At 64.8% G+C, this 112795-nt stretch carries 106 protein-coding genes, 1 other RNA gene and 2 pseudogenes (1 of these 109 cut by a window edge); 50 read left to right on the top strand and 59 right to left on the bottom strand.

Features of this window, described 5'->3' with window-relative positions:
• Both ASD72_RS21610 and ASD72_RS20020 read right to left on the bottom strand, forming a co-directional pair.
• Positions 1-183, bottom strand: the 5' portion of a protein-coding gene (locus ASD72_RS21610; RefSeq protein ID WP_235578080.1) for an OmpA family protein. 153 nt of this gene lie to the left of the window's left edge; the window shows 183 of its 336 coding nt (coding positions 1-183); it begins with the start codon at positions 181-183; its stop codon lies beyond the left edge, outside the window.
• A gap of 60 nt (positions 184-243) precedes the next feature.
• A pseudogene (locus tag ASD72_RS20020) lies at positions 244-2271 on the bottom strand (sodium-translocating pyrophosphatase); the annotation flags it as partial.
• Positions 2272-2524: 253 nt separating this feature from the next.
• Here ASD72_RS20020 and ASD72_RS20015 point away from each other — a divergent pair.
• Entirely contained in the window at positions 2525-3043 is a 519-nt protein-coding gene (locus tag ASD72_RS20015) for a hypothetical protein (RefSeq protein ID WP_056881742.1), read from the top strand.
• Here the strand turns inward: ASD72_RS20015 and ASD72_RS20010 are convergent.
• From ASD72_RS20010 to ASD72_RS19990, 7 genes are all read right to left on the bottom strand, one after another.
• Positions 3040-3630, bottom strand: a complete 591-nt coding sequence (locus ASD72_RS20010) for a hypothetical protein (RefSeq protein WP_056881741.1) — start codon at positions 3628-3630, stop codon at positions 3040-3042. The two genes, ASD72_RS20015 and ASD72_RS20010, sit on opposite strands and share 4 nt — an antisense overlap.
• An 18-nt stretch (positions 3631-3648) precedes the next feature.
• Complete coding sequence (locus ASD72_RS20005; protein ID WP_056881740.1) at positions 3649-5088, bottom strand: DUF2235 domain-containing protein; 1440 nt, start codon at positions 5086-5088, stop codon at positions 3649-3651.
• Between the two features lie 16 nt (positions 5089-5104).
• Positions 5105-5728: a hypothetical protein gene (locus ASD72_RS20000; protein WP_155944772.1), complete on the bottom strand. Its 624-nt coding sequence runs from the start codon at positions 5726-5728 to the stop codon at positions 5105-5107.
• Between the two features lie 316 nt (positions 5729-6044).
• The gene (locus tag ASD72_RS20750) at positions 6045-6470 is read right to left on the bottom strand and encodes a nuclear transport factor 2 family protein (protein ID WP_081420494.1); all 426 of its coding nucleotides are present in this window, start codon (positions 6468-6470) and stop codon (positions 6045-6047) included.
• 31 nt (positions 6471-6501) lie between these two features.
• Positions 6502-6633 (bottom strand): hypothetical protein, encoded by a 132-nt coding sequence (locus ASD72_RS21685; RefSeq protein ID WP_255357669.1) that lies wholly within the window; start codon positions 6631-6633, stop codon positions 6502-6504.
• 70 nt (positions 6634-6703) lie between these two features.
• Complete coding sequence (locus tag ASD72_RS19995; RefSeq protein WP_056881739.1) at positions 6704-7096, bottom strand: DUF488 family protein; 393 nt, start codon at positions 7094-7096, stop codon at positions 6704-6706.
• A 7-nt stretch (positions 7097-7103) separates the two neighbouring features.
• Positions 7104-8360, bottom strand: a complete 1257-nt coding sequence (locus ASD72_RS19990; RefSeq protein WP_056881738.1) for a 6-phosphofructokinase — start codon at positions 8358-8360, stop codon at positions 7104-7106.
• 121 nt (positions 8361-8481) lie between these two features.
• Here ASD72_RS19990 and ASD72_RS19985 point away from each other — a divergent pair, with 121 nt between their 5' ends.
• From ASD72_RS19985 to ASD72_RS19975, 3 genes are all read left to right on the top strand, one after another.
• Positions 8482-9060, top strand: coding sequence for an adenylate kinase (locus ASD72_RS19985; RefSeq protein ID WP_056881737.1), 579 nt, complete (start codon positions 8482-8484; stop codon positions 9058-9060).
• 143 nt (positions 9061-9203) lie between these two features.
• Positions 9204-10562, top strand: coding sequence for a UDP-N-acetylmuramate:L-alanyl-gamma-D-glutamyl-meso-diaminopimelate ligase (gene mpl, locus ASD72_RS19980; protein WP_255357668.1), 1359 nt, complete (start codon positions 9204-9206; stop codon positions 10560-10562).
• 10 nt (positions 10563-10572) lie between these two features.
• Entirely contained in the window at positions 10573-11148 is a 576-nt protein-coding gene (locus tag ASD72_RS19975; RefSeq protein WP_056881736.1) for an LON peptidase substrate-binding domain-containing protein, read from the top strand.
• A gap of 8 nt (positions 11149-11156) precedes the next feature.
• Here the strand turns inward: ASD72_RS19975 and ASD72_RS19970 are convergent, their stop codons facing one another.
• Complete coding sequence (locus tag ASD72_RS19970) at positions 11157-13163, bottom strand: bifunctional DedA family/phosphatase PAP2 family protein (RefSeq protein WP_056881735.1); 2007 nt, start codon at positions 13161-13163, stop codon at positions 11157-11159.
• Positions 13164-13292: 129 nt separating this feature from the next.
• Between ASD72_RS19970 and ASD72_RS19965 the strand changes: the two genes are divergently transcribed.
• The 6 genes from ASD72_RS19965 to ASD72_RS19940 all read left to right on the top strand — a co-directional run bounded on the left by ASD72_RS19965 (position 13293) and on the right by ASD72_RS19940 (position 17508).
• Positions 13293-13889: a phosphotransferase gene (locus ASD72_RS19965; RefSeq protein WP_235578079.1), complete on the top strand. Its 597-nt coding sequence runs from the start codon at positions 13293-13295 to the stop codon at positions 13887-13889.
• Positions 13890-13929: 40 nt separating this feature from the next.
• A complete protein-coding gene (locus ASD72_RS19960) occupies positions 13930-14751 on the top strand; it encodes an NAD(P)-dependent oxidoreductase (protein WP_056881734.1) in 822 nt (273 codons plus the stop codon).
• Between the two features lie 38 nt (positions 14752-14789).
• The gene (locus ASD72_RS19955) at positions 14790-15194 is read left to right on the top strand and encodes a DoxX family protein (RefSeq protein WP_056881733.1); all 405 of its coding nucleotides are present in this window, start codon (positions 14790-14792) and stop codon (positions 15192-15194) included.
• Positions 15195-15201: 7 nt separating this feature from the next.
• Positions 15202-15639 (top strand): VOC family protein, encoded by a 438-nt coding sequence (locus ASD72_RS19950; RefSeq protein ID WP_056881732.1) that lies wholly within the window; start codon positions 15202-15204, stop codon positions 15637-15639.
• Between the two features lie 25 nt (positions 15640-15664).
• Positions 15665-16195, top strand: a complete 531-nt coding sequence (locus ASD72_RS19945) for a cysteine hydrolase family protein (protein WP_056881731.1) — start codon at positions 15665-15667, stop codon at positions 16193-16195.
• 80 nt (positions 16196-16275) lie between these two features.
• A complete protein-coding gene (locus tag ASD72_RS19940; protein WP_056881730.1) occupies positions 16276-17508 on the top strand; it encodes an acetylornithine transaminase in 1233 nt (410 codons plus the stop codon).
• On the opposite strand, the gene ASD72_RS19935 is transcribed toward ASD72_RS19940, so the two are convergent.
• From ASD72_RS19935 to thiE, 6 genes are all read right to left on the bottom strand, one after another.
• Entirely contained in the window at positions 17483-18802 is a 1320-nt protein-coding gene (locus tag ASD72_RS19935; RefSeq protein WP_056881729.1) for a HAMP domain-containing sensor histidine kinase, read from the bottom strand. The two genes, ASD72_RS19940 and ASD72_RS19935, sit on opposite strands and share 26 nt — an antisense overlap.
• Positions 18799-19488 (bottom strand): response regulator transcription factor, encoded by a 690-nt coding sequence (locus ASD72_RS19930; protein WP_056881728.1) that lies wholly within the window; start codon positions 19486-19488, stop codon positions 18799-18801. Before ASD72_RS19930 ends, ASD72_RS19935 begins: the two co-directional genes overlap by 4 nt.
• A 3-nt stretch (positions 19489-19491) precedes the next feature.
• Positions 19492-20616, bottom strand: coding sequence for a type 1 glutamine amidotransferase domain-containing protein (locus ASD72_RS19925; protein ID WP_155944771.1), 1125 nt, complete (start codon positions 20614-20616; stop codon positions 19492-19494).
• A 66-nt stretch (positions 20617-20682) separates the two neighbouring features.
• Complete coding sequence (locus ASD72_RS19920) at positions 20683-21312, bottom strand: HAD-IA family hydrolase (RefSeq protein ID WP_056881727.1); 630 nt, start codon at positions 21310-21312, stop codon at positions 20683-20685.
• The gene (gene hemL / locus ASD72_RS19915; RefSeq protein WP_056881726.1) at positions 21309-22601 is read right to left on the bottom strand and encodes a glutamate-1-semialdehyde 2,1-aminomutase; all 1293 of its coding nucleotides are present in this window, start codon (positions 22599-22601) and stop codon (positions 21309-21311) included. Before hemL ends, ASD72_RS19920 begins: the two co-directional genes overlap by 4 nt.
• A 33-nt stretch (positions 22602-22634) precedes the next feature.
• Complete coding sequence (thiE, locus tag ASD72_RS19910) at positions 22635-23270, bottom strand: thiamine phosphate synthase (RefSeq protein WP_056881725.1); 636 nt, start codon at positions 23268-23270, stop codon at positions 22635-22637.
• 35 nt (positions 23271-23305) lie between these two features.
• Between thiE and ASD72_RS19905 the strand changes: the two genes are divergently transcribed.
• Positions 23306-23530 carry a rubredoxin gene (locus ASD72_RS19905; RefSeq protein WP_081420492.1) on the top strand — a complete coding sequence of 75 codons (225 nt, stop codon included), beginning with the start codon at positions 23306-23308 and terminating at the stop codon, positions 23528-23530.
• Positions 23531-23545: 15 nt separating this feature from the next.
• Here ASD72_RS19905 and ASD72_RS19900 read toward each other — a convergent pair whose 3' ends face one another.
• From ASD72_RS19900 to ASD72_RS19885, 4 genes are read right to left on the bottom strand one after another with little or no spacing between them, the layout of a single operon-like run.
• Positions 23546-24172: a hypothetical protein gene (locus ASD72_RS19900; protein WP_056881723.1), complete on the bottom strand. Its 627-nt coding sequence runs from the start codon at positions 24170-24172 to the stop codon at positions 23546-23548.
• Positions 24172-25020: a SirB1 family protein gene (locus ASD72_RS19895; RefSeq protein ID WP_056881722.1), complete on the bottom strand. Its 849-nt coding sequence runs from the start codon at positions 25018-25020 to the stop codon at positions 24172-24174. The genes ASD72_RS19900 and ASD72_RS19895 overlap by 1 nt, the downstream gene beginning before the upstream one ends.
• Positions 25021-25058: 38 nt before the next feature.
• Entirely contained in the window at positions 25059-25505 is a 447-nt protein-coding gene (locus tag ASD72_RS19890) for a DUF192 domain-containing protein (protein WP_056881721.1), read from the bottom strand.
• A gap of 59 nt (positions 25506-25564) precedes the next feature.
• Positions 25565-26029, bottom strand: coding sequence for a hypothetical protein (locus tag ASD72_RS19885; protein WP_056881720.1), 465 nt, complete (start codon positions 26027-26029; stop codon positions 25565-25567).
• Between the two features lie 153 nt (positions 26030-26182).
• Here ASD72_RS19885 and ASD72_RS19880 point away from each other — a divergent pair, with 153 nt between their 5' ends.
• Positions 26183-26572, top strand: a complete 390-nt coding sequence (locus ASD72_RS19880; protein WP_056881719.1) for a helix-turn-helix domain-containing protein — start codon at positions 26183-26185, stop codon at positions 26570-26572.
• A 10-nt stretch (positions 26573-26582) separates the two neighbouring features.
• Here the strand turns inward: ASD72_RS19880 and rpiA are convergent, their stop codons facing one another.
• The 7 genes from rpiA to ASD72_RS19850 form a co-directional block, all read right to left on the bottom strand.
• Complete coding sequence (rpiA, locus tag ASD72_RS19875) at positions 26583-27233, bottom strand: ribose-5-phosphate isomerase RpiA (protein WP_056881718.1); 651 nt, start codon at positions 27231-27233, stop codon at positions 26583-26585.
• 172 nt (positions 27234-27405) lie between these two features.
• Positions 27406-27873, bottom strand: coding sequence for an EVE domain-containing protein (locus ASD72_RS19870; RefSeq protein WP_056881717.1), 468 nt, complete (start codon positions 27871-27873; stop codon positions 27406-27408).
• Positions 27870-28472: a 5-formyltetrahydrofolate cyclo-ligase gene (locus tag ASD72_RS19865; RefSeq protein ID WP_056881716.1), complete on the bottom strand. Its 603-nt coding sequence runs from the start codon at positions 28470-28472 to the stop codon at positions 27870-27872. The genes ASD72_RS19870 and ASD72_RS19865 overlap by 4 nt, the downstream gene beginning before the upstream one ends.
• Before the next feature lie 206 nt (positions 28473-28678).
• A non-coding RNA gene (gene ssrS / locus ASD72_RS20745) (6S RNA) lies at positions 28679-28864 on the bottom strand.
• An 84-nt stretch (positions 28865-28948) separates the two neighbouring features.
• Positions 28949-29245: a cell division protein ZapA gene (locus ASD72_RS19860; RefSeq protein ID WP_056881715.1), complete on the bottom strand. Its 297-nt coding sequence runs from the start codon at positions 29243-29245 to the stop codon at positions 28949-28951.
• A complete protein-coding gene (locus ASD72_RS19855) occupies positions 29242-29463 on the bottom strand; it encodes a TIGR02449 family protein (RefSeq protein ID WP_056881811.1) in 222 nt (73 codons plus the stop codon). The genes ASD72_RS19860 and ASD72_RS19855 overlap by 4 nt, the downstream gene beginning before the upstream one ends.
• Positions 29464-29564: 101 nt before the next feature.
• Positions 29565-31826 (bottom strand): EAL domain-containing protein, encoded by a 2262-nt coding sequence (locus tag ASD72_RS19850; protein WP_056881714.1) that lies wholly within the window; start codon positions 31824-31826, stop codon positions 29565-29567.
• 135 nt (positions 31827-31961) lie between these two features.
• Between ASD72_RS19850 and ASD72_RS19845 the strand changes: the two genes are divergently transcribed.
• Together ASD72_RS19845 and ASD72_RS19840 are read left to right on the top strand one after the other, a co-directional pair.
• Positions 31962-32504 (top strand): UPF0149 family protein, encoded by a 543-nt coding sequence (locus ASD72_RS19845; RefSeq protein ID WP_056881713.1) that lies wholly within the window; start codon positions 31962-31964, stop codon positions 32502-32504.
• Positions 32504-33829 carry an aminopeptidase P N-terminal domain-containing protein gene (locus ASD72_RS19840; RefSeq protein WP_056881712.1) on the top strand — a complete coding sequence of 442 codons (1326 nt, stop codon included), beginning with the start codon at positions 32504-32506 and terminating at the stop codon, positions 33827-33829. Before ASD72_RS19845 ends, ASD72_RS19840 begins: the two co-directional genes overlap by 1 nt.
• 7 nt (positions 33830-33836) lie before the next feature.
• Here ASD72_RS19840 and ASD72_RS19835 read toward each other — a convergent pair whose 3' ends face one another.
• The 11 genes from ASD72_RS19835 to rph all read right to left on the bottom strand — a co-directional run bounded on the left by ASD72_RS19835 (position 33837) and on the right by rph (position 42738).
• The gene (locus tag ASD72_RS19835) at positions 33837-34274 is read right to left on the bottom strand and encodes a hypothetical protein (protein WP_056881711.1); all 438 of its coding nucleotides are present in this window, start codon (positions 34272-34274) and stop codon (positions 33837-33839) included.
• 9 nt (positions 34275-34283) lie between these two features.
• Complete coding sequence (locus ASD72_RS19830; protein ID WP_056881710.1) at positions 34284-34679, bottom strand: YciI family protein; 396 nt, start codon at positions 34677-34679, stop codon at positions 34284-34286.
• A 15-nt stretch (positions 34680-34694) separates the two neighbouring features.
• Complete coding sequence (locus ASD72_RS19825) at positions 34695-35075, bottom strand: VOC family protein (protein ID WP_056881709.1); 381 nt, start codon at positions 35073-35075, stop codon at positions 34695-34697.
• A gap of 55 nt (positions 35076-35130) precedes the next feature.
• Complete coding sequence (locus ASD72_RS19820; RefSeq protein ID WP_343123687.1) at positions 35131-35463, bottom strand: hypothetical protein; 333 nt, start codon at positions 35461-35463, stop codon at positions 35131-35133.
• Positions 35464-35485: 22 nt separating this feature from the next.
• The gene (gene pepQ, locus ASD72_RS19815; RefSeq protein ID WP_056881708.1) at positions 35486-36826 is read right to left on the bottom strand and encodes a Xaa-Pro dipeptidase; all 1341 of its coding nucleotides are present in this window, start codon (positions 36824-36826) and stop codon (positions 35486-35488) included.
• 67 nt (positions 36827-36893) lie between these two features.
• Positions 36894-37241: a PilZ domain-containing protein gene (locus tag ASD72_RS19810; RefSeq protein ID WP_056881707.1), complete on the bottom strand. Its 348-nt coding sequence runs from the start codon at positions 37239-37241 to the stop codon at positions 36894-36896.
• Positions 37238-39775 carry a DUF1631 domain-containing protein gene (locus tag ASD72_RS19805; RefSeq protein WP_056881706.1) on the bottom strand — a complete coding sequence of 846 codons (2538 nt, stop codon included), beginning with the start codon at positions 39773-39775 and terminating at the stop codon, positions 37238-37240. Before ASD72_RS19805 ends, ASD72_RS19810 begins: the two co-directional genes overlap by 4 nt.
• An 88-nt stretch (positions 39776-39863) precedes the next feature.
• A complete protein-coding gene (gene hemW, locus ASD72_RS19800; RefSeq protein WP_155944783.1) occupies positions 39864-41024 on the bottom strand; it encodes a radical SAM family heme chaperone HemW in 1161 nt (386 codons plus the stop codon).
• Positions 41021-41614: an RdgB/HAM1 family non-canonical purine NTP pyrophosphatase gene (rdgB, locus tag ASD72_RS19795; RefSeq protein ID WP_056881704.1), complete on the bottom strand. Its 594-nt coding sequence runs from the start codon at positions 41612-41614 to the stop codon at positions 41021-41023. The genes hemW and rdgB overlap by 4 nt, the downstream gene beginning before the upstream one ends.
• Positions 41615-41618: 4 nt before the next feature.
• The gene (locus tag ASD72_RS19790; protein WP_056881703.1) at positions 41619-42008 is read right to left on the bottom strand and encodes a VOC family protein; all 390 of its coding nucleotides are present in this window, start codon (positions 42006-42008) and stop codon (positions 41619-41621) included.
• Between the two features lie 4 nt (positions 42009-42012).
• Positions 42013-42738 (bottom strand): ribonuclease PH, encoded by a 726-nt coding sequence (gene rph / locus ASD72_RS19785; RefSeq protein ID WP_056881702.1) that lies wholly within the window; start codon positions 42736-42738, stop codon positions 42013-42015.
• A 111-nt stretch (positions 42739-42849) separates the two neighbouring features.
• On the opposite strand from rph, the gene ASD72_RS19780 reads away from it, so the two are divergent.
• The 5 genes from ASD72_RS19780 (at position 42850) to ASD72_RS19760 (ending at position 47621) form a co-directional block, all read left to right on the top strand.
• Positions 42850-43710 carry a YicC/YloC family endoribonuclease gene (locus ASD72_RS19780; RefSeq protein WP_056881809.1) on the top strand — a complete coding sequence of 287 codons (861 nt, stop codon included), beginning with the start codon at positions 42850-42852 and terminating at the stop codon, positions 43708-43710.
• Positions 43707-44324 (top strand): guanylate kinase, encoded by a 618-nt coding sequence (gene gmk / locus ASD72_RS19775; protein WP_056881701.1) that lies wholly within the window; start codon positions 43707-43709, stop codon positions 44322-44324. Before ASD72_RS19780 ends, gmk begins: the two co-directional genes overlap by 4 nt.
• Positions 44325-44595: 271 nt before the next feature.
• The gene (rpoZ, locus tag ASD72_RS19770) at positions 44596-44895 is read left to right on the top strand and encodes a DNA-directed RNA polymerase subunit omega (RefSeq protein ID WP_056881700.1); all 300 of its coding nucleotides are present in this window, start codon (positions 44596-44598) and stop codon (positions 44893-44895) included.
• A 127-nt stretch (positions 44896-45022) separates the two neighbouring features.
• Positions 45023-47194: a bifunctional (p)ppGpp synthetase/guanosine-3',5'-bis(diphosphate) 3'-pyrophosphohydrolase gene (locus ASD72_RS19765; protein WP_056881699.1), complete on the top strand. Its 2172-nt coding sequence runs from the start codon at positions 45023-45025 to the stop codon at positions 47192-47194.
• A gap of 43 nt (positions 47195-47237) precedes the next feature.
• Positions 47238-47621 carry a RidA family protein gene (locus ASD72_RS19760; protein WP_056881698.1) on the top strand — a complete coding sequence of 128 codons (384 nt, stop codon included), beginning with the start codon at positions 47238-47240 and terminating at the stop codon, positions 47619-47621.
• Positions 47622-47627: 6 nt separating this feature from the next.
• Here the strand turns inward: ASD72_RS19760 and ASD72_RS19755 are convergent, their stop codons facing one another.
• Positions 47628-48671 (bottom strand): AraC family transcriptional regulator, encoded by a 1044-nt coding sequence (locus tag ASD72_RS19755; protein WP_200948942.1) that lies wholly within the window; start codon positions 48669-48671, stop codon positions 47628-47630.
• Between the two features lie 119 nt (positions 48672-48790).
• Between ASD72_RS19755 and ASD72_RS19750 the strand changes: the two genes are divergently transcribed.
• The 9 genes and pseudogenes from ASD72_RS19750 (at position 48791) to ASD72_RS21165 (ending at position 63530) form a co-directional block, all read left to right on the top strand.
• Complete coding sequence (locus ASD72_RS19750; RefSeq protein ID WP_056881697.1) at positions 48791-50026, top strand: parallel beta-helix domain-containing protein; 1236 nt, start codon at positions 48791-48793, stop codon at positions 50024-50026.
• A 3-nt stretch (positions 50027-50029) separates the two neighbouring features.
• Positions 50030-51211: an SO2930 family diheme c-type cytochrome gene (locus ASD72_RS19745; protein ID WP_056881696.1), complete on the top strand. Its 1182-nt coding sequence runs from the start codon at positions 50030-50032 to the stop codon at positions 51209-51211.
• A gap of 37 nt (positions 51212-51248) precedes the next feature.
• On the top strand, positions 51249-53699 hold the full coding sequence (locus ASD72_RS19740) for a TonB-dependent receptor (RefSeq protein WP_056881695.1): 2451 nt from the start codon (positions 51249-51251) through the stop codon (positions 53697-53699).
• Between the two features lie 86 nt (positions 53700-53785).
• Positions 53786-54715, top strand: a pseudogene (locus tag ASD72_RS19735) (OB-fold nucleic acid binding domain-containing protein); the annotation flags it as partial.
• A 140-nt stretch (positions 54716-54855) separates the two neighbouring features.
• Positions 54856-57315: a hypothetical protein gene (locus ASD72_RS21170; protein ID WP_155944770.1), complete on the top strand. Its 2460-nt coding sequence runs from the start codon at positions 54856-54858 to the stop codon at positions 57313-57315.
• 614 nt (positions 57316-57929) lie between these two features.
• A complete protein-coding gene (locus tag ASD72_RS19725; RefSeq protein WP_155944769.1) occupies positions 57930-59591 on the top strand; it encodes a hypothetical protein in 1662 nt (553 codons plus the stop codon).
• Positions 59588-60184 carry a hypothetical protein gene (locus tag ASD72_RS19720; RefSeq protein ID WP_162108743.1) on the top strand — a complete coding sequence of 199 codons (597 nt, stop codon included), beginning with the start codon at positions 59588-59590 and terminating at the stop codon, positions 60182-60184. The genes ASD72_RS19725 and ASD72_RS19720 overlap by 4 nt, the downstream gene beginning before the upstream one ends.
• Entirely contained in the window at positions 60185-62221 is a 2037-nt protein-coding gene (locus tag ASD72_RS19715; RefSeq protein ID WP_056881691.1) for a DEAD/DEAH box helicase, read from the top strand.
• Positions 62208-63530: a hypothetical protein gene (locus ASD72_RS21165; protein ID WP_235578071.1), complete on the top strand. Its 1323-nt coding sequence runs from the start codon at positions 62208-62210 to the stop codon at positions 63528-63530. The genes ASD72_RS19715 and ASD72_RS21165 overlap by 14 nt, the downstream gene beginning before the upstream one ends.
• A gap of 29 nt (positions 63531-63559) precedes the next feature.
• Here the strand turns inward: ASD72_RS21165 and ASD72_RS19710 are convergent, their stop codons facing one another.
• The gene (locus tag ASD72_RS19710) at positions 63560-65734 is read right to left on the bottom strand and encodes an SEC-C metal-binding domain-containing protein (protein WP_056881690.1); all 2175 of its coding nucleotides are present in this window, start codon (positions 65732-65734) and stop codon (positions 63560-63562) included.
• 8 nt (positions 65735-65742) lie between these two features.
• Positions 65743-66591: a CoiA-like domain protein gene (locus ASD72_RS19705; protein WP_056881689.1), complete on the bottom strand. Its 849-nt coding sequence runs from the start codon at positions 66589-66591 to the stop codon at positions 65743-65745.
• 135 nt (positions 66592-66726) lie between these two features.
• Here ASD72_RS19705 and ASD72_RS19700 point away from each other — a divergent pair, with 135 nt between their 5' ends.
• The 4 genes from ASD72_RS19700 to ASD72_RS19685 are packed head-to-tail and all read left to right on the top strand — an operon-like array spanning position 66727 to position 72783.
• Entirely contained in the window at positions 66727-67635 is a 909-nt protein-coding gene (locus tag ASD72_RS19700; RefSeq protein WP_056881688.1) for a hypothetical protein, read from the top strand.
• A 28-nt stretch (positions 67636-67663) separates the two neighbouring features.
• Positions 67664-68221, top strand: a complete 558-nt coding sequence (locus ASD72_RS19695; protein WP_056881687.1) for a hypothetical protein — start codon at positions 67664-67666, stop codon at positions 68219-68221.
• A gap of 55 nt (positions 68222-68276) precedes the next feature.
• The gene (locus ASD72_RS19690; protein ID WP_056881686.1) at positions 68277-68462 is read left to right on the top strand and encodes a YegP family protein; all 186 of its coding nucleotides are present in this window, start codon (positions 68277-68279) and stop codon (positions 68460-68462) included.
• 28 nt (positions 68463-68490) lie between these two features.
• On the top strand, positions 68491-72783 hold the full coding sequence (locus tag ASD72_RS19685; protein ID WP_056881685.1) for a DEAD/DEAH box helicase: 4293 nt from the start codon (positions 68491-68493) through the stop codon (positions 72781-72783).
• 165 nt (positions 72784-72948) lie between these two features.
• Here the strand turns inward: ASD72_RS19685 and ASD72_RS21160 are convergent, their stop codons facing one another.
• The 3 genes from ASD72_RS21160 to ASD72_RS19665 all read right to left on the bottom strand — a co-directional run bounded on the left by ASD72_RS21160 (position 72949) and on the right by ASD72_RS19665 (position 75960).
• Positions 72949-74076 carry a site-specific DNA-methyltransferase gene (locus ASD72_RS21160; protein ID WP_155944767.1) on the bottom strand — a complete coding sequence of 376 codons (1128 nt, stop codon included), beginning with the start codon at positions 74074-74076 and terminating at the stop codon, positions 72949-72951.
• Positions 74077-74513: 437 nt separating this feature from the next.
• On the bottom strand, positions 74514-75419 hold the full coding sequence (locus tag ASD72_RS19670; RefSeq protein WP_056881682.1) for a hypothetical protein: 906 nt from the start codon (positions 75417-75419) through the stop codon (positions 74514-74516).
• A gap of 31 nt (positions 75420-75450) precedes the next feature.
• Positions 75451-75960, bottom strand: a complete 510-nt coding sequence (locus ASD72_RS19665; protein ID WP_235578070.1) for a hypothetical protein — start codon at positions 75958-75960, stop codon at positions 75451-75453.
• 566 nt (positions 75961-76526) lie between these two features.
• On the opposite strand from ASD72_RS19665, the gene ASD72_RS19660 reads away from it, so the two are divergent.
• Positions 76527-76949 (top strand): YqaA family protein, encoded by a 423-nt coding sequence (locus ASD72_RS19660; protein ID WP_056881680.1) that lies wholly within the window; start codon positions 76527-76529, stop codon positions 76947-76949.
• Positions 76950-76973: 24 nt separating this feature from the next.
• Here the strand turns inward: ASD72_RS19660 and ASD72_RS19655 are convergent, their stop codons facing one another.
• Positions 76974-77165, bottom strand: coding sequence for a DUF1289 domain-containing protein (locus ASD72_RS19655; RefSeq protein ID WP_056881679.1), 192 nt, complete (start codon positions 77163-77165; stop codon positions 76974-76976).
• Positions 77162-78142, bottom strand: a complete 981-nt coding sequence (dmeF, locus tag ASD72_RS19650; protein ID WP_056881678.1) for a CDF family Co(II)/Ni(II) efflux transporter DmeF — start codon at positions 78140-78142, stop codon at positions 77162-77164. Before dmeF ends, ASD72_RS19655 begins: the two co-directional genes overlap by 4 nt.
• Before the next feature lie 53 nt (positions 78143-78195).
• Between dmeF and ASD72_RS19645 the strand changes: the two genes are divergently transcribed.
• From ASD72_RS19645 to ASD72_RS19580, 14 genes are all read left to right on the top strand, one after another.
• Positions 78196-78468 (top strand): metal/formaldehyde-sensitive transcriptional repressor, encoded by a 273-nt coding sequence (locus ASD72_RS19645; protein ID WP_056881807.1) that lies wholly within the window; start codon positions 78196-78198, stop codon positions 78466-78468.
• Between the two features lie 123 nt (positions 78469-78591).
• Entirely contained in the window at positions 78592-78918 is a 327-nt protein-coding gene (locus tag ASD72_RS21155) for a hypothetical protein (RefSeq protein WP_155944765.1), read from the top strand.
• A 66-nt stretch (positions 78919-78984) separates the two neighbouring features.
• Positions 78985-80235: a TolC family protein gene (locus ASD72_RS19635; RefSeq protein WP_081420489.1), complete on the top strand. Its 1251-nt coding sequence runs from the start codon at positions 78985-78987 to the stop codon at positions 80233-80235.
• Entirely contained in the window at positions 80232-81467 is a 1236-nt protein-coding gene (locus ASD72_RS19630) for an efflux RND transporter periplasmic adaptor subunit (RefSeq protein ID WP_056881675.1), read from the top strand. The genes ASD72_RS19635 and ASD72_RS19630 overlap by 4 nt, the downstream gene beginning before the upstream one ends.
• A 10-nt stretch (positions 81468-81477) precedes the next feature.
• On the top strand, positions 81478-84666 hold the full coding sequence (locus ASD72_RS19625; protein ID WP_056881674.1) for a CusA/CzcA family heavy metal efflux RND transporter: 3189 nt from the start codon (positions 81478-81480) through the stop codon (positions 84664-84666).
• 106 nt (positions 84667-84772) lie between these two features.
• Positions 84773-85474, top strand: coding sequence for a HupE/UreJ family protein (locus tag ASD72_RS19620; protein WP_056881673.1), 702 nt, complete (start codon positions 84773-84775; stop codon positions 85472-85474).
• A gap of 24 nt (positions 85475-85498) precedes the next feature.
• Entirely contained in the window at positions 85499-86143 is a 645-nt protein-coding gene (locus ASD72_RS19615; protein WP_056881672.1) for a hypothetical protein, read from the top strand.
• A gap of 120 nt (positions 86144-86263) precedes the next feature.
• Complete coding sequence (locus ASD72_RS19610; protein ID WP_056881671.1) at positions 86264-86524, top strand: hypothetical protein; 261 nt, start codon at positions 86264-86266, stop codon at positions 86522-86524.
• A gap of 111 nt (positions 86525-86635) precedes the next feature.
• The gene (locus tag ASD72_RS19605) at positions 86636-87454 is read left to right on the top strand and encodes a methyltransferase, TIGR04325 family (RefSeq protein ID WP_235578069.1); all 819 of its coding nucleotides are present in this window, start codon (positions 86636-86638) and stop codon (positions 87452-87454) included.
• A gap of 39 nt (positions 87455-87493) precedes the next feature.
• Complete coding sequence (locus ASD72_RS19600; protein WP_056881669.1) at positions 87494-88819, top strand: MFS transporter; 1326 nt, start codon at positions 87494-87496, stop codon at positions 88817-88819.
• A gap of 34 nt (positions 88820-88853) precedes the next feature.
• The gene (locus ASD72_RS19595) at positions 88854-89606 is read left to right on the top strand and encodes a hypothetical protein (RefSeq protein WP_155944764.1); all 753 of its coding nucleotides are present in this window, start codon (positions 88854-88856) and stop codon (positions 89604-89606) included.
• A 164-nt stretch (positions 89607-89770) separates the two neighbouring features.
• The gene (locus tag ASD72_RS19590) at positions 89771-90136 is read left to right on the top strand and encodes a metalloregulator ArsR/SmtB family transcription factor (RefSeq protein ID WP_056881667.1); all 366 of its coding nucleotides are present in this window, start codon (positions 89771-89773) and stop codon (positions 90134-90136) included.
• Positions 90137-90196: 60 nt separating this feature from the next.
• Positions 90197-92131: a cytochrome c/FTR1 family iron permease gene (locus ASD72_RS19585; RefSeq protein ID WP_056881666.1), complete on the top strand. Its 1935-nt coding sequence runs from the start codon at positions 90197-90199 to the stop codon at positions 92129-92131.
• Complete coding sequence (locus ASD72_RS19580) at positions 92128-93090, top strand: arsenic resistance protein (RefSeq protein ID WP_056881665.1); 963 nt, start codon at positions 92128-92130, stop codon at positions 93088-93090. Before ASD72_RS19585 ends, ASD72_RS19580 begins: the two co-directional genes overlap by 4 nt.
• A 108-nt stretch (positions 93091-93198) precedes the next feature.
• Here ASD72_RS19580 and ASD72_RS19575 read toward each other — a convergent pair whose 3' ends face one another.
• From ASD72_RS19575 to ASD72_RS19520, 12 genes are all read right to left on the bottom strand, one after another.
• Complete coding sequence (locus ASD72_RS19575; protein WP_162108746.1) at positions 93199-93834, bottom strand: phosphatase PAP2 family protein; 636 nt, start codon at positions 93832-93834, stop codon at positions 93199-93201.
• A 127-nt stretch (positions 93835-93961) separates the two neighbouring features.
• On the bottom strand, positions 93962-94345 hold the full coding sequence (locus tag ASD72_RS19570) for a lipid-A-disaccharide synthase N-terminal domain-containing protein (RefSeq protein WP_056881664.1): 384 nt from the start codon (positions 94343-94345) through the stop codon (positions 93962-93964).
• On the bottom strand, positions 94342-95076 hold the full coding sequence (locus ASD72_RS19565) for a glycosyltransferase family 2 protein (protein WP_056881663.1): 735 nt from the start codon (positions 95074-95076) through the stop codon (positions 94342-94344). Before ASD72_RS19565 ends, ASD72_RS19570 begins: the two co-directional genes overlap by 4 nt.
• A 70-nt stretch (positions 95077-95146) precedes the next feature.
• Positions 95147-96850, bottom strand: coding sequence for a glycosyltransferase family 39 protein (locus tag ASD72_RS19560; RefSeq protein ID WP_081420486.1), 1704 nt, complete (start codon positions 96848-96850; stop codon positions 95147-95149).
• Positions 96851-96913: 63 nt separating this feature from the next.
• Complete coding sequence (locus tag ASD72_RS19555) at positions 96914-97654, bottom strand: hypothetical protein (RefSeq protein ID WP_155944762.1); 741 nt, start codon at positions 97652-97654, stop codon at positions 96914-96916.
• Between the two features lie 22 nt (positions 97655-97676).
• Positions 97677-98048 (bottom strand): diacylglycerol kinase, encoded by a 372-nt coding sequence (locus ASD72_RS19550; RefSeq protein ID WP_056881660.1) that lies wholly within the window; start codon positions 98046-98048, stop codon positions 97677-97679.
• A 108-nt stretch (positions 98049-98156) separates the two neighbouring features.
• Complete coding sequence (locus ASD72_RS19545) at positions 98157-99776, bottom strand: phosphoethanolamine--lipid A transferase (protein WP_255357667.1); 1620 nt, start codon at positions 99774-99776, stop codon at positions 98157-98159.
• 91 nt (positions 99777-99867) lie between these two features.
• On the bottom strand, positions 99868-100764 hold the full coding sequence (locus tag ASD72_RS19540) for a cation diffusion facilitator family transporter (RefSeq protein ID WP_056881658.1): 897 nt from the start codon (positions 100762-100764) through the stop codon (positions 99868-99870).
• Between the two features lie 81 nt (positions 100765-100845).
• Entirely contained in the window at positions 100846-104034 is a 3189-nt protein-coding gene (locus ASD72_RS19535) for a CusA/CzcA family heavy metal efflux RND transporter (protein WP_056881657.1), read from the bottom strand.
• Between the two features lie 11 nt (positions 104035-104045).
• Positions 104046-105083 (bottom strand): efflux RND transporter periplasmic adaptor subunit, encoded by a 1038-nt coding sequence (locus ASD72_RS19530; RefSeq protein ID WP_056881656.1) that lies wholly within the window; start codon positions 105081-105083, stop codon positions 104046-104048.
• Between the two features lie 10 nt (positions 105084-105093).
• Positions 105094-106362, bottom strand: a complete 1269-nt coding sequence (locus tag ASD72_RS19525) for a TolC family protein (protein ID WP_056881655.1) — start codon at positions 106360-106362, stop codon at positions 105094-105096.
• A gap of 54 nt (positions 106363-106416) precedes the next feature.
• Positions 106417-106821: a hypothetical protein gene (locus ASD72_RS19520; RefSeq protein WP_056881654.1), complete on the bottom strand. Its 405-nt coding sequence runs from the start codon at positions 106819-106821 to the stop codon at positions 106417-106419.
• Positions 106822-106973: 152 nt separating this feature from the next.
• On the opposite strand from ASD72_RS19520, the gene ASD72_RS19515 reads away from it, so the two are divergent.
• Both ASD72_RS19515 and ASD72_RS19510 read left to right on the top strand, forming a co-directional pair.
• Positions 106974-107336 carry a hypothetical protein gene (locus ASD72_RS19515; protein WP_056881653.1) on the top strand — a complete coding sequence of 121 codons (363 nt, stop codon included), beginning with the start codon at positions 106974-106976 and terminating at the stop codon, positions 107334-107336.
• A gap of 137 nt (positions 107337-107473) precedes the next feature.
• Positions 107474-109966, top strand: a complete 2493-nt coding sequence (locus tag ASD72_RS19510) for a heavy metal translocating P-type ATPase (RefSeq protein WP_056881652.1) — start codon at positions 107474-107476, stop codon at positions 109964-109966.
• 105 nt (positions 109967-110071) lie between these two features.
• Here ASD72_RS19510 and ASD72_RS19505 read toward each other — a convergent pair whose 3' ends face one another.
• Positions 110072-110698 (bottom strand): thioredoxin domain-containing protein, encoded by a 627-nt coding sequence (locus tag ASD72_RS19505; protein ID WP_056881651.1) that lies wholly within the window; start codon positions 110696-110698, stop codon positions 110072-110074.
• Positions 110699-110936: 238 nt separating this feature from the next.
• Between ASD72_RS19505 and ASD72_RS19500 the strand changes: the two genes are divergently transcribed.
• A complete protein-coding gene (locus ASD72_RS19500; RefSeq protein ID WP_056881650.1) occupies positions 110937-112718 on the top strand; it encodes a reverse transcriptase family protein in 1782 nt (593 codons plus the stop codon).
• Positions 112719-112795: the final 77 nt, after the last annotated feature.

Genomic DNA, 112795 nt, shown 5'->3' with positions numbered 1-112795 from the left:
GTTCGCGGCCAGGTCGCCGCTCGCATCGTGGAAGCCGGACACCCGCGCGCGGGCATTCGGATCGGCATGCAGCGTGCCCAGCACACCGGCCAGGCGCGCGCTGGTATCGGCCGGCACGACGGCCGAGCTGGTGTCGAAGTACAGCTTGGCCGAATGGCCATCCACGACTTCGCCCGCGGCCATCGGCGCGGCATGCGCGGCGACCTCCGCCGACGTGGCGCTGCCCAGCCACCCGTTGACCGGCAGCACCGGCACCAGCAGCAGCGCGACGATGTTGATGATCTTGATGAGCGGATTGATCGCCGGGCCGGCGGTGTCCTTGTAGGGATCGCCGACGGTGTCGCCGGTGACCGCGGCCTTGTGCGCTTCGCTGCCCTTGCCGCCGTGGTGACCGTCCTCGATGTACTTCTTGGCGTTGTCCCACGCGCCGCCGCCGGTGGTCATCGAGATCGCGACGAACAGACCGGTGACGATGGTGCCGATCAGCAGGCCGCCCAGCGCCTGCGGGCCGAGCAGCAGGCCGACGACGATCGGCACGATCACCGGCAGCAGCGAAGGCACGATCATTTCCTTGATCGCCGACTTCGTCAGCATGTCGACGGCCTTGCTGTAGTCCGGCTTGGCGGTACCCGCCATGATCCCGGGGATCTCGCGGAACTGCCGACGCACTTCCTCCACCACGCTGCCCGCCGCGCGGCCGACGGCTTCCATCGCCATCGCGCCGAACAGGTAGGGGATCAGGCCGCCGATCAGCAGGCCGACGATCACCAGGTGGTTGGACAGGTCGAAGGTGAACACCGCACCGGGATTTTCCGTCTGCAGGTTGTGCGTGTAGTCGGCGAACAGCACCAGCGCCGCCAGCGCGGCCGACCCGATCGCATAGCCCTTGGTCACCGCCTTCGTGGTGTTGCCCACCGCATCCAGCGGATCGGTGATGTTGCGGATCTCCGGCGGCAGCTCGGCCATCTCGGCGATGCCGCCGGCGTTGTCGGTGATCGGGCCGTAGGCGTCCAGCGCCACGATCATGCCGGCCATCGACAGCATCGCGGTCGCGGCGATGGCGATGCCGTACAGGCCACCCAGTGCGTAGGCGCCGAGGATGGCGAGGCACACCGCTACCACCGGCCACGCGGTCGAGCGCATCGACACACCGAGACCCGCGATGATGTTGGTGCCGTGGCCCGTCGTCGATGCTGCAGCGACGTGCTTGACCGGCGCGTACTGCGTGCCGGTGTAGTACTCGGTGATCCAGACGATGATGCCGGTGAGCGCCAGGCCGACCAGGGCGCAGAAATACAGGTTCATCGCGCCGTAGGACGAGTCGGCCATCAGTTGCGTGGTGATCGGGTAGAACGCGATCGCGGCCAGCACCGCCGACACGATCACGCCTTTGTACAGCGCGCCCATGATCGAGCCGCCCGCCTTCACCTTGACGAAGAAGGCGCCGATGATCGAAGCGATGATCGACACGCCACCCAGCACCAGCGGGTAGAGCACCGCGTGTTCGCCGGCCTGCGCGGCCATCAGGCTGCCCAGCAGCATCGTCGCGATGATGGTGACCGCATAGGTCTCGAACAGGTCCGCTGCCATGCCGGCGCAGTCGCCGACGTTGTCGCCGACGTTGTCGGCGATCACCGCCGGGTTGCGCGGGTCATCCTCGGGAATGCCGGCTTCCACCTTGCCCACCAGGTCCGCGCCGACGTCCGCACCCTTGGTGAAGATGCCGCCGCCGAGGCGCGCGAAGATCGAGATCAGCGACGAGCCGAACGCGAGACCGACCAGCGCGTGCAGCGCCTCGGCTTCGGTGTAGCCCATGTGCAGGTGGAGCACCGCGTAGTAACCGACCACGCCGAGCAGGCCCAGGCCCACCACCAGCATGCCGGTGATGGCGCCGCCCTTGAAGGCCACGTCCATCGCGGCACTCATGCCTTTGCTGGCGGCTTCCGCGGTGCGCACGTTGGCGCGCACCGAGACGTTCATGCCGATGTAGCCGGCGGCGCCCGACAGCACCGCGCCGACCAGGAAGCCGATGGCGCTGGGCCACGACAGGAAGAAACCGATCAATGCGAACAACACGATGCCGGCGATGCCGATGGTCGTGTACTGCCGGTTGAGGTAAGCGCTGGCGCCTTCCTGCACGGCGGCCGCGATTTCCTGCATGCGGCTGTTGCCGGCGGGTTGTTTCAGGATCCAGCGCGCGGCTACCACGCCATAGATGATCGCCACGCCGGCGCAGATCAGCGCCAGCGTCAAACCGTGTTGTTCCAGCATGACCCCTCCCAAGGTTGATGGATGTCGTCCAGCGAAGCGCATGAACTTGCAACCCAATCCTGGTGGAGCCTGTTGAACGATTGAGCGCACTCGACCGCTGCGATGCCCTGCAGCACGAAACCCGTGTTCAGACAATTCCCTGGAGCTGGTCCGAGTATGACCGGATGGCGCGCGCACCGCCATATGTGACGGATGGGTTCAGCCGCCCCGTGCCAGCCTTGTGGCCCACGTCCCGTTCTGTTCCGGAGTCGCCATGCGTCCCAGTGTCGCAGCCCCGCTGCTTGCCGCCTGCCTGCTCGCGTCCGCGGCCCATGCCGCCGATCCGGCGCCGGAGATCCAGCGCCCCGCCGCGAAGGCGCAGGCGACTGGCGTCGTGCACAGCCTGCGCCAGATTCCGGAAGCCTGCGCGCGCCTGGAGGGCGCCTTCACCGGTGATGCGTCGCAGCCGTATCGCTACTCGCCTGTCAGCACCAGTCCGCAATGCCAGCCTCGCGCGCGCTTCGTCGATTTCGACAAGGCCAAGCCTTCGGTCGCCGCCGGCTGGAAGCTCAATGACGTGATCCGCGTGCCCAATGCCGCATGCCCGTCGCAGCAGGCCGTGGTCCGCGTGTGGCGCAAGCCGGGCAGTGCGACCCCGCCTGCGGCCGATGGCCAGGGCCAGTCGCGCATCTACCTGCAGGACGCGAAGCAGCAGGCGGCGGGCGCGGCGCAGGCGGCTTCGCTGACGTTGTTCGCGGCCCGCCTCGACGTGGAGGGCAAGGGCTGTCGCTAGTTCGGCGTATCGCCCGCCTGTCTCGGACGGACGGTACGGTACTGCTTGCGGTCGCCGTGGCGTCTGGCCTGATCATCGACATTGGCGCACAGGCGCCCCTCGCACAGCGTGACATCGGCCTGGTTGTAGGCGCGCAGCAGGGCCGCCTCGATCCGGTTCCGCTCCACTTCCTTGCGGCTGCTGGCCAGCGCATGGAAGGCCGCGCCAACGGCGAGCAGCGAGCCTAGCAGCACCGCGCCGCCTCCCAGCCACAACCAAGTTCGACGTTCGCGGCCCAGGGCGGCGCGTTCGTGCTCGAGTGCCTGCGCGGCGAGCGACGCGGTGCGGGCGCCTGTCAGCAGTTGCGCATTGAACCGTTCCACCGAGTCCCCGAGCCCCTGGCCGACCACCTCGCCGGCGTGCTGCTGCAGGACATGCAGCACCTCGCGGGTGAAAGACTGGGTGCTGGCGCCCAGCCGCTGAGCGTGCGCGCCCATGTCGGCGCCTGTCTGCTCGGTGCGGCGCACGGCCGCTTCGCTGCGTTGATCCAGGCGTTCGGTGATCGCCGCAAGCTGCACGACCAAAGCCTTGAGTTCTGCTACTTCCATGTCCGCCGCCTGTTTCTGCTAAAGCCGCATCATCTGCGGGCTGCGCGCGTTCTCAACCTGTTGCCGCGCGAGCATCGACGCCTCCAGCTCCGCCTGCTGTTCTCGCGCATCCATCGCCTGCCGCGTCTGCGCCACCTGGCTCTGGAACTGATGACCCTGCGGGCTGCGCATGTAATCGGCGACAGCGGCGTTCATCGCAGCATCGTCCCTGGCCATCGCGCCGTGCGCCAGGCGATCGAATATGGCATCCACTCCGTAGCTCGCCGGCATCGCCTGGCTATGAGTGGATGGCGCGGGAACGACCCGTCGTTCGGCATCCTGAGGTGTCCAGCCGTGTTCCGGGGCCGGGGCGGCACGACGCTCCACTTGCGCGTCCAGCGCCGGATCAATGGGATCCTTGCCTTGGACGCCCGGTCTGGGCGACTGGTCCTGCACCCTGTCGCGCACGCCGTCCTTGTCGTGGCCGTCGGTGCCGTACAGTCCGTGCATGTGCTGATCGGAGCGATGGATGACGAATTGCGATGGATCGGTGGGTACCGGCAGTTCCTTCAGGAAAGGCTGGTCGCTCAGCCGGTTGAGGAAGCTCACGCCAAGGTTGAAGTTGAGGATCCCCAGGCCGTTCCGTTCGTAGGTGCCGCCGATGTCGCTGTGCGAACCTGGCATGCCCGCATTGAAGTTCCGCCGATCTTCGCTGAAGCCGGAGGGGACGTGGTCGTTGTCCGGGAACAGGTCGCGCCGTTCGTGCATCGCGCTGATCTCGAAGACGGCCAGGGTGGACTTGGGCAGCGCGCGCTCCTGGTCTTCCACGCCAGTGGACACCGGATCGAAGAGCAGCGCCACCTGGAGGGTCTTGCCGGGCGGCACGAGGGGCGGGCGGGCCGGGTACTCAATTTTCTGGATGATGCCGTCGCGGTCGCGTTCAGGCTTGATCCCGTCAGGATCACGAATGCCGCGCTCCTCGATCAGGCGCTCCAACGCAGCAGTCTGCTCGGCTCCACGGCTGAAGCCGACGCCGGCAACGTGAATTTTTGCCTGCGGGTCTTGAAGCAGCCATTCTTTCGCCTGCACGCATAAGTCGAAGTAAGCAGTCTCGACGCGCTCATCGAAGGAATGGCCGAAGCGACCGTCCGCCAACCGCTGCGGCGTGCGCAGGGCGCCCTCCTGGGTAAAGGTGCCTTCGACGTAGCCGCCGGCGATGTTCTGAATCCCTCGATCGTTCAAGCTTTGAACTTGCTTGTAGATTCTCGCGACATTGCTCCAGTTCTCCGGCTTGTCATTGAACATGCTGTTGCCCGTGCCATCCTGGGCGGCAATGTAAAGCCGGGCATGAGGATCATCGCTGGGCAGCAGCACGGGTACGCCCACCTGCGCCAGCTGTACTTCAGCATCGCGGTAAATCGCAAGCTGTTGCTGGCTGACAGCTTCTTCATCCACAGGTCGGTTGCCGAGTTGGCCCATGTCATGCGCTCCGTGCTTAGTAGGTTCGGCTGTAGACCTTGATCAGATCGTTCCGGAAATCGCTGTACTTGTTGCCAGGTACTTGCAGTTCCTTCGCCGAAAGATGCATTCGCATATACACGTTGATGGTGCGATCGTTTACTTCCAGGATGATTCCGGGCGTGTGATCGCCAGCCAGGGTGGGCAGGGGAATATCTTCCTTGGTCAGGTTGTGCCGGATCAGCTCGTCCTTGAATATCTCGCCTATATCCACCTCGGCCTCCAACGGCGTGCCGTCCTTGGAGCGCCAGGTCACCTTTGCGGGCGGCGGGAAGTTACGGATCGGCCCCCACCCCGCTTTCATGTTGTCCGGATACTTGTCCCCAAGGGACTCGGAAGAACTCTGGAGTTCGTCCTGCGGGTCCTCAGCGCGACCTCTGCCTCCATAGGTCACTTCGCAGCCATAGGTGCTGTAGGTAGCGACGCCGAAGTAATGCGCCTTGAACCTCAGCGGCCAGCGCGCAGGATAGTTTGAGTTGTCAGGGATCGGGGTCTTGTCGGCGGATGCTGGCGGAGTCGTCATGGTGGAACATCCTGTCGAAAGGAGCAGAAGCAGAGAGGGTATGGCGATGCTGATCAAGGCGCGGCGGAGATCGGTCATGCGGGCGACCCCTTAGGGCGAGGTGGCGACATCCGTGCAGTTTGCTCCGTTTGGCGGAAGGCTAGCGGCGACCGGAGCCCTGGAAGAAGCACGCCGCGGGCAGTGGATGCAGAGGAGCGACCATACTTGTTCCGAGGCCCTCGATATACGAAATGCGGCGGCGGATTACACGATCGTCGTGCTTCCTCTGGACGCAGTCCGGCATCCTCTTCGAGCGGGCTGGACTGAGGCATTCGGATGGCGTCCTTGCATCGGCGATAGCGCGTTATAGAGCGCCAGAAAAAATGCCGTCAAGGATTTCTCTTCAAGTGTGATTTCACATCTTTCGCATGGAGTGGCGAACCGCTTCACTGACGCGGCGTTGGTCTACTCCTTGGGGGGGGCTTCGGCGTGCCCTGGTGATAATGCAATTGCTAGCCCAAGGCCGTGCGCCGCCATATCGACACGCGAAAGGCGACTTGGCGGGCGCGCCATCGGTCGCGACTTCATGCGATGCGAAATGCAGCAGCGCCACGTCGTCCGACAACCGTTCGATACGATGGTCGCAAGCGACGACATCCGGTAATGACACGCGATCCGCAAGGAAATCGATGACGACCTGCCGCGTGTAGCGCGTACCGCTACGGCCGACTTCGTGGAAGTCCGGGTGCAGCAGGCGCTCCAACCGTGCACGCGTGCAGGTCACGCCCGGATGGTGGAGTTCGGTTTCGAGGGCCGTCAGTTCGGCGAGCAGGTCATCCATCGCGCCATGCTAGCGCGCTGGATGCGGGTCATCAGGTGATGGCGCGTACGGCGGGGCTCGCCGCGTCCTTCTGCGCGAGGTATTGCCCGAAACGGTAGCCGGCGCCCGCGATGGCGAGGCCGATGGCGACGGCAAGCAGTCCGACGAGCACTTTGCGGAACATGACGGAATCCCGGTGGTGTGGCGACGATCCCACGCTAGCACCGGCCAAGGTGCCGGGCCGGTGCCTGAAGTCACCCTGCCAGAAGCACTGCGCCGCGTTCGGCCAGCAGTGCGCGGAGAACCGAGCGGTGGCAGTGCGCTTCGTCCTCGCAGTAGCAGCCCACGGAGAAGTGGCTGCCATGCGAGAGCGCCGCCAATAGATCCAGCGTTCGCGCGTTCCCGGGCGTGGCCATTTCGGCGCGGTACTTCTTCACGAAGGCCGCCCAGGCCTTGGGCGTGTCGGCGTGCTGGGCTTCCTTCACGAGGTCGGCGCTCGGCGCGAGATCGGGATACCAGACGTCGTACCAGTCCTGCGAGGCGAACTCGGTCTTCGGCACGCCGCGTGGCGGCCTGCGTACCGTACCGATGCGCAGGCCTTCGTCCGTCGCGCGCGGACTGCCGAGGCGGACGATGCGGACGGTCACGCGAAGATCAACCTTCCCACGCCGGCAGCTTCTTCTTCACCGCCACGTTCTTCAGCGCGACGTACTTCGGCAGGCCGTCGGTACCGTAGGGCGGATAGGCCTCGCCACGGATCAACGGCTGCAGGTAGGCGCGCGCCTTGTCGGTGATGCCGAAGCCATCCTTGCGGATGAAGGTCGGCGGGAATTTCTTCTCGTGGTTGGCCACCTTCGACAGCGGCGCGGCCTCGATCTTCCAGCGGAACGGCGCGTCCGACGTACGCACGATCACCGGCATCACCGCGTTCTGGCCCTTCAGGGCGAACTGGACCGCGGCCTTGCCGACGGCCTGCGCCTGCTCCCAGTCGGTCTTCGAGGCGATGTGTCGCGCCGAACGCTGCAGGTAGTCGGGCAGGGTCCAGTGCACCTTCAGGCCCAGCTGGTCCTTCACGCGCCCGGCGAGGTAAGACGCAACGCCGCCCAGTTGGGTGTGGCCGAACGAATCCTTGCCGCCACCGGCATCGGCGACGAAGCGCCCGTCTGCATGCTGGATGCCCTCGCTCGCGACCACGACGCACCAGCCCACGCGATCGACGACCTTCTTCACCTGCGCGAGGAACTGCGTTTCGTCATACGCGCGCTCGGGGAACAGGATGATGTGCGGCGCCTCGTCCGCGGACTGCCCGGCCAGGCCGGCAGCCGCGGCCAGCCAGCCGGCGTGGCGACCCATGGCCTCGTAGACGAACACCTTGGTGGAGGTTTCCGCCATGGCCGCCACGTCCAGCGCGGCCTCGCGCACGGAGACGGCCGTGTACTTGGCCGCCGAGCCGAAGCCGGGGCAGGTGTCGGTGACGGCCAGGTCGTTGTCGACCGTCTTCGGCACGCCGATGCAGGTCAGCGGATAGTCGAAGGCCTGGGCCAGCTGCGAGACCTTCCAGGCGGTGTCGGCCGAATCGTTGCCGCCGTTGTAGAGGAAGTAGCGCACGTCGTGCGCTTTCAGCACGGCGAGCAGGCGCTCGTACTTGGCCCGGTCGGCCTCCAGCGACTTCAGCTTGACGCGGCAGCTGCCGAAGGCGCCGCCGGGGGTATGGGCCAGGGCGCGGATGGCGGCGGCCGACTCCTTGCTGGTGTCGATCAGCTCCTCGCGCAGCGCGCCGAGGATGCCGTTGCGCGCAGCCAAGACCTTGATTTTGCGGGCGCGCGCTTCGGTGATGACGGCCGAGGCGGAGGCATTGATGACGGCGGTGACGCCGCCGGACTGCGCATAAAGTAGGGTGCCAGACGCCATGTGGGGTTCGTTCCGGGGTGCGGGGATGCGGTAAGCTTCACACAGATGACGCGGTGCAGCGCGGCGCCCGGCGCCCGGCGCGATCCACCGCCCGCAGGATTCCAGTTTCGGGAGTTACAGCATGCGATTGGTTCTACTGGGCCCACCCGGGTCGGGCAAGGGCACTCAGGCAGCGCGCCTGAAGGACTACCTGCAGGTACCGCACATTTCCACCGGCGACCTGCTGCGCGCCGAAGTGGCCGCCGGCAGCCCGCTGGGCCTGCAGGCCAAGGAAGTGATGGCGCGCGGCGAACTGGTCAGCGACGACATCCTGCTGGGCATGCTGGAGGACCGGTTCTCCCGCGACGACACCCAGGCCGGCTTCATCCTCGACGGCTACCCGCGCAACCTGGTGCAGGCCGCCGCGCTGGGCCAGTTGCTGGCCAAGCTGGGGCAGAAGTTCGACTTCGCCGTGCAGCTGGAAGTGCCCACCGAACTGCTGGTGGAGCGCATCGCCGGCCGCGCCAAGGCCGAGGGCCGCGCCGACGACAATCCGGAGTCGGTCCGCAAGCGCCTGCAGGTCTATACCGACCAGACCGCGCCGGTCATCGACTTCTACCGCCAGCAGGGCGAACTGACCGTCGTCGACGGCGTGGGCTCGCTGGACGAGGTGTTCACCCGCATCACCGAGGCGCTGGCGCCGGCGAAGGAAGTGGGCTGACGCCGGCTTCCGCTGCGGTTGAGCCCGTAGAAAGGCCCCGCATCGTCGGGGCCTTTTTGTTGTGGAGGGGCCGACGTGACGTCCGTCGTGCCGAAGCCGACGCGCTCGGCTAAAGTTCGCGGACTCATTCCGGAAGCGCAGTCTTGAAGATCCACATCCTCGGCATCGCCGGCACCTTCATGGGCGGCGTGGCCGCCCTGGCCCGCGAGCTCGGCCACACCGTCGAAGGCAGCGACCAGGCCATCTATCCGCCCATGTCGACCCAGCTCGAGAAGCTCGGGATCGCGCTGGCGCAGGGCTACCAGCCCCAGAACATCGCGCCGGACTGCGACGAGATCGTGATCGGCAACGCCCTGTCGCGCGGAAACCAGGCGGTGGAGGCGGTGCTGGACCAGGGCCGGCGGTACATCTCCGGCGCGCAATGGCTGTCCGAACGCGTGCTGCCCGGGCGCGACACGCTCGCCGTGGCCGGTACGCACGGCAAGACCACCACCACGACCATCCTGACCTACCTGCTGGAAGCGGCGGGACGCTCGCCGGGTTTCCTGATCGGCGGCGTGGCCGAGGACTTCGGTGTGTCCGCGCGCATCGGCGGGGGGCGCGAATTCGTCGTCGAGGCCGACGAGTACGACACGGCCTTCTTCGACAAGCGCAGCAAGTTCGTCCACTATCGCCCGCTGGTCGCCATCCTCAACAACCTGGAATACGACCACGCCGACATCTTCCCGGACGTGGCCGCGATCCAGCGCCAGTTCCACCACCTGGTGCGCACCGTGCCGCGACGCGGTCGCCTGATCGTCAACGGCGAGGACGCGCGCCTGGCGGAGGTGCTGGCGATGGGGTGTTGGACGCCGGTGGAACGTTTCGGCTTCGATACGGCGCTGGAATGGAGCGCGCGCCTGATCCGCGAGGATGGCAGCGTGTTCGCCGTGCGCCACCACGGCGTCGAGATCGGCGAAGTGCATTGGCCCATGCTGGGCCGGCACAACGTGCTCAATGGCCTGGCCGCGCTGGCCGCCTGCAACGCGGTCGGCGTGGACGTCGCCACGGTGCTGCCTTCGCTGGCGGCGTTCCGCAGCGTGAAGCGCCGGCTGGAAGTGATCGGCCAGCATGACGGCATCACCCTCTACGACGACTTCGCCCACCATCCGACCGCCATCCACACGACGCTGGAAGGCTTGCGGGCCCGCGTTGGCGCGGCGCGCATCGTGGTGGCGATGGAGCCGCGCAGCAATTCGATGCGCTCGGGCGCGCATGCCGACGCGCTGGCGCCGTCGCTCGACATCGCCGATGCGGTGGTCTTCCTGCATCGTCCCGAACTCGCGTGGGATGCCGCGAAGGTCGTCTCCGCCATCCGTGGCGCTGCGCGCACCGTGCCGGATGCCGATGCATTGATCGCCACGCTCCGCGAGATCGTCCACCCCGGCGACCATGTCGTCTTCATGTCGAATGGCGGGTTCGACGGAGCACCGCGACGGTTCCTGGCGGCGCTGCAGGGCTGAGAGCCGGGACGTGACGACCGAATCCCTCCCGCTGTTCCCGTTGCAGAGCGTGCTGCTGCCCGGCGCCGCGATGGACCTGCGCGTGTTCGAGCGGCGCTATCTCGACCTGGTGCGGGACTGCGGCCGGTCGGGTGGCGGCTTCGGCGTCTGCCTGATCCTGGACGGCAGCGAGGTCGGTGCGCCGGCCACGCCGGCAGCCTACGGCACCGAGGCGACGATCGAGGACTTCGACATGGGGGCCGATGGCCTGCTGTCCTTGCGCGTGCGCGGGCATCGCCGCTTCCACGTGCATCGCACGCGCGTGCGCGACAATGGCCTGGTGATGGCCGACGTGGAGTGGCTCGTCGCCGACCACGACGAAGCGTTGCGCCCCGAGCATGCGCTGCTGGGCACGCTGCTGCAGACCATGATGGAAAAGACCGGCACCGACATGAGCAAGTTGCCGTCGCGCATCTTCGAGCACGCCGCCTGGGTCGGCTGGCGGCTCGCCCAGGTCCTGCCGATCACGCCCGAGCAACGCGTCACGGTGCTGCAGGAAGACGATCCGCACGCGCGCCTGCAACACTTGCTCAACTGGATCGATTGACGCGGCGCTCAGCGCGCGGCGTCGACATCGGTGGTGCAGATCCGCAGGACGGGCAGGCCGGAATCGGGATGCGGCGCGATGGCGTGGTCCAGGCCGGTCGTGGCCTGGCTGACCGCATCCAGTGCCGTGCGGGCTTCGCGCAGCGGCCGCCACAGGCGCACCAGGTTGAACGCGCGCTGCTGCTGCAGCACCTGGGCGCTACCGATCCACAGCGGCACGTTGCCGGGCTGCAGGCGCGTATCCGCCGGCCACAGGCGCAGCACGAAGACTTCGCCGGGATGGTCGCCCGCACGCACCATCAGCAGGCTTTCCGCGCGCGTATCGAGCGTCGCGGGCAGCACGGGCTGTTCGTCGTCGGGCGAGTCGCTGTCGAGCAGATTGAGCGCCTCTTCCCAGCCCGCCTGCGGCTGCTCGCGCCAGCCCTGTGCAGCCAGTACGGCCTTCAGCGGCGCCAGCGGTCCAGCCACCTGCACGTCCAGCGGCCAGCGCTGTTCGTCGTCGAACTCGTTGCGTCGCGCGGGCAGTGTCTGCCAGTCGCGTTGCCACCAATCCTGCAGCGCCACCGTCCGCTCGATCACCGGCATCTGGAACTGCGCCAGCATGCGCTCCACGTTGCGCGGCGCATGCCACAGGCCGGCGACCACGAACGCGCCGTAGAACAGCCAGGCGATCGGCTTGATCCAGAACGAACGCACCATGCGGCGGCGGTAGGCGATGCCCAGCACCAGCAGCCACACCAGGCCGAACAGCATGCCGCCGATCACATCGCTGAGCCAGTGCGCGCCCAGGTAGATGCGTGCGAAGCCGATCAACGCCACCACGATGCCCGACACCAGGTAGGGCCACACCCGCGTGCGTCCCGGCAGTTCGCGCGCGATCAGCACTGCGAAGAAGCCGAACGTGATGGTGGACATCGTGACCGCGATCGACGGGAACCCGAATCCGCTGCTGACCGATGGCGGCTTGGGAATGTCCACCGATGCCCCGAGCCACGCCGTCAACGCCAGGCCGAACGCGAGCGCCGCCACCCAGTGGCCCGCCGCCATCCAGCGCTTGCGCCAGGCCAGGTAGGCCAGCACCAGCAGCGACGCTGGCGCCAGCACCTGTTCGTCGCCGAACGAGGCGATCGCCGCCAGCGGGTAGTCCGCGAGCGGATTGCGCAGCGCGCGCATCAGTTCGTAGACCATCACGTCGATGGCCAGCGGTTCGCCGTGGCCGATGACGATCACCAGGAACGCGAACCACACCCACACGATGCCCAGCAGCAGGATGGCCAGCAATGCCAGCGGCACGGACTCGCGCCGGCCGGGGTCGAACACCGCCGCGGTATAGCGCCCCAGCACCGGATGCGCATGCGACCACGCAAGCGCGCGCGACAGCAGCGCATCGGCGTGCGCCGCGAACCAGCGGTACGTGTACAGCACGAGCGCCCAGGCGACCGCCAGCACGACGACCAGCAGGCCCAGCACCAGCGCGAGCCTGCCCGCGACGGCGGCGACGGCATCGTAAGCGTGGCCCAGTACCCAGCCCGGCAGCAGGAAGGACACCGCCCACGCCAGGCAGGCCGCGGCGCTCGCGGCACCGTACCGTCGCAGCGGCATCCGCGAGATGCCCGCCACGGCGGGCACGAAGGGACGGATCGGGCCGACGAAGCGCGCCACGAAGATGCTCTTCCATGCATTGCGCCGGAACAGCAGTTCGCCCCGGTCCAGCAATTGCGGATAGCGACGGAACGGCCACACCGTGCGCAACTGCTGGCCCCAGCGATGGCCCACCCAGTAACTGGTCGCGTCGCCGATCAGCGCGCCCAGCATGGCGCACGCGACGGCATAAGGTCCCGAGATCTCGCCCAGCCCGATCAGCACGCCGACCGCGAACAGCAACGGCAGCGCCGGCACGATGGCGCCGAGGATGATCACCGCGTCGCAGAAGGCGATGGCGAAGATCACCAGCCCCGCGGCCACGGGATGCGCGCTGATCCAGGCCAGCAGGGAATCGAACCAAGTGGAGTCCATCGCCGGATTATAGGCGGCGGTCGCTGACCGGCACCCCCTCCCTTCGGACGGTAGAATGACGAGGTGGACTTGCGCTCGCCTTCCGAAATCGCTGCACTCAAGGCCGACAGCTTCGGGCGCATCTCGCTGATGCAGGGCCCGGACGGCCCGTTCGTGCGCCGTGATCTCGCGCACGTGCCGCTGTGGCTCAGGCTGCCCGCCTGGTGGCTGGCGCGCCGCGAAGCCCTGGCGCTGCGCAAGGTCGCCGGCATGGCCGACGTGCCGCAGCTGCGGGACTGGACCGGCCGCCGGCTCGACCGCAGCTACATGGAGGGCGCGGCGATGTACCAGCGGCCGCCCCGCGGCGACCTCGCCTATTTCCGCGCCGCGCGAAGGCTGTTGCAGCAGTTGCACCGGCGGGGCGTCGCCCACAACGACCTGGCGAAGGAAGCGAACTGGCTGGTGCTGGCCGACGGCCGCCCGGCGATCATCGATTTCCAGCTCGCTACCCGCGGCCACCCGCGCTCGCGCTGGATGCGCCTGCTGGCGCGCCAGGACCTGCGCCATCTGCTCAAGCACAAGCGCATGTATTGCGGCGCCTCGCTCACGCCCGTCGAGAAGCGCGTGCTCAAGCGCACCTCCTGGTTGCGCGACCTGTGGTTCCGCACCGGCAAGCCCGTCTATCGCTTCATCACCCGTCGACTGCTGAAGTGGGAAGACAACGAAGGGCAGGGACCGAAGCCGTGAGCGCATCCGCATCCACCCGATCTTTTCCCTGGAGCACGCCATGACCTCGCTGGCCGGCAAGACCCTCTTCATCACCGGCGCCTCGCGCGGCATCGGCCTGGCTATCGCGCTGCGCGCCGCGCGCGACGGCGCCAACGTGGCCATCGCCGCGAAGTCGTCGGTGCCGAATCCCAAGCTGCCCGGCACCATCCACACGGCTGCGCAGGCGGTGAGCGAGGCGGGTGGACAAGGGCTGGCGCTGAAGTGCGACATCCGTGAAGAGGACGAGGTGAAGGCCGCGATGGCCGCCACCGCCGATGCTTTCGGCGGCATCGACATCCTGGTCAACAACGCCAGCGCCATCTGGCTGGCCGGCGCGCTGGACACGCCGATGAAGCGCTTCGACCTGATGCAGCAGGTCAATGCGCGCGGCAGCTTCCTGTGTGCGCAAGCCTGCCTGCCGTACCTCAAGCAGGCGGCCAATCCGCATATCCTGACCCTGGCGCCGCCGCCATCGCTGGACCCGAAATGGTGGGCTCCGCACACCGGCTACACGCTGGCCAAGATGGGCATGAGCTTCGTGACGCTGGGGCTGGCCGGCGAGTTCGGTCCACAGGGCATCGCGGTCAATGCGTTGTGGCCGCGCACCATCATCGCCACCGACGCGCTGAACATGATTCCCGGCGTGGAGATCCCGCGCTGCCGCACGCCGCAGATCGTCGCCGACGCCGCGCATGCGGTGCTGGTGCGCGATGCGCGCGGTTTCCACGGGAACTTCCTGATCGACGAAGAGGTGCTGCGCGAGACCGGCACCACCGATTTCACGGGCTATGCCGTCGATGCCTCGCAGCCGCTGCTGCCCGATCTGTTCGTCGACCCCTGACGCACCCACCTCTGTCCTCCTCGCCCGGAGCCACGACGATGCCGTCCACGGACCTCCCCGCACGCCAGGCACTGGCCTTCATCCGCATGGCGCTGGCTACGCTGCTCTTCGTCCATGGCGTGGCGCGCGTACTGGCCGACGGGGTGACGCCCTTCGGTGCCTTCCTGGAAGCACAAGGGTTTCCGTTCGGGCTCGCGATCGCCTGGTTCGTCACGGTGTTCGAACTGGCCGCCGCGCCGGTGTTCGCGGCGGGTCGGTGGGTCACCCCGATCGCGCTGGTGTTCGCCGCCATCTATGCGTGCGGCATCTGGCTGGTGCATGCGCCGGCCGGTTGGTTCGTTGTCGGGCTGGGGCGCAACGGCGCCGAGTACAGCGTGCTGATCCTGGTCTGCCTGCTGGCCAATGCGTGGGCGCATCGCCCGCGTGCTTCCCTTCCGAAATGAGATCGCCATGAAATACCTGCACGCCATGATCCGCGTCCATGACCTGGATGCCACGGGTCGTTTCCTTACCGAAGGCCTGGGCCTGACCGAAACCCGTCGCATGGAAAGCCCGCAGGGCCGCTTCACGCTGGTGTACTTCGGCGCGCCGGCCAATCCGGAGGCGGAGGTCGAACTGACCTACAACTGGCCGCCGGAAGACGGCACGCCGGCCGAGGACTACGGCAGTGCGCGCAACTTCGGCCACCTGGCCTTCGAAGTGGACGACATCTACGCGCTCTGCGCGCACCTGCAGTCGCTGGGCATCACCATCAACCGCCCGCCGCGCGACGGCCGCATGGCCTTCGTGCGCACGCCGGACCTGATCTCGATCGAGTTGCTGCAGAAGGGCGCCGCATTGCCGCCGCAGGAGCCTTGGCTTTCGATGGCGAATACGGGAAGCTGGTAGGGCATTCGAACAAGGAGCACTGCTGATGAACCTCGCCCTGATCGTGATCGACGTGCAACGAGGCCTGTTCGAGCCGGCGCCGGCCGATGCCGATGCGGTCATCGAGCGCATCAACGCGCTGTCGGCGAAGGCGCGGCAGGCAGGTGCGCCGGTGATCTTCGTGCAGCACGAGCGCGCCGACGACCTGGCCCCCGAGTCCGACGCCTGGGCGCTGCATCCTGCGCTGGTGGTGGAGCAGGGCGACCACCGCATCCGCAAGGCCACGCCGGATTCGTTCCTGCGCACGGGCCTGGACGAAGTGCTGTCGTTCTGCGGCGTGGAGGCCGTGGTGCTCTGCGGCTACGCCACCGAGTTCTGCGTGGACACCACCACGCGCAGCGCCGCCGCGCACGGCTACCACGTGCTGTTGGCGGCGGATGCCCATACGACCCACGACAAGCCGCACGCCGATGCCGGCCGGATCCGCGAGCACCACAATGCCACGCTGCCGGCGATCCGCAGCTTCGGTGTCAGCATCCGCGCGCTGCCGGCCGACGGGATCGCCTTCGCCGCCTGAGGCCCGTGCTGCGGCGCCCGCTGGCGCCGCCTCGCTGATCGGCGACAATACGCCGCCATCTCCGCTGCCGAACCGCTGCCATGAGCGCCACGACTTCCGCCGACCTGCTGGCCAACGGCCAGCGCTACTACCTGCCGGTGTACCGCCCGCGCGAGGTCATCCTGGAGCGCGGCCAGGGCGCACGCGTCTGGGACAGCGAGGGCCGGGAGTACCTGGACCTGTCCGCCGGCATCGCGGTCTGCGGACTCGGCCACAACGACCCGGACCTGGTCGCCGCACTCACCGAACAGGCCGGCAAGCTGTGGCACACCAGCAACGTGTTCTACAGCGAACCGCCGCTGCGCCTGGCCGAGGAACTGGTCACCGCCTCGCGCTTCGCCGAGCGCGTGTTCCTGTGCAACTCCGGCGCAGAAGCCAACGAGGCGGCGATCAAGCTGGTGCGCAAGTGGGCGGCCTCGCAGGGCCGGCCATCGGATCAGCGCGTGATCGTGACCTTCCGCGGCAGCTTCCATGGCCGCACGATGGCCACGGTCACCGCAACCGCCCAGCCGAAGTACCAGGAAGGCTACGAGCCGCTCCCCGGCGGATTCCGCTACGTCGATTTCAACGACCTGACCCAGCTCGAGATCGCGATGTCCTGCGGCGACGTGGCCGCGGTGATGCTGGAGCCGGTGCAGGGCGAGGGCGGCGTGATGCCGGCCGCGCCCGGCTTCCTCAGTGCGGTGCGCGCGCTGTGCGACCACTACGGCGCATTGCTGGTGCTGGACGAGATCCAGGCCGGCATGGGCCGCACCGGCACGCTGTTCGCGCACTGGCAGGACGGCGTGGTGCCCGACATCGTCACCCTGGCGAAGGCGCTGGGCGGCGGCTTCCCGGTTGGCGCGATGCTGGCCGGTCCCAAGGTCGCGCAGGCGATGCAGTTCGGCGCGCACGGCACCACGTTCGGCGGCAATCCGCTGGCCGCGGCGGTGGCGCGCGTGGCGCTGCGCAAACTGGCATCGACGCAGATCGCCAACAACGTGGCGCGCCAGTCGGCGGCGCTGCGCAAGGGACTCGATGCGATCAATGCCGAACTCGGCCTGTTCGCGCAGGTACGCGGCCGCGGCCTGATGCTGGGCGCCGTGCTCAACGCGAAATACGCGGGCCGCGCAGGCGACGTGCTGGATCTGGCCGCTGCGCAGGGCTTGCTGATGCTGCAGGCCGGTCCGGACGTGCTGCGCTTCGTGCCGGCGCTGAACATCACCGACGAAGAAGTGGGCGAAGGCCTGAAACGCCTGCACGCCGCACTCAGGGCATTCGCGACACCGGGCTGATCGAGCCGGGCACGTCCTGGCGTAGGCGGAGGCGGGCGGTGCTTCCCTCCGCGTCGCCATCGAACCGCAGATCGATGGCGTGGCGCTCGCACAGCCGTCGCACGATCGACAGGCCGAGTCCGAAGCCGGTGCTGTCTTCGCTTTTCGCAAACGCGGCGAAATCGCCCTCGCGGACGGCGCGCCCGGGATTGGCGATGCAGAGCGCGTCGTCGTCGGCGACGATGGCGACGCGGCCTTCTCGGGTATGGGCGAAGGCATTCCCGACCAGATTGGCCAACAGCACCTGCAGCACGGGCGCCGCGAGTGTGCTGGTGAGATCCGTGGGCACATCGAGCGTCACCTGCACGTGCTTGCCTTCCAGCAGCGGCGACTGTTCCACCACGACGCGCTCCAACACCGGAAGCACGCGTGTAGCCGGTGCCGAAGCCGCGGCAAGCGCGGGTTGTTCGCGCGCCAGCGCCAACAGCAGGGCGACGGTTTGCTCCAGGTGTGAAGCGGACTGCCCGATGTGTTCGACGCTGGCGCGCGCGTCCTCGCTCAGCGCGGTGTCGGCGGAAAGACGCTCGCTGGCGGCGCGGATCACGGTCAGCGGGGTGCGCAGTTCGTGGCTCGCATCGCGGGTGAATTCGCGTTCGCGTTCGACGAAGGCGCGGACGCGGGCGATCAGGTCGTCCAGGCGGCGTGCGAGCAGCCCGACCTCATCATCGGGGAAGCCTGCAGCGAAGTTCGGCGGCAGCCGCTCCGGCGTGGCTTCGCCGACCGCGTCCGCCAATCGCGAGAGCGGCGCCGTGGTCCGTCGCGCCAGCCAGCCGCCGAGGAGCAGCGCAAGCGCCACGGCGATGGCGCCGGTCCAGGCCAGCAGCTGCAGCATCTCCCCGCGCATGGGTCGCACCGCGAGCAAGCCGCTGACCTCGGCGACCAGCCAGGCGCGCGTGGCCGGTGCGGGTGGATCCAGCATGCGCAGGTGGTAGTGGCGTCCCTGCGCACCAGCGAACTCTCTTCGCGCCGGTTCCTCATCCAGGACGTCGCCGATCCCGTCGGGCAGATCATCGCGCCGCTCGACCACGCTCATGAAGCCGTTGCGCGGCGGAGACCAGCGTCCGTGCGCGGTGTAGTGATCCAGCTGCATCGCAGCCTCGCGCTCAAGCAGCGTGTCGAACAACTGATCTTCGACCGTGTAGACGAAAAGCAGCGTGTAAAGACCGAACAGCGCGGCCAGTACCAGCGTGAATCCGGCGAACACCAGCATCATCCGGTTGCGCAGCCGCCGACGCGGCAGGGCGGGCGCGCTCATGCGTCGGCTTCCAGCCGGAAGCCGACGCCGTGCACGGTCTTCAGCATCGGGGTGGAAAACGGTTTGTCCAGTACCTGGCGGAGCAGGTAGAGATGCGTGCGCAGCGGATCCGATTCCGGCGGCGCATCGCCCCACAGGCGTTGGATCAACTCGCTGCGGGTCAACGTCCGTGGCCACGCCTCGGCCAGGGCGAGCAGGACCTGATACGCCGTCTGGTGCAGGTCGAGCGGAAGCTCGTGTCGTGTCGCCAGCGCGTGCCGGCGATCGATGCGCAAGGTGCCGATCCGCAGCACATGCGTTTCGCCGCTGCGATGCCGCTGCGTGAGCGCCAGGCAGCGCGCGATCAGTTCCGCGCCTGCGAACGGCTTGACCAGATAATCGTCGGCGCCGGCACGGAAGCCTTGCAGCTTGTCCTCCAGCGCGTCGCGTGCGGTCAGCATCAGTATCGGGATGTGGCGATCGGCCTGTGCGCGCAGGCGCTCGCACAGGCGCAGGCCATCCAGTGCGGGCAAGCCCACGTCAAGCACCAGCACGTCGGGCGGTGCGTCGAGCGCCATCTGCAAGCCGCTCAGGCCGTCCGAAGCGAACTCGACCGTCAACCCGGCATCCACGAACAGGTGCTGCAACTGCGCCCGCAGCAGGGCGTTGTCTTCGATCACCAGGATGCGGGCCGCGGATGCCGCCATCGTTCAGCCGTCGATGCGTTGCAGGAGGGCCTTAGCTTCGGCCATGTCCGGCTTGCCCGCCAGCACCTGCTGCACCAGCGATTTCGCCTGTTCCCGTTCGCCCAGGCGGAGATGGGCCTCGGCGGCACCGAGCTTCAGCTGCGGCTGCGCCATGTACGGCATCGCCAACTGCATCAGGGTCAGTGCATGCCGCAGGTCGTCGTCGCCACCCGCCGCCTGCGCCTGGTAATAGCCCAGCATGCCCAGCAGGTCCACGTGATAGCGCTCGCGCTCCTGCGCCAGCGCATCCGCTGCGCCACGCACATCGCCGCTGCGGGCCCGGGCCGCGAGCGCCATCGTCAGTTCGTCGCGCCACGGCGTGCGCGCCACGGGGATGCGGCCGGTCGCGCGCACGATGGCGTCGGCGACGCCGGGCGTGGAGTAGGGGTTCTGCCCGGTGACCAGGCGCCCATCCACGACGACCTTCGCCATCATCAGCGGTGCTTCCTGCCACTGCGCTCCACGCCCGCGCAACGCGTCCTCGAGCAGCCAGGGGAATTCCTTCGCCCAACGCTTGCCGAACACGGCTTCCTCTTCATTCGTGAAGCCGGTCATCGCCTTGCCTGCGACCAGCATCGTGCCGTCGCCGAGCTTCACGTCCACCAGCGCGGCCGGCCCATGGCAGACCGCGCCGATCACGGCGCCCTGCGTGTAGGCCTCTGCCAGCAACGACGCCAGCGCGGTATCGCGCGGCAGGTCGAACATCGCGCCCTTGCCGCCGACGACGTAAATCGCCGCGTAGTCCGCCGCCTTGACGTCGCGCGTCGGACGCGTCGCCGCCAGCGTGCGCATGGCCTCTGCATCGCCCAGCAACGCCGCGTTGAAAGGTTCCTGCGCGTTGTACTTGTCGGCTTCCACGGCACCGCCCTGTGGACTGGCGACGTCCACCTGCAGTCCATTGGCCTTGAAGATCAGCCAGGCCTGCGACAGTTCGTCGAACTCGTAACCGGGACGGGTCTTGCCCTGGTCGCGGCCCTCGCCACTGACGACGATCAGCACCTTCTCCGGCGCGGCGGCGTACGTGGGCGAAACCACGGCGGTAAACAGCAGCGCGCCCAGCAGGCGCAGCGCGTTGGGGATCAGGGACATGGGCAGCGCTCCGGGTGAAGGCCGCCAGTCTCCCGCGCCCGGATCAACCAAGTTTCAAACGCGCGCTCACCAGCCCGTCTGCGGGCCGAACACGTAACGCTTCAGCGCCTTGCCGAAGCTGCGCGCATCGGTGACGGTTTCGGCATGCAGGCCGGCGTCGCGCGCGCCCTGCACGTTGGTGAACTTGTCGTCGACGAACAGCGTGCTGCCGGCCTCCCAGCCCAGCACGTCGAGCGCTCGCGTGAATGTCGCCGGCGCCGGCTTGCGCATCTGCAGGCCGCCGCTGGTCAGCACGCGGCCTTCGATCCTGGACGCCATCGGCGCGACGATGCGGGGGATCGCGTGCGTCATCAGCACGCCGTTGTTGGTCAGCACGCCCAGGGAAAGAGCAGGGTGCAGCGCCGCGATGCGCTCCAGCACGCCGTCGATGGCCGTGCTGCCCGCCATGCGCGAAGCCAGCCACGCGTCTTCATCCACCACTGCGCCCAATCCCTCGCCCAGTCGGCCGAGGTAGGCGGCGGTATCGATCGCGCCGCTGTCGTACTCGGTTTCCAGGCCCGACAGGAACAGCACCTCGCGCACCCGTTCGGAGGCGCAGCCCGCATGCGCGGCGAGGTGCGCGATGCGTACCTCGTGCCGGTAGTGGGCCAGGACGCCGTCGAAATCGAACAGCACCTGGTGGATGCGGGGCTTCATCCCGCGGCGACGACCTTGAAGGCCTCGCGGGCGGCGGAGATCGTCGCGTCGATGACGTCGGCCGTGTGCGCGCTGGACATGAAGCCGGCTTCGAACGCCGACGGCGCCAGGTAGACGCCGCGCTCCAGCATCGCGTGGAAGAAGCGGTTGAACGCCGCCGTATCGCAGGCCACGGCCTGCGCGTAGGTATCGACCTGCTGGTCGGTGAAGAACAGGCCGAACATCGCGCCGACGCGCGTGGTGGTCAGCGGCACGCCGGCATCGCGCGCGGCGGCTTCCAGGCCTTCGCAGAGCGCCGCGGTCGCCGCAGCGAGGCCATCGTGGAAACCCGGCGCCTGGATGAGCTCCAGCATCGCCAGGCCCGCGGCCATCGCCACCGGATTGCCGCTCAGCGTGCCGGCCTGGTAGATCGGGCCGGCCGGCGCGATCTGCTGCATCAGGTCGCGACGGCCGCCGTAGGCACCCACCGGCATGCCGCCGCCGATGATCTTGCCGAACGTGGTCAGGTCCGGCGTGATGCCGTAGTGCGCCTGCGCACCGCCGAGGGCGACGCGGAAACCGGTCATCACTTCGTCGAAGATCAGCAGCGCGCCATGCTGCGTGCACAGGGCGCGCAGGTGCTGCAGGTAGCCGTCGCGCGGCGGCAGGCAGTTGGCGTTGCCGACGACGGGTTCGATGATCAGGCAGGCGATCTCGCTGCCGTACTGCTCGAACATTGCCGTCGCGCCGTCGAAATCGTTGTAGCTCAGCGTCAGCGTCAGTTCGCTCAGCCCCGCCGGCACGCCGGGCGAGGTGGGCACGCCCAGCGTCAGCATGCCGCTGCCGGCCTTCACCAGGAACGAATCGCCGTGGCCGTGGTAGCAGCCTTCGAACTTGACGATGCGGTTGCGCCCGGTCGCGCCGCGCGCCAGGCGGATCGCCGACAGCGTGGCCTCGGTGCCCGAGTTGACCATGCGCACCATCTCGCACGATGGCACCAGACGGGTGATGGTTTCCGCCATCGTCACTTCGGCCGGGCAGGGCGCGCCGTACGACAGGCCGTCCTGGATCGCCGCCTGCACCGCCTCGCGCACGGCCGGATGGTTGTGGCCGACGATCATCGGGCCCCACGAACCGACGTAGTCGATGTAGCGGTTGCCATCGACGTCGTGCAGGTACGCGCCATCGGCGCGCTGCACGAAGAACGGTTCGCCCCCGACCGACTTGAACGCGCGCACCGGCGAATTGACGCCGCCGGGCAGCAACTGCTGGGCGCGGGCGAAGAGGGCGTGGGACTGGTCGTGGTTCATGGGGATTCCAGGGGAGCAGAAACAGGGGAGATGTCAGCGCGCGAACGCGGCGGCATAGGCCTTCGCGGCGGCGACGGGATCGGCCGCCTCGAACACGCCGCCGATCACGGCGACCAGGTCGGCGCCGGCCGCCACCAGCGGGCCCATATTGTCCGGGGTAATGCCGCCTATCGCCACCCGCGGGACACCCAGCGCGGCGGCATCGGCCAGCAATGCCGGTGTGGCGCGGCGCGTGGTGACTTTGCTGGTGGTCGGGAAGAAGGCCCCGAACGCCACGTAGCTGGCGCCTGCCGCCACCGCGCGTTCGGCGAGCGCGTGCTCGTCGTAGCAGGAGGCGCCGACGATGGCCTCCGGGCCCAACAGCGCGCGCGCGGCGGCGATGTCGCCATCGTCCTCCCCGAGGTGCACACCGGCGGCACCGACCGCGGCAGCGAGTGCCACGTCGTCGTTGACGATCAGGGGCACGCCAGCGTCGACGCACAGCGCCTGCAGCGCCGCGGCCTGCGCCAGGCGTCGTCCGACGTCGGCGTCCTTCTGCCGGTACTGCAGCCAGGTCGCCTGCGGCAGCGCCGCGGCCACCCGTGCCAGCAGGCGGGCAGTGTCCGGCTCCTCCGGGGTGATCAGGTACAGCCCGCGGGCGCTGCGGACGGACGGGGGCAGGGATGTCATCGGCGAACTTCCGGTGCGCGGGCGGCGATGGGACAATGGCCGCTCCTCCAAGCCGGCATTATCCCGTGACCGACGCCACCGCCACCATCTTCCGCACCTGGATGTGCGTGGTCTGCGGCTTCCTCTACCACGAGGCCGACGGCCTGCCGGAAGAAGGCATTGCCCCCGGCACCCGCTGGGAAGATATCCCCGATGACTGGACCTGCCCCGATTGCGGCGTCAGCAAGGAGGATTTCGAGATGGTGGAGCTGGAGCCCTAACCCCATTCGGCAGGCTCAGCGGAAGACCTCATTCGCGGTTCGCATGATGTCAGCAGCCGCCCTGGCTTCGGGCTCGTTTCGGAAGGCCGGATTCGAGTACGCGTAGGCGCGATAGCCTTCAGAGGTGGCGACCTCGACCACGAGGGAGGCGCCATCTTTTACCCTGTGATTCGCAGCGGGCAGCACCGATTCGTCGGGGAGCGTTGCGATCCCAAGACGCTCGAGTTCCCTCAGGACCGCTGCCCAGTCTGCAGGGCGCGCCAACCTCGCGTCGCAGATCCCCCTGTCATGCAGACGCCACGGATCGGCATGGCATTCATTCAGCAGGGTGCGCATGAAATCGGCATCCTCTGCGTCATAGCGGAAACGATTCAATGCGCGGCCCTCAACGGGCTGGCCGGAGGAGACCTTGAGGACGATCGAATGGTCTGGCGCGATGACGCCAAAGCCGGTCCATACCCTGATTTCGGTCGCGCCTGGTGCGGGCCGGACACGCCTCAGGTCGGGTAGTCCGGCGGCGGTCGCATAGTCGCGAACGAAATGAAGCAGCGCAGGCTCTTCCGGCAATGCCTGGGCGGCAGTAGTAGTGGCCAGGAGTGCAAGCGGGATGCCCAGCATCCACGTCGTCAGGAGGCGATGCATCAATGCATCCGCGACGTGCGCACCGCGCTGAGTTCCACCAGTTGTTCGCGCAGTTCCGCCGCGTCCTTCGCTTCCGGCGACAGGTGCAGGTAGCGGGCGAGGTCGCGTTGCGCGCCGGCGCGGTAATCCATCTTCAGGTACGCCTGGCCGCGGTCGCGCAGGGCGTCGGGCTGGTCGGGGGTGAGCTTCAGCACGCGGTCGGCGCAGCGCGCGGCGCGGTCCCATTCGTCGCGTTCGGCATACACGCCGTGCAGGTTGCGCAGCGTGCGCACGAGGATGGCGCGGTGCGAGGCGGGGTTGAGGATGTGCAGGAGCGCCGCGTCGTCGGGGACGTCCCCGCCCAGGTGCGGTTTGGCGCGCTCGCGCAGTTCGTCCACGCCGAGCGGGCGGCCGCCGTTGAAGGGGTCCATCACCAGCAGGCCATCGTCGACCGGCAGGCGCACCAGGAAGTGGCCGGGGAACGACACACCATCGAGCGGCACGCCGAGCCGGCGCGCGACTTCCATCTGCACCATCGCCAGCGACACCGGATTGCCGAGGCGGCGCTCGAACACCTCGTTGAGGTAGCTGTTGCGCGGGTCGTAGTACTCGTCGTGGTTGCCGGTGTAGCCCAGCTCGTCGAACAGATGCCGGTTGATGGCCGCCATCTTCAGCGGCCACGGCTCGATCGTGGCGATCTCGTGGCGGAGGTGTTCCGCGTGGCTCTGGACCAGCGTGTCGTAGAGATCGGGGTCCAGTCCGGGGTATTCGTCGCGCGCGATCAGCAGCGCAGTTTCCAGCAGCGGCACCGTTTCATCGGGCTGGCTGGCCAACGCATTCCATTCCGGCAATGTCAGTCGATCCCCCATGCCGACAGACTGGGGCCAATCCCACTGCGAATCAAGCCTCAGCGGACGGGCGGAATGCCCTTGCCGAGGGTGAGCTCCGCACCGTCCTGGAGCTTGAGCCGTTCGGCTTCGCCGGCATTCAGTTCCAGCACGAAGCGGGCCGGCTGGTCGCTGGGGTAGGACGGGCACGCGTTGCCGGCCGAGCAGGGCGGCACGTTGCGCTGCTGGGTGACCAGCTTGCGGCCCTCGTCGAAGTACAGGATGTCCAGCGGAATGCGCGTGTTCTTCATCCAGTAGGCCTGCGGTTCTTCGGCTTCGTGGATGAATAGCATGCCGGTGCCGTCCGCCAGCGCGTCGCGGAACATCAGTCCGCGCGCGCGCTCGGTGTCGTCGTCGGCGATTTCGACGGTGTAGCGCTTGCCGCCGATCTCCACCCATTCACCGCCACTGGCGCAGCCGCTGAGCAGGAGGGCGGAGACGAGCAGGGCGGGGGACATGCGGCGCATGGCGGCTTCCGGCGATCGGGGGCGACAGTCTACGCCATGGTCCCGACCGTGGTGCCGACTCAGCCGGATGGCGCATCTGCCGGCGTCTGCACCCGCACCCAACTCGCGATACGGTCCGTCACCCGGCTGTTGTCCCGGTAGTACGCCGCGTTGTCGGCAAGGGCGTGCCATCGCTGCTGGTCGCGGCACAGGTGGTGGAGTTGCGCGACGAAGCGCTGCATCAGCGCGGCTTCGGGTTGCGCGCCATGGATCTGCGCGCCGTGCATCAGGTCGAGCAGCAGCAGTACGCCGTCGTGGCACTGTTCCGCCTGCAGGCGCGCGCCCATGTACAGCAGGTCGAGCCGTGCGGGCGACAAGAGCGTGATGCCCGGGTCGGCCAGGCTCTGGCCGGGACCGCATTGCAGTGCCTGCAGCGCCTGTTCCAGCGGGCTGGGTCCGTCGTCGATGCCGTGGATCGTCGGTTCGACCGGCGCGGTGTCATCCGCGTCGACCAGCGATTCGGGTATGTCCTGTGAGATGGGCATGGAGCACTCCTTGCTTTGCCGGTGGCCTGCGGCGATGCCCGTGGTGAGCGCGTTCGGCAGGCCTGTTGCTGCCGACTATATGAACACAAAATGTTCGCGTCAATTAACTTTGATAGTGATGCGCGCCCTTGTCCGTGCGCGTAAGTTTCCGGCATGGCAGACGAACGAGAAAAATTCGCGCAGCGCCTCGTGCACGCGATGCAGCAGGCCGGCTATGAGCCGCGCCCGATTGTCCTGTTCCATCTTTTCAACGCGAAATACCGCGGCTCTTCTGTCACGTTCCAGACAGTCTCGCGCTGGCTCAGAGGGCGCGCGTTGCCGGAGCAGGACAAGCTGCAGGTGATGGCCGATCTGCTCGGCGTCGAACCGCATGCGCTGCGGTTCGGCGTATCGGCGCGTTCGCGCGTGGCGGAAACGCGTCCGCCGTGGCCGGCCGGCGCCGGCAGCCGCGAGCGGCAGGTGGTGGAGGCCTTCCTGCAGCTGCCGCCGAAGAAGCGCGAACTCGTCGGCGAGCTGGTGAAGGCCTTGTCCGACAGCGCCTAAGCGCCGCGGATCACTTCAGCACGATCGGCGGTTCGCCGCCGACGATGACGATGTCCGCCGGACGGCGGGCGAACAGGCCCACGCTGACGACGCCGGGGATCTGGTTGATCTCGCGCTCCATCGCCACCGGATCGGTGATCGACAGGTTGTGGATGTCCAGGATCAGGTTGCCGTTGTCGGTCACCGTGCCATCGCGCCAGACCGGCTGGCCGCCGGTCAACGCCAGGATCTCGCGTGCGACCAGGCTGCGCGCCATCGGGATCACTTCCACCGGCAGCGGGAACTTGCCCAGCACCGGCACCTGCTTGCTCGGGTCGACGATGCAGACGAACTGCTTGCTGGCTTCGGCGATGATCTTCTCGCGCGTCAGTGCCGCGCCGCCGCCCTTGATCAGGCGCTTGTGCGGGTCGCATTCGTCGGCGCCGTCCACGTACAGCGAGAGCGTGCCGGTGTGGTTGAGGTCGAGCACCTCGATGCCGTGCTGCTTCAGCCGCGCCGTGCTCTGGTCGGAGCTGGAGACCGCGCCCTTGATGCGGTCCTTGATGCCCGCCAGCGCGTCGATGAAGAAGGCGACGGTGGAACCCGTGCCCACGCCGACGATCATGCCGTCCTCGACGAACTCGATGGCCTTTTCGCCGGCCAGGCGCTTTGCTTCGCTCATGGGTTCAGAACTCGTGTGCGGATGGGATGCTGTGGGAGCGACGTCAGTCGCGACGGAGATGGCGGGGTAACGCGTCAGGCGGGCGCGCCGGGGAATAGTGGCCGTGCGAACCCGCAATCTGTGGCTGCAGGGTTCGCGTCGCGACTGACGTCGCTCCCACAAGAGCGTGAGGTTACTCGAGCCCCAGCAGGAACTTCCACTGCGCGGCGGTGACCGGCAGCACCGACAGGCGGCTGCCGCGCTGGATCAGCGCGAAGCCTTCGCCGAGGTCGTCGGCGTGCTGCTTGATCTCGTCGAGCGTGATCGTGCGCTTGAGCTTGCGGTCGAACTTCACGTCCACCAGCGACCAGCGCGGTTCCTCGCGCGTGCTCTTGGGGTCGTAGTAGTCGGACTTGGGGTTGAACTGGGTGTCGTCCGGATAGGCCGCCGTCGCCACGGTGGCGGTACCGACGATGCCCGGTTCCTTGCAGTTGGAGTGGTAGAACAGCACGCCGTCGCCGACCTGCATGGCGCGCATGAAATTGCGCGCCTGGTAGTTGCGCACGCCGTTCCACGGCTCGATGCCGACCTTCTCGAGATTCTCGATGGAGAAGGCGTCCGGCTCGGATTTCATCAGCCAGTAGTGCTTGCGTGCGGTCATTGCGGGGGTTCCGGCGTAACAACGGAAGGGGTCAGGGTGTCGCGTTCGGTGCAGATCGCATCCAGCGGCACGTCCCAGGCCTGCGCGCCGACCGATGCCACGCGCTGCGCTTCGAAGCCCACGCCGACGAGCCAGGGCGGGGCCGGGTGTCGCAGGCGCGACGCCAGGGTGCGGTCGTACCAGCCACCGCCCATGCCCAAGCGGTGGCCGCCATCGTCGAAGCCCACCAGCGGCACGGCGATCAACGCCAATGCGCTGGCCTGCAGGCCGGAGCGGGGATCGATGTCGGGTTCCGGAATGCCGTAGCGATTGGTCACCAGCTCGTCGCCGGGCCGCCACGGGGCGAAGCGCAGGGTCTCGTCATCGGCCAGCACCGGCAGGCAATAGATCACGTTCTTCGGAAGACGCAGCTGCCAGCTGTGCAGCCCGATTTCGCCATCCATCGCCCAGTAGCCGGCGACGTAACCGCCCGCAGGGGCGAACGGCAGCCCCAGCAGGCGCGCAGCGAGCGCGTCGGCCCCGGCGATACGCTCGGCGGCGGGAATGGCCTTGCGGCGCGCGCGCAGGTCGCGGCGCAGCGCATCGCGCTGTGCCGTCATGGTCGCGGGGAGGGGCGGGTGGGCATGCGCGAATTTTACGGCATGCGCCCCGGCGTTGCCGGGGTGGGACCGCGGGAGCGGCGTCAGTCACGGCCCTGGGCGTCGGGTCCCCGGTGCAATCGGCTTCGTTTCGAAGTCATCCCGCTCAAGGGCGGGTGCAACAGGACCGGCCGGGTCGCGGCTGATGCCGCTGCCGCGGGAAAAATACGTCCTCCGCCATCAACGATGCTCACGAAACGACCTTGAACCCGGGGTTCAAGTGGGAAGGCTGGGGAACCATCGGGCTTTCCGCTGCGAGGCAGACCTGCACTCCCGGTACCGTCGCCATCCCGTGGTCGTCATTAAGGGACAAGGCGAATGTTTGCGTGCGCTGTCGAGGACAGCAGAGGACGCGAGGCCAGTATAGCGAGTTGAAAAAAGTTGCCTAGCCCGTTCGTCGGCGGATTCAGTGCGCAGTCGGTGTCGTGCGCATGCCGTCAGGGCGAGCCGAGCGCTGCATCGAGCTTGCGATGCAGGTCCTGCAGCGTGCGTTCCACCTCGCGGTTGCGCGCGTGCTGTTCATCGCGCAGCTGCTGCAATTCGTGTGCCAGGTTCAGTGCGGCCAGCACGGCCACGCGATCCACCGCCGCCATGCGGTTGCTGCCGCGCACTTCGCGCATGCGGCTGTCGAGCAGCTTGGCGGCCGCCATCAGGCCGGAGCGTTCGTCGGGCGAAACGCCCACGGTGTACTCGCGGTCGAGGACGTGGACGCTGACGGGTTCGGTGGCGCTCACGTGTGCTGCTCCAGGGATTTCAGGCGGCTGATCATCGCTTCGACCCGCGAACGCGCCTGTTCGTTCTTGGCCAGCAGCTGCGAGCGTTCGCCCACCAGCTGTTCCTGCTGGTGGCGCAGGCTGCGGTTCTCCTCGGACAGCCGCTGGCAGCGGTCCGCCAGGTCCTGGATGCGCGCGCTGAGCGCGCGTAGCTGGTCGAGCAGGTCGGCGTTGTCCATGGCGGCCACGATAGGCATGCGCTCGGCGGGTGGTCAAGGGCGGCCGGGCGGGGGATGCGACGGCGGTCGCGGCGCAGGGCGCGTGGCGCGCCCGCTCGGGTTCAGGAGGCGACGCGGATGCCGGAGCCGGGGTAGTACTCGCGGATGAACCGCAGGCACTGGTCCGGGCTGAGCGCCTGTGCGACCCAATGGCCCTGCACCTCGTCGCAGCCGTGGCTGCGGAGGAATTCGTACTGGTCCCATGTCTCCACGCCTTCGGCGACCACCTTCAGCGCCAGCGATTGGCCCATGGTGATGATGGTGCTGGTGATGGCTTCGTCGTCGCTGTCGTGGGTCAGGTCGCCGATGAACTCGCGGTCGATCTTCAGCGTGGTCAGCGGCAGGCGCTTGAGGTAGGCCAGCGAGGAATAGCCGGTGCCGAAATCGTCGATCGCCAGCGAGATGCCCAGGCGACGGCACGCGCGCAGCGTGTCCGCGTTCTGCTCGGGATTGGCCATGATGACGCTCTCGGTGAGCTCCAGCTCCAGGCGGTTGGCCGGGATGCCGGTTTCCTGCAGCGTGCGCGCCACCACGGCCTGCAGGTCGCCGCGCTGGAGCTGCGTGGCCGACACGTTGACCGCCACCGACAGTTCCTCCAGGCCGGCGTCGTGCCAGCTGCGCAGCGTCAGGCAGGCTTCGCGCAGCGCCCAGGCACCGAGTTCGAGGATCATCCCGGATTCTTCCGCCAGCGGGATGAACTGCGCCGGCGAGACCATGCCGAACTCGCGGCTGTCCCAGCGCAGCAGCGCTTCCACGCCGGTGATGCGCTGGCGCGAGATGGACAGGCGCGGCTGGAACACCAGCGAGAGCTCGTTGCGGTCGATCGCGCGGCGCAGCGCGCTGGCCAGGATGGCGCGATGGCGGTTCTTCTCGTCCATCGTTTCCGAATACACCTGGTAGGTGTGCCGGCCCATCGCCTTGGCCTGGTACATCGCGGTGTCGGCGTGCTTGAGCAGTTCGGTGGGAACCTGCGCGTGCTCGGGATACAGGCTGATGCCGATCGAGGGCGAGACCGCCAGCTCGAGCCGTTCGCCGAAGTTCAACGGGGCGCGGAACGCCTGGATGATCCGCTGCGCCACGTCCTCGGCGTCGGGCATGCCGTTGATGTCCTCCAGCACCACCGTGAACTCGTCGCCGCTCAGGCGCGCGACGGTGTGCTGGGTGCCGACGGTCTGCTGCACGCGTGCCGCGGCGGCGCGCAGGATGCGGTCGCCGGTGGCGTGGCCGAGCGAGTCGTTGATGTCCTTGAAGCGGTCCAGGTCGATGAACAGCACCGCCACGTGGCCATGCTCGCGACGGGCCCGCACGATGGCGCGCGACAGCCGCTCGGACAGCAGCGAGCGGTTGGGCAGGCTGGTCAGCGTGTCGTAGTTGGCCAGGTAGCGCAGTTCCTGTTCGGCGCGCTTCTGCTCGGTGATGTCGGTGAGCACCTGCACGTACAGCGGGCGCTCGCCGCTGACATCGGGCACCACGTTGGTCTCGATGCGGCAGAGGATCTCCTCGCCGTCCTTGCGGACCTTCCACACCTCGCCCGACCAGCGTCCGGTCAGGCGCAGCTCACGGTGCATCCGTTCGAAGAAGGCGTCCTCGTGCTGGTCGCTGTCCAGCATGGTCATCGGCTGCCCGATGATCTCGTTCTCGGCATAGCCGGTGATGCGGGTGAAGGCCGGGTTGATGGTGATGAACTGGTGCGCCCAGTCCAGCACCGCGACCGCTTCGTTCATGCTCCGCATCACTTCGCCGGCGATGCGGTGTTCGTACTCGGCATTGCGGCTCGCGGTGATGTCGCGCGCGGTACCCGCGATGCGCACCGGCCGGCCCTCGGCATCGCGTTCCACCACCCGGCCACGCGCGCGCACCCATACCCAGGCGCCGTTGCCCAGCATGTCCATGCGGTGCTCGGAGGTGAAGATCGGCGCTTTGCCCTGCAGGTGCAGACGCAGGCGTTCCATCACCAGCGGCAGGTCTTCTTCGTGGATCGCCGGGACTTCGCCCTGCCGGGTCAGCACGGTGATGTCGGCGGTCTGCACGGCGGTCTCGTCCGCGCGCATGCGGTAGAGGCGGCGCTGCACCAGGTCGTAGTCCCAGAACTGTTCGCCCGAGGCCCACAGCGCGAGCTTCAGGCGCTCATCGCGGTTGCGCAGCGTTTCGCTGCGCGGCGGCTCCGGCTGCACCTGGCGCGCGGCCAGCCAGCCCTGCCACCAGCGCCGCGTGCCGATCGCCACCACGCCCAGCAGCACCGCACCGGCCAGGCCCATGACGAAGGGTCGGGGCGACAGCGGGGACGCCGTTGCGGACAGGGCAGCGACAAGAAGAGGGAGCATGGGGTGGACGAACCGTCCGGGCCGAGGCGATATCGGAGTGTAGGCATGCGTACACATGCACAACAAGCCGGGACGCGGCTTTTCGTTGGTACAATCGCGGGGTTGTCCGAAACCTCCAGCGGATTGCGTTCTTCTATGCCCGACCTTCCCGATATCGCCGCCGTCGATGCGGCTTCCCGCCAGTTGGGACTGGCGACGGACGCCTCGGAACTGCACGGCGCGTTGTGCGGCTGGCTCGCCGGTGGCGGTGCCGCCGACGGCACCTGGCTGGCACGCGCGCTGGCCGACGATGCCCTGCCTGCGCCTGTGCCCGGCAGCGTCCTGGACCAGTTGCGCGAAACCGCCGTCGTCCAGCTGGAGGATCGCGGTTTCTCGTTCGATCTGCTGCTGCCTGCCGCCGACCGCTCGCTGGACGAGCGTGCCGAAGCGCTGTTCGGCTGGTGTCGCGGGTTCCTGGGTGCGTTCGGGCTCGCCGCCGGCGCCACGCCGCCGCTGTCGGAGGAAGGCCAGGAAGCGCTGCAGGATCTTGCGCGCCTCGCCAAGGCCTCGGCCGAAAGCAGCGAGGACGAGGAAGACGAGGACGCGCTGGCCGAACTGGAAGAGTTCGTCCGCGTCGCAGCCCTGCTGCTGCATGGTGATTGCGTGCTCGGGCCCCGGCATCGCCGGAGCCTGAACTGATGAAAGCGCTGACCGGCATCACCGCGGCGGAGTTCGTCCGCCGGCGCCGGCAGCTGATGCGGATGGCCGGCAACGACGCCATCCTGGTGCTGCCGGCCGCGCCCGAGCGCATCCGCAGCCACGACACCCACTACCCGTACCGGCAGGATTCCGACTTCTGGTACCTGTGCGGTTTCCCCGAGCCGGACGCGGTGCTGGTATTGGTGCCGGGCCGCAAGCATGGCGAAGCGATCCTGTTCTGCCGCGAACGCGATCCCGAGCGCGAAGGCTGGGATGGTCCTCGCGCCGGCCAGGACGGCGCCGTCAACGACTACGGGATGGACGACGCCTATCCCATCGACGATCTCGACGAAATCCTGCCCGGGCTGCTGGAAGGCCGTTCGCGGGTGTACTACCACTTCGGCCGCGATGCCGACTTCGACCTGAAGCTGATCGGCTGGGTGCGCCACGTGCGCGCGCAGGTGCGCCAGGGCGCGCAGCCGCCGCACGAGTTCCTCGAGCTCGGGCACCTGCTGCACGACCTGCGCCTGTTCAAGTCGAAGGACGAGATCAAGCTGATGCAGCGTGCGTCCGACATCAGCGTGCAGGCGCACCAGGCCGCGATGCGCGCCGCGCGCGCCGGCATCCGCGAATACGAATTGCAGGCGGAGCTGGAGCGCGTGTTCCGCGCCAACGACGCCTGGCCGGCCTACAACAGCATCGTCGGCGCCGGCCACAACGCTTGCGTGCTGCACTACCGCGCCAACACCGCGCAGGCGCGCGACGGCGACCTGGTACTGATCGATGCCGGCGCCGAATACCGCGGCTACGCCTCGGACATCACCCGCACGTTCCCGGTCAACGGCCGTTTCACCCCGGCGCAGCGCGCGTTGCACGACCTGGTGGGCGATGCGCAGCGTGCCGCGCTGGATTGCGCGCGCGTGGGCGTGCCCTACGAAGCCGGCCACGTGGCCGCCGTGGAGACGCTCACCGAGGGCCTGCTGCGGCTCGGTCTGCTGAAAGGCAAGCTGCAGAAGCACCTGGCCGAAGGCACCTACCGCCGCTTCTACCGCCACAAGACCGGCCACTGGCTGGGCCTGGACGTGCACGACGTGGGCGATTACCGCATCGACGGCGAGTCGCGCCTGCTGGAACCCGGCATGGCCTTCACCATCGAGCCCGGGCTGTACGTCTCGCACGACGACACCTCGGTGGATGCGAAGTGGCGCGGCATCGGCATCCGCACCGAGGACGACGTGCTGGTCACCGCCGACGGCCCGGTCGTGCTGACCGACGCGCTGGCGCGCAGCGCCGACGAGATCGAAGCGGTGATGGCGTCCGCCTGAGGGCGGCTTACATCAACTGCACGCTTACCTCTCCAATCCACAGCTGACGCCAGCGCGCGAGCTTGTCCCCAGGTGACAGGCGCTGTGGCGAGGCCGATGCCGTGGACGCGAAGGCGTCGCGCTCCTCCAGACACCCGGTGTTGACCGCCGCGTACGTGCGCCCGCTGTCCTCGAACACCACCGCGACCAGTACGCCGCACTCGCCGCACAGCAGGAATTGCGCGGCCAGCGAGCCCTGTCGGTAGCGGCGCAGACGTTCAGGACGATGCGCATGGATGAGCAGTTGCGCGTCCGCGTCCGACACCCACGCTGCGCCATGCGCGCGACAGAAGCTGCAATCGCAGGCGCGTGGCGCCGTATCTGCCGGCACCAGCGCGGTGGAGAACGCGAGGGTGATCGCCCCGCAATGGCAGCCGCCCTGGAGCGTCGCGCGGGGCGCGGTCATCGGCGCGGATCAGCCGCCGCGGGAACGCCAGGCCGCGGGCGTTTCGTTGGTCACGTCCTCGGCGCGGGCACGCGCTGCTTCCAGCGGCCGGATCTCCAGTGTCAGACCGAAGGCCAGGCAGGGATTCTCCGAGGCGATGCGCGCAGCGTCTTCGAGCGAGTCCGCCACGATGAACCAGTAGCCGCCCACCAGCTCTTTCGCTTCGGCGAACGGCCCATCGGTGATGCCATCGCGCGCGACGCACTTGCCGCGCGCTTCCAGTCGGCTACCGGGCTTCAGAGTGCCCTCGGCCAATCCGCGTTCGTACCAGGTGTAGAAGCGGTCGATCGCGTCCTGCACATCCTGCGGCGACGCGGATTCGTCCCACTGGCCGCGGGAAATCAGGAGGTAATCGGATGTCGTCATGGCCTCGTGCCTCCGTCACTGCCCTGCGGGCGGTTCCCACAACTCGACCTTGTTGCCTTCCGGGTCGAGTACCCAGCCGAATTTGCCCTGTTCGGACACTTGCGGGTCGCCGACGACGTTGCAGCCTTCCTCGCGCAGCACCGCCAGCAGCGCGTCCAGGTCGGCTACGCGGAAATTGATCATGAAGCTCGCGGTGCTGGGCGCCATGTAGCTGGTGTCCTGCTTGAACGGACTCCAGAGGGTCATGCCGGGCGGGCTGCCTTCACCGCCCCACGGGAAGATCGCGCCGCCCCAGTCCGACACGTCGAGCCCGAGGTGGTCGCGGTACCACGCACTGAGCGCCTTGGGGTCCGCCGATTTGAAGAAGATGCCGCCGATGCCGGTGACGCGTTCCATGATGGACCTCCAAGGGTGTCGTGACGAAGCGCCGTTCGCTGAAGGCGCGAGTGTGTCAGCCCGCCGGTGGCATCGCCAGTGACGCCGCCCCAAGCGCTGCGAACACACCCAACAGGAACACCAGGCCGTAGCGCAGGCGCAAGGGGATGTCGGGGCGGCCATACAGCCGCTGAGCTTCCTTCGTGTCGAGCAGCCAGCCATGCTGGCAGACGGGGCAGGCAAGCTGGTAGCGCCGGCCGTAGACGAACCCGAACAGCAGGTCGAAGCGGCCGTACTTGTACTTGAACTGCGGCTCGAACTCGCGCATTTCGTCGCAGCGCGGGCAATGGTGCGGTTCGGGCGGACCGACCGATACCACCTGTTCCCCCTGGCCGATCATGAACATCATGCCTGCCGTCCCGTAGTGTGGTTCAGCGCGCTTCGGCGAATGCCGGCCGGGTCAGGTTGTCGGCGTCGCTTTCCGTGCAGAGCACTTCGTCCTCGATGCGGATGCCGCCGTAAGGGCGGAAGGCATCGACGCGCGCCCAGTCGATGCTGGCGGCGTGGCCGTTCTTCTTCACCTCGTCCAGCAGCAGGTCGATGAAGTACAGGCCGGGCTCGATGGTGACGACCATGCCCGGTTCCAGCACGCGGGTCATGCGCAGGTAGGGATGACCGGCGGGGCGTTCGATGCGGCCGCCGCGGTCGCTCGCCGCGAAGCCGGCCACGTCGTGCACCTGCAGGCCGATGGGATGGCCCAGGCCGTGCGGGAAGAACGCCGCGCTGACGCCGGTGGCCAGCGCGGCTTCCGGCGACACGGTGATGACGCCGAAGTCTTTCAGGATGCCCATCAGGGTGAGGTGCGCGTCCACGTGCAGGCGCTTGTAGTCCACGCCGCTGCGCACGCCGGCGCACATCGCCTGCTGCGCGGCGTCCACCGCATCGATCATCGCCTGGAACTCGCTGCCGGTATCGTAGGCGTAGGTACGGGTGATGTCGCTGGCATAGCCGTGGAAGCTGGCGCCGGCGTCGATCAGGAAGCTGCGCAGCGGCGCCGGTGCGACGCGCTGCAGTTCGGTGTAATGCAGCACCGCGGCGTGTTCGTTGAGGCCGATGATGTTGCCGTACGGCAGGTCGTTGGCGTCCTGGCCGACGGCGCTGCAGTACGCCATGTGGATGCCGAATTCGCTCTCGCCCGCGCGGAACGCCGCTTCCGCCGCACGGTGCCCGCGCACGGCCAGGCGCTGCGCCTGGCGCATCAACGCGATCTCGTATGGCGTCTTGTAGGAGCGCTGGTATTCCAGGTACTGGATGACGGGCTCGGGGTTGTTCGGCACGTAATCGCCGAGCGCGCTCTGCGGTTCGCCGAGGATCGCACTGCGCGCGGCCGGTGGCAGCAGCGCGATCGCCTCGTCGGGCTTGCGGATGATGTGGATGTCGAAGTGGTCCACCCACCAGCCGCTGGGCGCATCCGGCACGACGTGCCAGTAGTCGAACGGCTGGTAGAAGACCACCTTCGGGCGCTCGCCCGGCGTGTACACCAGCCAGCTGTAGGGCAGCCGCGTCATCGGCAGCCAGGCCTTGAATTGCGGGTTGACCGCGTAGGGATAGTCGCGGTCGTCGAACACCTGCCAGTGCTGCGTACCGCTGGGTACGACCAGGTGGTCGAAGCCGCCGCGCGCCAATGCGTCGTCGGCGCGGCGCTTCATCATCGCCAGGTGGTCGGCGTAGAGCGGGACGAGGCGGGCGGCGAGATCGGCGGGGGCATTCATGGCGGCAGCTCTTGCGGAAGAACCGCCATTTTGCCGCATCCGGCCCATGCGGGCCGCGGTGGGGTTCCTACTCGGCTTCGGGCCCGGCGTTGACCCACTGGCGCAGGCGCTCCAGTGGCTCGCGGTCGATGGTCAGGAAGCGCAGGCCGGCAAACGCCTGGCCGGGCGTGTTGGCCGGCGCGGACCACAGCAGGTGCGCGCCGACATCGATCGGCACGTCCTGGCCGCGGTCGTCGCGCAGGTGGAAGCGCAACTGGTACAGCGCGTCTTCGATGACCGGTTCGGTCGCCACCAGCAGCATGCCCGATTCGGACAGGTTGCCGAGCCGGCCGATGACCTGCTCGGTCATCAGGTCGAACACGGCCACGGGCTTGGGCACGCTGCGCCGGCGGGCGCGGCGGAACTCGCGCATCATGCGGCGTCTCCTGCGGGTTCGGCGTCGCTGCGGCGGCCGGTCAGGCTGCGCAGCGCGTTGAGCGTGGCGTTCCATGCGCGGTCGATCAGGCGGCCGCGGTCCTCGGTGACCACCTGCGCCTGGCCCTTGGCCATCAGGTGCGCCAGCGTGTCCAGCGAATGCTCGCCCACGCGCTGGCCGCGCTGGTTGACGAACAAGGCGTTGCCGGTGACCGGGCTGAACCAGGACAGGCGCTGCCGCTGCACGTCGCCCTGCTGGTTGCGGGTGAACTCGAACCAGGTGCCGAACGGCAGCGTGCGCAGGTAGTCGTAGCACTCCTGCTCCTGCGGCGTGCGCGGCTGCGCGGGCTTCTTCTTGACTTCGTTCTGCCCACCCAGGCGCGCGCGCGCCTTCAGTCGTGCGGTCAGTTCGGTGCGGGACGTGGTCTCGTCCTCCTCCACGCTGGAGAGCCGGCGCGCGATCGCGGCCGCTTCGTCCTCGTGGTAACCCACCTGCACCAGCGACTTCTCCACCTTGCCGGCCAAATCGGGATTGGCGCCTTGCGCGGTGGTGGTGGTGGCGGCGACGATTTCCAGCGTGGTCTGCAGCTGATCGGCCCACTCGCCGGACGACTCGCCGTTGCGCAACTGGGTGAGCGTGAGCACGTCGGCCCAGGCCTGGCTGAGCAGCGCCTGCACGAACTTCTGCGGCTTGGCCTCGGCCATCGCCGATTCGATCGTCTCGGCGGCGCGCTGCTTGGCGATCTCCAGGCGGTCCTTGCCGCGTGCGGCCTCGACTTGCCGGCGCTCGGCCAGTTCGGCCTTGCGCACGGCCGCCTGCAGGTGCTGCTGCACATCGCGCTGGGCGTCCTCGAAGACGGTTTCGTCGCCTTCGTACGTCTCCACCACGGTCTCGACGGCCTTGTGCAGCTTCTGCACCAGGTGCGGGTCCACGTCGTCTTCGCCCAGCCAGGTCGCACCGGATTCCGCCACGGTGTTGAGCAGGTCGCGGGCGGGATGCTGTGCGCGCAGGAAGAAGTTGCGGTCGCGCAGCGCTGCCTGCACCACCGGCACCTGCAGCCGGACCAGCATGTCGGCGGCGGGCGCGTCGTGCTGCACCTCGCGCTCGATCTCGTTGTAGAGCAGGTCCAGCAGTTCGAAGGTGTCCGAATCCGCGCTTGCGAGTGCGGCATGGGGACCGTGCTGCGCGCGTGCGGCGGCGAGCATGGTCTGCTGCAGGTCCTGCACCGTTCGGCGCGGCTGGTCGGGCGTGCGAGCCGGCAGCGGTGCCGCCTGCATGGCCTGCAATGCGGTCAGCACATCGGGCGTGGGCAACAGGCGCGGTGCCGCGGCGGCATGGCCGCCCGCGTGCGCGCCGCCTGCCGCACCATGGCCGGCCGAACCTCCACTGCCACCGCTACCGCTACCGCCACCGCCCGGTCCCCCCGAGGCCGGGCCGGTCGCGCCGCCTCCTCCTCCCTGGGCCAGTGCGCCGAGGCCGCCGGAGGCGGTGCCCGCCAGTGCCTGCGCATCGGCCTGCAGTCCGCCGCGACGGATGGCCAGCAGTTTCTGCAGGACTTCGAACGAGCCCGCGCTGTTGTCGGGTGCGGTTGCCGTATCGCCCGCGGGCGTCGCGGCTTCGCGTGGCGGCACCGGTGGCGGCGTGCTGCCGCCCCCTGTGCCGGGCAGGCTGCTGCCCAGCATGGCGCCGGCGACCGCCTGCAGTTGTTCGGGTGTCAGCGTGGCCCAGTGCGATGTGGTGCCCTGGCCGTTCCAGCCGGTCATCGGGCGTGCCGCACCGTCGCCTTCATCGCGCGGGTGCCGGCGGATGGCGTCCTGCACGCGCACGCGCCGTGGCGTGTACACCAGCCCGGGCAGGATGCCTTCGCGCGACAGGAACTGGTTCACCGTGTTGGCCCACTCGCTGTAGTTCAGCATCACCTTCTGGTCGAAGGTGCGGTACAGCACGAGTTGCGCGTCCAGTGACAGATCCAGGCATGCCGCCGCTTCCTTCAGCACATGGCAGAGGCGGTTCGGGCCCAGCGGCAGCGTTTCCGCCTCGTAGGCGGGCTGGCCGGCGAGCACGCCGAAGCGCTGGCCCAGCATCAGGATCTGCGCGTTGCCGCGCTGCTCGTGCCGGCGCGCGACCTCGCGCAGCACGATCTCCTGGTCCATCACGGCGTCCTCGACCAGCGTCAGCGTCTGGTAGTCCAGGCGTGCGACGGACGGGGTGTCGCCGCTGGCGCGCGGCGCGCGGATGGCGGCCAGTTCGGCTTCCAGGCCGAACATGTAGTGCGGCGCCAGCTCGGTGCGGTGCTTCTGCAGTGCGCGCAGGTCGACGAACACCTGCGCCTGGAGGTGATTGCTGCGGGCCTGGTCGGCCTGCTTGAACAGCTGCTGCTCGAATTCCACCAGCATCGCGTTGAGCGCGGTGATGAAATCCGTGGATACGTGGTCGAACAGGTTCTGCAGCACGCGGCGCACGCGCAGGGGCAGCGCGGCCGACGCAATCGTGGTCGGCGCGGCAGCGGGCGAAGGCGGTCGTGGCGCGGTCATCGGTGCGGCGGGCTCCCCTGTGGCGCCATCATTATCACACCCCGTGCAGCCCGCGCATCCATCCATCGCCCCGGCCCGGGCGCTGCCGTCACGCGTCGAGGAAGAGTTCGATCACATCATTGGTGAAACGGCGGCCAAGCGCCGTCGGGTGGACATGGGTATCGGACAAGGTCACCCAGCCCTGCTGCAACGCGTGTGCCAACGGCCCGGCGATGATGCCGCGAGCCAGGCCGGTGGTGGCCTCGAAATCGGCCAGGGCGAAGCCTTCCTGCAGGCGCAGCGCGTTGAGCATGAACTCGAACGGCCGGCGCTCCGGGGTGATGTCATCGTCCCCGCCGATGGCCGCCGGCATGCCTGCGGCGGCGAGGTAAGCGGTGGGGTGCTTGACCTTCCAGCGGCGCAGGATCTGCTGCGTCGCACCCACGGTGATCTTGCCGTGCGCGCCGGCCCCGACCCCGACGTAATCGCCGTAACGCCAGTAATTGAGGTTATGTGCGCAGCGCCGCCCCGGCCGGGCGTAGGCGCTGACCTCGTAGTGCTGGTAACCGGCATCGGCCAGCAGCGCCTGGCAGTGCTCCTGCATGTCCCAGGCGTGGTCGTCGTCGGGGAGGCCCTGCGGTGGCCGGGCGAAGAAGACCGTGTTCGGTTCCAGCGTGAGCTGGTAGTGCGAGACATGGGCGGGCTGCAGGGCGAACGCGCGCTGCAGGTCGTGCTCGGCCATCGCCAGCGTCTGGCCGGGCAGGGCGTACATCAGGTCGAGGTTGAGGTTGTCCAGGCCGGCGTCCTGCGCCAGCTTCACCGCATGCTCGGCTTCGCGGCTGTCGTGGATGCGGCCGAGTTTCTGCAGGCTCGCATCATCGAAACTCTGGATGCCGAAGCTGATGCGGTTCACGCCTGCGGCGCGGTAGTTCTCGAAGCGACCATGCTCGGCGGTACCGGGATTGGTCTCCAGCGTCACTTCCAGCCCGGGCGCGAAGCGCAGCCGGCTGCTCGCGCCCTGCAGGAAGCGATCGATCGCCTCCGGCGGGAACAGGCTGGGCGTGCCACCGCCGAAGAACACGCTGTGCACGGTGCGGCCCCAGACCAGCGGCAGGTCGTGGTCGAGGTCGCGGAGCAGGGCGTCGATGTACGCATCGAACGGCAACTCGCCCTTGCCCTGGTGCGAGTTGAAATCGCAGTACGGACATTTGCGCACGCACCACGGCATGTGCACGTAGAGCGCGAGGGGCGGCGGGATCAGCATGATCAGGGAAGGTCGAGCAGGCGTTGCTTCAACCCGGCCAACGCCTTGCCGCGATGGCTGATGCGGTTCTTCTCGCCCAGCGGCATTTCCGCGGCGGACTGGCCACGCTGCGGGTCGAAGAACACCGGGTCGTAGCCGTGCCCACCGGTGCCGCGACGCTCGTGCAGGATGCGGCCGCGCCATTCACCCTCGACGATCAGCGGCTGCGGGTCGTGCGCATGCCGCAACAACACCAGCACGCAGTAGAAGTGTGCGCCGCGCTGCTCGCCGGGGACGTCGTGCAGCGTGTCCAGCAACTTGTCGATATTGCGCTGCGCGTCGCCATGGCTGCCGGCATAGCGCGCCGAATAGAGGCCGGGCGCGCCGTTGAGCGCATCCACGCAGATGCCGGAATCGTCGGCCAGCGCCGGCAGGCCGGTCTGCAGGCTGGCGTGGCGGGCCTTGATCAGGGCGTTCTCGACGAAGGTGGTGCCGGTCTCGTCGGCGTCCTCGACGCCCAGGTCGGACTGGGCGACCAGTTCGATGCCGGTGTCGGCGAGCAGGCCGCGGAGTTCTTCCAGCTTGCCGGCATTGGACGAGGCGAGGACGAGTTTCATGCGATCAGCCCTTCGGTTGCAGCAGGTCCCAGCGATTGCCGTAGGCATCGCGGAACACGGCGACGGTGGCGTAGCTCTCCTCGCGCGGCGTTTCCAGGAACGCCACACCGGCCGCCGACATCCGCGCGTGGTCGCGCCAGAAGTCGTCGGTCTGCAGGAAGAAGCCCACGCGCCCGCCGGTCTGGTCGCCGATGCGCGCCCGCTGTTCGTCGGTGCTGGCCACGGCCAGCAGCAGGTCGGTGGTGCCGTCGCCAGGCGGTGCGACGCGCACCCAGCGCTTGCCGCCGCCGAGGTCGGTGTCTTCGCGGACCTCGAAGCCGAGCGCATCGCGATAGTGCGCGATGGCGCGGTCGTAGTCGTCCACCAGCAGGGTAACCAGGCTCAGGCGCGACATGGCGTCAGCCTTCCAGCGCCGCCCGCTGCGCGGCGAACAACTCGCCGATGCCCTTTTCGCCAAGGGCGAGCAGCGCATCCAGTTCATCGCGACGGAAGGCATGGCCTTCCGCCGTGCCCTGCAGCTCGATGAAACCGCCGCCATCGTTCATCACCAGGTTCATGTCGGTATCGCAGTCGCTGTCCTCGGGGTAATCGAGGTCGAGCACCGGCACGCCACGATAGATGCCCACCGACACGGCCGCGACCGCGCCGTGGATCGCATCGCGCTTGATCTCGTTGCGCGACTTCAGCCAGTTCACCGCATCCACCAGCGCCACGTAGGCACCGGTGATGGCCGCCGTGCGGGTGCCGCCGTCGGCCTGCAGCACGTCGCAGTCCAGGGTGATGGTGCGTTCGCCCAGCGCGCCGCGGTCCACGCAGGCGCGCAGCGTGCGGCCGATCAGGCGCTGGATCTCGAGCGTGCGGCCGCCCTGCTTGCCGCGCGCCGCTTCGCGGTCGCTGCGGGTATGGGTGGAGCGCGGCAGCATGCCGTACTCGGCGGTGACCCAACCTTCGCCCTTGCCGCGCAGGAAGCCCGGCACCTTGTTGTCCACGCTGGCGGTGCACAGCACGCGGGTGTGGCCGAAGCTGACCAGCACGGACCCTTCCGCATGCCGGGTGTAGTTGCGCAGGATGCTGACGTCGCGCATCTGGTCGGGCTGGCGGCCGCTGGGGCGGGAGAAGGACATGGAGGCATCCGCGATGAGGGGGGCGAAGTTTACCAGTCCGCCACGGCCCGGCCGGGGCCCCGGCGCGCAGGCTGCTAAGATGCGCCGCTCATTGACCCGATGGGCTCCCGCATGATCCGCAGCATGACCGCGTTCGCCACCGCCGAACGCGCCACCGAGGGCGGCACGCTCACGGCCGAACTGCGTGCGGTCAACCACCGCTTCCTCGAACTGGGCGTGCGCCTGCCCGACGAACTGCGCGTGCTGGAGCCCGCGCTGCGCGAACGCGTCTCCGCGCGCGTCTCCCGCGGCAAGCTGGACCTCACCCTGCGCCTGCGCGCGCCCGAGGGCAACGGCGCGCTGCAGCTCAATCCGCGCGTGGTGGGGCAGCTGTCCGAACTCGCGCAGGACCTGTCCTCGCGCCTGCCCAACCTGCGCACCGAACTGACCGACCTGCTGCAGTTCCCCGGCGTGCTGCAGAGCAAGGGCGTGGACATGGAGGCCCTGCAGGCCGAGGCGCTGGTGCTGCTGGACGGCGTGCTGGACCAGTTCGTCGCCGCGCGCGAACGCGAGGGCGGCAAGCTGGTGGCGGCGATCCTCGAGCGCGTGGACGGCATCGCCGCGCTGGCGGGCGAGGTACGCACGCTGATCCCGCAGATCCGCGCGGGCCAGCGGCAGAAGCTGGAAGCACGCATGGCCGACGTGGCCCAGAACATGGAGCCAGGCCGGCTGGAGCAGGAACTGGTGCTGTGGCTGCAGAAGCTGGACGTGGACGAGGAACTCGACCGCCTCGACAGCCACGTGAAGGAGATCCGGCGCGTGTTCACCCAGAAGGAACCGGTGGGCCGCCGGCTGGACTTCCTGTTGCAGGAATTCAACCGCGAGGCCAATACGCTAGGCTCCAAGTCCGTGGACATCCGCACCACCAACATCGCGGTGGAGCTGAAGGTGCTGATCGACCAGATTCGCGAACAGGCGCAGAACATCGAATGAAGCGCGGAACCCTCTACATCGTCGCGGCGCCCTCCGGGGCGGGCAAGAGCAGCATCGTCAACGCGGTGCTCGACCGCGACGACGAGATCGCGCTGTCCATCTCGTTCACCTCGCGCGGTGCGCGGCCGGGCGAACGCCACGCGCAGCACTACCACTTCATCCGCGCGGACGAGTTCGAGTCGATGATCCGTGCCGGCGACTTCTTCGAATACGCCCGCGTGCACGGCGACTGGAAGGGCACCGCCCGCCAGTCGGTCGAGCCCCAGTTGGCGGCGGGCAAGGACGTGCTGCTGGAAATCGACTGGCAGGGCGCGCGCCAGGTGCGCGAGAAGGTGCCGGACGCGGTCAGCGTGTTCATCCTGCCGCCCTCGCGACAGGCGCTGGAGCAGCGCATGCGCGCGCGCGGGCAGGACAGCGAGGAGGTCATCCAGCGGCGTCTGGCGGCGGCCCGCGAGGAGATGTCGCACTACGGCGAGTTCGACTACGTGATCGTGAACGACGTATTCGACGAAGCCGTGGGCCAGATGCATGCGATCTTCACCGCCAGCCGGCTTCGCCGGGAGGCCCAGGACGTTCGCCACGCCGGCCTGATCGCCGCGCTGCTGGCCGAATAAACCGGGGTCACTGCAGGGGGGGCCTTCAGGCCCGACCGCACGGCCACGGTTGTTGTTTGCCTCCTGGAGGCGAGCGCCGTCACGCACCTGGCGGGTGAAACAGCCTGCCGTTGTTCCGGTTCCATGGTCGGGGCTGAAGCCAGTTCTATAGTGGAATGCGGGTTAACTGTTTGATTTTCAAGGAAAGGCTTGCATTGCCGGGGCCGGCTGCCTACAATCGCCGCCCCTTTCCGTATTCACTGCGCGGCCCGACCGGTCGCCGGGAGCCCGCATGGCCCGCATCACCGTCGAAGATTGCCTGGAAGTCGTCAACAACCGTTTCGACCTGGTCACCATGGCCGCCAAGCGCGCGCGCCAGCTCGCCAACGGCGTCGATGCCCAGATCGACAACACCGAAGCGCAGGACAAGCCCACCGTGCTGGCGCTGCGCGAGATCGCGGCGCGCAAGATCGACAATGAGCTGATCGACCGCGTCGAGAAGGCCGAGCGCGAGCGCGCCGAGCGCGAAGCGCTGGAATGGGCCGCCGCGGAAGTGGTCGCCGACGACGACCTGTCCAAGGGCGACGACTGAGATCGACGCCGTCTGACGTTTCGATCGAAACGGACGATGACCCAAGGCCCGCGAAAGCGGGCCTTGCGCGTTTCAGGACCCGCTTCCGCGCGTTGCCGTTCCGACCCGACTGGCATAGGCTGGCGGCATGAGTTCAGGCCGCACCGTCAAGGCACTTCGTACGCCCGCGCCGTCGCACGACGACGGGACGCCGGACTACGTGGCGCAGTTCGAGAAGATCGCGGCCTACCTGCCGAAAGACCAGCTGCCGCTGCTGCGCAGGGCGTGGGAAGTCGGCGCCGCCGCGCACGCGGGGCAGACCCGCAAATCGGGCGAGCCTTACATCACCCACCCGGTGGCCGTGGCGGGCGTGCTGGCCGAGCTGGGCATGGATGCCGAGACGCTGATCGCGGCGATCCTGCACGACACCATCGAGGACACGCCGCTCACGCGCGAGGAGATCGCCGGCGAGTTCGGCGAGAACGTGGCCGAGCTGGTGGACGGCGTAACCAAGCTGGACAAGCTGAAATTCCGCGACCGCCAGGAAGCCGCCGCCGAGAGTTTCCGCAAGATGCTGCTGGCCATGTCGCGCGACCTGCGCGTGATCATGATCAAGCTGGCCGACCGCCTGCACAACATGCGCACGCTGGGCGCGCAGAGCGCCGAGGCGCGGTCGCGCATCGCCCGCGAGACGCTGGAGATCTACGCGCCGATCGCCCAGCGGCTGGGCATGAACCTGGTGAAGTCCGAATTGCAGGACCTCGGTTTCCGCGCGCTGCACCCGTGGCGCCATGCGGTGATCGAGAAACACATCCGCAGCCAGCCGGTGATGCGCCGCGAGTCGATGGCGCAGATCGAAGCGCATCTCTCGCAGCGGTTGGCGAAGGAGGGCATCGAGCACCGCCTGGTCAGCCGGGTCAAGACGCCGTGGAGCATCTACAACAAGATGCGCGGCGAGGGAAAGAGCTTCGACAGGGTGATGGACGTGTTCGGCTTCCGCGTCGTCGTCGATTCCGTGCCGTCGTGCTACCACTCGCTCGGCGCGGTGCATGCGCAGTACAAGCCGCTGGATGGGCGCTTCCGCGATTTCATCGCGATCCCGAAAGCCAATGGCTACCAGTCGCTGCACACGGTGCTGTTCGGCCCCTACGGTTCGCCGATCGAAGTGCAGATACGCACCACCGAGATGGACCTGATCGCCGAGCGCGGCATCGCGGCGCACTGGACCTACAAGTACGGCACGGATTCGCCCAACAGCGCGCAGAACCGGGCGCACGCCTGGATCGTCGAACTGATCGACAACCAGCGCGCCGCGGGTTCGTCGCTGGAGTTCCTGGAAAACGTCAAGGTCGACCTCTTCCCGGACGAGGTCTACCTGTTCACGCCGAAGGGCAAGATCCTCTCGCTGCCGCGCAACGCGACCGCGCTGGATTTCGCGTATGCCGTGCACACCGACGTCGGCAACCAGGCCGTGGCCTCGCGCGTGGACAAGAAGCTGGTGCCGCTGCGCACCCGGCTGAGCAGCGGCCAGAGCGTGGAGATCATCACCGCCAAGTCGGCCGCGCCGAAGCCGCAGTGGCTCGAGTTCGTGGTGACCAGCAAGGCGCGCACCGCGATCCGCCACCAGTTGAAGCAGCTGGAGCACGAGGATGCCGTGCAACTCGGCCATCGCATGCTCGACCGCGCGCTGGAAGATCTCGACAGCTCGCTCGAGCGCCTGCCGCAGCAGCGCCTCGAAGCCTTCCTCGCCGAACACAAGTATCCGCGCCTGGAAGCGTTCCTGGCTGACGTGGCGTTGGGCAACTGGATGCCGTCGCAGGCGGCGCAGGCGCTGACCGCGTTCGCCGAATTGCGCGCTGGCGGCCACTCCAAGCATTCGCAGGAGAAGATCCTGATCACCGGCGGCGAGCGCGGCGTGGTCAGCTTCGCGCAGTGCTGCCAGCCCATCCCGGGCGACGAGATCATGGGCTACCACACCGCCGGCAAGGGCATCGTGGTGCACCGGCTGGACTGTCCCAATGTCGCCGAGTTCCGCAAATCGCCTGAGCGCTGGGTGCCGATCGCCTGGGATGCCAACGTCACCGGCGACTACGACGCGGCCCTGCTCATCGATGTCGAAAACCGCCCGGGCGTGCTCGCGCAGGTCGCCGCGGCCGTGGCCAAGAGCCAGTCGAACATCGAGCGCGTGGAATACCTGGAGCGCGACATCAACATGGCCGTGCTGCGTTTCTCCATCCAGGTGCGCGACCGCAACCACCTGGCCGAAGTGATGCGCCGCTTGCGGCGCCTGAACGTCGTGCACGGCGTGCGCCGGCAGTAACCGCTCCGCTTACAATGCCGGCTCACGCCGACAGGAGCCGACGATGTCCAAGCAGATCATCCACACCGACCGCGCACCGGCGGCCATCGGCCCCTATTCGCAGGCCGTGCGCGCTGGCGGCACGGTATATTTCTCGGGGCAGATCCCGCTGGACCCCGCCACCGGCAACCTGGTGGACGGCGACATCGCGACGCAGGCGCGCCGCGCGTTCGACAACCTCAAGGCGGTCGCCGAAGCCGCGGACGGTTCGCTGGACCGCATCGTTCGCCTCGGGTTGTACCTGACCGACCTGTCGCAGTTCGCCGCGGTCAACGCCGTGATGCAGGAATATTTCGCCGCGCCGTATCCCGCGCGTTCGACCATCGAGGTATCCGGCCTGCCGAAGGGCGCCGCGTTCGAAGTCGATGCGGTGATGGTGCTCGACTGAGATCGTCTAGCCGACCGGGCCCGGCAACCGGGCCTCGCTCGGCGTATGGCCCGTCCATCGCTTGAAGGCGCGACGGAATTCGCGCACGTCGGTGAAACCGATCTGGCTGCCGACCACCGCGATGGTCAGGTCGGGATCCTGCAGCAGTTCGAGCGCGCGCTCGGTACGCACGCGGTCGTGCACCGCGCTGAAGCTCGTGCTTTCCTCGGCCAACTGACGGCGCAGCGTGCGCTCGCTGAGGTGCAGGGCGGCGGCGACATCCGTCATCTGCGGGTTCTCGCGCAGTCGCGGTCGCAGTTGCCGCTCGACCGCCGCGGTGGTTTCGCCGCGCAGCGACATCGCCGCGAGTTGCGCCTGGCACAGCGCCAGCGCCTGCCGCGAGGTGACCGGGTTGTAGCTGGCGAAGGGCAGTTCCAGCCAGCGGCGATCCACCACCATCGCGTGCTGCATCTGGTCGAAGCGGATCTCGCAGCCGAACAGATCGGCATAGCGCGCTGCATAACGCGGGGCGGGATAGCCAAGCTCGAGGCGGAGTGGGCGGAATTCGGGGCCGGCCAGTTCGCGCGCCAGCATCAGTGTGCTGGCGAACATTTCTTCGCACAGGAACGGCAGCAGGTCGGCCGCTTCCTCCGGCGCGCTGGCGACCACGGCGAGCGCGCCGTCATCGCGGTCCTGCAGATCCAGGTCCATCAGCGGGCCAAGGTTGCGCTGGTACTCCAGGCCGATCTGCACGGCATCGCCGAACGTCGGCGCGGTCTTCATCGCCAAACCGAGGAGGCCGAAGTTGCCGCCGTTCTGCTTCTCGCCCATGGCCAGGCCGACGCCATCGATCGGCAGCGTGGGCAAGGCGCGGCGGATGATCTCGCTGGCCTGGCGGTACGACACGCGGGCCTGCGGGTCGTGGATCTCCTGCACGTTCAGGCGCATGCCGGAGAACCAGCTTTCGGCATTCACGCCGAATTCGCCAGCCAGCAGCACCAGGCCGCACAGCATGTTGGTAGGCAGGTTGGCGACCGAGAGGCGGTTGCCGAGTCCGGTTTTCCAGCGCATCGCAGCCCCTCCAGCTTGTCCGCTTTCCCCCCCTTAGTATGCCGCTCCTGCCCTCCGCGTGGGGCGTCATGGCACACGAGACTGGCCCCCACTACGCAGGCGTATGGGAGGGGAGACTCATGCAGCGCAACATTTCCTTGGCGGTGGCCGGCGCGCTGGCGCTGTTGGCGGCGGGTTGCCAGCCGAAGGCGCCCGAGACGGCCGTCGTGGCCGCCGCCGACGCGGCCTTCGCCACCACCCTGCAGGAGCGCCTGCTGGACGCCAAGCCGGGCGACGTCATCGAGATCCCGGCCGGACGGCACCAGTTCGACCGCAGCCTGACCCTGCGCGCGAACGGGGTGACCATCCGCGGGGCCGGCATGGACAAGAGCGTGTTGAGCTTCAAGGGCCAGAAGGCCGGCGCCGAGGGCCTGCTCGTCAACGGCGACGACTTCACCATCGAACACCTCACCATCGAGGACTCGAAGGGCGACGGCCTGAAGATCAGCGAGTCGTCCAACATCACCGTGCGCGGGGTGAAGGTGCAGTGGACCGGCGGCCCGAGCACGAAGAACGGCGCCTATGGCATCTATCCGGTGCTGACCAAGAACGTGCTGATCGAGGACACCGTGTCCATCGGCGCATCGGATGCCGGCATCTACGTGGGCCAGTCCGACGGCGTCATCGTGCGGCGCAGCCGCGCCGAGCAGAACGTCGCCGGCATCGAGGTGGAGAACACCATCAACGCCGATGTCTACGAGAACGTGGCCACCGGCAACACCGGCGGCATCCTGGTGTTCAACATGCCCGGGCTGTCGCAGCAGGGCGGCAACATCCGGGTCTACAACAACAAAGTGATCGCCAACAACCACGAGAACTTCGGCGCGAAGGGCACGCCCGTGGCCAGCGTGCCGGCGGGGTCGGGCATCGTCATCAATTCGAACGACGACATCGAGGTCTTCGGCAACGAGATCCGCGACAACGCGACCGCCAACATCATCGTGTCCAGCGTGTACTCGACCGGCTACAAGGACAGCAGCGCGTCGCCGAACTTCGATCCGTACCCGGAACGCATCTACATCCATGGCAACACGCTCTCCGGCGGCGGCGATTCGCCCGACGGCTTCGACCTGAAGGCCCTGAAGGTGGCGACCTACGGCCTGGGCGGCAGCTTCCCCGACGTGTTGTGGGATGGCTACTTCAACAAGGACCGCAAGGTGGATGGGAAGACGGCGGGTCCGCAGATCTGCCTGCGCGACGTCAGCGGCGTGGTCAACGCCGACGGCCCGGGTGGCTACAAGAACCCCAGCAAGGATGCGAAGACCCACGACTGCGAGCTGCCCCGGTTGCCCGCCGTCGATCTCAAGCGCGGGTAAGGCATGCCTGAGCGATACCGCCTCGCCGTCCTGCTCGTCGTGGCCGCATCCTGCCTCGGGTTGGCCGCGTGCCGCCCGGCGCCGCGCGTGCACTTCTTCGCCGAAGGGCAGCCGAAGACGTTGGATGAGTGGGGCGTGCTGCGCATCGAAGACGGGAAGCTGCGCCTCAACGAAGGCGTGGTGCCTTACGACCTCAATACGCCATTGTTCAGCGACTACGCGCACAAGCTGCGTACTGTCTGGATGCCGGCGGGAACGTCGGCGGCCTACCAACCGGAGCAGAGTTTCGATTTCCCGGTCGGCACCATCCTCAGCAAGACCTTCTACTACCCGCTGCCCGCAGGGACGGCGTGGGACGGCAGATCCGTCGCGCGCACGCCGCCATCGCAGTCGTCGCTGGAAGGTGAAGCGCTCGACCTGTCCAAGGTGCGCCTGATCGAAACCCGCCTGCTGGTGCATCGCGCGGAAGGCTGGGTGGCGCTGCCTTACGTATGGAACGAGGCGCAGACCGAAGCCACGCTCAAGCGCACCGGCGAACTGGTGGCGCTGGAACTGGTCGGTGCGGACGGTGCGCGCGAAACGGCCGACTACCAGGTGCCGGACCAGAACCAGTGCGGCGGTTGCCACATCACCGACAACAAGTCGCGCAAGCTGCTGCCGATCGGGCCGAAGGCGCGCCACCTCAATCGCGACTTCGACTATGCGGGCGGTCGCGAGAACCAGCTCGCGCACCTGGCGCGTGTCGGCTACCTGGCGGGCGTGCCGGCGAACCCGCCGCGGCTGGTGGATGCGATGGACGCGACGGCGCCGCTGGAGGCGCGCGCGCGCGCCTACCTCGATGTCAACTGCGGCCATTGCCACAGCGCGACCGGTCCGGCGATCACCTCGGGGCTGTGGCTGGATGCCGGCACGCAGGACCGCTTGAAGCTTGGCTTCTGCAAGCAGCCGATCGCCGCAGGCAAAGGCACCGGCAACCGCCTGCACGACATCGAGCCGGGCAATGCCGCTGCGTCCATCTTCGAATTCCGCATGGACAGCGACGACCCCGCGATCATGATGCCGGAGCTCGGGCGCTCGGTCGTGCATCGCGAGGGCGTGCAGGTGATACGCGACTGGATCAACGCGCAACCGGGGAGTTGCGAGGTCGCGGCAGGGAAATCCGTGAACATGCTGCCGGTGCGGTGAGGCCGGCGTCCGCACTAACGCTTCTTGGGAGGGAGTGATGAAAGTGACGCAACGGAATCTGGTGGTCGGGCTGCGGCGCGCGCTGTTCGGCAGCTGCGTGGTGCTGGGGACGGGTGGCACGGCGTGGGCGCAGTCGACGCCGCAGGGCGAACAGGACGCCACCAACCTGGACACCATCGTCGTCACCGCGCAGAGCCGTCAGCAGGAGCTGCAGGACGTGCCGATCGCGCTGCAGGTCGTCGACCAGCAACTGCTCGACGACGTGGCGGCGGACAACCTCGGCGACATCGATGCGTTCGTGCCGGGCCTGGTGGTCGATGCGGTGCAGCCCACCCAACCGTCGTTCCGACTGCGTGGCGTGGAGACCAGCGACTTCGGCATCGGTACCGATCCGGCCGTCGGCGTGTTCGTCGATGGCGTGTACGGCGGGCGCGGCGGCGGCGTGCTGCTGCCCTTCGTCGATGTCGAGCGCATCGAAGTGCTCAAGGGCCCGCAGGGCACACTGTTCGGCCGCAATACCGCTGCGGGCGCGATCTCGCTGATCACGCGTCGCCCGCAGAATGAAACCGAGGCCCGCCTGCGCCTGCGCCTGGGCAACTACGGCAAGCAGTACGCCGATGCGATGTGGAACATCCCCACGAGCGACAACTCGGCCCTGCGCTTCAACGCGCTGTTCAACCACAGCGACGGCTGGTTCCAGGACGGCGCGACCGGCAAGGACCTGGGGGGCGAGAACGTGTGGGCCACGCGCGCGGCCTGGCAGGTGGGGTTGGGCGAGAACACGACCGCGCTGATCAGCTGGGATCACGAGAGCCTCGACCAGAATGGCCGCGTGACCACCGGGATCGTGCCGTTGCCGGCCTATCCGCAGCGCCCGCCGGTGCCGGTGGACCCGGACGACTACCTCGATCCCCGGGACGTGCCCACCTACAGCGACGCCACCAACGCCGAGTGGCGCACGTTCGATGGCGTCACCCTGATCCTCGATCACGCGCTGAACTGGGGCCACCTGACCTCCACCACCTCGTGGCGCCAATACGATTCGTTGAACCAGACCGAGGAGGACGGCACCAACCGCGCCGACCTGTACATCGATTCGGTCAACACCGAGAGCAACGAGACCTTCTACCAGGAGTTCAAGTTCGCCGGCAGCAATGCGCGGCTGGACTGGGTGGCCGGCGCCAGCTTCTTCAAGGAAGACGCCGACCAGACCAGCGAGGTGAACACGAATACCGAGGCCGTGGACAACATCGTCCGCAACCTGGGCATCGCGCCGACGCCGGATGGCAGCCTGTTCGGCTTCACGTCCATGCTGGCGCAGATGGCGGGCATTCCAATCTCGCTGGTCGGCGACCGCTGGAACGAGCGCTTCACCAACACGCTGTCGACGACCGCCTATGCGGCCTTCGGCGACGTGATCTGGCGCGCCACCGACAAGCTCAACCTGACCTTCGGCCTGCGCTACACCCGCGACGAGAAGGATTTCACCTGGCTCAACACGCCCCGCAATGCGCCGGAGCTGGAAGCCAAGCTGGCCCTGCTGGAGTCGCTGGGATTCTTCGACGCCTTGGCGCAGATGGGTATCCCGATCACCCGCGAGACGCTGACGTTCGACATGGCGTTCATCGATCCGCCGGCGATGGTCAACAAGGGCGTGCTGGTGCGCGACAAGCGCAGCTGGAGCGACTTCAGTCCGCGCTTCGTCGTGGACTACCACGTCAACGACAAGACCATGGTGTTCGGTTCGCTGGCCAAGGGCTACAAGGCCGGTGGCTTCAACGCGCTGCAGATCGGGCCGGCGTTCGAGAACGAGGACGTGTGGAACGCGGAAGTGGGCATCAAGCAGTCGTTCGGCCGCTTCTCCTACAACGCCTCGCTGTTCCACTACCGCTATGACAACCGCCAGTCGATCCGCCTGATCGATCCGGACCCGGACAATCCGGTGGACATCCCGCGCTTCGTGTTCGACACCGGCGACCTCGAGGCCACCGGCATCGACTTCGACATGCGCTGGAAGGTGACGGATGCGCTCACGCTGGACGCGCAGGCCGAGTGGATCGACTCCACGTACAAGGACTACGTGACGCCGGAAGGCGTGGACCTGGATGGCGAACCGACCGGCGAGCCTCGCTTCACCGCGTCGGCCGGCGCGGCGTACCGGATGAGCCTGGGCGACAACGGCGACCTGCGCTTCTCCGCACGCCATGCCTACCGTGGGCGCGCGCGCTGCAATGCGGGTTCGGATCTCCAGGGCGACTGTGGCGTGAACGCGCTGCTGGACATCGGCGAACCGCGCGAACGTACCGATGTGAGGGTCGGCTGGACATCCGCGCAGGGCACCTGGAGCTGGGCCGTCTACGGCAACAATGTGTTCGACAACCAGTACGTGAAAGGCCTGAACACCTATGGCCGCGGTCCGCTGGGTGTGGTGGGCGCGACCATCAGCGAGCCGCGCACCTACGGGATGGAAGTGGCCGTGAAGTTCTGATCCGCGCGGCGACGCGTTGGACGTGGGCCCCGGCATCGCGAGATGCCGGGGTTTTTGTTTGCCGCCGATCCCGGCATCCTTGTGCGATGCCCGTGCGTCGCAACGTCCCCGTCGTCGATCTCTCCGCCGAACCCCTGAGCCGCCTGCCCGGCGTCGGCCCGCGCGTGGCCGAGAAGCTGGCCGCGCGCGGCCTGGCGACGATGCAGGACCTGTGGCTGCACCTGCCGCTGCGCTACGAGGACCGCACCACGCTGACACCGATCCGCCTCTTGCAGCCGGGCGTGCCAGCGCAGGTGGAAGGGCGGGTGGAGGCGGTGGAGCGTGGATTCCGCTACCGCCCGGTGCTGCGCGTGGCGGTCGGCGACGAGGGGCATGGGACGCTGGTGCTGCGCTTCTTCCATTTCCGCTCGGCGCAGGTGGCGCAGTTCGCGGTCGGTACGCGCATCCGCTGCTATGGCACGCCGAAGCCGGGGCAGCACGGGCTGGAGATCATCCACCCGAGCTACCGCGTGCTGGGCGATGGGGACGAGGCCGCGTTGGGCGATGCGCTGGACCCGATCTATCCCGCCGTCGAAGGTCTGGGGCCGGCGACCGTGCGCAAGCTCATCGGCCAGGCGCTGGAGCGCCTGCCCGAGTCCGATGCACTGGAGTTGTTGCCTCCTTCGTTGCTCGAAGGCCTTGGGCTGCCGTCGCTGCGCGAAGCCCTGCTGACGATGCATCGCCCCCCGCGCGATGCGGACGTGGCCGCGCTCGCGTTGGGCACGCATCCGGCGCAGCGCCGGCTGGCGATCGAGGAGCTGCTGGCCCACCACCTCAGCCTGCGGCGGCAGCGGCTCGCATTGCAGCAGCATCGTGCCCCCGCGCTGAAGGGCAAGGGCACGCTGGTGAAGGCCCTGGTGAAAGCCCTGCCGTTCTCGCTCACGGGCGCGCAGCAGCGCGTGTTCGCGCAGATCCGCGAGGACATCGCGCGTCCGTCGCCGATGTTGCGCCTGGTGCAGGGCGACGTGGGTACGGGAATGTTAGCATCGATGGGCGTACACAGAAGACCTTTTCGATGCAGAAGAGCTCCAATAGGCTACCAAAGCCTGAAGGAAAGAGGGCGGGGCTTACCTTAAGCGCTCAGAGTAAGCGGGGTGCCCTTCGATGGCATGTCAAGTTGTTCCTGGCGTACTTACTAGATGCCATCCAGGAGTCCTGGCGGGAAGGCGCTCGGGCGCGCCGTCCAAAAGACATCAAGGCAACGGTGGCTGTCCACACCAAATGTGGCGCGATCCAAATCCCCTTGCTTCGGCCAGCAGGTGGATGGACTGAAAAGCTTCTGGAGCGCATTCAATCCACATTGAAAGAGCAGGCTGATCTCGTGTGGGTCGGAGCTACACAGTGTTTGGAAAGCGAAGCGTTTCCCCGCTCTTCACTGAAAGCCCTGGTGACGCGTCTAGTGGGGCGGGTTTATCCGCCCTCTAGAATGGAAGCGGTGATTAAGAAGATGGAAGCATTCCTCGCAGACTATGCAATCTGCGAGAAGCGTAACGAAGCGAAAGTCTGCCATGCCAGCGCAATCATCGAACAAGCCGAAGCCCGCGGCTTCTCTAGCAGCGCGATAAGCGTAACGCCAAAGGGGCCACGAGCGCGCCTGGTTGTCATCTTCTCGCAGCTACGGCTGCGACTTCCCGGCGGCCCTGGAACCGGGGAGTGGGCGGCACTTCAAGAGAGAATGAACGCGGCCGCCGTCAAATTCAAAGCGTGCCAAGGCAACTTAGTCTTCCTCCCGACAGAGAACAACCCCCACGGACGTAGGACATACCCAGGGTACGTTGTGGACTTCGAACAACTGGGAGTTCGGCAGGGCGGCCTCTTGACGGAAGTGTTGGATGCGATGCCAACTCCCGTAAGTCATCAGTACTTCCAAAGGCTGATGCGTCACGTTGAATGGATCTGCGCGACGTCGTGCATTTCGCAAGCTAGGGTTCGTGCAATCCTAAGCTCACGATCTGACATTCTTCAGGAAGATGATCTCCAAGTTCTCACCAATGCACTGATCTCATGTTGTGATGCCCGCCCTCTAGAGCCGCGGTCAAGAAGCGGCTACCTGAGCGCGTTCCAAGAGGCCTTTCATGGCGCATTTCAATCGCTAGGAACTCGTGCGAGCAAGGTTCAACTGGATAGCACGAAGCACTGGGCGAGAAGAAGTCGCGGACTCATCAGTGAGGTTGCCGATCCTGGAGCGATATCGCCGGAGAACCGCCCTCCAATCATTCACGTCGTAGGAGGTGATGGCGCACTGAGTAGAGAGCGTGCTGCGGAACACTTGGAAGATAGGCTGAAGCGTATCGAGAATGCGTGTGACCATGCATTAGCAGAGTTCATCAACTGGCGGAAATTCATGCTTCGCGCCGGTGAGATGGGCGTTGATGACTCTTTCCGGTCCTACGTGGATCAAATGAAGGGGCTTGGTGACGGGCGAGAGGATTTCCGGCAATGGCTGAGAGGTGCTGCCACTGAGGACATTGCAAGAGTCACCTTCTTTGCCGCTCAGAAGCACGAGCTTTATCGAGAGGCTCGCGATAGGGAGCTTCGTTCGAATGTCCACCAAGGTCGCTTCAACCGCGCATTCGGACGGATCAGCGAAGAGTACCCAGAACTGGTGAACTGGTGCGGAGGTCGTTCATCACCATTCTACTCTTTTGCCATTCAAATGATCTGGTGGGTGCCACGCTGGGTTCAGTTGGCAATTGAAATGAAGATACAGATAGTCACTTCATGGAATCGCGACACGGTGAAGCATCTGGAGGCTAATGGGGTTCGTCGCGAGGGGGCGCGATTGGAGTTCCAGTCATTGAAGGGAAAAAATGGAGAGATGGAAAACGCCAGTGTGGAGCCGGTCGATAAGCTCCTTCAGGCTGGCATCGATCTTATGATTGAGCACAACGCCAACGTCGATCGCTACTGGTCTCGCGAGTCGCCAGGCTTGTTTGTTACCTTCATCGAGAAAGGGGTGGGCCGTCGAGTCTTTGGGCGAGGTACAGACCATAAAATTCTGTCGAGATTCATTGCCTACTACGAGCTTCCGCACTTTACACGGGAGCAGCTTCGAAATCAGAGCGCGGGTGCTGACTATCTTAGCCATGACGATCCACATGCGACACAAGGACGCCTGGGGCACACAAGCATCAGGACAACTGCGGGCTATCTTGACGGCACCGTATTTCGGGTATTGAACTCAGCCAACATTGCGAAGTTCCAGAAGGTGCTAAGCGCCTCGATTGTGTGGGCCGCTGGTGGCGAGGATGCGGTGACAAAGAGCGGGATGCCTCTTTCGTACGTGGACAAGAGGCTGCTATTTCCCGTGAGTGACAGTGCGGTGACGGATCGTCTGATGCCGCCGGAGTGTGACGTCTGGATGGTTGACCCAGAGCAGCCTTTGGTACTGGACAAGATCAGGGTCATGCATCTCATTCGACAGAGGGCCTACTACGCACAGAACTGGCAAAGATTACGCGCTGAATCATCGGAGAGATTCTCCAAGGTCCATCTTCCACGGATCGAGTTTACAGCCGCACTCTGGGCACTCATCTCGGACTCCGAGTATGCGTGTTTGCTGGAGCAGAGGGTATGAAAAAAGGCGTGAAAGTTGACGCTGGTTTGATTGCGCCATCGCCAAACCGAGATTCAGATGAGGGCGCTTGGCCCACGGGAGTTGCACGAGATAGAAGGATTCTAAGCGATTGGAATGACCCGGTTCTACGGGTGGCCAACGGTGACAAGATTAGGCTCATCGACCTCTCCCGAATTCCGCTGCCAGCCAATGGTCCTGACGGACCCTTCTCGGAAAGCTTCACTCTTGGGAAATTTCCGCACTGGGTAGATGTTGCGCGCGCGCAATTTTGCAACGTTCTGTCAGCCGGGACCGGGCATGACGCTCTAGGTAAAGCGGTCAACTCGCTCAATCATACGTCCAGGTTTTTCGCATGGTGCGTGAAGAATCGGATCTACAAGTTGGCCGATGTGACCTTGGACGATATGAGGAGGCTGGCGCTCGAGTTGCAACCCAAGGGGTGGTTCAGCGCCCTAAACACGGAGGCCGAGCTGAGGGAGCTAGTCAGGCGCTGCGAAGACGATAAAGCCCTACTTCTGCAGGTTGCTTCATCTCATGATGGGGCGACTTGCAGCATCTCTTCGGAGCGACTCTCCTCTTACCTTGGATACGTAGTCACATCGCGGGAGTATCCGATGTTCCTCCGTAAGGAAATAGCTGGTCTGATGCAGAAGGTGACAGTCGGGGCGGAACGGAGAAGCGACGATATGCAGCCCTGGTCCGAGGCGTCGTTCAAGAACTGCTTCGGTGCACTGAATGGACTTTGCATTCTTCCCGCGACGCTTGACAGGCTGAGCTTTGAACCCTTCGCTAACGCCCGGCTTCATGCGCGCCTTGCCAACGGGATTCCGGATGGGCGGACCGCCAACTTGACGGTGGAGGATGCTGCTAAGTTGCTAGCGGAGTCGCTTGAGTGGCTTTACAACAAGGCTGATGCAGTTATCGAGCTCGTGGCGTTCTGGCGAGAGACGCTTGTTGGGACAGCATCTGAGTACAAAGGCGAGGCGAACGTCAGCACGCGCGTGAATGCAGCGATACGTGAACGATACGCAGAGCTAAAGTCGCGTGTGGACTTTCCCTATGAAGTGGCCTCGTTCACCACTGCAACCGGTGAGAGCATCTCCCTGCTGGTGAAGAATCTCTTGACGGCGGCTTTCGTCCTGATTGCCATTACGCAAGCAAGAAGAAAGAATGAGGTAGTCGGAGAGGGGAGTCGGCCATGGGGCATCTACGCGGCGTGCCTTGAGAAGATTGATCCCGATATCGATGCATATGCCCTGGACATCTACATCGAGAAGACCTGGAATGCCTGGATGAAGATGCCGGCATCAGCGCTGACGGTGCATGCAGTGGACGTGCTGACAAGATTGAGGGCCGCCGCTCTTCCCGGCGAGGAGGTCGGAACCTCGGATCAGGATAGGCGTGCCCAGAAGCTGTTCTCCTTCCCCGGCAGCGCGGCGCTTCTCGGGGATGCGAGCGCCATGTTTGGTTTTTCCTTTGACGAACACAGCGGGGAACTGTATTCGCTGGCGGGAGTTGCTGATTCTGAACGCAAGACTCACATGTTCCGACGTTTCTTTGCGCTGGTGTACTTCTATCGATGGGAACACCCCAAGTTGCAGGCCTTGTCGGAGTTCCTTGCACACTTTGATCTCGAAACGACCAGGGTCTACATCACCGACCCAGCCATGCGAGACAAGGCAGATCGAATTGAGGCACTACATCGGCACAGAGCGGATTGTTTCCCAGAGCAAGAGATGTCAGAAGCCCAGCGCCACTACGCGGATGCGCAGTTGGATGCGATGCTAACTTCCGACGGTGCCGGGGGGCCAATGACGAGGCGTGTACATCGTTGGATTCAGCGCATCTGGCGGCACGTCGAGTTTCCTGATCGCGACCCAGCGACCCTGAAAAGCGAAATCCGAAAGCAGTTTAAGAGCAGGGGGTACGCGCCAACCCCGATGTCTCATGGGGTCTGTTGGGCGGAAGAATCTGGCGCGCGGGTCGGCTTGAGAGGGCGTTGTAGCAAGGAGGGGACAATTCGTAGGGAGCTGGCAGGAGTGGATATCTGCGGCGCCTGTGTATTTCACAGTACATCGAGCTCCTTTTTGCTGAACGTGGAGCAGGATGCCAAGCGCCTGGATGAGCAGGCAGCTCTGGCAACCGACCCGCGAGAAGCGCAAGTTCTTCGCGCCACCGCCTCGTGCTCTCGAGAGCTTGTAGAGTTGGAACTGTCGCTTATCCAACGTCAGCGATGCCCACTGACCAAGCCACCAGGAAAGAAGGTGCCGGAATGAGTGTCTCTGATCAGCATGTTTCACGTCGCTTGCGTGCTCAGGCAGATCTTGCCATGAGTGCAAAGAAGGATCTCATGACGCGCTGGGCGCGTGATGGAGTTCCCGTGTGCGTCGGCTCGGAGCATCCAAAACAGCTTGAGTGGTATCCGACCAGTCTTCGGAGCTTCAGTGCCTGGGATGGTAGTCAGAACTCTGCGGCGGTCCGTGAGTCCGAACCGCTTCTTCGCAAGACGGCGTTCCAAACGCTCAAATCTAATGCCTCGCTGCATCTGGCTATCAACCAGTTGCTTCGCCAGTTGGAGGTCACAGCCGAAGCTTGTCGGAGAGCCTTGAATCCTGAGCTTGCTGTGGAAGATGCAAAGGAGAAGGCGGAGGTCGAGCGCGCTAAGCGCGCCGGAGCACTACTGGGGTATCGTCAGGCAAGAGCCGAAGTCCGCACGGCCCGGAGAGATCTCGGTGCCGAGAAGAGGGCGCACCAGGGAACCTTGGGGCTGCTAAGGGAGAAAGAGCGCGAACTGGCTCAGGCACATGAGCAAATCGCAGCGCTAACTAAGACCTTGCGTAAGACGACGAGCCTCAAGTCGGTTCGATAGATGATGCCGCCAGAACAGAGACAGCAAATCACCGCCATGTATCACCATCATGACCTCGCTCCTGGCCTGGCACTTGCTGTGGCTCTGGGTGCGGGTATAGAGCCCGCGAAGGGCTTTAAAAAGCTCCAGTCCACGGGCCTGGTGGAGCGGTGGCAGGTACCGCTCTACCTTCCGTCGCGCTATCTAGATGCGCGAGTACCCATTGAGCGCTTCTTTGGCCTTACCGGCCAGGGACAGGAAGTTGTAGTTGTGGGACGTTACGCAGGCAACATGCGTACGAAGTGGGGTGCAGGGCGCTGGGGAGGCAAGCGCAGCCCGCAAGCGCAAGGGGCACTCCTTGATGAGGAGGGGATGCAGCTACGTTTCTCGGTCTTCGGCGATGCGCGAACGCTGCAGAAGACACTCGAAGAGTCCGAGGGGCCGATCGCACTCGCGGGTACGCTTACCCAGGTGGGCGCGCATGTCTATTTGAACAATCCGACATTGCTGGATCAGAGTCTGATTGGTGCGGTAGTGCCCCACTACCCAGGCAAGGCGCGGGTGCTGTCCCTGGCCATGGCCCGTCGAGTCATGGCAGCTCTACTGCCGTCTACCATCCCCCTGTGTGCTGCAGAACTCCGAGCAAGGGCACGAGCCTTTGTGAGCGACGGGCAACTGAGAAGACTGCTGGGAAGGCCCGAAGGAACCCTAGAGGACTTGCTGGTTAGAGCCCACTTCCCTTCGTCGCCGGACGTGGGAGAGCGCGCGCAATGGCACCTTGAGCGTTTGTCAGCGCTCATCACGGTGGGGGATCTTAGGGCAGCCAAGCAGTGTCCAGTCGCGGTGAGAAAGCCGCTGGCCCTCTCGCCTTGGCAGGATCTCGCATCGCGTGCGCCTTTTGTCCTCACGCACGAGCAGGCTAGGGCGGTCGATCGCCTGACAGAGCGCTTTGGTGGGACAGAGGCGTCCTCTACCTTAATCAATGCCGATGTCGGCATGGGGAAGTCGATCGTCTACCAAATGGCGGTTGCCTCCGCTGTCCGTTCGGCTGCACGCGCGGCCGTTCTCCTGCCCAACGAACGACTGGCTGTGCAGGCTCATCAGGAGATCTGTCGTCTATTTCCTGAGTTCGATGCCGCCCTGGTTACCGGGAAGACGAATGATCGAGCGATGACGAACGCGCGTTGGCTCGTCGGAACAACGGCCCTACTGTTTCGTGACATTGGCCACTTGGATGTGTGCGTCATCGATGAGCAGCATCGCTTCTCGGTGGAGCAGCGACGTGCCTTGGTAAAGGATGGAACGCATGTTGTCGAGATCAGCGCCACTCCTATTCCTCGCACACAGGCCATGCTGCTGTACGGGAAGTTGGATGTGCTGCGATTGACGGAACGCCACAGTCCGCAAGACATCCGTACCCAGATTGTGCATCGAAACGGCACATCGGACATGGTTGAGCATCTCAGGAGCCTGCTGAATGCAGGCGCTCGAGTTCTGATCGTGTGTCCTCGGAGGGAGGAGGGGGAGGACGATGAAGGGCCTGACCTTCCATCGGTGGCGCGCGTGGCACATAAGTGGAGCACCATGTTCCCTGGATTAGTGCGCGCCCTGCATGGGGCCTCGGGTGAGGCGGATGTACACCAGGCTTTCGAAGACATGGCAACGGGCGCTGCCCGCATCTTAGTCGCCACAACCGTGGTTGAGGTGGGCTTGAACATTGCCAATCTGCGAGGCGTCGTTATCGTCCATGCAGAACGCTTTGGTCTGTCGCAGTTACACCAGTTGCGTGGGCGCTTGGCACGGGAGGGGGGAGAGGGTCACTGCTACTTGTACCTGCCCCGCGCGGTGGGTTTAGATGCAGATGTAAGGCTACAGGCGCTGGTTGATACCAACGATGGATTCGTTCTTGCCGAACACGACATGAGAATACGCGGCATTGGGGATGTCTCAGACGCCGGTGCTCGCCAGCATGGCAGCGCCGGTAGCCTTCTGATGAATCGCCAAGTAGGTATGTCCACTGTCATGGAGATCATGGAGATGCTCGGTGACGAGGACTGAAGCTTTGGTGGAGTGGGTAGGAGTCGGCACTGAGCGTTTGCCAGTCTTCTACAACGCGAAGCTACGTCTCATGGACGAGTTTCATGACTACGTGTGCTATGTCGCCGAGACCGAGGCCAAGAGTGGATCGAGCCAAGCGTACACATCCAAGGTGCAAGCAGTGTCATACGCGTTGCTGGCGTGGCTGCGATTTCTGGACGGCACAAGCGCCAGTTGGAAGGATGCCGACAATGCCAAGCTACGGGGATTCAAAGATCTTGCGCTTAAGCGGGTGAAAGCATCGGTGCGTGGCAAGGGGAATGAGAACGCAGCAAAGCGAACGGTCAATATCCAGCTCAAGTGGATCTACCGCTACTACGCTTGGGCAGAGCGGACGGAGCGATGCGGAACGATTCTTGGGCCCGGCGAAGACGCGCCGATCAAATCGACACTCAACATGCCCTCGGCTAACAGTAAACGGAAAAGTGGTCTGGACAAGAATGCCTATCCGCTGCTGTTCGGGAGATTGGGGAATCGATCGGGTGCTCAGTACTTTGCGAGCGGCCAAGACAAAAGGAAGGTCGCGGAAGTCCTGTCCGAGGCAAACGACCCTTTCATCGCTGAGCGAAACCTCATCATTCTTGAGCTCGCATCACGTGTAGGTTGGCGTGCCGGCACAATGACGTTTCTGGAGAGCGGTGACTTTCCAACGCATCCGAATGAGAAAATGCCTGGCGATGGCGTTCCGATCCGACCCGCGATTCAGAAAGGCGGACACTCTGACTCATTTGGCGTTCCTCTAACGCTTGCTCTACGCATCTCACGATTCATTCAATGGCGAGAGCGCTGGCTGATTCAGGGGGGATGGAGTGAGAAAGAAGCGAAGGGTCGACTCTTCGTGAGTGGGAAAACCGGCACGCCCCTGGGCAACAAGACGATAACGCAGATGATTGGCTCTGCTTTCAGGAAAATTGGGGTTGAGGCCGGTCGCGGCGCGGGCGTTCACTCGTTTCGTCGCAAGTATGCAGAGGATTCCACGCGCGACGATCTTTCCTCGCGGCGCGCGGGCGGCTACTCGACCGCGATGGAGGATGTCATGCACGGCACCGCTCATAGGCTGGGGCACAGGAGCTTGTCCTCTCAAGTGGCCTATCAGCGAGCAGTCCATGCCAGTACGCATAAAGACCACACACATGAGCTGCGAACGAGCTTGGAAGAAGCCGAATCAGAGCTCGCAGTAGCCAAGGCGGAGAACGCTGCGCTGCGGGCGGAGCTATCTCGACGAGGCGCTCCTGCTAACCCGAAAGGCGGAAAGAAGAAGTTGCGATAGGGCGCACGGCGCCAGCGACTACTCGGAATTCATGGGCCGCAGCACTTCTTCCACTTTCGTCCGCTACCGCATGGGCAAGGATCATTTCGACCGATTTTTTGGTTGCCTTCTCCGCCTCGAAGCACTTGCCTCATGGCGGCATTCCGTGACACTGGCGGGACCTGTTCCTCTCGGGCCACAGCGGCATCGAGTTGATCATCCTGATGCCAAGGTTCTGCCAGTCGCATGCCGAATCTTAGCCGGGCCTGGTCTGGGGCCAGGCACAGGCCGAACCATAGGTCGGCCTTCTGCAGGTATTTTCGGCGCGTCGTCAGCACGGCCAGCCTCTGAGACGCCTCTAGGTCATTTTCCGCACTGATCAGCACCGTGAGTCCACTCTTATCCGCGAACATGAGCGCGAGGCTGTGCGGCTTGCCATCACGGGCGGCCTGCTGCGCCTGCCCGTCAATCAGCCGGTTGAGATCGTCCCGCGTTGGGCCATCTAACTCCAACAGTTGGAATCCCTGATCAAGAACCGCAGGCTCAGGTCTGACTTGAATCTCTTGCAAGATGCGGCTTAGCGTCGTTCCTTCATGGTGGGTCAGTAGCCCTGGTGGCGTCGCGGCGCCAGGTAGTGCGCGTCGTCGCGCGGCCATAGCGATGTCAATGCCGAGCGAGAACCCCTCATCCATGTGCACCAGTTTCTGCTCGTCATCAAACCAGAGGTTGTGCCGAAGGTGATAGCCCAGGATGGTCATCTCCTGAGCAGCCATCAGTCGATCTCCGTACCGCGTCCGGCGGGCGATGTAGCTCAGCAAATGCAAGGGACTGGTGAGTAGCTCTGTCAGTACATCAATGAGAAATACGTCGGTGATGAACGCAGCGCGCACGCGCGGTACATCGCGCGTTTTCAGGAACTGACGAGATTGGAAGGTAAGAGCGGGGTAGTGGTCACTGACGACACAGAAAACGAAGATCTCGTTAATCTGAGGGGGTAGTACGACTTCTGACCCATCCGATAGCGTGACTTGATACTTCGCGTCTCCCAAGCACTCCGCGCATAGCAAGCCTTGGTCATAAGCATCCTGAACGCCCTTCTGAAAGTCGTCTCGGATGACTTGGTCATTCCCCTTGCGGGCTTCGATGGTCAGTCTCTTTGACTTGGCCTGGACGATGATGGCTCTGTCAGCCCACAGCACCAGTACGTCGATCTCGCCAGCCTTCTTGCCTTTGGCTTCCCAAAGATCAACGTTGAGAAAGACGTTCTCTGCTCCGAATACGCTTGCAAGGCGCTCGGCTACAAAGTTCTCGGTGAATGCTCCGCGGTTCTTGTCCTGCTGTGCGCGGTAGGACTTGTCTGTCAGCATCCAATGAAATGGTGAATCGTATATTGCCTCTGCAAGCGCGTAGTTTTGCAGTGACATGTACTGGCCATCGGGCTGTCGAATCAAAGGCGTTGCTGTGACGTGATTGAAGTCCTGTAGGCTTGAAAAGGAGGCATTGTTTGCGCTATCGGGAAGTGTGAACGCGTCTAGGACCCGCTCGACCAAGCCTGTGTCTAGGCCGCAGTGCGCCGCGATGTCCGAAGCTGTGAAGGAAAAGCCGGGCACCATGGTCCACTGGTCGGCCGGGCGATCGCGCATTTCCTCACGCAAGGACTCAAAGCGCACCTGGCACTGGAGGCTGATGCTATCGGCCACCTGGCAGGCCTGACCGATCGTGAAGCCGCGGTTTCGCTGGAGCCAATCGTTGTCGGCCTCATAGCGCCGGACTGCTAAATCCAAGTACTGAAAGTCGTACGCCGACTCGGCTGCGTAGAAGATGGGCTCTCGCATGACGGCACCCGAATCGAAGGGATTGACGTCCTTTCCTTGCTTGAGTGCTTCGGCTACCTCGCCGATATCAAAGGCAGCCGATAGCACATGATGTAGCTCCAGGAGTAGGCTTTCAGCGTGGTCTACGTACCGCTGCTGAAGTTCCCGTGATGGCAACGTCCAATCAATGGGTGCCTTGACCATCAGGCCGTGCAAGGTGGTGAGCTCAGTCCGCATCAATCTGTCGGGACCAGAAACCTCACGCAGGTCATCGACCGTGACATCCTTCTCATACAGAATCATGTTGTCTCTGAAGCAAAGGTAGGCCAGCGCATGGACAAAGCCGGGCTGTAGGCAAAGCGCCTCTAAGTCAGCAAAGATCTCTCGTTCGGTGCGCGTTGTGTTTTTCATAGGACGCATCAAGAAGCGCTCTGTGTGTTCTCGTCAATCGGACTGGAGCGGGTTGCTATCGAACGAGCTTCTGTTTCGACCATAGCGTCGTGCAGAAACGTGCGCTTTCTTACGCGATAGATGCAAGGCAGCCCTGTTTCGTCGTAGATGTCCAGCCGTGCGAGCCAGTCTTGGCCGAAATCTATGTAGACGGGGCAGGTCGCATCTAGCCAGGTGCGTCGCGGTCGGATCCATACGTACTGGTGATGGCCACGGTAGACCTGAGAAACTTCTCTCTCGATGTCGCGTAGGGGGTGTATGAATCCTCCGCCTGGCGCTTTCTTGGTGGCCAGCGGGTTTTGTTTCAGGCACTCAGACAGGCGCAGGAAGATTCCCCGGTTTGCACCTTCCATGCGCGGCGCAGCGGGATACCAGATCAGGTCCTGGGCAATGTCTGAAGTTGGGTCGGGCAGCATGTGGTGGATCTGGAAGTTATCCACGAACGTACTGCCGTTGATCACCCAAACCAGATTTCCATAGAAGCGCTCACGTGAAAGACGCTCTCCATCCGTCATCGACGAGTGTTGAACTTCGATCACGATTCCGGCAGGCGTCTTGATGTCCGCGCGATGAATTTCGCCGTTGGGCGCGACATGGCTGATCTCGCGGCACGACTCAGGGAAGAGCGCCTTCCAGGCACGGTGCCAAGGAGTCTCGTTCTCCCACCACGGATCGCAGTCACGTCGGCTGGCGTGCGCCCAGTGGTGCATTAGCCGCGGGCCGCACTTGGCGACCATGGCGGAGCCGCAGGTTTCGCACACGCCGGGAGCGCCGGGCGAGGGCTCCTGGCGGCGGCCGTCAACGAGGGCGTACTGCATGTGCGTCCGAGCGAAGGAAGTACACGTAGTTTATGGCTTGCTGCGGGAAACAATCGCTGGGTGCTTGACCGTCGGACCTTGTGCTCCGGACATGCCACACTACTCGGCAGTGTTTCCGAAGGACCGGGTAGCGCTTTGCAAAAGGTCTTCTTGAACAGTGGATGGTATGACGCCGGACAACTGGACGGGCGGCTGTCCCAAGTAGTGCGCGGCGGGCAGGGGCTGGCGCTACATTTCGGCCAAGAAACGAAGCTGACGATCGCTGCGTGTGTACGCCTGCGTGCCTATCTCGACGCACTCGGCGATCAGGGGCTACCTGTCGAGTTGCACGATCTGGCTACCTGGGGTCTGGGCGCGTACCTGGACCGGGTAGGCGTGTTCGAGCAACTGACCCCTTCAGTGTCTGTCGTTGGGCTGGAGCCTGCAGGGCAGTCGCAAGCTCGTCGCGGTCAGAGCGAGGCACTGGAGGAGATTGTTCGGATCCCGATCAGTGGTCCCATGGACCGAAGCGTCGCTGAGCGTTTGTCCGGGAAACTGGCGGCGTGCGCGTTGCCCCAGGTGCGGGAGGCTTTAGCCAACACGGCCTTTACGTGCTTTGCTGAGTTGATCGGCAATGTCCGCACGCACAGTGCTTCGCCTAGCCCCGGCTACGCGGCGCTGCAGGTATACACGCCCCGTCAGGGCTCAAGACGTCTGGTTGAAGTGGTCGTCGCTGACGCAGGACTGGGGATTCTTCAAACGCTGCGGCCGGCCTTGTTAGCCAAGCAGGCTCCCCAAGGCGCCTTGGATGATCAGGCGTTGCTGCTTTATGCCGTGAACTCGGGTATCTCACGCCATGGCGAGGAGGCCGGGTGCGGCATCACCCAAAGTGCCAAACGCCTGCTGAGGCTGCCTGAACCTCGTCTTGAGCTTCGGCTGCCCGATATGCGCGTGAGGTTTGAGCCCGGGCCAGCGGGCGGGTATGTCATCACCCAGGCACGGACCGGTGCGGCAGTGGCCCCTTTGCCAGGCACCCACTGGATCTTCCGGTACGCGCTTGACTAGGCCCCTCAATTCTGTTTCACTGAACATAATGAATCAGATCGCGACCCTCCCTCTGAGGCAGTTCTTGGAGCGCTCCGATGCCTGGGGCCGTGAGGAAGGGCGTGAGGTGTACCCGAAGTTACTCGAGGCGCTTGAACGTACGCCGGGCGCTGTGTTGTACCGCATTGACTTGACCGGGGTGGCCCGGCTGGATGCGTCATTCCCTCGCGAAAGCTTCGTGGCCTTGGCCAAGCGGTATGCCGGTGAGAAGGCCTTTTCGATCAGCGGCGCGGCAAACATGGATTTGCTGGAGAACGTGGATGCGGCTGCGCACAAGCTGGGTATGGCGATGGTGGTGTGGGACGAGCAAGGCACGTGGTCTTTGATCGGGCCGCCTCCGAGCGCTGGCTTAAAACCCGTTTTCGATATCGCCATGACCGAAGGTGAAGTCACCACGGCGATGCTGATCAAGGCGCCATATGAACTCGGCGCGGCAAACAACGTAAGCAACAAACTCAAGCAACTGACAGAGGCTGGGTATCTCGTGAGACGAGAGGATTCATCTGTCAGCGGTGGCAAGGAGTACCGGTACCTTGCCCCGCGGTGATCTTCGTCTGCCTACCGGTTCACTTGATTCAGTGAAGCAGAAAGGAGAGGTTCCGATGTCCGCTATTCCGATCTTTGAAGTGTGGCAAAGCCGCAACAATCAGCAGTGGTACTTCCGCCTGAAAGCGCCCAATCACGAGATCATCTGCAGCTCAGAGGGGTATACGACCCGCTCTGGCGCCGAGCAGGGACTTGCACGGGTAAAGCTGTACGCTCCGGCCGCTCAGGTCCGCTTTGTGTAACTGGCTCTTCAACTAGGACGCCCTTGTGATGCACGAGCAATCCCTTCCTGCAGATCCCCGCGTATCCAAGGGCGTCATTTCCCAGTTTCTGCGCACCAACTGTCGACGCCAGTTGTACCTGTCCATCTACGCGCCCCTGCATGCGCACCCCACCATGCAGGCGTTGGGCATGCCCCCACCGGCCAAGTGGCGGCCAGGTATCGTGGCGTTGACGCGATCTGGGCGGGATCTGGAAGGTCAGCGGTTCGAAGAGCTCGAGCACGCGTTCCCCGGAGCCATGCGCAACTTTGCGCCCAAGGGCAAAGCTAAGGCCAAGGCCGGCGGCAAAACCGCCTTCCGGGATGCATTGAAGAATGGGGTGGTGGCGCCCTATGTGTTCGTTGAGGGCGAATTTCAATCCTCGCACCTGAGTTCGGCCTTCTATGCCGCCCTGGGTATACAGGCTGCAGTAGCGTCTAACTTGCCACGTCTAGCCGACCTGCGTCCGGATGTTGTGCTGGCACTGGATGCGACGATGCCATTACCCCAGCAACGTCATGCGCGTCAGGTTAATCCCGATGGCTCGACAACGCCGCTGGCCAGAGACGATGCGCGCCTGCGTTTGCTACCTATTGATATCAAGCGTAGCGAGCACGTCAATGCCAGCTACGCCATCGAGGTAACCCTCTACGCCGTACTGCTCGCCCTGTGGATTCAGCATGAGGGGTTGGGCGAGAAGTACGTGGTGATCGATCAGCCAGCCCTGTGGACACTGGATGCGCCCGATGCTGCGCCGATGTCCACCCTGAGCACCGTGCCGATTGAGGAGCGCATGGCAGCCTTGCTGGGCCGCTTGGAAATGGTGGAGTTCGATCAGTACGTCATCAGTATGCGAAAGATATTCCGCGAAGACCTGGTGGAAGTGGCTGGGCGTGAGGAATGGAAAAGATTGGCGCCACATATAGGGCCTTACTGTGGCATGTGTGATTTTTATGCCCACGAGCCTTGGGCGCGCAAGGATCCAAAAACGCAGATCAAGGAAGTCGTACACGCTGAACACTGCTCGGTTAAGGTGGAATCCGACGACCTGCTTTCACGCATTCCGGACGTCTCCCGAGGAATGGCGCGTACCTTGAGCGATGCGGGCGTCAGTACGGTGCAATCGCTATCACAGCAGTCGCCCGATGCGCCGGTTTTCCAGGCCCACAACCGACTAGCCGCCGAGCGCCAACTGCTCCCGCGTCGTGCGGCACACCTGTTGGCCGCCACGCGCGCCAGTACCGGACGCCAGTGCGCAAGCCTGCCGCGATACTCGCATCTGAGCGCGTACATTTTTCTTAACTTCGATGCCGCCACAGGATTCACCACGGGCTTCTCGGTGTACGGCAACTACCGCGCGCAGCGCAACTACGGCAGCGAACCCAAACCGTATGTGCCTACAGACGAGCCGAAGCAGCGTCCTGAAGCTTGGACCGTTGAACGCCGTGAGATGGATGAGGAGTTCAAAGGGCTCCAGCGGGTCATGTACTACCTCGCCGACCTGATCGACAAGGCGCAGGCCGACCCAGACCACGAGGATCTGAAGAAGGCCACCCTGCAAGTTTATTTCTGGGATGCACGCCAGTTCGAGCACTTCCGTACGGTGGTTGGCCGCCACTTGCACCGGCTTCTGGGCGATACGCGCTTGAACGGACTGGTGTGGTTGTTTCCGCCAGAGCAGGTCATCGCTCACCCCGAGTACGCGCTAACGCCGGCGGTTTCATTCGTGCGCGATGCGATCCGGCGTCTGGAGATTTTGCCGATCCCCTATGTTCAAACTCTCCTGGCCGTAGGTGAGGCGCTGCTGCCGGAGACTGATCACGTCAAAATTCCGCCGTTTCTGCACGAGCCCCTGAGTGATGCGATCCCAAAAGAGCGCATCTACGACATCTGGGAGCCTCAGCATCATGCTAACCACCAGGACCAGGTGGCGGCCTACAACCAAACCCTTCGCAGCTTGGTCATGCTGCTGATGAAGGTCACCATCTGCATACAGCGGCAATACAAAGGCCAGCTCACCGCTAACGCTCCTCCGCTGGAGTTGATGAAGCTGCCGACCTATCGAGGCGTCAGCGTGGATGGACAGCTATTGATTCTGCACGCCAAGCTCGAACAGCAGATCGAGGCGACTAGTAGCAAGGTCGGCTATGCAAATGATGCGGATGAGCTTGAGGCCGGCTATCGCAGTATTCGGCTCGTCAAGCGTTTGAGCGGCGCACAGGAGCGTCAAGCGCTCAAGGACTACGCTCTAGAAAAAATCGACGATCTGCGCGTGTACACGATCACGGAGACCTCCTGTAACAGCAAGCTTAAAACCGGCGATTCGGTGACCTTGTTCTTCAACGCCGTGCCCGGGATCTTGAACCAGCGTGTGAGCAAGTACCTGACCGGATCGCATGATGAGTTGGGTTATCAGAAGTACATCGCGATGGCCGAAGCGCTGAAGTGCACCATACTTCACCTCGATCGAGTCAACGCACGCGTGGTTGTCGAGCCGGGCTACTACGCGGCGGTGGCCGATGCCTTGGAGGCTGATGGATTGAACCTGGACACGGACTGTTCTTTGGTCGAGGCACCTCCCTTCGCCGAAGGGGCCTATCGAAAGGAGCAATTCATCCGTAGCCTGGGCAATCCGGTGATCGCTTACCCGCACAGCCAGGCGCTGACGGCGCTAGGCAAACAAACGGTTGCCCCGCCAAAGCCATCTAAGGACGCGCCCATGCGGGGCGCCAGCGTGCTTTGGGATGCTCCCAATGTCGCCGTCCAGAGGTCAGATTGGAGCGAAGCGGAGATCAATGCGGCAATCCAGTGGCTACGCGAACAAGGTCACCTGATCAACGAGAGTCAAGAGGATGCGATTCAGGCGGGTTTGCGTCGTTGCCTGTCGCTGATCTGGGGTCCCCCTGGGACGGGCAAGACCACTACGGGCGCCGGCTTGGCAGCCGCCGAGTTGTGGCTGGCGGTGACGCGTCAGATGCCCCAGAAGCTGCTGATTACAGGTCCCAACTACCAGACCGTCGAGAACTTCTACTCCGATCTGTTACCGCTGTTGCTGGCACTGGGCCCTGATGCAGCCCGGGTACGCTGGATTGAACGGCGTGAGCTCGGCGAGCCTGATCTTGAGGCGCTGCTCGACTACCGCAGATGCGATAGGAAGAGCCTTGAGGTGCTGCGAGCGGAGATGGAGGAGGGGGACAAGCCCACCATTGTTTTTGCCGTGACCGCGCAGTTGTTCAATCTGGCCAACCTCCCTTCGCCCCGAGGGAAAAAGTCTGCCGCGGTGCCAGCGCTGGAGATGTTCGACCTGGTGATGGTCGACGAAGCCAGTCAAGTAGATGTCGCCTCCGCGATAGGCGCGTTGGCCGAACTGGCTCCCAGCGGTCGACTGGTGCTCCTCGGTGATCGTCTGCAGATGCCCCCCATCTCAAAGGTTGAATCTCCGAAGGGGTGTGAGCACCTCGTTGGAAGCATTCTGGACTACTTCCAGGTGCGCTTTGGAGAGATAGAGGCATATCCCCTCTTGGAAAACTATCGCTCGGCCGAGGGACTGGTGCGCTTTGCTCGGGAACTGGGCTATCCGACCAAGTTGGCTGCCAAGTTCCCCGATTCTCGGTTGGCACTGGCTGTTCCGCTAGCGGAACCTGTTGACTGGCCAGACACGCTGCCCTGGAGCGATCTGTTCCCCAAGCTGCTGGATCCGGCCGTGTCCACGCTGGCAGTGACCTACGCTGATGGCAAAGCCGGTCAGGCCAACGATTTTGAGGCTGGCTTGGTAGTCGCTACGGCACTTTTGGCACGTGAGACGTTGCAAAAGGGTCTGAGCGGGCGCTCGAACCCGCCGGTATCGGGCCTCGACGCGATCCATTTTTGGACGCAGACCCTTGGTATCGTCACGCCGCATCGTGCTCAGCGCGCTGCAGTAATTCGTAGCCTGCGACAGGCCTTTCCGGCTGAGGAAGGAGAGCTGATCGAGCGGGCTGTGGACACGGTCGAGCGCTTTCAGGGGGGCGAGCGCGATCTGATTCTGGTGTCCTTCGGTGTGGGTGATCCCGATGTGATTGAGGCCGAAGAGGAGTTTCTGCTCGGCCTCAACCGGACCAATGTGGCAATCTCGCGTGCACGCGCTAAGGCCATTGTCTTCGTGTCTGACGACCTGTCTTACCACCTTCCCGATGATGTTGATGTGGTACGCACTGCCCGAGCAATCAAAGGGTTTGTCCACCAGTACTGCGACAAGACTCAGCGCTTTGACGTGCCTGTGGCTGAAAGCACCAGAGCGGTCACGCTACGCTGGAGAGCGTAGTGGCAGCGCGCCGTACCCCTGCATGGAAGACTGGGGGGCTTCCGGATACGGGCTCACGCGTATTTGCTCAGTAGCAGTCATGAGGTTGTTCTGCTGGCGAGCCTGCGCGGCACTATTGCCTACAAGACGCATGTCCACGGGTGCGCGACGGCGAAGACCTAACACTCATCGCCGGGCCCTGGAAAAACCTATGGTGACGTCAAATTCGGTGGTCGGGCTTGAGAGTGTACCCATAGTGTCGGCCTGTCGCTTGCCGGCATCCGCGGTACCGACATCGAGCCAGCCCTCGATCCGCCAATCGTGCCTGGACGAGGCCAATGACTGTCGGAGAATATCCAAGGGCGCATGATCGCGCGACCGTATGGAGCCAAAGCGGACGATCATTTTGCCGTCCGGCTTGAGTCGATCGCCACAATGGTTCCACACCTTTCCGAGTGACTTGGCGAAGGCTTCGGGCGACTCATGCGACAGTTGCTTGCCTCGACCGTAGTCGATTGTCTCAGGGCCTCCGACGAACCAATTTCGTAGCCATTGGTCTTGCACATAGGTCACGAGCCCGTAGTAGGGCGGCGACGTTACGACGTAAGAGAGATTGTCCTGGACTTTCGCATAGGACGTGGCGTGAGTGCTGTCGCCCTGCGTAATCAAGCCGTGATGCTTTCGCTTGGGGAGCTCTTCGGCAGCGATACGCGCCAGTCGACGTTCGATGGGCTTCAGGACGTCAATCTTAGGAGGCAGAAGATTTCGACTAGTCCAGTAACGCACCGAATACGCGGGCTTGCTGGCGAAGGTCCGCGGCATCTGATTCGAGAAGTAACCCGATTTTTCAGGATCTTTGGCCAGCGGACCATGCAAGCAACCAAGAACGATTCCTCGCAACAATGCTGCCTCTTCAGTTCGGCGACGCTTCAGTCCTGCACGCAAACGGCATATTTGATCCAGCGTGTCCGGATCATAAGCGCCTTCCCAAAACTCTCCCTCTGGCACTTCATAGTCCTGATGCTCGGTCAGAATCTGACGGGCCAGCTCCATCACCGCCGTATGTGTGGTGTCGGCCAATTTAGCCTTGGCGATAGCAACAGCCACTGGTGACGTATCGATTCCGTAGCTGCGTAGTCCCAGAAAGCGTGCCGCGTAGTTGCTGGTTCCCCGACCGCAGAACGGGTCCAGGACGACCGCGCGTGGTGATGCTTGTCTGAGCGCCCGAAAGGGGAAGCTCAGAGGGAACATGGTGAAATAAGGGCAGACCGCATTGAGCGAGTGGCGAGCTTCGGTCAGGGGGGGCGCGGTCATGCCGCCATTAAACCAGATCTAGCTCCCTTTGAATTGAGATTTTGAGGGGGGCTGGAGGCTTCTAGGGCCGCTTCGCGCTACGAGAGAACTAGGCTAGATAACCACGCGTCGATCCTGACATGCTCACTCGGCGGGAGTGCGAGGCATAGGGCCCGGATCCATTGGCCACACGGTTCGTCTAGTCTGAGAGTCGGCCCACGCGCTTGGAGGCCACGAACTTGACCAGCCATCGCAAACCGAACAAGGCCGCGCCGGTCAACCCGCTTCCACGGAGGAGGTGGATCATGGATCACATAGTGGCAGCAGCCGGGCGCTAGATGGATTTAGCGCACAAGTGGCCCGCGCTATAGCAGCGTGTACCGGTCGTACGTCCTAGCGATCTTTGCGCGTCGCCGGGAGCGCAGAAGCGCGGGGAATCCTGCGCGTGCTCTGAGGAGTTACAGGCCTATCTGGTTGGCGGCCTTGAGCAAGGCTTCCTTGTTGCCCTCGCTGGGCCACCCTTCTACAACCGATACCAGCTTGCCGTCGCGTAGAAAGTAGAACATGGGCGTGGACCACGAATCGAAGTTAGGCCACTCCGCCCGGTCGAAAGCGATGACCATGGGGTGCTCCGGATGCTCGCGGTTCCATTGCTGAAGCACGTCAAGATTGAGCTTTCGGTCCACCGGGGCCAGCCAGAGCGAGCGGGCCATGGCCTTAGACAGGGCGGGGTCCGCCTCAATGGCGGCCATGGCATTGCGGGAAAAGTGACACAGGGGGTGGGAGATGACGACCACGCGGGCACCCTGGTCCACCGCCAACGTGGTGCGCGTCAGGGTGTTACCCGATTCTTGCACCGCGAGCGCGGTCTTCCCCGAGCTTGATGAGGTCGCCAGCGTCGGCGCCGGTTCGACGTTCCACTGGGGAAATGTCTTCTCCAAAGCCGAGGCTTGCTCAAACTGACGCGAGGCCATAAGGGCCGCGTGCATATCCGAGAAGCTGCGTCGCTCGACCAAAGCCCGTGCTTGGAGTTCGCCGAAGGCGCGCTGCATCGCCTGCAAGTGCGTGGCCTGGATCGAGTAAGCGTGGGCGATGTTCGCCGCATTGAAGAGGGTCGCCAGATCCTGACTATCCATGCTGGCCGGATCACGCGCCAGCGCGGCGGCGAAGCCATTGTCGAAGGCGGCCGACATCGCCGTCGCACGCTCGGCCGTGGACTGGCCGCGGGTCTGCTCGTGGACCTCCATGAAGCGGTCGTAGCGCCCATCAAGCGTTTGGCCAGCCAAGGTGTTGGCCGGCCAAGCGCTCAAGGCGCCGATGCCGATGAGAAACAGTGCGCAGAACTGCTGCTGGATCCTGTGCATGGATCTTCCTGAGCATCCGGTAGCCGAAAGACTAGCAATTTCTCATGCAGATCGTGTTGATGTTGTAGGAACAGGTCGCCTTCTTGGCGCACTCGTAGCCTTCGTAGTCACAAGGCTGAGAAGGGCACACGGGACCTGGCGGGCCGCCCAATGGACGCATGATTTGCTCATCGACTGCGTTCTGGATGCGCACATTCCGCATCATGGCCACGGTGTGCTGGGCACCAAACAGGCTCATCACCTGATAGATCTGCGAGGCGTTGAGTTCAGTCTGCAGGTCGCCGTAACTGAAGCTCGTGATGCCGCTTTCATTGAACTTCAGACTGGCGATGAAGCGACGCTTGCCCGATTCCGAGAGCGCGGCCAGTGGCGAAGCGCTTCCCGAGTTGCGTAGATATTGCTCGAGATCCTGGCGCGATTTGATCGAGGCCAATTGCAAGGCCACGTCCTGTTGCAGCATCTCCTGCTGTTGTGCGGCGCCGTTGACATGCGTGGATTCGACACTGGCATTCTGTGCGTGTAATGACGTACTAGCGGCCAAGACTGCGAGTAGACCAACTAGTACCGTAGTGAATCGGCCCATCGTTAGTTCCTCCATGCGACGTCGGAAGTAGTTGCTGGAGCCCGCCGCCTGCTCAGCACGCAGCACGCTAGTTCGCTGATGTTAGTGATGTGTGGTAGGCCAGACACCTACATGAACGCATGATCGCCATCTAGTGCCTGCTTAGCCGCGAATGTGCCAGTAGGCGGTAGCTTGCGGCCCGCGCAGGAGTAGAGCCGTTAGAGCGAAGAGAAGTCCTCTAGCAAGCTCATTGCAACATAAATGCGTGAATTCAGATCGCAAGCAGACAAATGCGACAGAACATCAGTACCCGTCACCCTTGCTCACGGGGTGCATGACGCAACTGAGCGACCGAAACGGTGCTGCGCTGGGCAAGGCCAGACTCACCTGCATCGGTTGTCACGTTCAAGTCGGACAACACCGCACTCGTAGCTGAGAGAACTCCTACAAAAAGTCAGAACATGCCACTCTCGGGCGCCACTGATCGTGGGCTATGCTGTCAGTCAACAGAGACTGTATTCCCAGGCCCATCGATTGCTGACCTGATGATCTACTTGGGTTTATTCTTGGCTGCGTTCTTGGCCGCCACGCTAGTGCCGGCACAGTCCGAAGCCGTGCTGGTGAGTTTGCTGGTCGCCGGCTATCCGGTGTGGGCACTATTGCTTGTCGCAAGCGCCGGCAATGTGCTCGGTTCGGTGGTGAACTGGTGGTTGGGCGAGCAACTGCTGCGCTTTCGCACCAGTCGCTGGTTTCCGGTATCGGCCTCGGCCCTGGAGCGCGCCCAGCGCCGCTACCAGCGCTATGGCAGTTGGTCGTTGCTGCTGAGCTGGGTGCCGATCATTGGTGATCCGCTGACCTTGGCCGCCGGGGTCATGAAAGAGCCGCTCTGGCGCTTCCTGCTGCTGGTGACGCTGGCCAAGGTGGGCCGTTACCTCGTGCTGACGCTGATTACCCTGCAGGTGCTGTAGCCGTCGCTGCGCTCGTGCGCAAAGCTATGACGGCTGGCCGCGACGTGCCTGGATCTTGGCCCGCCGCCGCGGCACGTGCGACAGAATGCTGCGTCGCTTGTGCTCGGTGTACTTGCGCCAACTGCGGATCTCCTCGGTGGTGCGAAAGCAGCCCACGCATACGTCGGTCTTCCGATCGAACTGGCAGATGTCCGTGCAAGGGGAGGGGCGGCTCATCGCGGCGTTTCACTGAGCGCGGTCCGCGCCTCGATGGTCACGTGCACGATCTCCTCGTGAATGGCCAAGGCATGCTTGAAATGATCCGGATGCACGGGATCTTCGGTCACGACCTCGGCCACACAGGCGAACTTGCCACGGCCTACCTGCCAGACGTGCAGATCGCTGATACGCGCCGGCACCGAGCCTTGCTCGATGGCTTCGCGGATTTCTTCCACTACGGGAGCATCCATCTGCGCATCGAGCAAGACCTTGCTGGTCTGGCGAATCAGGCCCCAGGCCCACACCGAGACCAGGGCCGCGCCCACTAGCCCCATCACCGGGTCCAGCCAGGCCGCACCGAAGTACATGCCACCCAGCAGCGCGATGATCGCCAACACGGAGGTCGCCGCATCGGCGATGACATGCAGGTAAGCCGAGCGCTGGTTCAGATCGTGATGGGCGCTGTGTCCGTGATCGCCATGATGCTCATGGTGATGGTGATGGTGATGGTGATCGTCGTGCCCGTGCCCGTGATCATGGTGATCCCGCAGCCACCAGGCGCACAGCAGGTTGACCGCCAGGCCCACGATGGCAATGGCAATGGCCTGCTCGTAGTGGATGGTGCTGGGGCGGAACAGGCGCTCGATGGACTGGAAGGCCATCAGGCCTGCCACACCCAGCAGCAGGATTGCGCTGGTGTAACCGCCCAGGATTTCGATCTTCCACGTGCCGAAGGCAAAGCGACGGTCCTGCGCGAAGCGGCGCGCACAGGCGTAGGCGAAGACCGACAGGCCCAGTGCCAACGCGTGGGAGCTCATGTGCCATCCATCGGCCAACACGGCCATCGAGTTGTACCACCAGCCTCCGGTGATCTCCACGACCATCATGATCAGGGTCAGGATCATGGCCCGACGCGTGTTGCGCTCGGCGAGCGGGTTGCCTTGGTCGAAGGCGTGGGAATGGCGCCGCGTAGCGGCCAGGGCATCGAGGTTCATGACGGGGCAGGGATGGGTTGCTGGATACCCCCATAGGGTATATGATCGCTTCCATGGCGCATACCCACCGCGACAAAAAGAAGCTGCTCACCCGCGTTCGCCGCATCGGCGGTCAGGTCGCGGCATTGGAGCGCGCACTGGAAGCCGAAGGCGACTGCGGTGATCTGCTGATCCAGATTGCCGCGGCTAAGGGCGCCATGCATGCGCTGATGATGGAAGTGCTCGCCGGTCATCTGAGCGAGCATGTGGTGACCGCCGAAACCGAGGCCGAGCGGGCCAAGGAAGCCGGCGCCATCATGGACTTGCTGACCCGTTATGCCCGTTGATCGCAGACCGTTGGTGGGTGCTGCTTTCCCGAACGTCTGTGCTGGACAGGCCCGTCCTTAACCCCGTAGGCTAATGCAGTGATCCGGTTTTCCGCCCGCGCCAAGAGTGTCTTGCACGTCAGCATGCTGTTGCTGCTGGTGCTGGGCGTTCTCGTGCGGCCGGCACTGAATTTCGTGGGTGAAATCCACGGGGCCGCGCATGCGGCCGAAGTCGCGAGCGAGCACGGCCACGGCCATCCTGGCGATGCCCTCGATGCCGATCACGACCAAGACCACGCCTCGGGCACGCACCTGCTGATGCACCAGGCCGATTCGGGTTCTTCCTCCGGCCTGCTCACCAGTTTCCGCCTGCCGCCCGTCGAAGTGGCTGCCTCTCAGCGTCTGCAGTGGACGCCGGCTTCTTCGCTTCCCCAGCGACTCTCTTCGCCGTTTAGACCTCCGATTGCCTGATGACAGGGCCGGCCGCCGTTAGCGCGGCCTGAGTACGTCTGTCCATCAACCAATCGGAGATGTTCCGTGAACTTGTGTTATGCATGGGTTCTGGCCTTGGCCGGAGCCTGTGGTGTTGTGCCATGGGCACACGCCACTGAACCTCTGCGCCTGCAGGAGGCGGTTTCCCGCGCCTTAGGTGCAAATCCGGCCCTAGCGGCCGAAGCAGCTCAACTCGATGCCGTCCGTGCCCGCGCCGAGCGCGAGGGCTTGGCCCCGCAGTACTTCGTCACCGGCGAACTGGAGAACGTGGGCGGTACCGGTTCACTCAGCGGAGTGAATTCGGCCGAAAGCACCTTGCGGATCGGCCGTCTGATCGAGTTGGGCGGCAAGCGCGCCGCTCGCCAGGCCTTGGGCGCTGCCGAGATCGATCAGCAGCAAACCGCTGCCGACGCCACGCGTATCGAACTGACCAGTCGCACGGCGGCCCGCTTCATCGAAGTCGCAGTGGATCAGCAGCGCCTGGACTTTGCCAACGAACGCGTTCGCCAAGCCGAGCGTACGCGCCGCGAGGTAGCAGGCTGGGTCTGGGCCGCACGCAACCCCGAGTCGGATCTGCGTGCGGCTGAAATCGTCGTGGCCAACGCAGAGCTGGATCGTGAGCATGCCGAGCACGAGCTCAGCAGCGCCCGCACCACCTTGGCCGCGACCTGGGGCGACACGATCCCGGACTTCGACACGGTGGCTGCTGATCTGACCGATCTGCCCGAGGTCGAACCGCTGGACACGCTGCTGGCGCGCTTGCCGAACACGATCGATCAGCAAGCCTTCTCGCGTGAGGCTCGCCTGGCCGAAGCCCGTCGTCGTATCGCTGAGGCGGCTCGCAAACCCGATCTGAACTTCAACGTCGGCGTGCGTCGTCTGGAAGGGCCCAGTGATCAAGGTCTGGTGATGTCGGTGTCCGTACCGTTGGGCAGCCGCACGCGGGCGGGGTACTCCATCGCCGAAGCCGACGCGCAACTGGCGGCCATCGAAGCGCGCCGAAAAGCCGAGCAGTTCGAGCGCCATCAACTGGTCTTTGAGAAGTACCAGGAACTGGGCCATGCACGCACCGAGGTGGAGTCGTTGCGCGGACGTGTGGTGCCCAAAGCCGAGCAAGCCCTGGCCTTTACCCGGCGCGGCTTCGAAGCAGGGCGGTTCTCATTTCTCTCGCTCTCCCAGGCGCAGACCACGCTCTTTGAACTGCGCGAGCGCCTCGTCGAGGCCTATGCGCGCTATCACACCTTGCTGGTGGAGCTCGATCGGCTCACCGCAACCACCCAGGACACCTTTCCATGAGTCGTCATCTCACTCTCTTGCTGTTGCCTTTGCTGTTGGTGGCGTGCGGCGGTGAACCGGCATCCAAGGCCGGTGAAGCCGCCGCTGAAGCGGCCCCGGCCAGCGGCGACTACGAGCGCGGTCCCAATCGCGGCCGCATGCTGCGTGATGGGGATTTCGCCATCGAAGTCACGATCTTCGAAACTAACGTTCCACCTCAGTATCGTTTGTATGCCTACAAAGATGGAAAGCTGATCAAGCCAAGCGAAGTGGTTCCCACCGTGACGCTCAAGCGATTGGACGGGGAAACCAATATCTTCACCTTCACGCCTGAAGACCAGTACCTGACCGGCAGCGGCCAGGTGACCGAGCCGCATTCCTTCGATGTGGAAGTCAAAGCCCAGTACGCGGGGAAAACCCATACTTGGACTTACGACTCCTATGAAGGCCGCACGACGATCCCGGCCCAAGCCGCCAAAGACGGCGGCGTGGTCGTCGAGAACGCCGGACCGGTGGTGATCCGCGAGACCATCCAGGTGATGGGCAATGTGGCCGTGGATGACAACCGGCGCGCGCAGGTCAAGGCACGCTTCCCCGGCATCGTGCGCTCGGTCCAGGTCCAGCAGGGCGATCGCGTCAAGCGTGGCCAGACGCTGGTCACGGTCGAGGGCAACGACAGCATGCGCACCTACGCCGTCACCGCGCCCTTCGATGGCATTGTGTTGCAACGCCCGACCAACGTGGGCGATGTGGCCGATACCAACACGCTGGTGGAGATCGCCAACATGTCGGATGTGTGGGTCGACTTGCGCGCCATTGGTCCGGATGCGGAAAAGATCACGCCCGGCCAGCAGGTCAAGGTCTCCTCGGCCACGGGCGGTACCAGTGCCGAAGGCACGATCGAGACGCTGCTGCCGCTGGCCACCGGCCAGACGGTGGTGGCACGCGTGACCCTGCCCAACGCCGAAGGGCGCTGGCGCCCGGGCATGGCGGTCTCGGCAGAGGTGACGGTGGCCTCGCGCGAGGTCCCGCTGGCGGTCAAAGAGTCGGGCCTTCAACGCTTTCGCGATTTCACCGTGGTCTTTGCCCAGGTAGGGGAGACCTACGAGGTGCGCATGCTCGAACTGGGCGCACGCGATGGTGAGTTTGTCGAAGTGCTTGGGGGTCTGAAACCCAACACGCCCTACGTCAGTGAGCAGAGCTTTCTGATCAAGGCGGACGTCGACAAGTCTGGCGCCAGCCACGACCACTGAGGACAGGACAATGCTAGAACGCGTCATAAGAGCCGCGATCGCGCATCGCTGGCTGGTCCTGCTGTTGGTGTTAGCCGTCAGTGCGCTGGGCGTCTGGAACTATGGGCGTCTGCCCATCGACGCCGTGCCTGACATCACCAATGTGCAGGTCCAGGTCAACAGCGAGGCGCCCGGCTACTCACCGCTTGAAGCCGAGCAACGGGTAACGTTTCCCGTTGAGACCGCCTTGGCCGGCATGGCCGGCATGCAATACACCCGCTCGATCTCCCGCTATGGCCTGTCCCAGGTCACGGTGGTGTTCGAAGACGGTACCAACATCTACTTCGCCCGACAGCAGGTCAGCGAACGGCTCCAACAAGCCGCCTCGCAATTACCCGCTGACGTGAAGCCCACGCTCGGTCCGGTCGCCACCGGTCTGGGTGAGATCTTCATGTACACGGTCGAGGCCGATGCCGGCGCCAGGAAGCCCGATGGCACCGAGTGGACATCGACCGATCTACGTACGTTGCAGGACTGGGTCATTCGCCCGCAGCTGCGTAATCTGAAAGGCGTCACCGAGGTCAACACCATCGGCGGCAATGTCCAGCAGTTCCACATCACGCCGGATCCTGCCAAGTTGCTGGCCTTCGATTTGAGTATCGATGACCTGCTCACGGCGGTGGAGCGCAACAACGCCAGTACCGGCGCCGGCTATATCGAGCGGGGCGGTGAGCAGAACCTGATCCGCATCCCCGGTCAGATCGGCGATGAGGCCGGCCTGCGTCAGGTGGTGGTGGCGACCCGCGAAGGACTGCCGCTCAAGGTGCAGGACGTGGCCGATGTGCATATCGGCTCGGAACTGCGCACCGGTGCGGCGACCAAGGACGGCCATGAGGTCGTGCTGGGTACGGTATTCATGCTGGTAGGCGAGAACAGTCGCGAAGTGGCCCAGCGCGCTGGCGAGAAGCTCAAGCAGATCGAAGCCGGCCTGCCCAAGGGCGTGACTGCCAAGGCGATCTACGATCGCACCAACCTGGTCGATCGCAGTATCGCCACCGTGCAGAAGAACCTGCTCGAGGGCGCGCTGCTGGTCATCGCGGTGCTGTTCCTGCTGTTGGGCAATATCCGCGCGGCGCTGATCACCGCGGCGGTCATTCCGGTGGCGATGCTGCTGACCATCACCGGCATGGTGCAGAACCGGGTCTCGGCCAACCTGATGAGCCTGGGTGCACTGGACTTCGGTCTGATCGTGGACGGTGCGGTGATCATCGTGGAGAACTGCCTGCGTCGCTTCGGCGAACGGCAGCACCAGTTGGGCCGTCTGCTCACCCGTGAGGAGCGATTCGATCTGGCCGCCGTGGCCAGTGCCGAGGTCATCAAGCCCAGCCTGTTCGGCTTGTTCATCATCGCGGCGGTGTATCTGCCGATCTTCGCCCTGACCGGTGTGGAAGGTAAGACGTTCCACCCGATGGCGATTACCGTGGTGATGGCGCTGACCGCGGCGATGGCCTTGTCGCTGACCTTCGTTCCGGCCGCGGTGGCCCAGTTCGTCACCGGCAAGGTCGAGGAGAAGGAAACCAAGATCATGCGCGGTATGTCGCGCCTGTACGGCCCATTGCTGGAAAAGGCATTGGCTATGCGGGTGGCGGTGGTCTCGGCGGCAGCAGTGTTGGTGGTGCTGTGCGGTGTGCTGGCCACGCGACTGGGCACGGAGTTCATTCCGAACCTGGACGAGGGTGATATCGCCTTGCACGCCTTGCGCATTCCCGGCACCAGCCTGACCCAGGCCGTGGGCATGCAGGAGCAGTTGGAGACGGTCATCAAGGCCTTCCCGGAGGTCGACAAGGTCGTGGCCAAGCTCGGTACGGCCGAGGTGGCCACCGATCCGATGCCACCCTCGGTGGCCGACACCTTCATCATGCTCAAGGATCGGGATGAGTGGCCCAATCCGCGCAAGCCCAAGGCCGAGCTGGTAGCCGAGCTGGAGAAGGCCGTTCGCGCCATCCCCGGCAACAACTATGAGTTCACCCAGCCGGTGCAGATGCGCATGAACGAGCTCATCGCCGGCGTGCGCGCGGAAGTGGCGGTCAAGGTCTTCGGCGATGACATGGCGCAGCTGGAAGCCCTGGGCTCGCAGGTCGAAGACGTGGCCAGTCGAATCGAAGGCAATGCCGACGTGAAGCTGGAGCAGGTCACCGGCCTGCCGCTGTTGGTCATCGACCCGGACCGTGCCGCCTTGGCGCGCTACGGCTTGGCCGTGGCCGACATCCAGGACACGGTGGCTGCCGCCCTGGGCGGCGCCAACGCGGGCCAGCTGTTCCAGGGTGATCGACGCTTTGACATCGTCGTGCGACTGCCCGAAGGCAAGCGCCAGGATCTGAAGGTGCTCGCTGCACTGCCGATCATGGTGCCGGCACAGCGTGATGCCAGTACTCAAGGCATGGCGTTGCCATCCTCGGTCCCGTTGGGTGCGGTAGCCAAGATCGCCATTGAGCTGGGGCCCAACCAGGTCAGTCGCGAGAACGGCAAGCGCCGCGTAGTGATCACCTCCAATGTGCGGGGTCGCGATCTGGGCTCCTTTGTCGAAGAGCTGCGCGGCAAGGTAGCCAGCGAAGTGGAGCTGCCTGACGGTTATTGGATCGAGTACGGCGGTACGTTCGAGCAGTTGATCTCGGCCAGTGAGCGTTTGACGGTCGTGGTACCCGTGGTGCTGGTCATGATCTTCGGCCTGCTGTTCATGGCCTTTGGATCGGCCAAGGACTCGGCGATCGTCTTCAGCGGTGTGCCACTGGCGCTGACCGGCGGTGTGATGGCATTGGTGCTACGCGGCATCCCGTTCTCCATCTCGGCAGGCGTGGGCTTTATCGCCCTGTCCGGTGTGGCGGTGCTCAACGGCCTGGTGATGATCACCTTCATCCGCAAGTTGCGTGAGGACGGCAAGTCCTTGCACGAGGCGGTGGTCGAAGGAGCGTTGACGCGCCTGCGGCCGGTGTTGATGACTGCGCTGGTGGCCAGCCTGGGCTTCGTGCCGATGGCGCTCAACGTCGGCACCGGTGCCGAGGTGCAGCGTCCGCTGGCCACGGTGGTCATCGGCGGCATCATCTCCTCCACCTTGCTCACCTTGCTGGTCCTGCCGGCGTTGTACCGCATGGTCCATCGCAAGGAAGAGCCGCGCGCCGAGGCGCCGCCGAAAGTCGAGCACGTTCCGAGCGCCCCGTAATCCAGTGGGGTGGGGCGCGCGTGCGCTCCACCCCCTCCTGATCCCTTCCACATACCTATAGATGCGAATGAACTCACTTCTCTACAAACCCTCCGGATGGGGCGGCATGATCTCCGCCTCCACCACGCGCACGCTGGTTCTGTTGGCGGGCCTGCTGCTGTTGTTGTTCACCGCCAACGGCGCGCTGGCCCATGCCGTAGCCGAAGGTGATAAGGGCTACATCCAGGAAATCAGCGGGGTGCACCTGCTGTCGTTTGCCTACCTGGGCGCCAAGCACATGGCCACCGGGTACGACCACATCCTGTTCCTGCTGGGCGTGATCTTCTTCCTGTACCGCATGAAGCAGATCGCCTTGTACGTCACGCTGTTCGCGGTGGGTCACTCCACCACGATGCTGTTGGGCGTGTACTTCAACGTGGGCATCAACAGCTTCCTGATCGACGCGATCATCGGCCTGTCGGTGGTCTACAAGGCGCTGGACAACATGGGCGCCTACCAACGCTGGCTGGGTTTTCAACCCAACACCAAGGCGGCCACGTTGATCTTCGGTCTGTTCCACGGCTTTGGCCTGTCGACCAAGATCATCGAGTACGACATCTCTCCCGATGGTCTGGTGCCCAACCTGTTGGCCTTCAACGTCGGCGTGGAAATCGGCCAGCTGCTGGCCTTGGGCGCAATCCTGATTGTGATGGGCTACTGGCGCCGCTCGCGCGGCTTCTGGAAGCACGCCTATACCGCCAACGTCGCGATGATGTGCGCCGGTTTCATCCTGATCGGCATGCAGCTCACTGGCTACTTCGTTTCCTAATTCAAGACATTGCGAGAACACACCATGTACAACAGCAAGCCTCTCAACACCGATCTGCCGTCCTCGCGCCAGTTGCTGCGCTCGACCATCATCGCCTTCATCGTGGCCGTCGTCCTGTTGGTCACCGTCGTGCTGCCGTCCGAGTACGCCATCGACCCCACCGGTGTCGGCCGCATGCTCGGGCTAACCGAGATGGGTGAGATCAAGGGTCAGTTGGCTGAAGAAGCCGCCGCCGATGCCGCACGTGATGCGGCCGCGGCCGCGGCAGGCGCGCCGATCTCATCGGCCGCCTCATCCGCCAGCCCCGCAGCACCGGCAGCGGCGGCAGCACCGGCCGTGGACACCACGCAATGGCGCGATCAGATGCAGGTCGTTCTGGCGCCAGGAGAAGGCGCGGAGGTCAAGTTGGCGATGACAGCCGGTCAAAAGGCGAACTTCACCTGGACCGCGCAGGGCGGTGTCGTGAACTTCGACACCCATGGCGATGGCGGTACCGGCGGCGAATCCACCAGCTACGAAAAAGGACGCGGCGTGGCCGCCGACGAAGGCGTGCTGGAAGCGGCCTTCAACGGCAGCCACGGCTGGTTCTGGCGTAACCGCAGCGAGGCCACGGTGACGATCACCCTGCGTACGGCCGGCGACTACGCCCAGATCAAGCGCGTGATGTAACCCCGTGGCGGCCAGGCGCCTTAAGCGGGTCGTGGCATCGCCTCGACCCACCGTCGCGAGCCTGGGTCCTCGCGACACCTACCCATCCTCGGCCACGCGCCGATCACGAAGGAACTGAAGATGAAAGCTCGTTCACTGTCCATTGCCGGCCTGGTTGCGCTGTCGCTGGTCTCGCTGTCGGCCCTGGCCCATCCGGGCGCGCACGACGAAGAGAAGGAAATCCCCAAGACCTGTGAGGATCTGAAGGACACCAAGCGTTTCACCGACGACTCCGCCTTCCCTGAAGTCAAGGCGCTCAAGCAGAAGTGCGGCGTGCCGGAAAAGCCGGCCAAGGCCGACGGCGCCAAGAAGCCGGCCCCGGAAGCCAAGAAGACCAACTGATCGTTCGCCGTCCCAGGCGGTCGGCTTCCCGATCGCCTTGGGACACCTTCTCTGTCGAGGTGAGGTATGTCCGCTCAATCTAGCGCAGACCAAGGGCGCATCAAGCACGCCGTGGTTCGCCTGGCACGCGAGGTGATGGAGCTGCCCGGACTCCGGCGTGTCGGCAAACCGATGTATCGACGGTATTTCTCCAAGCCCTACGAGCACGGCAATCTGTACTACGGCATCTACCGCAGCTACGAGGACGCGCTGCTCGATGCCGAGCGCCTGTCCTCGGAGGTCTTGCCCGCCAGCTACGACCTGGATCAGGTCACGATCATGTACCGCCAGCAGCTCAACCGGCTGCGTGCCTGCGACTACCCGGCGCTGTACTGGATCCATCAGCTCATTGCTGATGGCGCCAGGCGCATCTTCGATCTGGGCGGACACGTAGGCTTGGCCTACTACGGCTTTGGTCGCTACATCGACTATCCGGCCGGACTGATCTGGAACGTCCATGACCTGGACAAGGTGCTGCAGGCTGGTCGGCTGTTGTCCGCGCGACGGGATCGGTCGGGTCAGTTGCGCTTCGTCCACATTCCTGAGGTCGCCGACGGCTGCGATGTCCTGATCAGTACCGGCGCACTGCAGTACCTGGAGTACAGCCTGCCCGAGTTGCTGGACCGGCTGATCGCGCCGCCGCGCCATGTCCTGTTCAACCTCACGCCGCTGCATGCCACCCGCGAGTTCTTCACCTTGCAGAACCTGGGTGTGGCGGTGTGTCCGTATCGGGTCCAGTCCGATGCCGCGCTGGTGCAACAGATGGCCGAACGCGGCTATCAGATACGCGATCGCTGGGAGCTACCCGAGCGCCATCTGCGCGTGCCCTTCGAGCCGGACTACGAAGTGAATGCCTACTCCGGCATCTATTTCGAACGTCAGAGGCTGTAGCGATACCCGTACTGCCGCCACCACTGCTGAGGTCTTCCCATGTTGGATGTCCTGACCAACCTCACTTTCCGTAAGCTCTTTGCCGCCCAGGTCATCGCCTTGCTGGGCACGGGCTTGGCGACCGTGGCGCTGGCCTTGCTGGCCTACGACCTGGCCGGCGATCAGGCCGGGCAGGTGCTCGGCCTGGCCCTGGCCATCAAGATGATCGTGTACGTGCTGCTCTCGCCGGTCTCCGGTGCGGTGGTGCCGCCGCACCGGCGCAAGATCGTGCTGATCGGGCTGGACGTGATCCGGGCCCTGGTCGCACTGGCGCTGCCGTTCGTCACCGAGATCTGGCAGATCTACGTGCTGATCGCCGTGCTGCAGTCGGCCTCGGCGTGCTTTACGCCCCTGTTCCAGTCGGTCATCCCGCAGATCCTGCCCGATGAGGCCAAGTACACCCGGGCCTTGTCGCTCTCGCGGCTGGCCTACGACCTGGAGAGTCTGCTCAGTCCGGCCCTGGCCGCCGCGCTGCTGACGGTAATCGCGTTCCAAGGATTGTTCGTGGGCACCTCGGCCGGCTTCCTGCTGTCGGCGCTGCTGGTGATGTGGACGACGTTCCCTGTCGGTACGCGCAGCGCCAGCGCCGGTGGTCCCTACGCGCGGGCCATCCGCGGCATGAAGATCTACCTGCGCACGCCACGCCTGCGCGGCTTGCTGCTGCTCAATCTCTGCGCCGCCGCCGGCGGGGCGATGGTGTTCGTCAACACGGTCGTGGTCGCGCGCACGGTGTTGCAAGGCGGCGAGCGGGAGGTGGCCTGGCTGTTGGCCGCCTTCGGCGTGGGCTCGATGCTGGTGGCTCTGTGCCTGCCGCGCCTGCTCGATCGCATCGCCGATCGCCGCATCATGCTCTCGGCCGCCACGGCGATGACGGTGGTGCTGAGCGCGGCCACCGTGTACTGGTTCAGTGTCGGCGGCAAGCCTGCCTGGCCGGTCGTGGCGGGCATCTGGCTGCTGCTGGGCATGTCGTACGCGGGCCTGGTAACGCCCGGTGGCCGACTCATCCGTCGTTCCGGCGCCGAAGAGGATCTGCCGTTCCTGTTCGCCGCACAGTTTTCCCTCTCGCACGTGTGTTGGCTGCTGGCGTACCCGATCGCAGGTTTCCTGGGCGCCAAGCTGGGATTTGCAGCAGCGTTGGGGATTTTGTCCATGGTGGCCTTGCTGAGCGCAGTGCTGGCCCGCTGGGTGTGGAGCTCTCGTGATCCCGAACAGATCACACATACCCACGAGGAGCTGCCCGAGGGTCACGCCCATCTGGGGCAGGGCGGAAAGCAGCATGCCCACCGCTATGTCATCGACGACCTGCATTCGCGGTGGCCGCAGTGAAGGCGTACGCACGCGTCCTGTCAGGAACCGCGACGTGATCTACGCGCTGTCGGCCATCTTCATGCTGGGCGTGGGCCTGGGCACGGTCGGTGCCTTCGTGATGCCCTGGAGCGGGATGCACTTCGCGCTGGCGTGGCTGGGATCGGTGATCGGGGCGGTCTTCCTTACCTTGCTCGCGCTGCACGGATGGGACGTCAGGCTCGCGGCCACGCAGGGGGATCTGGCCTCCCTGAAACGCTTCTGGCACGCGCTGCGTCCTTCGCTAGCCGACATGCTATTAGCGGGGGTCCTGACAATCGCCGGCCTCTGGCTGGCAGGTACAGCCACCTCGCTCTCGCTGCTGCAGATCGCCGTGTCGGGTCTGCCGGTGTATCTGCTGGCCGTGGCGCGGATCGCGACCAAGCTCGGACGCCCCCATGTGGCGGCGCCCAAGACACGGGCCCTTGTTTTGTGTGCCGCGCTGCTGCTGATGAGCGTGGGCAGCCTGTACATGATTTGGCTGGTCGTCGCCGGCGATGTACCGGTGCTGGCGCAGGCCTGGGTGATCGCTCTGCAGCTGGTGAGCGCGCTGTGCTGTTACATCGCTGCCTCCAACTATCAAGTGGCGATGGCCACCGGTGAGATTCGGCGATCTCCCACCGTGATGCTGATGCTCAAGGAGCTGTCCGCGGTGGGCATGGGCGATATCGCCACGCCCGATCCCAAGGGCAAGCGGGTCACGCAGGACGCGTTGCCAACCTTCAGGAAGCGGCCGAACAAACGACCGCGACGATCGCGCAACCGATAGGCCGCATCCACGCTCCAGCGTGCTGCCGCCTCGCCAGAGCACCTTGCATCACTACGAGGAAAGGGCCAGCCAAGTAGGCCCGGCCCCAATCAAGAATGAGTCTCAGTTGACGTTTGCGGCTGTGGCCGTCATCCTAATATTTCATCATATGTTGAAATATTGAAATGAACGAGACCGCGGCGCTACGGGGATTCGGGGCCATCGCCCATGCGGATCGTCTGCGCATCGTTCGCATGCTCGTCGTGGCCGGCGCGGACGGCATGTCTGCAGGCGCGATCGCCGCCGCGCTCGATGGCGCACAACCCTCCCGGGTGTCATTTCACCTCAAGGAACTGGAGCAGGCTGGGTTAACGCTGGCTCGCCGAGAGGGCAAATCGATCATCTACAGCGCGGACTTCCCCGCGCTCTCGGATCTTGTCGCGTTCTTGATGCACGACTGTTGCCATGGGCACTGCATCTACTGCGACAAGGCGATCAAGTTGTTCGCGCAATGCACTGGACGTCCCACGGGACCTGACGAACTGCCGTGATCAGCCGCCGCCATCACGCATAGCCGCCAGCCGGCCCCTCTCCCTACTGTTGATACCTACATGACCTTTCGATCGATCGTCCTCGTGCTTGCAGGCCTGGCGGCGCTCCTGCATAGCAATGTCTCCTTTGCGTCCGAGAAGAACGTGCCCACGACGTGGCGGCTACTGGACTACATCGCCGTCGACTATCGGGAGGCCGTCCGCGAGGGCGAGGTGGTCAACGAGGTTGAGTACGCCGAGATGAAGGAATTCTCGGCGACCGCTGCCGAGGCCATCGGTCAGCTGCCCGCTAAAGCCGAATCCGCGCAGTTGAAGCAAGATGCGACTGCACTGCAGGGGGCAATCCAGGCAAAAGCTGCGCCTGAGCAGATCGCAGAGCAAGCGCGTGCGCTGGCTGCGCTCCTGGTGAAGGCCTATCCGATTCCCCTGCTTCCAATGCAATCGCCCAATTACGGACGTGGCAAGGTTCTCTACGCGCAGCTGTGTGCGGCCTGCCATGGCCCCTCGGGTGCAGGTGATGGACCCGCCGGTGCAGGCTTGGATCCCCCACCGATTGATTTCACCGATCGCGCGCGCGCCGAGGAGCGCAGCGTCTTTGCCCTTTACCAGGTCATCGACCAAGGCCTGGAAGGCACCTCGATGGTGAGCTACGCGAGCTTGCCGGTCGAGGATCGCTGGGCACTGGCGACCTACGTAGGGGCCATGGCGTATCCGGAAGATCAGGTCGATGCCGGAAAGAAGCTGATTGAAGGCGATGCGGCGCTGCGCGCCAAGCTCAACTTCGATGCCTACGTCAGCACTACGCCCGCCGCATTGGGCACAACGGTGGGATCGGCAGAACAGGCCTCAGCCATCGTGGCGTACTTGCGTCGTCATCCGGACGCCTCACAGGCACAGGATGTCAGCTCGGCGTTGGCGACCTCGCGCAAATTGCTTGAGGAGGCGATGACGGCCTACCGCGCCGGACAACCTACACAGGCCAAGGATTTGGCACTGTCTGCGTATCTGGACGGATTTGAGCCAGTGGAGCCGCTGCTGGCGGCACGCGACAACGCCTTGATGGTGAAGATCGAAGCGGCCATGGCGCGCGTGCGATCGGGTATTGCGGCCAATGTGGCTGCCGATGAACTCCAAGGCCAGGTCACGGCCCTGGACGATCTCTTCGCCCTAGCCGAACAGGTGCTAGATCAGGGCCAGACATCGGCCGTAGCCAGCTTCGTGGCGGCTTTCACCATCCTGCTCCGCGAAGGGCTGGAGGCGTTGCTGATTGTTATCGCGATGATCGCACTGCTGCGCAAAGCCGAGCGGACCGAAATGCTGCCATGGGTCCATGCAGGCTGGGTGTCGGCATTAGGGGCCGGCATCGTGACGTGGGTGCTGGCCACTTGGGTCATCTCCATCAGCGGGGCCAGCCGAGAACTGTCCGAGGGGTTCGGATCGTTGCTGGCGGCGGTGGTGCTGGTGTGGGTGGGCATTTGGATGCACGGCAAGAGCCATGCGGAGAACTGGCAACGCTACGTACGCGATAAGTTGGGTCAGGCGCTGAGCCGGAAGTCGGGTCTGTTCCTGCTGGGTCTGATCTTCGTGGTGGTCTATCGGGAAGTGTTTGAGACCATCTTGTTCTATGCCGCCATCTGGAGCCAAGGCAATGCCAGCAGCGTTATCGCTGGCGGCCTTTCGGCATCCATCGTTCTGGTCGTCATTGCCTGGTTGATGATGCGATACAGCCGGCGCTTGCCGATCGGCCAGTTCTTCCGGTACAGCTCGCTGCTGATTGCCGTGCTGGCTGTAGTGCTCATCGGCAAGGCCGTCTCGGCGCTGCAGGAAGCAGGCTACTTGCCCATCTCTTGGCTCGACGGTGGTCCGCGGGTCGAGTTGCTGGGCTTGTATCCGACAGTTGAGGGCATCGGCGCGCAGATCACCACCGCGTTGATTCTGGCTGTCGGCTTCTGGCTGGCTAATCGGCCCGCCAAATCCGAGGTAGCTGCCCCATGAATCGGGAGCTGACGCGCGAGCGGCTTGAGCACGTCCAGACGCCCATCTACTTTGTGGCGCTGGTGCTCGGATTCGTACTGGCGATGCTGGTGCCTGGCACAGAGGCGCTTGAGTCGGCGATCAACCCTGCACTGGGCGTCATGCTCTTCGTGACCTTCCTCCAGGTTCCCCTGTCGCGCATCCGGGACTCGCTGCGGAACGTACGCTTCATGGGCGCCTTGCTGGTGGCCAACTTCATCGTGATACCGATGTTGGTGGCCTTGGCCTTGCCGTTGTTCCCTGGGGATCCTCTGATCCGCATCGCGATGCTGTTCGTGCTGCTTTGTCCGTGCATCGACTATGTCGTGACGTTCTCGCACCTTGGGAAGTCTGATTCCTCGTTACTGCTGGCCGCCACACCCGTGCTGTTGATTGTGCAGATGCTGCTGTTGCCGGTGTATCTGAATCTGCTGCTAGGGGCTGAGTCCTCGAGCTTGGTAAAACCAGGACCGTTCCTGCACGCGTTCGTCATCTTGATCGTCATGCCGATGGCGCTGGCTGCCACCCTGCAAGCGCTATCTCCAAAGTTCAGCGGCATTGCGACGCTCACACGTGTAGGTGGGCTTCTTCCTGTGCCAGCCACGGCACTTGTGCTACTGATCGTCATTGCGGCTGTGACGCCCCAACTGAGCTTAGCAGTAAGCGCTGCTATGGACGCGCTACCTTTCTATCTAGCCTTCGCGATCATCGCGCCCATCTTGGGACTGGTCGTGGCACGCGCATTCAAGCTGCCAGCACCAGCAGGCCGAGCGGTCGGCTTTGCAGCAGCAACTCGCAACTCGTTGGTAGTTTTGCCGTTGGCGCTCGCCGTGCCCGACGCCTTACCGATCATCCCAGCCGTCATCGTGACCCAAACCATTGTCGAACTGGCCGCGATGCTTCTGTATATCCGTGCGATACCCCTCCTAGCCAAGAACTAGACTCGTATCGGTATCGATATCCCCGCTTCTGGACGAGAGTTGACATTCATTGAGAGTCGATATTCTTTATCCGGAATTGGCTGACATAACGTCGAAAAAGTCGTGCACTCAGCCCGCTGCACCCCGTGGTGGCTGACGATGACGCGCTCGCAGCATGAATAGACTCGCAGGCACGACCCAGCAGATCAGCGCGGTCACGACATCGTGCGAGAGAAAGTGCGCTCCCCGTAGTTGCTGACCAATGCCAAACAGAAGTCCTACAGTCATGCCCACCGCCAGCCCTGTCCATCTATGCTTGACGCGGACCTCGGCAAAGAAGAAGTACAAGGCAAGCCACGCGTATCCACTGCTAGCGTGTCCGGAGGGGAAACAGCCGCTCTTCAATGGCCTGAAGTCGAAGAGGGTGAGATAGGGGTTGCTTCCCCCCAAGCCTGCAATGCTCCACGGACAGTCCAACCCCGAGTATCGCTTCAGGATGGACACCAGCGCCGTAGAAATCGCGATCGCGGTGAACAGCCTGATCGCCGGTCCTCGCCAGCCCCGAAGGCGCGGGCGAAGGTAGGTCATGGCGATCAGGACAAGGACCGTCAGCACACCGACAGTGGTAACAGCTCGTCCGGCCTTGTGGATGATCTGCTCCGTCCAGAACCCGTTCTTGTAGCTCCACGCGTTGTCGCCCCAGGCGTAGACCCAAGAGGCCACGCGCATGTCCCACTCACCAGTCAGGACGACGGTGAGCGTCATCAGGGTGGCGGCCGGTAACAGTAGGCCCCACCAGACGTTGAAGTGAGCGGGCAGAGAGATGGGAGTGTTGGGCGGACTTGCCGCCTCTGGGACAGGCCTAGGGCGCGTGTCGAATGCGGAGACCTCCTCAGTCATTGAGGCGATCCAGCGCGCCCGCTTCACCCGGTGCTTGCTGGCCCTGGCGACCAGCCCGGTCGTGCCTTCGGTGCACGCGGATATCCAAATACAGGCTGTAGGCGGCGGTAAAGGCGGGCAGCAGGTTCTGCACGACGCCCACGGCATCTTGCTTGGAAGAGAACAGGAAGTAGCTCAAGGCCATCAGGCTGCCGCACAAGCTCATGTACCAGAACAAGCGCGGGATCACCGGCCGGCCGGCGCGTCTGGACGCCACGAACTGGACCAGCCAGCGCACGCCGAACAAGGCCGCGCCAGTCAGGCCAATGAGCTTCCAGGGCGTGGTGTGCAAGCCCGTCCAGCTCAGCCACAGGATTTCCTGGTCCATGACGCTCATGACTTGGAGCCGGCACTGAGCTCGCTGGTGGCGGTCACGTGGCTGCGCTGGATCAGCCAAGCCACGCCCATCAGGTCACGGATGCCCACCAGGGCACGGCCTAGGTTGGTGTACTTGGACTGGCCCGATCCCCGCGATCGGTGGGAGACCGGCACACTGAGGGTCTTCCAGCCGGCGCGCTGCATCAGTGCCGGCAGGTAGCGGTGCATGTGGTCGAAGTAGGGCAGGTCCAAGAAGGCAGCGCGGTCGAACAGCTTGATGCCACAGCCGGTATCGGGCGTGTCATCCCGCAGCAGCGATTGCCGGATGCGATTAGCCCATCGCGAAGCCCAGCGCTTGCTGGCCGTGTCCTTGCGCTCGGTGCGCCAGCCGGCGAACAGCCGCACCTGCGGTGACGCGGCTTGGCGAGCCGCTAGCAGTTTGAGGATATCGGCTGGATCGTTCTGGCCATCGCCATCGAGCGTGGCGATCCAGGGCGAGAACGCGTGCTTGACGCCATTGCGGATGGCGGTGCTTTGCCCACTGCGTTGATGGTGCAGCAACACCCGCAGTTCGGGCACCTCGGCTTTTAGCCAGCCGAGCACCTCGCGTGTGTCATCGTCGGAGCGATCGTCCACACAGATGATGTCGAAGGCGATCTTGCCGCGCAGGTGGTGCACCACCTCCTGCACGAGCGGGCCGATGTTGCCGCGTTCATTGAAGACGGGAATGACGACCGACAGACTGGGCATCCGGGGCAGCGACGGGCTTTGCATGGCGAAGGACTCAGTAGAAGGGCGTGCGGGAAAGGAGAAGGAGGACTCAGTCTTCACTGACATCGGCTGACCACGTGGCCGGAACCTCGCAGTCCGGGATCCAGGCCGTACCCGGTGCCAGAATCCAGGCGCGTCGATTGGAGGCGCCGATGTCGATGACCTGCGTTGGATCCAGGCAAGGCCCGATGGCTTCCTTGCGCAGGAACAGCCAGCGTCGTGTGGGGTCCTGCAGGAGCCAGGCGTGCGCCTGCTGCCACTGCTCCACCCAGGGCTTCTTGAAGCCGAACTCGGTAACCGATCGCTCGGCCTGGAGCAGGTGCTGTTCGCGCCAGCCGAGCATGGCCAGCTCGGCATCCAGATCGATGGTCGTTTCCACGCGCTGCATCAGTGCTTTGGCAGAACTGTCCGGACTGAGCGCCGGCATGAGCCCCACGCCATAGGTGATCCACAGCGAGGCGGTGACGGCCACCAGCGCAAGCACCACGCACCGGCGTGCGGCGAGCATCACAACCAGGCTCACGACGGTGAAGCCCAGCAGCCATCCACTGACCTGCTTGACCGTGCCCATGTCCATGCCGCGGCCGTCGAGCAGGCCATGCACGCGCTCGGGTGAGGCGGTCAGCAACCACAGCCCCAGGGCAGCGGTAACGGTGACCACTACCGACAAGTAGGACCACAGCACGGCGCGAACGCCGCGACGACGCAGCAAACCCGCCAACAAGGGAGCGGCCGCGATGGCCAGGGCGGGCAGCATCGGGAAGATGTAGACCTCGCGCTTGCCCGGGCTGGCACTGAAGAAGACCAGCACCAGCAGCGCCCAACCGAGCAGTAGCGCGTAACGCGGGTCCACGCGACGCACACGCCGCCACCACGCCGGCAGCAACCACGGCGCGAGCAGCACGCCTGGCAGCCACAGCGTGAGCATGGTCTGTAGGTAGTACCAAGCGGGTTTTACGTGGTGCCAGGCATTGGCGTAGCGGGTGCCGGTCTGCTTGAACAGCATTTCCCGCGCGTAGGTGTGCAGGGCCGGATCCGATGAGGCCGCCACCGTGGCCAGCATCGGTACCAGCCACACACCCGCGCCCAGCACAAAACCCGCAATGCCGGCCAGCACATGCACCCCTCGGTGCGAGGGCAGGAGGTGGGGCGACTTCCACCGCACCCACAGCCAAGGCACGAACACCAACAACGGCAGAAAGCCCACGCCCTTGGTGACCGTGCCCAAGCCAGCGGCGAAGGTGCCCACCATCAGCAGCCAGGGGCTGGGCTTTTCAAGCAGGTAGCGCACCAGCGCCCATAGCGAGAGCGTGGTCATGCCCACCAGCACCATGTCGATCTGCGCGCGCTTGGCTTGCAGCACGAACTGCAGGCAGACGAACAGGCCCAACACGGTGTAGTCGGTCGTGCGCTTGCCCCACAGGCGCCGGGCAATGTCGCCCGTCAGCCACAACGTCAGCAGCGCCGCCAGCAGGGAGGGCAGCAGGAACGCCACATCCCAGCTGCGCACCAAGACATAACTGGCCGCCTGCAGCCACATGAAGGTGGGCGGCTTCTCGGCGTAGAGCTCAATACCTCGGTAGGGGAACAGCCATTGGCCGGTTTCCACCATGGTCTTGGCCGCCAGCACAAAGCGGGGCTCATCCGCGGGCATCGGCTCGCGTAGCCCCAGGCCCGCCAACAGCGCCGTGATGACCAGCAGGATCAAGAGCCAGGTTTGGCCGGGAGAAAGGTCGCTAAGGGAATGACGCATCGGCGTATCGCTCGTGCAAACAGATGAAAAGGACTCAAGAACTTCAGTGCGGGATCGCGCGATCTAGAAGCGGCGTCGACGCTTTCGCCCGCCATGCGGCGGGGACGGACCTTTGCGCAAACGCGACGATGGGCTGTCGGGAGAGGACGGCCCGTTCTGATGACTGGGAAAGGGATTGCCGAGGCTCTCGATCACCGGCGATGACAGAGCGCGTGCCTGCTCGATCGAGGATCTGAACTTGGCCGCCGACACAAAGGCCGCGATCGCGGCCAGGGCCGACGTCACCCCCAGCCACGGCGCGGCGCCCTGCATGCCCGTACGGGTGGCCACGACTGATTGCAAGACAGCCGTGATCGCGAACAGGGCGCCGTAAATCACGCTCAGCACGATGCCCGTGCGTCGCCGACGCACGGGCGTGGCCTGCAGGGGTCTGGCCATCAGCGCCGACGCGATGGCGAGCGCGTAGAACGGCGCCTCCAAAGCGGCGACCACGGTGCCGGCGGTGCCCACGGATCGATAGGCGATGAGCAAGCCGAGCAACATCACCGGCGTTGCCACCAGCAACTCACGCAGTCGTGGCCGCATCGCCGCAGCGAACTCAGACAGGTACCGGCGATCGTCGCGTCTGAACGCCACCAGCAGATCCAGCGCGTGCAGCGTCACTACTACCCAGAACAGCGAGCCCACCAGCACGACGGTGCTGCTGAGGATGACGGTCAGGCCATCAGGGTGTGGAACCGACATCGCCGATTTCAGGCCCCAGCCCACAGCAAAGAGCAGTGCTCCAAAAAGTATGTACGCCATATCAACCTCCAGCCCGGTGACATCAGCTGGCCAAGATGGCCAGCCATGTCAGGGCGGTAACCGCCAACGTCATGAAAACCGCAGCCGAGCCCATGTCTTTGGCGCGGCCGGCCAGTTCGTGGTGCTCGGGGCCGTAGCGCTCGATGACTGCTTCGATCGCTGAGTTAAGTAGTTCGACCGGTAGCACCAGCAAGACCGTGGTGGCCAGCAGTGCACGCTCTACACCGGTCTCGCCCAGCAGCAGGCCCAAAGGCGCAAGCACCAGGGCGAGCACTACCTCGAGACGAAAAGAAGACTCATGCAGCCAAGCCGCACGCAGTCCTTGAGCAGACCAACGTGCCGCCATCATCAAACGCTTGGGGCCACGCGGCAGGTGGCCATAACCGTCAGCCATGGGAGACTCCTTGAGAAGAAGTGAGTGACTGCTTCAAGCGCGTGGTTCGAAGCGGCCGAAGGCCTGGCAACAGGTGCCGGGCGAGAGGTGAGGGGCAATACGGGAGCCTCATGGCGAGGCTCCTGCCGTGGTCTGGCATCCCGAAAACACATCGAGCTTCGGGTCGTAAGCCGTAGTGCTGACCTGCATCAGACCGAGCACGGAATGGAACAGGTTGTCGTGACTGATCGGCTGGCTTGCCCGACTACGCACGCACGCGGTGTTGACGCCTTTACCGCTGGCCATGCCCGGTGAAAGCCAGGCCACCATCGGCACCTTGATCTGGGTGTCCGGCGCAATGGAGTAGGGCAAGCCGTGCAGATAGACGTTGCCTTCGCCCAGCGACTCGCCGTGATCGGAGACATAGATCATCGCCGTGTCGTGCGTGGTGTCTTGCGAGAGCATCTGGATCGTCTTGGACAGGAAGTCATCCGTTTCCAGGATGGCGTTGTCGTAGGCGTTGACGATCTCTTGCCGCGTGCAGCTGCCCAGATCCGAGGAACGACAGTCAGGCCGAAACTGACGGAGTGCTTCCGGATAGCGTTTGAAGTACGCCGGCCCGTGATTGCCCAGTTGATGCAGAACCACCACCGTGTCGCCGGGGTTGTCATCGATCACATCGTGCAAACCTTGCAGCATCACCGCATCACGGCAGGCCTGGTCATCGCACAGCGAGCTCTCCGGCGGCTTGCGGTAGGACTCGAAGGACAAACCATCGCAGACGCCCTTGCAGCCGGTCTGGTTGTCCCGCCACAACGTCTTGACGCCGGCCCGCTCCAGCACGTGTAGCAGCGACTCGGAACCCACGATGTTCTCGCGGTCGTAGTTGCGCCGGCCAGCAAGGGAGAACATGCAGGGCACGGAGACTTCCGTGTTGGACCCGCACGCAGTGACGTCGCTGAAGTTGATGACGTTCAACTTCGACAGCTGAGGCGTGGTCTGCCGTTCGTAGCCGTTTAAGCCCCAGTTCTGGGCGCGCACGGTCTCGCCAACCACGACCACCAACAGGTGGGACTTGGTCGAGGGCGCGTGCGCCTGCTGCCGGGCATCGGCCGCCACGACCTGGCGCGGCAGCTTTGGGCTCCCGGCCTCTTGGCTGAGCACGCGCGTGATGGACGCCAGGTAGTTGCCCGGCGCGATCAGGTAGCGCAGCGCTTTGTCATTGCGCATCAGCGATGACAGATCCTGGAACGTCGCCATCACCCCGACGCATGCAATCAGAAACATCGCGCCCAGGAACAACGTCCGCCGCAACAACGCTCGCTTGATCGACACCCGAGGAAAGTGCACCAGCCACAACGCGGCAGCAGGCAGCACGCCCATCAACAGGACGGTTCCCAGCATGTCCCACGTCAGTAACTCGCGCGCCTCCTGCGTATCGGTTCTGATCACGTTCCGGACCATGCTCGGATCCAGATAGACCGCATACGTGCTAGCGAAGTAGGCCGCCGAAGCGGTGGCCACCAGCAGGACCGCCAGAACAGGTCGGGCAATCCAACGGTTGAGCACCAAGCCGAACAGCAACGCATGCAAGCCGACCAGGGCGGCGGTCACCCCGATGTAGAAACGCAGTTCTCTCGCGCCGCTCAGGACGCCTGATTCTTTGACACTGGCCCAGAAGGCGCCGTTTGCGGTGAACGCAAAGAAGACGGCAACCATCAGGATGACCAGCTCCAGGCTCAGCGCCACCCGCCAACGCGGACGGTGTGCGCTTGTTGAACCTCGGAGCGATGTGTCTTGGAATCGGGCGAACACCTTGCGGAAACTCGCTAGATTCCGGTCAGGCATGGCCCACCTCGCTTCTGCACGAAGTGCGTTCCACCTGCAAAGTCACATCATGGATATCGAACTGCTGCTCGATCACCCGGGAGAGTTCGACTTGGATCGTGTCCGGATCGGGCACTCCCGCCGCCAGAACGATGTGAGCCGTCAGCACGACCTGCCCAGTCCCCAGCGACCACACGTGCAGATCATGGACCTCCTGCACGGCCGGCATCTCGATAAGCCGCTTACGGATGGCCGCTACGTCCATGCCTTCCGGCACACCCTGCATCAGGATATGGCCGGCCTGCTTGAGCAGGGTCCAGGTACGGGGTAGCACCCACAGGCCGATCAACACCGCAATGATCGGATCGACCAGCGTCCAGCCCGTGACCTTGATGACAATCGCACCAATGATCACACCCACCGATCCGAGCATGTCGCTCCAGACCTCCAGGTAGGCACCCTTCACATTCAGGCTGGTGCCACTGCCGGCCCGTAGCAGACGCATAGAGATCAGGTTGACGATCAGACCCAGGGTGGCGATGACCAACATGCCCGTGGACGCAACTTCAGGCGGCTCACGAAAGCGCCCGACCGCCTCCCACAGGATGTAACCGGCAACCACGAACAACAGACCGCCGTTGATGATCGCGCCGATGGCTTCCATACGGGCATAGCCATAGGTGCGGCGAGCATCAGCCGGACGTCGACTCATACGCACCGCGATCAGCGACACGGTGAGGGCGATGACATCGGTCATCATGTGCGCCGCATCGGATAGCAGCGCCAAGCTATTTGTTACCAGACCGCCGATGATCTCGGCGATGAGGAACGTGGAAGTCAGGCCGAGCGCCCACCATAGGGGCTTCTCGTACCGGATCTCGGACGTTCCATGATCATGCCCTGTGCTCATGCGTGTTCTCCTAAGAACAGATGCAAAAGAGCGGCTAGGAACGGGGTATGGCGGCGGTGCGTACACCGCCGCCGTGCCCTGTCACGATTTCATGTGCGCCGGGGTGCGATTGAAGCGGGTGTGCACCCACCGGTAGAACACCGGCAGTACCACCAGCGTCAGCAACGTGGAGGAGATGATTCCGCCAATGACCACGGTGGCCAGCGGACGCTGCACTTCCGAACCCGCACCGACATTGAGCGCCATCGGGACGAAGCCCAACGATGCGACCAATGCCGTCATCAGGACGGGGCGCAGACGTGTGAGCGCACCTTCCCGAATGGCTTCGGCCATGGGTTGTCCGCTCTCGCGCAAGCTTCGGATGAAGCTGATCATCACTAGGCCGTTGAGCACCGCCACACCGGACAGGGCGATAAAGCCCACGCCTGCCGAGATCGACAGCGGAATTCCGCGCAGTGCCAGCGCCAGTACGCCACCGGTCAAGGCCAGCGGGACCCCGCTGAAGACGATGAGCGCGTCCTTGGCCGAACCAAAGGCCATGAACAGCAAGGCGAAGATCAGCACCAGGGTCACCGGCACGACGATGGACAGACGCTTACTGGCCGAGATCAACTGCTCGAAGCTGCCGCCGTACTCGATCCAGTACCCGGTCGGTACCGTGACCTGCTTGTCGATAGTCGACTGCAGTTCCGAGACGAAGCTACCCAGGTCTCGATCGCGAACGTTGGCGGTCACGATGATGCGTCGCTTGCCGTTTTCGCGGTTGATCTGGTTGGCGCCCTCGGAGATCTCTACGCGCGCCACTGAACTCAGCGGGACGACCTGCGCCTGCGCGGCGTTGGCCTGCGTACCCACCGACTCATCAGCCTGGTTGGCCGCGATGGCCGCCGTCAGCGAGATGGGCAATGCCGAGAGCGCGGTGGGATCCAGGCGCTGCTGTTCCGGCAGACGCACGACAATGTCGAAGCGTCGATCGCCTTCAAACAGCTGGCCCGCCACCTCACCACCGATGGCCGTGGCCACGTTGCGCTGCACGTCAGCCGGATTCAGGCCATAGCGTGCCAAGGCATCCCGATCGGGCAGCACCGAGAGCATGGGCAGGCCAGCAGCCTGTTCCAGGCGAACGTCAGCTGCACCGGGTACCTTGCGGGCGGCGGCCTCGATCTTCTGGCCCACTTCCAGCAACGTATCCAGGTCATCGCCGTACAGGTTGATCGCCACGTCCGCGCGCACGCCCGAAATCAGCTCGTTGGTACGCATTTGGATCGGCTGGGTGAACTCGTAGTTGTTGCCGGGGATCTTCTTCATCTCCGCCTCAACTTCCGCCACCAGGTCCGCCTTGAGCTTGCGCGGGTTGGGCCACTGATCACGCGGCTTGACCATCACGAAGGTGTCAGCCACCGACGGCGGCATCGGGTCGGAGGCGACCTCAGCCGTACCAATCTTCGACCACACTCGCTCCACTTCTGGGAACTGCAGCAAACGTTCTTCCACGATGCGTTGCATGCCCAAGGACTGGGTCATGCTGGTGCCGGGAATACGCATGGCCTGAAGCGCGAAGTCGCCCTCATCCAAGCTGGGAACAAACTCGCTACCCATGCGAGAGGCGAGCAGCCCACTGCCAACCAGCAGGGCGATCGCACCGATGGCCACCAGCTTGCCGCTACGCAGGCTCAGATCCAGCAAAGGTTCGTAGCGCCCACGGAACCAGCGCATCAGCCAGTTCTCTTTCTCTTCGACCTTGCCACCGAGCAACATCGCCACGGCAGCGGGCACGAAGGTCAGGGACAGGATCATCGCGCCCGTCAGCGCCAGCACCACGGTGATGGCCATCGGGTGGAACATCTTTCCTTCCACACCGGTCAGGGCAAAGATCGGCAGGTAGACGGCGGTGATGATGCCCAGACCGAACAAGCTCGGTCGGATCACTTCGGCCGATGCGCTGGAGGCCACTTCAAAACGCTCTTCCAGCGTCATCTCACGCCCGAGTTCATGCTGACGTTCGCCAAAGCGACGCAGGCAGTTCTCGATGATGATGACCGCGCCGTCGACGATCAGACCGAAGTCCAGTGCGCCCAGGCTCATCAGGTTGGCCGACACGCCACCGCGCTCCATACCGGTCAAGGTGAACAGCATCGACAGTGGAATCACCGCAGCCGTGATCAGAGCAGCTCGGAAGTTGCCTAGCAGCAGGAACAGGATGACGATGACCAGCAACGCGCCTTCGATCAGGTTCTTGGCGACCGTGGTAATCGTGCGATCCACCAGCGAGGTACGGTCGTACACCGGCGTGGCAGTAACGCCCTTGGGCAGACTCTTGGCCGCTTCCTGAAGCTTGGCGGCCGCGGCTTGGGAGACGTCACGGCTGTTGGAGCCCACGAGCATGACCACCGAGCCGAGCACGACCTCGTGGCCGTTCTGGGTTGCCGCACCAGTACGCAGTTCTTCACCGTCGGCCACATTGGCCAGATCACGAACCCGAATGGGCACACCGTCACGACGGGTGACGACGATCTTCTGAATGGCAGGAATGTCCGAGACCTGTGCCGGCACACGCACCAGGAACTGCTGGCCGTTACGTTCGATGTAGCCGGCGCCCACGTTCTGGTTGTTGGCCTGCAGGGCCGTCACTACATCTTCAAAGGTCAGGTCCAGCGAGCGCAGCTTGGCAGGATCAGGCGTGACGTGAACCTCACGCTTGAAGCCGCCCATGGTGTTGACTTCGGTCACACCCGGAACGTTGCGTAGTTGCGGACGAATCACCCAGTCTTGCAGCGTACGCAGATCGGTGGCGGTGTAGGGCGTGCCATCGGGTTTGCGGGCTTTGGGATCGGCATCGATGGTGTAGGAGAAGATCTCGCCCATACCGGTGGCAATCGGACCCAGGGTGGGTTCGATACCTTCGGGCATTTGCGCCTTCACTTGCGCCACGCGCTCGGAGACCTGCTGACGCGCAAAGTAAATGTCCGTCCCGTCCTTGAACACGACGGTGACCTGGGACAGCCCGTAGCGGGAGATCGAGCGGAAGTACTCCATCTTCGGCAGACCGGCCATGGCCGTCTCGATGGGGAACGTGACGCGTTGCTCGGCCTCCAGTGGCGAGTAACCGGCCGCTTCGGTGTTGATCTGAACCTGGACGTTGGTGATGTCGGGGGTGACATCGATAGGGATCTGACGGGCACTCCAGATGCCGATGGCGATCAAGGCCACCGTCAACGTCATGACCAGCCAGCGATGATTAATCGCGACTTTTATGATTTTTTCGAGCATGACGGTCTCCTTTAGTGCGCGTGTGTCGCGCCGGACTTTTCGATGTCCGCCTTGACCAGGTAGCTCTGGGTCACCACGATGTCCTCGCCGGCCTTCACGCCTTCCAGCACGGCCACTTGCGTGGAGTCACGATCACCCAGCTTCACCGGCCGCGCCGTGTAGGTATCGCCGTCACGCACAAACACCACGTCCTTGCCGTCCATGCTCTGGATGGCCGACTGCGGAATCACGACGCCCGCATCGCTGGTGGACATCGTGATTTGCGCCTTGACCGCGGTGCCTGGACGCCAGAAGCCATCCTCGTTGGGCAGTGCGGCACGGGCGACCAGGCTCTGGCTCGCCGTTGACGTGCTGGGCAGCACGCGTTCGATGGTCGTCGTAGCGCTGACGTTGTCGTACAGGCGACTGACCGTGACGGCCACGCCCGGACGCAGGTACTGCGCATCGGCCCCGAACACATGCAGGTCGACCCACACCTTGGACAGATCGCCGATCTCAAACAGCGGCTGGCCTTCGGCGGCTACGCCACCGACACTTCCTTGTCGACTGAGGACGACGCCGCTGATCGGTGCGGTGATGGTGTAGGTGGTGAGGCTGAGATTGCTGTGAACCACGGCCAGCGCTTGGCCTTGACGCACGGTATCGCCCACATTGGCGCGCAGGGCACGCACCACACCGGGATAGCGCGCAGTGACCTGGGCCACGCCGCCTTCCATCGGCGTCAGCACGCCTTGGACTTCCAACTCGTTCTTGATGGCACCCTCACTGACCTTGGCCACTTTCACGCCACTCTTGTCAGCTTCTTCCTGCGGGATCGTGGTCTTCTCGGCACCTTCTTCTGCATGACCGCCGGCTTCCTCACCGTGGCCAGCTTCCCCTTCCTCGTGCCCGGCTTCGCCTTCGGCGCCGTGATCATCACCCTCTGCGCTGGCCTCTTTGGCAGGCGCCGTTTTCTCTTCCGCGGCGTCCTTGGAACCACCGCAAGCGGCCAGCATCAGGACAGCGCCCAGCAGCAACGTCGGAGCTGCAATCTTTGCAACGTTCTTCATTTGGAAATCCTTATGGGGTGGTGGTGCCGCTGGCGACGATCGGCTGCCCGGTCAGGCGCTGGATCTCGATCAGGGCAGCTTGTGCGTCGACGGCCACTTGCAGTTGGCGCACGCTGGCTTCCACGCGTTGCGCCTGCAGCTGCGACCACTCCAGATAGCTGATCGCACCGGCTTTCCACGCGTACTCGGCGGCCTTCTCAGCCTTCTCCAAGCGTGGAATCACGTCGGTACGCAGGCGGCCGACTTCCAACCGTGCCGTGGAGTAATTGCCGTAGGCGTTGGTGAGCGCGGAGTACAGATCGATGCGCAGGGACTCGCGTTCGATCGGCGTCATCGCCAGTTCGGCTTCAGCAGCACGGATGCCCGGTGCGGCGCGGCGTGCCGACCCCAGCGGAATGCTGATGCCGGCCATGAACCCCACATCGCTCGTAGCACGGTTGTAGCGTCCACCGGCCTGCCACTGCAGATCAGGCGTAGCTTGCGTACGAGCCAGACGTAGTTGGGCTTCACGTACACGCTCCACGCCCGCCAACTCAGCAAGCTCGGGTGTGTTCTGCAGATACTCACTCAGTGCATCGAAGCTCTGCAGTTCCGGCAGCACCAAGGGATTGCCCGCCGCCACGGTGAAGCTGGGCGTACGCTCATTCCACAGGGCCGCCAGGTTCTGGCGCGTGGCCGCTTCATCGGCAATGGCACGATCCCGATCCAGCTCGGCCGTGGCCAAGGCCGCCTGTGCGGTGAGCACGACGGACTCAGGTGACGCACCTGCGGTCAGGCGGGTACGTGCTGCATCGACAGCGCGCCTACGTTGAACAATGTCCAACTCGGCGATGCTCTTGCGCTTGGTCGCCGCGGTGACCGCCAGATAACGCTGCGCCGTCTCGGCCAGCAGGTCCAGCCTTGCCATCTCACGCTGCGGCGCCAACGTATCAATGTTGGCCAGCGCCAGGGCTTGCCGGGCGTTGAGCTTGCCGCCGCGCTCGATCACCCCAGCCAGGGTGACCGTGAGCTCGGCCTCGCTGAAACCGCGATAGTTGCCGGTGCCGAGCGTGTTTTCGATGGTTGCGCCGAGGGTCATCGGGGGCTTGAGGGCCGCCGATGCCAGATTGGCATCCAGGACCTGACGACGTCCGTCGAAGATGCGCAGGTCAGGGTGTGTCGTGGCAACGCGCGCAATGGCGTCGTCCAACGAAAGGGTAGAAGAGGGCGCCGTCCCCGTCTGCGCGTACGCAACGGGCACGACCAAAAAGGCAGCGCACGCTGCCAGTCGCAACCACATGAGGTATCTCCGATTAGGCGAAAGAACGATGCACCGGCAAGCCGGCGTGCAGCGTTAGGCCGTAATCGGGGGACGGGTTAGGGACAGCGGCTGCAGGGAATCCAGCGGCTGGATCTCGTGCACAGGCGCGATCGCCTGAGGAGCGAGCGGATCGACCACAAGGGCGGGCGAGGGAATAGCCACCGGGTGGCCGCACGCATGGGCGCCATGGACCAGCGCGTGCAGCAGATCGCCGGCCGAACCCTCGTCCTGATCGCCGGCATCCTGATCAACCACCGCGCTGGTGGCGTCATCGCTGACATCGCAGTGCTCCGGATCGGCATGATCGGCCACGGCCTGGGCCGACTCGTGGATATCGCCCACGGCCGCCAGCACCGGATTGGCCACCACCGCGAACAACAGCAGTGCCAGCGCCGGGAGGCGCAGGAGACGGCTGAGTTGGCGCAGGGCGCGTTTCATAGTGGGGGTATGGTAGTCAGCCCATTGCGCGTTAGACAATCACGTAATTCAGAAAACAGCGCTTCTTGTTAAGGCGTTACGGTGTAACAGCGCTTGGCGGACGCGAGGGTGTTCGGTATCGTCGGGTCATTCGTGCAAGCCGGGGCCACCGAGTGCGCATCCTGACCGCCAACGCCAAAACCTGGCTCGCCTTGGGCGTGTTGTGGCTGGTCGCGGTGGCAGTGCAGGCCCATCCGGTCTTGACCCAGCTCGGGCAGTTGCATGGCCTTGAGCACCAAACCACTCATCTCAGCGCCACTCAGCACGCGCACGACGCCAGCGGCGATGTGCCCGGTGAAGACGCCAAAGGCGCACACAGCCTGTTCCATCATTCGGACGTATGCGCACACGCGGTGATTCTGCCGGACTTCCCGGCACCTGGGCCGCTCATCCCCGGTCAGGCCTATACGCCCATCGCTGCGGTCCTGGCGCTGGCCCAGCGCTCTACGCACCCCTTACGCCCACCCATCGCGTGATCGCGCGGGCGCACGCCGCCTTGGCGTAGCCCCTACTTTGGGATCGCGTGCGCCGGTCGCAACGACCGTGCTGTCGCGTGGCACTCACCTGCGCTGTGGACACTCAGGTTCATCTGCGCAGCACTGACGAGATCGATATGGATACCTCCCCTGGCAAGTTGCGCCTGGACATTCCCGTTGTGCTTCCCCACGTGCGGGATGCCGCCGATGCGTGCATCGAGCGCCTGCAGAGCGAACTGCTCGCGCGGCCCGGCGTTGACCGCGTCCACATTCGACCTGCCGAGGGGGAGGGGCCGGGCCAACTGTGCGTGCACTTCGATCCGCAGGTGATGTCGCTGGCTCGCATTCGCGAGCTGGCCCAGGCCGCGGGTGCACGCGTCACGGAAAGCTTCGGTCACGTGACCTGGACGGTCACCGGCATCGGGCATGAGCGACGCGCCCGCAACGTGGCCGAACAGATGAGCTCGGTGTTTGGCGTACTGGAAGCTCGCGCTAGCTCGGCCGGTACGGTGTACCTGGAGTTCGAGCGCGAAAAGATCGACGAGGGCGGACTGGAAGCCTCCTTGAAGCGCATGGGCGTTGCACGCGTGGCGACGGGCAAGCCGTCCCAGCATGAGGATCACGCCGGTCATACGCATGACGGCAAAGAGGGCGAGCACGGGGGGGAGAAGCACGACCACGACCACGCCGGCGGCTTGCTCGGCCCCAACGCCGAGCTGATCTTCGCCCTGACGTGCGGTGCATTGCTGCTGGCGGGCTTTCTGATCGAGAAGTTCGCCGCCTCATTGCCGGGGTGGTTGTCCACGGCCTGCTACATCGGTGCGTACGTCTTTGGCGGTGCCTACACGCTGCTCGAGGCCTACGACAACCTCAAGCTCAAGCGCTTTGAAATCGACACCTTGATGCTGGTCGCCGCCGCCGGCGCCGCCGCGCTAGGCTCCTGGGCCGAAGGTGCGTTGCTGCTGTTCCTTTTCAGCTTGGGTCATGCGTTGGAGCACTACGCGATGGGACGCGCCAAGCGCGCCATCGAGGCGCTAGCCGAACTCGCACCCGACACGGCGATCGTCATCCGCGGCGAGACCACCACCGAGATTCCGGTCGGCGACCTGCAACTTGGTGATCGGGTACTGGTGCGTCCCAATGAGCGTCTGCCGGCCGATGGGTTCCTGCTGAAGGGCAACTCCAGCATCAACCAGGCACCGGTGACCGGCGAGTCCATCCCGGTGGACAAGCGGCCGGTGGAGGATGCCGCGCTGGCACGAAGCCGGCCCGACAGCGTCGATGCGGCCAGTCGGGTCTTCGCAGGCACCATCAATGGGGCCGGCGCGATCGAAGTGGAAGTGACCAAGCGCGCCGAGGATTCCGCGCTGGCGCGGGTGGTGAAGATGGTGAGCGAGGCCGAGACACGCAAGTCGGCCACCCAGCGCTTCACCGATCGCTTCGAGCGGATCTTCGTACCTGCGGTACTGGTGCTGGCGTTCCTACTGCTGTTTGCCTGGGTGGTGGTGGATGAGCCGTTCCGCGACAGCTTCTATCGCGCCATGGCCGTGCTGGTGGCCGCCAGTCCGTGCGCGTTGGCCATCGCCACCCCGAGCGCGGTCCTGTCCGGTATCGCCCGCGCGGCGCGTGGGGGCGTGCTGATCAAGGGCGGCGCGCCGCTAGAGGATCTGGGTTCGTTGAAGGCGATGGCCTTCGACAAGACCGGCACCCTGACCGAAGGGCGCCCGCGCATCATCGATGTGGTGCCGGTGGACGGCGCCTCGGAGACCGAGCTGCTGCAGGTAGCCGTTGCGGTGGAGTCGCTGAGTGATCATCCGCTGGCGGCCGCGATCGCGCGTGATGGTCGCAGCCGGTTGGATGCGGGCAAGTTGCCGACAGCCTCGGATCTGGAAAACCTGATCGGCCGCGGCGTCAAAGCCCGTCTGGGCGATCAGCCGGTATGGATCGGCAAGGCCGAGATGTTCGGCGCGGATGGAGTTCCCGCCCTGGGCGCCGCCGCGGCGGCGGCCATCGCCGCGTTACGCGAGCAGGGCAGGACGACCATGGTCGTGCGGTTGGGGGATCGGGAGCTCGGCGCGATCGGCTTGATGGACACGCCGCGCGAGGCGGCCAAGCAGGCGCTGGTGCGCCTGAAGGCCATGGGCATCGAGCGCATGATCATGATCTCTGGCGATCACCAGAAGGTGGCCCAGGCCGTGGCCAAGGAGGTCGGTCTGGATGAGGCGTGGGGCGACCTGATGCCCGAAGACAAGGTCGAGGCGATCCGCAAGCTGCGCGATCAGGACAAGGTCGCCATGGTCGGCGACGGCGTCAACGATGCGCCCGCGATGGCCAACGCCACCGTCGGCATCGCCATGGGCGCGGCCGGCTCGGACGTTGCCCTGGAAACGGCCGATGTGGCGTTGATGGCCGATGACCTGAAGCACCTGCCATTCGCCGTGGGCTTGAGTCGTCACACGCGCGGCATCATCCGGCAGAACGTCTTCGTCAGCCTCGGCATCGTCGCCTTCCTCGTGCCGGCCACGATCTTCGGTCTCGGTATCGGTCCGGCGGTGGCCGTGCACGAAGGCTCCACATTGTTGGTGGTCTTCAACGCGCTGCGTCTGCTGGCCTACAGGGACAGGTCATAACGCCACAGCCTCAAGCTGATGACATCACGGTCGCGGCGGCACCACGTCGTGATCCTTCTCTACGTCGTCACGGCCTGCCGAATACCTCGGCAGGCCGCGCCAAGATCAGGGCTTCTTACGGGTGCGCTGGAGTTCGGTTGCCACGAGCGCGCTCAATTGCTGAGGACCCAGTTCGGACAGCAGCTTGCCGTTGACGAAGAATGTCGGCGTGCCGCGAATGTCGGCCGCTTCCACGGCGGCCACTTCGCGTTTGATCAGGGTCTCGACGGCTCCGGTCGCCAGATAGCGCTGTGCGCGTGCGCGGTCCAGGCCCGCGGCGAGAGCGAACTCCCACACCTTCTTCGGATCCGACGCGCCATGGCTGGCCCACACAGGCTGGTTTCGCATCAAGGTCTCCAGCACCGGCTCAAACTTCTTCTGTTCCCGGGCTGCTTCCAGCACACCAATCGCCTCCTTGGATACCTGCCCATGGAAGGGTACGTAGCGGATCACCAGGCGCACGTCCTTGGGATGGGCGGCCAGCAGTTGCTTCACGTGGGGATACATCGCGCGGCAGGACTCGCAGGCCGGGTCGAAGAACTCCACGATCGTGACCGGCGCCGTTACCGGTCCCAGAGCCGGTGCGCCGGCAGGCGCCAAGGCGGCAGCGCGGGTAGGGGTTTGAGCCATCACCGGGCCTACCGCAACGAGCAGACTGAATCCAAGCGCGATCAGGACGGATTTGAACGACATCAGCTGGCATCTCCAGGGCAAGGAAGTCGCATTGTCGCAGATGCATCAACGCCGCCGCGCAGGCCCTGAGTGCCGTTGCGATCCTCTTCCGGCAAAGCCGAATGCATGCAGCTAGCGGGAGCCCCGCCGGCTGATATTATCGAGTCAGGGGTGGGCGTCCCTGCCTGTGGTTCAGGGCGCGAGTCGCGTCCGCCATCGCGGTATCACTTGCTTCTCCAGCACGGCGCCCACCCCTGCTATGAGCCTTGATGACTACATCCCGCAGTTGGCTCGACCGGCCAACGTTGAGCAACTGGCCAAAGCGCTGGGCGTTGCGACGCAGATCTTCACGTTCATCGCAGACAACAGCGAGCCTGAGCGCATCTATCGCCGGCATCTGATCCCCAAGCGGGCCGTCCGTGCATTGCCCTCGGTGCCTGTTGAGGACGCTCGGGGGATCGTCACGCTCTCGCTCGATAGCTTTGATCTGAGCAAGTACCGCGTCGTGTGGGAAGCGCACAGCCCGGTCATCAAGCATGCCCACAAGTCTGCCGCACGGGTACTGGAGCGTTACCTCTCCCGGCCCGGCTCCCTGTTTCCCCATGAGGCCGCCTTTGGCTACGTCAAAGGCCGATCCACACGACACAACGCAAGACGCCACGTGGGTGCCAAGCGGCTACTTAGCGCAGATATTCAGGACTTCTTTCCCTCCATCACGTTGGCGCGCGTCGAGCTCGCCCTGGAAGCGGCAGGCTTGCAGCCGGCAGTGACCAACGCTTTGGGGCGCTTCCTGACCATCGAAGGCACGCTTCCTTTGGGACTTAACGCCAGCCCGATGATCGCCAACCTGGTGGCAACACCCCTGGACCACGATTTGAATGCGTTGGCCAAGGAGTGGGGGCTCACCTACACACGCTATGCCGATGACATTACGTTGTCCGGCGATGGCGAACTGCCCACACGAGAGATCATCGAAACGGTACTCAAGCGTCACTTCTTCCGACTGAACAAGAGCAAGTTCCGCACCTCAAAGCTCGGCCAGAAGCACTACGTCACCGGCCTGAGCGTGGCCGACAAGGCCGCGCCCCACGCCCCGCGCGCGATGAAGCACAAGCTCAGGCAGGAGCTCTACTACATCGAGAAGTTCGGCTTCCTGGAGCATCTATCGCGGGGCGGCGAGGGGGGCACCGAACAGCACAACGTCAATCGTCTGGATGGCACGGTCAACTATGTATCCAGCATCGAACCGCGTCTGGCGCATCGACTGCGCGCTGCCTGGCAGAAGGTATGCGACGAGAATGACATCGCCAAATCATTTGAGCCTAGGCCCGTCATCCAGCTGCGACCTGCTTCGTGGTTCGTTGATGAGGCCGAGATCGTCCATCCGGATGGCACACGGCTTCTCGCGCTCTGCCTTGCCGACGTTCTGGAGCCTGGCCGGTTGGATACAGAACTACGGACGCTGTTCGCCGAAGAGGCCGGAGATGCGTTCGGGACAGCCGATCCGCTGTCTATCATCCAGAAGGGGTTGCATTGGAGTGATGCGACATGGTCCCAGCGTGAGGCCGTGGTCAAGCTTATCGCCGCCTCACCTGTCAGGGTCATGGTCGCCCTGGCGCCGCTGACTAGCCCGAGCGAGTACGCCAAGACCTACACCGACCTGCTTTGCGAGATTCTCGAGACGGCCCTGAAGATTGCTGATGACGCAGAGATCGCGATACATGTTGAGGAGAACCGTTCAAAGGTTTCGAGGGCGGACGTACAGGAGGCGGTGACCCGCGCCTACACCGAGCTGGAAGCCAAGAACCAGCGTCGACCGTTACAGGCACCAGAGGTCAACATCGTGTCCAAGGGAGCGACGCCCTGCTGCTGTGTACCCGATACCGTATTGGGCGCACTGCATCGCTATGCGGTTTCTCGCAAAGACGGAAAGGAGGGCTCACTAGCGGTCACCCTTTTCGAAAGACTGCGTAACCATTACTCAGTCATCTTCGACCGACATGCCAACAAGATCTATCACGGTAATCCCCCCGCCCATTAGCTGACGCCAGAAGTGGAATTTTCTCGTACGCTTTCCCGAGGAGGTTCCATGAAGAAGTCCCGCTTCACCGACAGCCA

Source organism: Pseudoxanthomonas sp. Root630 (genome assembly GCF_001427585.1).
In the GTDB taxonomy this organism is placed as follows: domain Bacteria; phylum Pseudomonadota; class Gammaproteobacteria; order Xanthomonadales; family Xanthomonadaceae; genus Pseudoxanthomonas_A.
The sequence above is the reverse complement of the archived record's forward strand: the minus strand, read 5'-3'. Positions and strand labels throughout refer to the sequence as shown.

What these genes read in the sequence shown, in the direction of transcription:
- ASD72_RS20015 (WP_056881742.1), top strand. Translation starts at nt 2,525, where the DNA reads ATGCGTCCCAGTGTCGCAGCCCCGCTGCTTGCCGCCTGCCTGCTCGCG.
- ASD72_RS20010 (WP_056881741.1), bottom strand. Translation starts at nt 3,630, where the DNA reads ATGGAAGTAGCAGAACTCAAGGCTTTGGTCGTGCAGCTTGCGGCGATC.
- ASD72_RS20005 (WP_056881740.1), bottom strand. Translation starts at nt 5,088, where the DNA reads ATGGGCCAACTCGGCAACCGACCTGTGGATGAAGAAGCTGTCAGCCAG.
- ASD72_RS20000 (WP_155944772.1), bottom strand. Translation starts at nt 5,728, where the DNA reads ATGACCGATCTCCGCCGCGCCTTGATCAGCATCGCCATACCCTCTCTG.
- ASD72_RS20750 (WP_081420494.1), bottom strand. Translation starts at nt 6,470, where the DNA reads ATGGATGACCTGCTCGCCGAACTGACGGCCCTCGAAACCGAACTCCAC.
- ASD72_RS21685 (WP_255357669.1), bottom strand. Translation starts at nt 6,633, where the DNA reads ATGTTCCGCAAAGTGCTCGTCGGACTGCTTGCCGTCGCCATCGGCCTC.
- ASD72_RS19990 (WP_056881738.1), bottom strand. Translation starts at nt 8,360, where the DNA reads ATGGCGTCTGGCACCCTACTTTATGCGCAGTCCGGCGGCGTCACCGCC.
- ASD72_RS19985 (WP_056881737.1), top strand. Translation starts at nt 8,482, where the DNA reads ATGCGATTGGTTCTACTGGGCCCACCCGGGTCGGGCAAGGGCACTCAG.
- ASD72_RS19970 (WP_056881735.1), bottom strand. Translation starts at nt 13,163, where the DNA reads ATGGACTCCACTTGGTTCGATTCCCTGCTGGCCTGGATCAGCGCGCAT.
- ASD72_RS19965 (WP_235578079.1), top strand. Translation starts at nt 13,293, where the DNA reads ATGCAGGGCCCGGACGGCCCGTTCGTGCGCCGTGATCTCGCGCACGTG.
- ASD72_RS19960 (WP_056881734.1), top strand. Translation starts at nt 13,930, where the DNA reads ATGACCTCGCTGGCCGGCAAGACCCTCTTCATCACCGGCGCCTCGCGC.
- ASD72_RS19955 (WP_056881733.1), top strand. Translation starts at nt 14,790, where the DNA reads ATGCCGTCCACGGACCTCCCCGCACGCCAGGCACTGGCCTTCATCCGC.
- ASD72_RS19950 (WP_056881732.1), top strand. Translation starts at nt 15,202, where the DNA reads ATGAAATACCTGCACGCCATGATCCGCGTCCATGACCTGGATGCCACG.
- ASD72_RS19945 (WP_056881731.1), top strand. Translation starts at nt 15,665, where the DNA reads ATGAACCTCGCCCTGATCGTGATCGACGTGCAACGAGGCCTGTTCGAG.
- ASD72_RS19940 (WP_056881730.1), top strand. Translation starts at nt 16,276, where the DNA reads ATGAGCGCCACGACTTCCGCCGACCTGCTGGCCAACGGCCAGCGCTAC.
- ASD72_RS19935 (WP_056881729.1), bottom strand. Translation starts at nt 18,802, where the DNA reads ATGAGCGCGCCCGCCCTGCCGCGTCGGCGGCTGCGCAACCGGATGATG.
- ASD72_RS19930 (WP_056881728.1), bottom strand. Translation starts at nt 19,488, where the DNA reads ATGGCGGCATCCGCGGCCCGCATCCTGGTGATCGAAGACAACGCCCTG.
- ASD72_RS19925 (WP_155944771.1), bottom strand. Translation starts at nt 20,616, where the DNA reads ATGTCCCTGATCCCCAACGCGCTGCGCCTGCTGGGCGCGCTGCTGTTT.
- ASD72_RS19920 (WP_056881727.1), bottom strand. Translation starts at nt 21,312, where the DNA reads ATGAAGCCCCGCATCCACCAGGTGCTGTTCGATTTCGACGGCGTCCTG.
- hemL (WP_056881726.1), bottom strand. Translation starts at nt 22,601, where the DNA reads ATGAACCACGACCAGTCCCACGCCCTCTTCGCCCGCGCCCAGCAGTTG.
- thiE (WP_056881725.1), bottom strand. Translation starts at nt 23,270, where the DNA reads ATGACATCCCTGCCCCCGTCCGTCCGCAGCGCCCGCGGGCTGTACCTG.
- ASD72_RS19905 (WP_081420492.1), top strand. Translation starts at nt 23,306, where the DNA reads ATGGCCGCTCCTCCAAGCCGGCATTATCCCGTGACCGACGCCACCGCC.
- ASD72_RS19900 (WP_056881723.1), bottom strand. Translation starts at nt 24,172, where the DNA reads ATGCATCGCCTCCTGACGACGTGGATGCTGGGCATCCCGCTTGCACTC.
- ASD72_RS19895 (WP_056881722.1), bottom strand. Translation starts at nt 25,020, where the DNA reads ATGGGGGATCGACTGACATTGCCGGAATGGAATGCGTTGGCCAGCCAG.
- ASD72_RS19890 (WP_056881721.1), bottom strand. Translation starts at nt 25,505, where the DNA reads ATGCGCCGCATGTCCCCCGCCCTGCTCGTCTCCGCCCTCCTGCTCAGC.
- ASD72_RS19885 (WP_056881720.1), bottom strand. Translation starts at nt 26,029, where the DNA reads ATGCCCATCTCACAGGACATACCCGAATCGCTGGTCGACGCGGATGAC.
- ASD72_RS19880 (WP_056881719.1), top strand. Translation starts at nt 26,183, where the DNA reads ATGGCAGACGAACGAGAAAAATTCGCGCAGCGCCTCGTGCACGCGATG.
- rpiA (WP_056881718.1), bottom strand. Translation starts at nt 27,233, where the DNA reads ATGAGCGAAGCAAAGCGCCTGGCCGGCGAAAAGGCCATCGAGTTCGTC.
- ASD72_RS19870 (WP_056881717.1), bottom strand. Translation starts at nt 27,873, where the DNA reads ATGACCGCACGCAAGCACTACTGGCTGATGAAATCCGAGCCGGACGCC.
- ASD72_RS19865 (WP_056881716.1), bottom strand. Translation starts at nt 28,472, where the DNA reads ATGACGGCACAGCGCGATGCGCTGCGCCGCGACCTGCGCGCGCGCCGC.
- ASD72_RS19855 (WP_056881811.1), bottom strand. Translation starts at nt 29,463, where the DNA reads ATGGACAACGCCGACCTGCTCGACCAGCTACGCGCGCTCAGCGCGCGC.
- ASD72_RS19850 (WP_056881714.1), bottom strand. Translation starts at nt 31,826, where the DNA reads ATGCTCCCTCTTCTTGTCGCTGCCCTGTCCGCAACGGCGTCCCCGCTG.
- ASD72_RS19845 (WP_056881713.1), top strand. Translation starts at nt 31,962, where the DNA reads ATGCCCGACCTTCCCGATATCGCCGCCGTCGATGCGGCTTCCCGCCAG.
- ASD72_RS19840 (WP_056881712.1), top strand. Translation starts at nt 32,504, where the DNA reads ATGAAAGCGCTGACCGGCATCACCGCGGCGGAGTTCGTCCGCCGGCGC.
- ASD72_RS19835 (WP_056881711.1), bottom strand. Translation starts at nt 34,274, where the DNA reads ATGACCGCGCCCCGCGCGACGCTCCAGGGCGGCTGCCATTGCGGGGCG.
- ASD72_RS19830 (WP_056881710.1), bottom strand. Translation starts at nt 34,679, where the DNA reads ATGACGACATCCGATTACCTCCTGATTTCCCGCGGCCAGTGGGACGAA.
- ASD72_RS19825 (WP_056881709.1), bottom strand. Translation starts at nt 35,075, where the DNA reads ATGGAACGCGTCACCGGCATCGGCGGCATCTTCTTCAAATCGGCGGAC.
- ASD72_RS19820 (WP_343123687.1), bottom strand. Translation starts at nt 35,463, where the DNA reads ATGATGTTCATGATCGGCCAGGGGGAACAGGTGGTATCGGTCGGTCCG.
- pepQ (WP_056881708.1), bottom strand. Translation starts at nt 36,826, where the DNA reads ATGAATGCCCCCGCCGATCTCGCCGCCCGCCTCGTCCCGCTCTACGCC.
- ASD72_RS19810 (WP_056881707.1), bottom strand. Translation starts at nt 37,241, where the DNA reads ATGATGCGCGAGTTCCGCCGCGCCCGCCGGCGCAGCGTGCCCAAGCCC.
- ASD72_RS19805 (WP_056881706.1), bottom strand. Translation starts at nt 39,775, where the DNA reads ATGACCGCGCCACGACCGCCTTCGCCCGCTGCCGCGCCGACCACGATT.
- rdgB (WP_056881704.1), bottom strand. Translation starts at nt 41,614, where the DNA reads ATGAAACTCGTCCTCGCCTCGTCCAATGCCGGCAAGCTGGAAGAACTC.
- ASD72_RS19790 (WP_056881703.1), bottom strand. Translation starts at nt 42,008, where the DNA reads ATGTCGCGCCTGAGCCTGGTTACCCTGCTGGTGGACGACTACGACCGC.
- rph (WP_056881702.1), bottom strand. Translation starts at nt 42,738, where the DNA reads ATGTCCTTCTCCCGCCCCAGCGGCCGCCAGCCCGACCAGATGCGCGAC.
- ASD72_RS19780 (WP_056881809.1), top strand. Translation starts at nt 42,850, where the DNA reads ATGATCCGCAGCATGACCGCGTTCGCCACCGCCGAACGCGCCACCGAG.
- gmk (WP_056881701.1), top strand. Translation starts at nt 43,707, where the DNA reads ATGAAGCGCGGAACCCTCTACATCGTCGCGGCGCCCTCCGGGGCGGGC.
- rpoZ (WP_056881700.1), top strand. Translation starts at nt 44,596, where the DNA reads ATGGCCCGCATCACCGTCGAAGATTGCCTGGAAGTCGTCAACAACCGT.
- ASD72_RS19765 (WP_056881699.1), top strand. Translation starts at nt 45,023, where the DNA reads ATGAGTTCAGGCCGCACCGTCAAGGCACTTCGTACGCCCGCGCCGTCG.
- ASD72_RS19760 (WP_056881698.1), top strand. Translation starts at nt 47,238, where the DNA reads ATGTCCAAGCAGATCATCCACACCGACCGCGCACCGGCGGCCATCGGC.
- ASD72_RS19755 (WP_200948942.1), bottom strand. Translation starts at nt 48,671, where the DNA reads ATGCGCTGGAAAACCGGACTCGGCAACCGCCTCTCGGTCGCCAACCTG.
- ASD72_RS19750 (WP_056881697.1), top strand. Translation starts at nt 48,791, where the DNA reads ATGCAGCGCAACATTTCCTTGGCGGTGGCCGGCGCGCTGGCGCTGTTG.
- ASD72_RS19745 (WP_056881696.1), top strand. Translation starts at nt 50,030, where the DNA reads ATGCCTGAGCGATACCGCCTCGCCGTCCTGCTCGTCGTGGCCGCATCC.
- ASD72_RS19740 (WP_056881695.1), top strand. Translation starts at nt 51,249, where the DNA reads ATGAAAGTGACGCAACGGAATCTGGTGGTCGGGCTGCGGCGCGCGCTG.
- ASD72_RS19725 (WP_155944769.1), top strand. Translation starts at nt 57,930, where the DNA reads ATGTTCCTCCGTAAGGAAATAGCTGGTCTGATGCAGAAGGTGACAGTC.
- ASD72_RS19720 (WP_162108743.1), top strand. Translation starts at nt 59,588, where the DNA reads ATGAGTGTCTCTGATCAGCATGTTTCACGTCGCTTGCGTGCTCAGGCA.
- ASD72_RS19715 (WP_056881691.1), top strand. Translation starts at nt 60,185, where the DNA reads ATGATGCCGCCAGAACAGAGACAGCAAATCACCGCCATGTATCACCAT.
- ASD72_RS19710 (WP_056881690.1), bottom strand. Translation starts at nt 65,734, where the DNA reads ATGAAAAACACAACGCGCACCGAACGAGAGATCTTTGCTGACTTAGAG.
- ASD72_RS19705 (WP_056881689.1), bottom strand. Translation starts at nt 66,591, where the DNA reads ATGCAGTACGCCCTCGTTGACGGCCGCCGCCAGGAGCCCTCGCCCGGC.
- ASD72_RS19695 (WP_056881687.1), top strand. Translation starts at nt 67,664, where the DNA reads ATGAATCAGATCGCGACCCTCCCTCTGAGGCAGTTCTTGGAGCGCTCC.
- ASD72_RS19690 (WP_056881686.1), top strand. Translation starts at nt 68,277, where the DNA reads ATGTCCGCTATTCCGATCTTTGAAGTGTGGCAAAGCCGCAACAATCAG.
- ASD72_RS19685 (WP_056881685.1), top strand. Translation starts at nt 68,491, where the DNA reads ATGCACGAGCAATCCCTTCCTGCAGATCCCCGCGTATCCAAGGGCGTC.
- ASD72_RS21160 (WP_155944767.1), bottom strand. Translation starts at nt 74,076, where the DNA reads ATGACCGCGCCCCCCCTGACCGAAGCTCGCCACTCGCTCAATGCGGTC.
- ASD72_RS19670 (WP_056881682.1), bottom strand. Translation starts at nt 75,419, where the DNA reads ATGCACAGGATCCAGCAGCAGTTCTGCGCACTGTTTCTCATCGGCATC.
- ASD72_RS19660 (WP_056881680.1), top strand. Translation starts at nt 76,527, where the DNA reads ATGATCTACTTGGGTTTATTCTTGGCTGCGTTCTTGGCCGCCACGCTA.
- ASD72_RS19655 (WP_056881679.1), bottom strand. Translation starts at nt 77,165, where the DNA reads ATGAGCCGCCCCTCCCCTTGCACGGACATCTGCCAGTTCGATCGGAAG.
- dmeF (WP_056881678.1), bottom strand. Translation starts at nt 78,142, where the DNA reads ATGAACCTCGATGCCCTGGCCGCTACGCGGCGCCATTCCCACGCCTTC.
- ASD72_RS19645 (WP_056881807.1), top strand. Translation starts at nt 78,196, where the DNA reads ATGGCGCATACCCACCGCGACAAAAAGAAGCTGCTCACCCGCGTTCGC.
- ASD72_RS21155 (WP_155944765.1), top strand. Translation starts at nt 78,592, where the DNA reads ATGCTGTTGCTGCTGGTGCTGGGCGTTCTCGTGCGGCCGGCACTGAAT.
- ASD72_RS19630 (WP_056881675.1), top strand. Translation starts at nt 80,232, where the DNA reads ATGAGTCGTCATCTCACTCTCTTGCTGTTGCCTTTGCTGTTGGTGGCG.
- ASD72_RS19625 (WP_056881674.1), top strand. Translation starts at nt 81,478, where the DNA reads ATGCTAGAACGCGTCATAAGAGCCGCGATCGCGCATCGCTGGCTGGTC.
- ASD72_RS19620 (WP_056881673.1), top strand. Translation starts at nt 84,773, where the DNA reads ATGATCTCCGCCTCCACCACGCGCACGCTGGTTCTGTTGGCGGGCCTG.
- ASD72_RS19615 (WP_056881672.1), top strand. Translation starts at nt 85,499, where the DNA reads ATGTACAACAGCAAGCCTCTCAACACCGATCTGCCGTCCTCGCGCCAG.
- ASD72_RS19610 (WP_056881671.1), top strand. Translation starts at nt 86,264, where the DNA reads ATGAAAGCTCGTTCACTGTCCATTGCCGGCCTGGTTGCGCTGTCGCTG.
- ASD72_RS19600 (WP_056881669.1), top strand. Translation starts at nt 87,494, where the DNA reads ATGTTGGATGTCCTGACCAACCTCACTTTCCGTAAGCTCTTTGCCGCC.
- ASD72_RS19590 (WP_056881667.1), top strand. Translation starts at nt 89,771, where the DNA reads ATGAACGAGACCGCGGCGCTACGGGGATTCGGGGCCATCGCCCATGCG.
- ASD72_RS19585 (WP_056881666.1), top strand. Translation starts at nt 90,197, where the DNA reads ATGACCTTTCGATCGATCGTCCTCGTGCTTGCAGGCCTGGCGGCGCTC.
- ASD72_RS19580 (WP_056881665.1), top strand. Translation starts at nt 92,128, where the DNA reads ATGAATCGGGAGCTGACGCGCGAGCGGCTTGAGCACGTCCAGACGCCC.
- ASD72_RS19575 (WP_162108746.1), bottom strand. Translation starts at nt 93,834, where the DNA reads ATGACGCTCACCGTCGTCCTGACTGGTGAGTGGGACATGCGCGTGGCC.
- ASD72_RS19570 (WP_056881664.1), bottom strand. Translation starts at nt 94,345, where the DNA reads ATGAGCGTCATGGACCAGGAAATCCTGTGGCTGAGCTGGACGGGCTTG.
- ASD72_RS19565 (WP_056881663.1), bottom strand. Translation starts at nt 95,076, where the DNA reads ATGCCCAGTCTGTCGGTCGTCATTCCCGTCTTCAATGAACGCGGCAAC.
- ASD72_RS19560 (WP_081420486.1), bottom strand. Translation starts at nt 96,850, where the DNA reads ATGCGTCATTCCCTTAGCGACCTTTCTCCCGGCCAAACCTGGCTCTTG.
- ASD72_RS19555 (WP_155944762.1), bottom strand. Translation starts at nt 97,654, where the DNA reads ATGGCGTACATACTTTTTGGAGCACTGCTCTTTGCTGTGGGCTGGGGC.
- ASD72_RS19550 (WP_056881660.1), bottom strand. Translation starts at nt 98,048, where the DNA reads ATGGCTGACGGTTATGGCCACCTGCCGCGTGGCCCCAAGCGTTTGATG.
- ASD72_RS19540 (WP_056881658.1), bottom strand. Translation starts at nt 100,764, where the DNA reads ATGAGCACAGGGCATGATCATGGAACGTCCGAGATCCGGTACGAGAAG.
- ASD72_RS19535 (WP_056881657.1), bottom strand. Translation starts at nt 104,034, where the DNA reads ATGCTCGAAAAAATCATAAAAGTCGCGATTAATCATCGCTGGCTGGTC.
- ASD72_RS19530 (WP_056881656.1), bottom strand. Translation starts at nt 105,083, where the DNA reads ATGAAGAACGTTGCAAAGATTGCAGCTCCGACGTTGCTGCTGGGCGCT.
- ASD72_RS19525 (WP_056881655.1), bottom strand. Translation starts at nt 106,362, where the DNA reads ATGTGGTTGCGACTGGCAGCGTGCGCTGCCTTTTTGGTCGTGCCCGTT.
- ASD72_RS19520 (WP_056881654.1), bottom strand. Translation starts at nt 106,821, where the DNA reads ATGAAACGCGCCCTGCGCCAACTCAGCCGTCTCCTGCGCCTCCCGGCG.
- ASD72_RS19510 (WP_056881652.1), top strand. Translation starts at nt 107,474, where the DNA reads ATGGATACCTCCCCTGGCAAGTTGCGCCTGGACATTCCCGTTGTGCTT.
- ASD72_RS19505 (WP_056881651.1), bottom strand. Translation starts at nt 110,698, where the DNA reads ATGTCGTTCAAATCCGTCCTGATCGCGCTTGGATTCAGTCTGCTCGTT.
- ASD72_RS19500 (WP_056881650.1), top strand. Translation starts at nt 110,937, where the DNA reads ATGAGCCTTGATGACTACATCCCGCAGTTGGCTCGACCGGCCAACGTT.